Source organism: Microbacterium sp. NPDC091662, from assembly GCF_044756705.1.
GTDB lineage: Bacteria > Actinomycetota > Actinomycetes > Actinomycetales > Microbacteriaceae > Microbacterium.
In genome coordinates this window covers 564,451-678,415 of record NZ_JBIVTM010000001.1, presented here as the reverse complement: position 1 = coordinate 678,415, position 113,965 = coordinate 564,451, and the positions used below count along the sequence as shown (strand labels likewise).

Genomic DNA, 113,965 nt, shown 5'->3' with positions numbered 1-113,965 from the left:
ATGTGAATACGTGACAGGAACACGAGCAGAAGCGGCATTCTCCCGCGCTGTCACCGCATTCAGCACTCCGACTCTCGACCTGCTCCACGGGCGCTTCGCACCCTTCGTCGTCGCGTCGCTCTCGCTCCTGTTCACCGCTGACCGGGCATCCATCCCGATCGCCGACGCACAGGCCGAGCTCGCCGAGATCCTCGATGAGCTGAGAGGGGCGGGAGACGACGATGACGACCGTCGGGTCCCCGCGGGGACCGGCCGTGACGTCGCCCGGAACTGGGTACGGCTGGGCTGGCTGGTACAGCAGATCGACGAGGACATCGAGGTATATCGCCTCTCCGCGCACGCCGTCGAGGCACTGGAGATCGCCGGGCGCACGGGCGGCGGGCGCACGCGCGTCTCCAACTCCCGTGTGCGTACGCTCCTCGAGGCCGTGGAGCACCTCTCGGACAGCGCTGAGGCCGATCCCGTGCGTCGCCTGGCCCGACTTCGGGAGGAGCGGGCGGCACTCGACGCCGAGATCGACCGGATCGAGGAATCGGGCAGGGCGGATCCGCTCGACGATGAAGAGTTGTTCGAAGAAGCGGAGAACGTGCTGCACCTGGCACGAGAGCTCCCCGCAGACTTCACGCGCGTCGCAGAGTCGCTCAAGCTCATGCAGCGCGACGTCGTCGCCCATCTGCGGCGTGACGAGCGACCGACCGGCGAGGTGCTCCGGGAGTATCTGCAGCGCGCGCAGGACGTCATGAACTCGACTCCGGAGGGGCGTGCGTTCTCCGGAGCCCTGCGGTTGATCGGCGATCCTGATCGCATCGACGCGCTCACCGAACAGCTGCACGGGCTGCTCCGGCAGCCGTTCGCCCGCATGCTCGACAGCACTCAGCGTGCCGAACTCGATGCCATCGGGCGCCGGGTCGAGCTCGGCGTCGAAGAGGTCCTCGCCGCACAGCGACGGGCGTCGCACGTCATCACCGGCCAGGTGAAGACCCACGATCCGCTGCGGGACCGTCAGATCGACGATCTGCTGCGTGACGTCATCGCCGCACTTCACGTCTGGGACGGCGCAGGGGCGAGCGGATCGCCCGTGCGCAGCCTCCCGCTCGTCGATCTGGGACACCTCAGACAGACGGTGAGCAGCATCCGCCCGCCGGCAGCTCCCGCACCTCTCGCGGATGCCGACGACGTCGAGTTCGACGACGTCGACTCCCGCGCGTGGGGCGGTCCGCGGTATGCGGAGCTCGAGGAGTACGTGTCGGGTCTCGGCCCGGAGTTCGATCTCGCCGCCGCGTTCGCGGAGGCCGCAGACGACACCCGTCGTCCTGTCGACCTCGTCGGACTTCTCGAGATCGCCCACCGCACAGGCATGACCGAGGGCGACGAGGTCTCGGTGGTCGAAGCGCGGCGTCCGGACGGATCGACGCGACGTTTCGCTTTCGGCGCCGTCACGGCGCGCAACCCGAAGGAAGAATCACATGCCTGAAGAGAGCCTCGTGACGACGACGCCGATCGAGGACCCGTTCATCGCCCCGGTGCCGATGGAAGACGACATCGAGGAGCACTTCGCGGGTGATCGCGGGACTTTGGACCCCGAGATCCGGCGCTTGCTCGCGCACATCCTCCAGCGCCGTTTCATCGCTGCGGAGCGCAATCGTCGGGAGTGGACCCTGCTGCTCGACCACCAGCACGTGATCGAGTCGCGCCTGAACGATCTCTACCTCCGGCTGGTCGTCGATCACGGCCGCGGGTTCGCCTACAAGCAGCAGCTGCGCTCCGACGAGATCGACATGCCGGTGTTGCTCAAGGACGCGCCCTACACACGCGCCGAGACCCTGGTGCTCGTGCATCTGCGCACGGTCTTTCAGCGCGAGTCCGCCGCGGGCGAGGCATCGGTGCGCATCGACATCGAAGATCTCGAGCAGACCGTGCTGAGCTATTTCAGCGATGTCGACGGCGGTACGGCCCGGCAGCAGAAGGCGATCCGCAACGCGATGGATCGCCTGGATCGAGAGGGCATCGTGCAGGAGGAGACCAGTGGGCGTTATCGCATCAGCGCGCTCGTCGAGGTCGTCCTGAGTGCCGAGACCCTGAAAGAACTCCGCGACTGGCTGCGGTCGCAGGAAGCGGTGGAACGATGACGATGGTCGACACGCTCTTCGGGCTGATCCCGGCGGGTTCGCGGGGGCAGCAGTGGGTGGCGGAGGAGCTGCAGCTGATCAACTGGGGCGGATACGACGGCGGCCCCCACCGCGTGCGCTTCTCGCCGGATGCGACTCTGCTGTGCGGAGGGTCGGGTTCAGGCAAGTCGACCCTCATGGATGCCTACATCGCCTTGATGATGCCGCACACGACGCCGTTCAACGGGGCCTCCAACGGTGGCGTGACGGGTCGCCCGCGCGGCGAGGAGCAGCGGAACATCCTCTCCTACGGGCGAGGGAAGATCGACGAATCCCGCACCGAGGAGGGCACGAAGCTGCGTGTGCTGCGCGGAGACGGGGAAGACACCTGGAGTGCGATCGCGACCACGTGGCTCGACCACGACGGGTCGCGGTTCACGGCTGTGCGGGCGTGGTACATCCCGGCGGATGCGCGCACCCTGGAGGACACGACCCGGGTCCGGGCCACCGTGAACGGGGCGTTCGATCTGGGAATGCTGGAGCGTGCGGCGACGCTGCGTCTCTCCGATGCGTCGGTGCGGGCCACGGGGCTGGAGACCCTGGCGACGGATCGAGAGTTCTCGGCGCGTCTGCAGGCGGTGCTGGGGATCGGTGCGGCCGGCTCCGGTGCCAAGGCCATCAGCCTTCTGGCACGGATCCAGGCCGGGCAGCAGATCACGACGGTCGATGATCTGTACAAGAAGCTCGTCCTCGAAGAGCCCGAGACCATGGCCACCGCCGATGCCGTCGTAGCGCATTTCGACGAGCTCGAGAGCACGCGCACGAGGATGCTCACGGCGAAGCAGCAGGTGAACGCGCTCGAGCCGATCCGAGGGATCAAGGACCGCATCGTGTCGGCCGCCGAGCGCGTGCGCGTGATCGACGAGGTCGGTGTGTTCACCGATTCCTCCTCTCTGGCCGCCCTCTGGAACGCGCAGCGCCGCCTCGATCTCCTGCGCGACGTCGAGGTCGAGCTGGGCGATCGCTCCCGCACGCTGAGTCTCGCCGTGCGCGAGAAGCGTGCTCTCGTCGATGCCGCCGATGTCGAGCGCGAAGGGCTTCTCGACGTACTGAGGCAGTCCGGCGGCGACCGTCTCGAGACGGCCCAGCGAGAGCTCCGGGTCGCCGAGCGTCGTGTCGAAGACGTCCGCCGGGAGCGGGCGAAGTTCGACGTCATCGTTCGGGACCTGGGAGAGGAGGTCGAGACCGCCGCGCAGTTCGACGCCTTCGTCGCCGGTGCTCGAGGGTCTTCTCCGAAGTCCGGGATCCGTGATGCCCGTGCCGCCTTCGCCGATGCCGAGACCGCACGCAGGACGACGGAGTCCGAGGTCCGCCGACTGCGCGAGGAGCGTGAGAAGACGAGTCGCGTACGCGGGAGCATCCCCGCGCATCTCGATGAGTCGCGAAGCCTGCTCGCTGAGGCGGTCGGGCTCGATCCTGCCGATCTTCCGTTCGTCGGCGAGCTCATCGAGCTGCGGACCGAGTTCGAGCCGTGGCGCGAGGCATTCAACCTCGCGCTCGGAGGCTTCGCCAGGACGCTTCTGATCGACGTCGAGAACCTCGCTTCGTTCCGCACGGCCATCAACTCCGTTCGCACTCCGGAACGATTGAACTACGAGGGTGTCCACACCGGCCTCCCCGAGGTGCGAAACGCCGACCCGAAGACCCTTCCCGGCCGGCTCGACTACTTGCCGACGCCCTTCACCGGCTGGCTTCAGCAGCGACTCGTGGATCGCTTCGGTTACGTCTGCGTCGACTCGTCGTCGCAGCTGGGCGCACACCAGAAGGCTCTCACGATCAGCGGCCAGGTGTCGCAGGGGAGCCGGGGTGCCCACGGCGGGCAGAGCCGCAGCAACATCCTGGGCTTCACCAACGATCGACGGCTGCGCGAGATCGACGAGCAGCTGCGGCAACTGGCTGCGCAGTATGAGGAGTGCGTGTCCTCCGCGAAGGATGCAGAGGCGGCGCTCGATCGTATCGAGGCGCGGTCGACCTCGTTCGCGAAGATCGAGGATCTCACGTGGGAGCAGATCGATGTGGCCACGGTGGAGGCCGAGCGGGAACGCTGGCTCGCGGTCGAAGCAGAGGTCACCACGGCCAGCCCCGAGATCGCGCAACTCAAGCGCCAGGCCGAAGAACTGAGGGCGCGCGCGGGACGGCTCCGCGATGAAGAGGCGCGCCTCGGCAACGAGCTTGCACAGACCCAGGAGCAGTGGGGTCAGGTCACCGACGACGTCGACAGCTGCCAGTCGGTCATCGATTCGGCGGCGGCATCCGAACTCGTGCTGGGGGACCGGCACGCCTCGTTCCTGGACAGCCGATTCCTGCACGCCGAGACCGGAGGCTCCCCGACGGCGGCGCAGCGGTTGACGCACCTCGACACCGCGCTCAGGACGGCAGCGCAACGGCTTCTCGACGACCGTCGCGAAGCCGCCGAGGCGCACGAGCAACAGCGCGAGAGCATGCGCCGACTCATGACGGGGTTCCTCGAGCGCTGGGACAACCTCACGATCCTTCCGGATCCGGACGCGTCGGTCGGAGAATTCGAGAGCATCCTGGAAGCTCTCCAGACCAACGGGCTCCACGAGCTGGAGACCGAGTGGCGCGACAGCCTGCTCAAACTTTCGGGCAATGATCTGACGAGTCTCGACTCGACACTCAGCCGTTCGCTGCGCGAGATCAAGGACCGCATCGATCCCATCAACCGGATCATGGAGGAACTGCCCTTCTACGACGACGATCACCGTCTGCAGATCACCCCTCGTGAGAACCAGACGGAGGCGCGCAAGCGCTTCCGCCGTGAGCTCCGTGAGGTACGTGGACTCATCGATGCGGCGGCGACCGATGCTGAGCGGGAGACCGTCTACCGCAAGATGAGTCGCCTCATCGCCCGCATGCGCCGCACGGCCCCCGACTTCGCGGAGCTGATCGACGTGCGAAACCACGTGCGGGTGAGCGCGGAGCGCGTCACCGCTGCGACGCGAGAGCATGTCGCGCTCTACGATCACATCGGCGAGAAGTCCGGTGGCGAGTCGCAGGAGCTCGTCGCGTTCATCGTCGGTGCCGCCCTGCGCTACCAGCTCGGAGACGCGGGCGCAGCTCGACCGCGCTACGCGCCGGTATTCATGGACGAGGCACTGATCAAAGCCGACGCCCATTTCACCAAGCGTGCGATCGGCGCGTGGCGGGGTCTCGGCTTCCAGCTCGTCATCGGTGCACCGAACGACAAGTACAGTGCGATCGAGCCGCATGTGGATGTCGAGTACGACATCCTCAAGGACACGCGCGGTCGATCTTGGGCGAAGGCGAAGGTGGGTCTGCCGGAAGCGGCGGTCTGAGCGTCGGTCGTCGACACGCGAGCACCGGTGACGTCAGTCGCACTCCCCGAGGAACCCGAGGTAGCAGACGGCCTCGTGGGTGACGGCTGCTTCGTAGTCGTTGTTCGACACCTGCCGCGTCGCGATCTCCGGCGTGCGAGTGAGGTGGCCGAAGTCTCCGAGCGAGGCGACGACCGATCCTTCGGAGTCCTCCGCGCGCATGCGATCGATCTCCGCACGATGCTCTCCGCAGAGCGTCACCGCCGCAGGCACGAGTTCGACGCCGGCACAGGCTCCCGCGTACTGGGCCTCCATCGCGTTGATGCAGTCGGTCCAGTCCTGATCGACGGCGCACGGGCTCACGCCGTCGTCCGTCACGAGGTACAGCCCGGTCTCGTACTCCTCACTGTGGAAGGTCTCGGGCTTCTCGGGCGAGTCGACCTTCGTCCAGTGCCGGGCGGTGGTGAAGGCGAGCACCACGACGATGACCGCGATCAGCAGCAGGGCTCCGACGGCGGACAGCGTGACCCAGAGGCCGACGCGGCTCTTCTTGCGCGGTTCGGCGCCGGCCGGGGCGCCGACGTAGGGGGCGCTGATCGAGGGGTCGACCGGCGTCGGGGCGCCGGCGTATGCCGGGGGAGCGGATGCGAACGCCGCCGTCTGGGCGAAGTCATGTCCGCCGAGCGGCGGTGTGGCGGCGGACGGCGAGGCGTCTGGCGCGGGGAACGTGGGAGCGACAGGCGCCGTCTGCGGGTTCATGGACTGCCAGTATGCGTACCAGCTCTGGGCAGCATGCGGGTCGGCCGCGACCTGCTGCGCTTCTGCGTCCGAGAGCTGGATGCCCAGCCCCTGCCGGGAACCGGCATCCAGCAGTGCGGAACGGAACTCTTCGAGTGACAGCGCCATGCTCGTGATGATGGCAGAAACCCGGCTCGTCCGACAATCCGCTCTCGGAACGGCGATGTCGGCGGCATCCGGAAGAATATCGAGGTGATCGGTATGAGGAGCTTCTGGAACGCCCTTCCCACAGAGGGGCGGTGGCTGCTGTCGACGGTCGCGATCCAGACGCTCGGTCGCGGCATGACCCTGCCGTTCACGATCATCTACTTCCATGAGGTACGCGGCTTCGACCTCGGCATCTCGGGAGCGCTGATGAGCCTCATCGCGATCACGGGTCTGATCGTCACCGGCCCCGGCGGGACGCTCATCGATCGCTTCGGTGCACGGCGGGTGCTGATCGTCGGACTGCTGTCGATGATCGCAGGATGCGCGCTGCTGGCCTACGCCACGCATCCTGCCGTCGCCGCGGTCGCGGTCATGCTGATCGGTGTGAACTTCGGCGTCTCGTGGCCGGGCTTCAACGCCCTCATCGCCACAGTGGTCGAGGGAGAGGTGCGTCAGCAGTACTTCGGCGTGAATTTCGCGCTGGTCAACCTGGGGATCGGTGTCGGAGGTGTGATCGGCGGCTTCTTCGTGGACGTCACCGACCCCGCCACCTTCACGACGATCTTCCTCATCGACGCCGCGAGCAGCCTGATCCCGCTTGCGCTGCTCCTCGGACCACTGCGCCGTGTGCGCACGCAGCACGACCCCCAGGTCGACGCCCCTCCAGTGGGCGGGTACCGGGAGATCCTGCGGCGTCCGGCTGTGCTGTGGCTGACGCTTCTGACGTTCCTGTCGGTCTTCATCGGATACGGTCAGATGGAAGCGGGCTTCCCTGCGTTCGCCCGCCAGGTGTCGCAGGTGTCGACGCAGGTCGTCGGCATCTCGTTCGCCGTGAACACCGCGGTGATCGTGCTGTTGCAGTTCGCCGTGCTCCGACTCATCTCCGGCAAGAGGCGCACGAGGGTGATGCAGGTGATGGCGCTCATCTGGGCCCTATCGTGGGTGGTGCTCGGGGCGACGGGGTTCCTCCCGGACACACTCGTCGCCGCGATCGGCGTCATCGCCTACATGGGAGTCTTCGCGTTCGGCGAGACGATGCTGCAGCCCACCGTTCCCGCGATCTACAACGATCTCGCGTCCGACCGCGCGCGAGGCCGGTACAACGCGATCAACTCCGCCGCGTTCCAGGGCGGCGCGATCACGGGGCCGCTCGTGGCGGGTGTGATGCTCGGTGAGGGACTGGACGTCGGGTTCATCTGCATCATGGTCGCGGGAAGCCTGGCGGTCGGTGTGCTGGCACTCGTGCTGGAGCGGGCGGTACCACCGGCCGCGAACGGCGTGGCCGACATCCATCGAACGGACGACGTCGACGAGGCGCGAACGCAATAGGCTCCGATCATGGCTCTGGAGTCCCTCTTCCTCCGATTGGACCGGATCGCCGGTGGACGCAAGGCCGGCGTCGCCATCAGCGAGGCCGACCGCACGCACCCGAAGACCGTGCGCGCCTTCACCTGGATCCTCTGGCTCCTGGTGGTGGAGCTCATCATCGGCGTCGGGGCGGTCATCGTCGCGCTGGCGCTGGCGGTCGACGGTGAGTCGGTGTCGTTCGCGGTCTGGATGCGCACCCTCGTCGTGCTCGCGATGACCGCGACATTGTTCTACTTCGCGTGGCGTGCGCAGCGCGGGTGGCGGTGGGCCTATCAGCGTCTGCGCCTGTTCGCCCAGATCTTCCCTGTCATCACCCTCGTCATGGCGGCGATCCCCGGCCTGTATCCGCTCTGGATGGTGTCGGAGCAGATCGTCTTCAGTTTGATCATGATCGGTATCGCCGACTTCCTGACGAGTGACCACATGCGCGGCACCTTCTCGGCACCGCCTGTCGAGCCGACCTCGGAATAGCACGGCGGAAGCCGCGACGCCACTCCCTTCCGCGGATCCGACGGGATCGCCATCCTCGATCGAAGGCATTCGAGGGAGGCAGCAGCATGGCGAGACTGATTCGTGTGGTCCCGGGGGAGGATCCGGGGTTCCGGCGAGTGCGATCGGGCTCCGGCTTCCGCTACGTCGACCCGGCCGGTGAGACGGCGCCAGAGGCCGATCGGGAGCGGATCCACGACCTCGTGATCCCACCCGCGTGGCACGACGTGTGGATCGCCGCCGACCCGCTCGCGCACATCCAGGCGGTCGGCGTCGATGGCGCAGGACGCAAGCAGTACCTGTACCACCCACTGTGGCGAGTCACCCGGGATCGCCGGAAGTTCGTGCGGGCGCTCGATCTCGCGGCCGCCCTTCCCCGCGCCAGGGCACAGGTCACCCGTGCGCTCGCGCAGGAGGGGCAGACGAAGGAGCGTGCTCTCGCCGTCGCCTTCCGGCTTCTCGACGACGCGGCATTACGCATCGGATCCGAGCGCTATCTGGTCCGGCACGGGAGCCGCGGTCTCACGACGCTGCGGAGGCGGGACCTACGGGTGGAGGGGAGCGAGTTGGCGCTGTCGTTCCCTGCCAAGAGCGGCCGGACGGCTTCGATCGAGATCACAGACGAGACGCTCGCCGAGGCGCTGACCGACTTCGCCGCCGGGAAGTCGGCGGCCTTCCTGCTGGCGTACCGTCGCGGGCGCCGCCGTGTGCGCATCACGCCCGCCGAGGTGAATGTCTACCTGCGCGATGTCACGGGCGCCGCTTTCACAGCGAAGGATTTCCGCACCCTTCACGGGACGATCATCGCGGCCGACGCCCTCGCACGAATCGGTGAGCTCGACAGCCGAAGCCACCGGAGCCAGGCGGAGCGCCTCGCCGTGCAGGCGGCGGCGACCGCGCTCGGCAACACGACCGCCGTCGCACGCGGAAGCTACATCGATCCGCGGGTGTTCAGCCAGTACGCGCGCGGGCGGACCTTGGATCTCTCGGTGACGCCAGAGACGGCCATACGGCGTCTCCTCGGTGGACCGCAGATCTCGCGCAAGGTCACTCGACGAAGTGCGACCAGACGACGGCGATGAGCATCGGGATCAGGGGCATCGCCGCTGCGACGAGAGCGGACGGCTCCCGCGCCCGCAGGACGCCCGGGCACACGCACGCACTTCAGCACGGCTCTACGCCGAGACCGGGGCGCCGTCTCACGAGTCTCGACCCGTTGTGAGAGGGGCGGTCGGCCTCGCGTCCGGATGCCAGGATGGAAGCATGGACACAGCCAACCTCACCCGCGAGGAGACGGCAGCGCGATCCGCCGCCGTCACCGTGCACCGCATCCGCGTCGAACTCGATCTGACGGGAGCGCCGGAGCGCGCTCGGACCGGATTCTCGACCGTGACGACGCTCGAGTTCGACGCGACCACCGACGCGACGTGGCTCGACTTCATCGGAGAAGGCGTTCAGAGGGTGTCCGTGAACGGTGTCGATCAGGAGATCGTCTACGACGGTGCGCGCATCACGCTCTCGGGGCTGCAGGCCTCCAACCTCGTGCGGGTGGAGGCCGTCGGCGCGTACAGCCGCTCCGGCGAGGGACTGCACCGCTTCCACGATCCGGTCGACGACGAGACCTATCTGTACACGCAGTACGAGCCGGCGGACTCGCGGCGGGTGATGGCCTGCTTCGAGCAGCCCGACATGAAGGCCGAATACACCTTCGTCGTGGACGCGCCGACCGGGTGGGAGGTGCTCTCGAACCAGTCTCCGACGCACACCGATCTCGGCGTCGGGGTGCAGCGCGTGGAGTTCGCCCCCACGCTGCCGATATCGAGCTACATAACCGCCGTCGCTGCGGGACCCTACTCGCGTGAGGACGGTGATTGGCGCCGCGACGAGCAGAGCGTCGCGCTCGGCGTGTTCGTCCGGAAGTCGCTCGCTTCGCACCTCGAGGCCGATGAGATCCTCGAGGTCACACGCCAGGGTCTCGACTTCTTCACCGACGCCTTCGCCTCCCCGTATCCGTGGGGCAAGTACGACCAGATCTTCGTTCCCGAGTACAACCTCGGTGCCATGGAGAACCCCGGTCTGGTGACGTTCACGGAGTCGTATCTCTCCCGCGGCGCGGCGACCGACGCGCAGCGCGCTGCTCGCGCCAACACGATCCTGCACGAGATGGCACACATGTGGTTCGGCGATCTGGTCACGATGACGTGGTGGGACGATCTGTGGCTCAAGGAGTCGTTCGCCGACTACATGGGGGCGCATGCCTCCGCGGTCGCGACGCGCTATCACGACGCGTGGGTCAAGTTCGCCGCGAGTCGCAAGGCCTGGGCGTACCAGCAGGATCAGCTGCCGACGACGCACCCCATCGTGGCCGACATCACCGATCTCGAGGCCGCCAAGCTGAACTTCGACGGGATCACCTACGCCAAGGGCGCGGCCGTGCTCAAGCAGCTGGTCGCGTTCGTCGGCGACGAGGCGTTCTTCGAGGGGGCGCGACGATACTTCGCCGCCAACGCGTTCGGCAACACCACGCTCGATGACTTCCTGGTGCAGCTGAGCGCGGTGTCGGGGCGCGATATGAGCGACTGGTCAGCGGCATGGCTGCAGACCTCCGGTGTGTCGACGCTCTGGACGGAGACGGACCCGGACGGACGACGCGTCCTCGTGCAGACGGCTCCCCGTCCTCATCGGCTCCGCATCGGGCTGTACGCGCGCGTGGACGGGCGCATCGTCCGACGCGAGCAGCGCGAGCTCGACGTGGTCGGCGAGCGGACGGAGATCGATCTGCCCGACGCCGATCTCGTCCTCCTCAACGACGACGACCTCACGTACGTGAAGGCACGTCTCGATGCGAACTCGCTCGACACCGTCGAGGAATCGCTCTCGGCGATCGACGATCCGCTGGCCCGCGCACTCGTCTGGGCGTCGTTGTGGAACGCCACACGCGACGGGGAACTCGCCGCGCAGCGCTATCTCGCGATCGTTCGCTCCCATGCGCCTCTCGAGAGCAACATCGGTCTGTTGACGGGAGTCCTCGCGAACGCGATCTACACGATCCGCCACTTCCTCCCCATGACGAGTCGCGAACATGAGCAGCGGACGTGGACCGACAGCGTGTGGAGCGCGCTGGTATCCGCCGCGCCCGGCAGCGACGCACAGCTCTCCTGGGCCCGGGCGTTCGCGACCGCATCCGCCTTCGACGACGTGCATCACGCGCAGGTGCGGGCGTTGCTCGAGGGCGATGCCCCGGAAGGGCTCGTCATCGATCCCGATCTGCGCTGGCAGCTGCTCGGCGCACTCGTCACGACCGGTCACGCCGACCTCGCCGACGTCGCCGCCGAACAGCAGCGAGACGACACGGGCGACGGCCGCACGGCCGCGCGCCGGGCTCGGGCATCGCGCCCGGATGCGACCGTGCGCCGTGAGGCGTGGGAGGCTGCCTGGGAAGATGTCTCGCTCAGCAATGATCATCTGGATGCCGAGATCAGCGGCTTCCGCGCCGGCGGCCGGCGCGACCTGATCGCCGGGTTCGACGCCGAGTACTTCACCAGGATCATCCGGGCCTGGGATGAACGCAGCATCGAGATCGCACGACGGCTGGTCATCGGACTCTTCCCGGCCGGGGACTCCCTGGATGCCGTCGATGCGTGGCTGGCCGCAAACGTCACGGCGCCCGCCGCGCTGCGACGTCTCGTCGTCGAACAGCGCGACCACCTCGCGCGCGACCTCCGGGTCAGCGCCGCGCAGGGCTGAGCCCGCGCGGCCCTCCGGGTCAGCGTCCGAGGGCTTCCTTGATGGCCCTGCCCTCGCTGCTCTCGGCCATGGTGTCCCACAGGTCGGCAGAGCTCAGCGACACGTACACGCCGGGGGATCCCTGCCCGCCGCATCCGTCGCCGTAGGAGACGACCCCGATCTGATAGGCGGTCTCTCGCGCCGGCGGCTGGCGGAAGAGGGGGCCACCGCTGTCGCCCTGACAGGAGTCCTTGCCGACGACTCCGGCGCACAGGTTGACGCCCGGCCGGAAATCGTTGTAGCTGAGTTCGCACTCCCCGGTCTCGAGAAGGGGCACCTGCACCTGGCGAAGACGATCGGGGAAGTTGCGGAGTGCGGTGTCCGTGTTGCCCCAGCCGATGACCGTCGCGCTCTGGCCGGGGCGCAGCAGGGCGTCGGTCCCCTTGGTCGGCAGCTTCACCGGGACGATGCCCTCGACGGGCGCATCCAATACGAGGAAGGCGACGTCATAGGCGCGGTCGCCGGCAAGGTATCGAGGATGGACGATGGGCTCGCCACCGGCGACTTCGTAGAGCCCGCGCTCCTGCCCGCGCGTCCCGTCCGACAGCACCGTTCGACCGACGACCACCGAGACGCCGGCAACGTCGACCGTCGGCAGACTGGTGAGGGAGTTCGGGCGAGTGACGCAGTGCGCCGCGGTCATCACCAGTGTCGGCCCCAGGAGCGAGCCCCCGCAGAAGGACTCCCCGCCCGCCTGGAGCGAGGCCATGAACGGATAGGCGTCGTTCGGGACGGCCTGGCCCCCGATGATGCGTGACAGTGCGCGTTCCTCCTGATCCGGCGACACCCCGCCATCATCCGTCGTCGCGCTCGCTGCGGGCCCGGCCAGCAGGCTGACACAGACGACGGCGGCGCCGACTGTCGCGGCGCCGAGCATCTTCCTCGTTCTGGATCGTACGGTCGTCATGGTGATCTCCATCCTGTTCGGTGATGGGTAACACGCTACTGCGCAATTGGTGCACTGCTGCAAAAACATCGGCATCGACCAGCTGAAGGCTCGGAGCCGAGCGCTCGCGCCGACGTTGTCAGTGGAAGGAAGACTCGCCCGAAAGCTCCAGAGCGGTGCTGTGGCCGAGTGCGCGCAGGTCGTCGCGGTCGTCGCTCGAGTGGCAGAGAATGGCGGCGATCGCCGCAGCCCAGGCGCGTGCGCGGATCCACGTGGCGTCGTCGTACCGCGATGCCGTCGCACGCCGGAACACATGCCGGCCCTCGGCGTCGAAGGCGAGCCACCCTGCGGCGAGATCGTAGGCGGGGTCGCCGGACGTCACATCACCGAAATCGATCAAGGCGGAAAGCCGGTCGCCGTCGACGAGGATGTTGCCGGGATGCAGATCGCCGTGGATCCAGGTGGCCTCGGTCGCGGGTGCGGAGTCGAGACCGGCCTGCCAGACCGCTCCGAGAGGCTCTGCGAACATCGGGGAGAGGTCGGCGAGGCGCGAACGGATGCTATCGTCGCGAGCACTCAACGGCACGCCGCGGACGGGATTCAGCGGCGCATCGGCCGGGGCGTCATGGTGCAGGGCGACGAGCACCGTGGCGAGCTCTGCCGCCCACGGGGTGTTGTCGCGACGGGCGCGGCCGAGCGCCTGGCTTCCCGAAAGCCACGGCACGATCGACCAGTGCCACGGGAACAGTGATGTGGGCACGCCTGCGAGAACGGGAAGCGGTGTGCGGACGTTCGTGGGGGCGAGCCGCATGGCGATCGCGGGAAGAGCGCGCTGTTCGTTACGGATCAGAGGGGCGGCCCGTTCGCGACGTGGGATCCGAACCGCGAGGTCGGATCCGAGGCGCCAGGTGACGTTGTCCCACCCCTCGGCGACACGCACCAACGGAAGCGCCGCCCATTGGGGTGCGACGCTGCCCACGAGTGCTCGCACCTCACGCTCGACGAGGGTGAGGTCAGCGGCAGGGGAGTCCGCCATGGTCAGAGATCGAGAGACTCGCCGGGTTCCAGAACGAAGAATTCGCCGCCGCCCTGCTCTGTGGCCCACTGCAGCCGCTGCCGGTGCATGCTCTTGCCGATCACGGACAGTGTCATGTCGTGCGTGCCGAATGCGCGGCGCGGGGCGACCGCGAGCACGTAGTCCATCGCCTCGCCGATCTTCAGCCAGGGGGCTCCGAGTGGAGCGGCGAGGGTGCCGACGGCGACGCCTTCGGGAACTGCGTACGAGTCGCCCGGGTAGTAGAGCTCGTCGTTCACGAGCACGCCGATGTTCTCGACGGTCGGGAGGGAGGAGTGGATGACCTCGTGCGTTCCGCCGAAGAATCGCAGAGTGAACCCGCCGATCTCGACGGTGTCGCCGGGGGAGACCACGGTGATGTCGTACCCCTCTGCCGCGCGGGCGACACCCGCGGGCGCGAAGATCGGCGTTCCGGGCGCTGCGCGGAGGAGGCGGTCGAAGTGGTCGGCCGTCCAGTGGTCGGGGTGTTCATGCGTGATCACGATTCCCACCAGGTCGGCGAGGTCGTTCAGCGGTGCCGTGAACGACCCGGGGTCGACCAGGAGGGTCTTCTCGTTCGCATCGAGACGGAGGGCGGCATGTTCGAACTTGGTGACGCGCATGGGACGAGTCAACTCCTTCGGGTCGCGCACAGCAAACGGATTCGGCGCGCCACGCCCGGGATTCGAGTCAGGGCGGTGCCGATTTGGCGCAGTGAGAATCGCCGTGGCATACTTGAACGGTTGTCGCGGGACGGAAACGTCACGCCAGACGGCCCCATCGTATAGCGGCCTAGTACGCTGCCCTCTCACGGCGGTAACGCGGGTTCGAATCCCGCTGGGGTCACACAACAGAGAAAGCCTCCGGTTCGCCGGAGGCTTTCTTGCTTTCCGGCGTCGCCCGCCTGCTCTTTCGCTCAGGCTCCGTCCTTCAGCGACATCGCCCGGAACGTCCGGTTGCTGAGGGGCAGGATCATGAGCGCCATCATCGCGCTGCCGAAAAGGGTGAACGGCACCCAGAGGGCTGTCGCGGAGGCGAGCGCGCCGAAGCCGGCCATCGCCAGCGGCATGAGGCAGTCGTCACCGAGACGGGTGAGGGATCCCATCCGGCCGAGATATGCGGTGTCGACGGTCGCCGAGAACGTCGCACTCAGCAGCACCGATGCGTATCCCGCGGTGGCGCCGATGACGAAGGCGGCGGCACCGACGGTCCACGCCGGCCCGAAGCCGAGGGCCACGATTCCGGCGCCCTGCACGACCAGCGCCCAGAAACCTGCGCGGGCCTCGTGCCGGGGCCGCCACTTCGCCACCGACACCGCCCCGAGCGCAGCGCCGAGGCCGAGCAGCGCCTCGAACACCCCGACGGCTTGAGCGCCCCAGCCCTCGGCATGCGCCCGCAAGGCGAGGCCGATCCCGACAGCCGGTCCGACGGCCAGGTTGAGCCCCGAAAGGGCGATCACGAGCGTGCGGGTCGTGGGGTTGGCGGAGAGATGGGCGAACCCGCGTGCGATGCCGCGCAACGCGGGTTCCTTCTCCGCACGGGCGAGCCGGAAGCGGGGGCGCAGCCAGATCGCGATGAAGGCGACCACCAGTGTGAAGGTCAGGGCGTTCACGGACGCGCTTCCGGCGAGCCCGGCGTGCGCCACGACGAATCCACCGACCGCCGCGCCTCCCATCGTGCCCAGCCGGGATGCGGTCTGCGCTGCGGCACCGTATGAGGGGAGGTCGGCGGCCTTGACCAGTTGGCGGGCGATCGTTCCGGCCGACGGCTCATAGAACGCGTCGCAGACTCCGAACGCGATCGCCGCGAAGAGCAGCACTGCCACGGAAGGCGGTGTGGTCAGCACCCAGACCGCGACAGCGACCAACACGCCGACCCGGAGCACGTTGAACACGAGCATGACGCGACGGGCGTCCGCGCGATCGGCGATCACGCCACCGAACAGCAGGATCACTGCCCGGGGCACCGTTCCCGCGGCGACGATCAATCCCGCGACGGCGGGGGAGGCGATCTGCACTGCCGTCCAGGCGAGGGCTATGGTCCAGAGCGCGTCTCCCGCATCCGAGAGGGCCTTCACGCCGATCCACGCGTGCACCAGGCGATCGCGGCGGAAAGCGGGGGGCGCGACGATCTCGACGGGGTCGCTGACGGTCGACATCAGGGCGCCGTCGGGAAGGCGTGCGCGAACACGAAGATGGGAGCACGGGTCTGGCCGTCGTCGAGATCGATGCCTTCCTGCCACTCGCGGATCGTCGCGAGGATCCGAGCGGAGAGGTCTCGCAGTTCATCGGGTGACGCCCAGGCGGTGGTCTCGGTGTTCGAACCGTCGTACCCGGTGAGGGCCGGATCGTGGCGACCGCGATGCCAGCGCTGGAGCCTCTCGATCTGCATCCGGATGCCCTGTCGCTGGGCCTCCCTGGCGAGCAGGGCATCGGCGGGCGAATCGACGTAGTCGTCGGTCGACCACGTGAGGCCCCGACGAGCCACCTTCCACCAGCTGGTGCGTCTGTCGCCCGAGGGATCCGGGGCGCGTTCCACGATGCCGGCGCGCTCGAGCATGCGCAGGTGATGGCTGATGCTGCCGACCTGACTGTCGAGCGCGCGGGCGATCGCTGTGACCTGTGCGGTGCCGTACAGGAGCAGGTAATCGTAGATGCGACGGCGCAGCGGGTGATGCACAGCGGTGATCACGGAGATGTCTTCCACGAGAGACGACGCTAATCGCGGGATCTCGGACACACAAGGCTTCTTGTATACCCCGGAAAATCAACGATGAGGCGGTCTCCCGTATCCGGGAGACCGCCTCATCGTGGCACCGGTCGCGTCAGGGTCCTTCGTTCGTCTCGGCTGATGTCGTTGCGCCGGCGAGGCGTCTCCTCCGTCGCGCGCGGCGGAGGAACCAGACGATGAGCGCGATGACGCCCGCGATCGCGAGCCAGGGAAGGATGAAGCCGAGAGCGATGACCAGGGCGTTCAGCGAGACGACGAGCCCGTTCCATCCGGCCATCAGACCGTCGCCGAAACCGGCAGGGTCGGCGGTGGTCGGTGTGCTCGCCTTCGTCAACTGCACCTGCAGCGACGACATGGCGACCTGATCGTCGAGGGCGGCGAGCTGCTGCTCGTACGATTCGAGCTGTGCCTGGCGGTCCGTCAGCGCCACCTCGGCTTCGATCAGCTCGGCGACGGTTCCCGATTGCGCCATCAGCTGCGTGAGTCTCTCGACCGACGCCCGGGTGGAGTCGACGCGCGCCTGGAGGTCGATCGCGACAGATGTCACATCCTGCTTCGAGGTCGACGACGAGAGCACTTCGCCGGTGTCGTCGAGAGCGGCGATCACGTCGGGCAGGTCGGCCGACGGCACCCGGATGCTGATCCAGCCGTACGCCGAATCGGTGGGCACGCGGGCGGGCTCGGATGAGCCGTCGGCGGCGACCGACTTCGCGATCTCGGTGCTCTCGACGTAGCCGCCGTGCTCCTCGGCCAAGTCGGCGATCGCCGTCGCCGCATCGGGAATGCTCTTCACCTGGACCGTCGCCTGCGCCGTGGCGACGATCTCGCGCCCGCTGCCGGTCTCCGCCGTGCCAGGGAGCACCGCTCCGTCCACATCTGATGTCAGAGCGCCGTCCGGCAGCGACTCGGGGGTGACGCCGGTGATCCGCTCGGGGGATGAGGGGACGGAGTCGGCGACGGAGCCGCCGGACGTGCTCACGCCGTCGGCCGTGATCGAGGTCGCCCCGCCGACGGCACCGAGGATCGGCGGAGTCACGAGCACGCCGACCACGAACGCCGCCGCGATACCGCCGCCGGTGAGCCAACGCCGTCGGCGCACACGAGACTTCGCCTCCGCGGCGCGCGCGGGTGCGCGCTCGGTCTCGATCTCGGCGAAGACCGCGTCTTCGATACGGGCGATCGTCTCGTCCGAGAGCTCGGGCAGGGCACCGCCGGTGGTCTGATCGTTCATGCGTCTCTCGCTTCCGTCACGGCGCCCCGCAACTGCGTGCGCACTCGGGAGAGACGATTCCGAACGACGGCGTGGGTCACCCCGAGTTCCTCGGCAGCCGCCTGATAGGCATAGCCCTCCGACGTGCACAGCCGGAATATCTCGCGGTCCAGTTCGCTCAACGTGCCCACTTCCTGCGCGATCCGCGCTGCCAGTTCCGCCGTGATGACCTGCTCCTCGACACTCACCGTGTCCGGCAGCAGGGTCTCGTCGACGGCCTCGGCGGTGTGTTCGTGATCCCGCCGACGTTGACGAAGTCGATTCGCTGCCTGAAAGCGACAGATCGTGGCCAGCCAGGGCAGGATCGACTCGCCCTGGAGCTCCAGACGGGGAAGCTTGCGCCAGGCGACGACGAACGTCTCCTGCGTCACATCCTCCGCATCGGCCGGCGAGGCGAGGATGCCCTGCGCAATCCAATACACGGGTCGCACATGTGCGCGGTACAGCTCGCGGAAGGCGCTCTCATCGCCCGCCGCGGCCTGCGCCGCCCATCTCTGGTCATCTGTCTGCAGGGGCATCCTGATTCCGTTCGGTGTCTCTCACAGGGAGAGTGTCGATCGACGCCCCATCGTCTCAGATTCGATGTTCGCGACGGGGCCCGCACCCGGCGGGAAGATTCGGACGACATCCGCTCCCGCTGACGCCACGCCTCCGGTAGCATTGCCCGGGCGAGAGGGAGTATCCCGAATCCGCGCGTAACGTCATCACGAGCACCGTCATCGCTGCTCCGGGCGCGCGACGCACTCTGTGCGGGGGAGAGACTTTCGACTCATTCCCGACCCCTCCGCGAAAGGTGCAGTGCGCCCTTGGAAATCCCCGTCTGGTTCGAGATCACCTCGATGGTCGTCCTCACGATCATCCTGATCGGCGACCTGCTCCTCATCCGGCTGCGGCCGCACATCCCGTCGACGAAGGAATCCACGCTCTGGGTGGTCTTCTATGTCGGCCTCGCGCTGCTGTTCGCCGTGCTCCTCGGCAATGTCGGGGGCTGGCAGAACGCCGGCGATTTCATCACCGGATGGGCGTTGGAGTACAGCCTCTCCATCGACAACCTGTTCGTGTTCGTCCTGATCATGGCCCAGTTCGCAGTGCCGCGGCGACTGCAGCAGCAGGTGCTCATGGTCGGCATCATCATCGCGCTCATCCTGCGAGGGCTGTTCATCCTCGCCGGCGTCGCGATCGTGGAGAACTTCTCGCCGATCTTCTACATCTTCGGCGCCTTCCTCATCTGGACCGCGATCCGCCAGGCCATGCCTGACGGCGACCATGAGGGCGAGGTGCAGCGGGAGAACTTCATCGTGCGGCTGCTGCGTCGCCGGGTGGACATCAGCGAGACCTACGACGGCTCGAAGATCCGCACCACGGTGGACGGCAAGCGCATGTGGACGCCCATGGTGATCGTCTTCATCACGATCGGTGTGACCGACCTGATCTTCGCGATCGACTCGATTCCCGCGATCTTCGAGATCACGACGAACGGCTTCCTCGTGTTCGCGGCCAACATCTTCGCGCTGATGGGTCTTCGCCAGCTCTACTTCCTGCTCGGCGACCTGCTCGACCGCTTGCGCTACCTGCACTACGGCATCGCCGTCATCCTCGGCTTCATCGGCATCAAGCTGATCCTGCATGCTCTGCACGTCAACGAACTGCCGTTCATCAACGGCGGCGAGCACGTCGAGTGGGTGCCCGACATCAGCAACATGGTCTCGCTCGGCGTGATCCTGGCCTCGATGACCGTCGCGACTGTCGCGAGCCTGATCGCCTCCTCGCGTGAGAAGCGCGCGGAGAAGAAGGCGGCCCTGACCGAGTGATCCTGTGGCGGACCTGCGCTCGGCTCAGAACTGGCGCAGGTTCGCCTGCAGGCCGCCCTCGGCGTACTCGCGACGGAGGACACCGCGGCGACGAAGCACGGGGACCAGCTCGTCGAGCGTCCGGTGCAGGGTCACGGGGTGGAAGTCGCCCCACAGCAGGACCCCGTCGTTGCCCCAGTCGCCGAGCTCTTCGATCAGATCGGCGAACTCCTCGGCGGTGCCGACGAAGCCGGTGCGATCCGTGATGCGACCGGCGCGGGCGAGAGCGCTCAGATGCGCGCGCAGCGGGGCATCCTCACCACGGTCGCCGATCAGACGCTGGATGCTGCCCCGCGAGACATGGGCGCCGAAGATCGTGAGGTCGAGCGGCCGGTCGAGATCGAGCGACGTCAGATCGGTCTCGAGATCGCTCGACTGCTTCCGGGCGATCTGCACGAGCGTGGCGTCGTCAGGGTGCGATGAGGCCGCCACGATGCGGTCGGCCTCGTCGCTCGACGAGGTGATCACGGGCTGGATGGCGAAAAGGATCTTGACGTCTTCCGGGCGCCGGCCTTTCGCGATCGCCGCCTCGTGCACCTTGGCACGGTAGTCGCGCACCGACTTCTCGTGCAACGGGGCGAGCGCGAGCTGCACATCGGAGTTCGCGCCGGCGAAGCCGAGTCCGCGGCCCGAGCCGCCGGGCGAGACGATCGCAGGGTCGCCCTCGGTGAACGGGATCGCGTTCAGGGGCCCGTCGAAGGCGAAGTAGTCGCCGCGGTGCTCGACTGACCGCAATCGGGTGCCATCCGCGAAGACGTCGGTCGTGCGGTCCGGGACGAGGGCACCGTCATCCCAGCTGCGCCACAGCGCTCGGATGCCGGCCAGCCATTCCTCGGCGCGGTCGTACGCTTCGTCGTGCCCCAGCTGCGGCGCGTCGGAGAAGTGACGGGCGCTGCCGGTGTCGGTGACGACGTTGAGCCCCAGCCGGTGCCCGCTGAGGTGCTGCAGGGTCGCGAACTGCCGTGCTGCTGTATACGGGAGATACGCCGCGGGATTCACCGTCGGCACCACACCGAGGTGCCTGGTCGCCTGGAAGAGGTAGGGTGCGAGCAGGAGCGGGTCGTGCTTCGGACCGCCGAACGCGTGACGCACCCGCAGGTCGATCGTCGACGGCGATCCCAGCGAGGGGGCGTCTTCGATGATGACGAGATCGAATCCGGCCTGCTCGAGGGTGCGCGCGGCCTCCTGGTAGATCTCCGGGCGTGTCCAGTCGTAGTCCCAATCGAGCGACGGATAGCCCCACCCCTGCGGGCCGAAGCCGCGGGCGAGGAACCAGCCGAAGTGCTGAGGCCGGCTCATGCCACCGTCTCCCGCACACCCTGGAGCACGCGGGACAGATCCGAGAGGAGATCGTCGACGTCCTCGATGCCGATCGACAGGCGCAGGGTTCCCGGTCGGACGCCGAGGATCTCGCGTTCCTCCTCGGTGCGCTGCGCGTGGCTGGTGGTTCCCGGATGCAGCACCAGAGAGCGGACGTCACCGATGTGGGTCATGTGGGTGAAGACCTCGACGTGCTCGACGAACTGACGGGCAGCGGTGAGCCCGCCTCGAAGGGTGAAGGTGAAGATCGAGCCGGATCCGCCGTCGAGGTAACGCTTGCCGACTTCGTGATCCGGGTGCGAGGCGAGCCCGACGTAGTCGACGCTCTCGACCGCTTCATGCTGTTCGAGCCACTGCGCGATCTGCAGGGCGTTGCGGGACTGGCGCTCGACCCGGAGTCCGAGCGTCTCCACGCCCTGTCCGATCAGGAAGGCGTTGAGCGGTGAGGGCGAGGCGCCGAACCGCGGAGCCACGGACTCGCGGGCGTAGGCGATGCGAGCGCGTCCGCCGTGCCGGGCGAACACACTGGGGGCGTCGCCGCGGCCGGGGAGCACGAGATGCGGCGCATTGTGGCCGGCGACTTCGGCGTCGAAGCGCCCGTCGTCGACGATCACGCCGCCGAGCACGGAGCCGTGTCCGGCGAGGAACTTCGATGCGGAATGCACGACGATCGCCGCGCCGTGTTCGAGCGGGCGCAGAAGCGCAGGGGTCGCGAGCGTGTTGTCGACGATGAGCGGAACAGCGAACTCCCCGCCGATGTCACTGATGGCGCGGACGTCGAGCACATCGTTTCGGGCGTTGGCGAGCGATTCGGCGAACAGCGCGCGGGTGTTGGGGCGGATCGCGGCCCGCCAGGCCTCCGGATCGGAGATGTCATCGATGAACGTCGTCTCGATATCGAGCCGCGCCAGGTTGTCGAGGAACAGGCCTCTGGTGCCTTCATAGATGTGCGTGGACGACACGATGTGATCCCCGGCGCCCGCGACCGTCAACAGGGCTGTGGCGACCGCAGCCTGCCCGCTGGCGACGAGCACTGCGTCCGCACCGGACTCGAGCGCGGCGAGCTGCCGTTCGACGGCACGCACGGTGGGGTTCCCGGTGCGCGTGTACCCGAAGCCGGTCCCGGTGCTGAAGTGCTCAGCCGCGTGGTCGAAGTCGTCGAACTCGAACCCCGCCGTGAGGTAGATGGGCGTGGCACGGGAGGCCGCGGTCTCACGGCTTCTCGCCGCGTGGACCGCACGGGTGGCGAAGCGGGCGGTGTCGACGGTCATGCGGTGCCTCTCGGTCGTTCGGGTGCTCAACAGAGTGTCATGACGGGTCGGAGCATGTCCGAGCGGTGGTAATCTGACGTCATGCGGACCGTCCTCCTTCTTCTTAGGCGCCGCGACGAGACCTCGATCTGAGCCCCTCCTCGTCGCGGAGTCCATCGTGGGCCGAACCGCCAGCCACAGGAGACACGCAATGACCACCCCCGCAATCGGTGCCGATTCCGCACGCCCCAGGACGCTCGCTGAGAAGGTCTGGGACGACCATCTCGTCGTCAAGGGCGAGAACGGTGAGCCGGACCTCATCTACATCGACCTGCACCTGGTGCACGAGGTCACCAGCCCGCAGGCCTTCGATGGTCTGCGCAGCGAGGGACGCCCCCTCCGCCGCCTCGACCTCACGATCGCCACCGAGGATCACAACACCCCGACGTGGGAGATCGACAAGCCGATCGCCGATCTCACCAGCCGTACGCAGATCGAGACGCTGCGCCGCAATGCCGCCGAGTTCGGGGTGCGCCTGCACTCGCTGGGCGACGCCGAACAGGGCATCGTGCATGTGGTGGGTCCCCAGCTCGGTCTGACGATGCCCGGCATCACCGTGGTCTGCGGCGACTCGCACACCTCCACCCACGGCGCGTTCGGTGCGATGGCGTTCGGTATCGGCACGAGCGAGGTCGAGCATGTGATGGCGACCCAGACCCTGCCGCTCAAGCCGTTCAAGACGATGGCGATCAACGTCGATGGCACGCTGCGCCCCGGCGTCACCGCGAAGGACATCATCCTCGCCGTGATCGCCAAGATCGGCACCGGCGGGGGGCAGGGCTACGTGCTCGAGTACCGCGGCAGCGCGATCCGCGCCCTCTCGATGGAGGGCCGCATGACGATCTGCAACATGTCGATCGAGGCGGGAGCCCGCGCCGGAATGGTCGCGCCCGACGAGACGACCTTCGCTTACCTCGAGGGCCGTCCGCACGCCCCGAAGGGGCACGATTGGGACGACGCCGTCGCCTATTGGCGCACGCTGCCGACCGACGAGGGCGCGACCTTCGACGCCGAGGTGTTCATCGACGCCGACGACCTCGAGCCTTTCGTGACGTGGGGCACCAACCCCGGCCAGGGCAGCTCGCTCTCGGCCTCGGTGCCGAATCCCGCCGAGATAGCGGATCCCAACGAGCGGGCCGCAGCCGAGCGTGCGCTGGAGTACATGGACCTCACCCCGGGAACGCCTCTCAAGGAGGTTCCGGTGGATGCCGTCTTCATGGGATCGTGCACCAACAGCCGCATCGAGGACCTGCGCGCGTTCGCCTCGATCATCCAGGGCAAGAAGAAGGCCGACGGGGTGCGTGTCATGGTCGTCCCCGGATCCGCCAGGGTGCGCCTGGAAGCGGAAGCCGAGGGCCTGGACAAGGTCATCAAGGACTTCGGTGCCGAATGGCGCTTCGCCGGATGCTCGATGTGCCTGGGCATGAATCCCGATCAACTGGCGCCGGGGGAGCGGTGCGCCTCCACCTCCAACCGCAACTTCGAGGGCCGCCAGGGCAAAGGCGGGCGCACACATCTCGTCTCGCCGCTCGTCGCCGCCGCGACTGCGATCCGCGGCACCCTGTCCAGCCCGAGCGACCTGACGGAAGGGGTCTGAATCATGGAGAAGTTCACCACGCACACGGGAATCGCCGCGCCGATGAAGCGCTCGAACGTCGACACCGACCAGATCATCCCGGCCGTGTTCCTCAAGCGCGTCACCAAGACCGGCTTCGAGGACGCCCTGTTCCACGGGTGGCGCCAGGACCCCGATTTCGTCCTCAATCAGGCACCGTTCCAGGGGGCTTCGGTGCTTCTCGCCGGACCCGACTTCGGCACCGGATCGAGCCGTGAACACGCCGTCTGGGCGCTGCGCGACTTCGGCTTCAAGGTAGTGCTCAGCCCGCGCTTCGCCGACATCTTCCGGGGCAACTCCGGCAAGCAGGGGCTGCTCGCTGCGACGATCTCGGAAGAGGACCTCGAGCGGTTCTGGGCCGAGGTCGACCGGAATCCCGGGGTGCAGATGACTGTCGACCTCGAGGCGCGGACCGCGTCGATCGGCGACGTCCAGGCCGACATCGGGATCGACGATTACACTAGATGGCGGCTCCTCGAAGGGCTCGATGACATCGGGCTCACGCTGCGCAACGAAGACAAGATCGCGCAGTTCGAGGCCCGTCGCGAGTCGTGGCGGCCCCGAACCCTTCCCGTTCAGTAAGACGGTGGGGGCGGGGGAGCCAGGGGCAACCCGCCCCCGAAATCCGTAAATGAAGTGAGGCTCCGAATGACGACACCTGTGCGCGACGCTCTTCCGGACGGAGTCCCCGCACTCACCGGAGACGTGCTCGCCATTCGAGGCGGACGCCCGCTCCGCGGCCGTGTCGACGTCAAGGGCGCGAAGAACCTGGCGACGAAGGCCATGGTCGCCTCGCTTCTCGGCGAGACCGTGAGCACCCTGCGCGATGTGCCGGCGATCAGTGATGTCGCCGTCGTACGGTCGCTGCTCGAGGTGCACGGCGTGCGCGTGTCGGAGGGCGATGAGCCCGGTTCTCTCGTGTTCGACCCGAGTGATGTGGAGTCCGCGCACTTCGAGGAGATCGACGCTCACGCAGGCGCCTCCCGCATCCCGATCCTGTTCTGCGGGCCGCTGCTCCACCGCCTCGGACAGGCCTTCATCCCCGACCTCGGCGGGTGCCGCATCGGCGATCGCCCCATCGATTTCCACCTCGACGCGCTGCGCAAGTTCGGCGCGATCGTCGAGAAGCTTCCGAGCGGGATCCGCCTCTCCACCGGCGGCACCCGTCTGCACGGAGCGAACATCCACCTGCCGTACCCCAGTGTGGGTGCGACCGAGCAGGTGCTGCTCACGGCCGTGCGCGCCGAGGGCGTCACCGAGCTGCGCAACGCGGCCATCGAGCCCGAGATCATGGACCTGATCGCCGTCCTGCAGAAGATGGGCGCGATCATCTCCTATGAGCCCAACCGCGTCATCGTGATCGAGGGGGTCGAGAAGCTCCGCGGCTACGACCACCGTTCGATCTTCGACCGCAACGAGGCCGCGTCCTGGGCCTCGGCTGCTCTCGCGACCGACGGTGAGATCTTCGTCGGCGGGGCCAAGCAGCAGGAGATGCTCACGTTCCTCAACGTCTTCCGCAAGGCGGGCGGCTGGTTCGACATCCAGGAAGACGGCATCCTCTTCCGTCGTGACGGCGAGATCAAGCCCGTCGTGATCGAGACCGACGTGCACCCCGGCTTCATGACCGACTGGCAGCAGCCGCTCGTGGTCGCGCTGACCCAGGCTCACGGTCGCTCCGTCGTGCACGAGACCGTGTACGAGAACCGGATGGGCTTCACCGATGCGCTGGTCAAGATGGGGGCCGACATCGTCGTGCATCCTCGTGGCCTCCAGGATGGTCCCCGACGGGTTCCGCGCCGTGACCTGGAGCAGGCCGCGGTCATCACCGGTCCGACGCCGCTGCACGGTGCCGACATCGTGGTGCCCGACCTCCGCGGCGGCTACAGTCACGTGATCGCGGCGCTGACGGCGACCGGCGAGTCGAAGGTGTCGGGTGTCGACATCCTCAGCCGTGGCTACGAGAAGTTCCTCGCCAAGCTCGACGCGCTCGGCGCCGACTTCGACGTCATCCGGTGACCGCGGTGACGCCCCGATCATCGGAGACGAAGCGTCCGAGCATCTTCTGGCCGCTCGCCGCATTGGTGATCCCGCCGGTCTCGTTGATCGCGAAGATCCGGGTCCGCGGGGCGGAGAAGCTCCCGCGCGAGGGATCGTTCATCCTGGCGCCGAACCACTACTCGGAGTTCGATCCCCTCGTCGTCGCTGTGGCCGTGTGGCGCGCCGGGCGTGCGCCCCGGTTCATGGCCAAGGAGAGCCTCTTCCGGGTGCCGGTGCTGGGCTGGTTCCTGCACCGCACCGGCATGATCCCGGTCGCGCGCACCTCGTCTGCTGCCTCCGCTCGACAGACGATGAAGCAGTCGGAAGAGCTCGTCGAACACGGCCGGGGCGTGATCGTCTACCCGGAGGGCACACTCACGCGCGATCCCGACCTGTGGCCGATGCGCGGCAAATCGGGTGCGGTGCGTCTGGCACTCGCCGACGGCATCCCGCTGATCCCGATGGCACAGTGGGGCACGCAGGCGATCATGGGGCGCTATCAGAAGGGTCTGAGCCTCTGGCCGCTGCGCAAGCCGGTCGAGGTGCTCATCGGCGATCCGGTCGACGTCTCGGATCTGCGTGAGCGCGCGGGCGAGCCGGCGGCCCTCACCGAGGCGACCAATCGACTCATGAACGCGATCACCGCACTCCTCGAAGAGCTGCGCGACGAGAAGGCACCGGCGGAACGTTGGAATCCCACGAGCCACGGCCAGAAGGAGACCGGACGCCTTGACTCCTAAGAGAACCGTCGCAGCAGGTCCGCGGGTCGCGGTCATCGGCTCGGGCAGCTGGGGAACGACCTTCGGCAAGATCCTCGCCGACGGCGGTGCCCAGGTGACGATGTGGGCTCGTCGTGCCGAGCTCGCCCAGGAGATCAACGAGGCCAAGCGCAACTCGCGCTACCTGCCCGGCATCAATCTGCCCCGCTCGATGGCGGCGACGCACGAACTCGCGACCGCTCTCGACGGGGTCGACCAGGTCTACCTCTCCGTGCCGAGCCAGTCGCTGCGTGAGAATCTGAAGGCGCTTCGTCCTCTGCTCTCCGACAGCGATGCGAAGATCATCAGCCTCATGAAAGGTGTCGAACGCGGCACCGGACTGCGCATGAGTCAGGTGATCCAGCAGGAGCTGCGCTGCGACCCCGACCGCATCGCGGTGGCCTCGGGGCCGAACCTCGCGCTCGAGATCGCCCGCGAGCAGCCGACCGCCGCCGTCATCTCCTCGCGCAGTCAGGAGACGGCGGAGATCGTCGCGCGAGCGGCACGCAACGGGTACTTCCGCACGTTCGTGAACACCGACGTGATCGGCACCGAGTTCGGCGGAGTGCTCAAGAATCTCATCGCGGTGGCCATCGGCATCGTCGACGGCGTGGGCTACGGCGAGAACACCAAGGCGTCGATCATCACCCGTGGCCTCGTCGAGATGACCGATTTCGCGGTGGCGAACGGTGCGCACCCGGAGACCCTTCAGGGGCTCGCCGGGCTCGGTGACCTGATCGCCACGTGCCAGTCGCCGCTGAGCCGAAACAACACAGCCGGGCGTCTGCTCGGCCAGGGCTACAGCTTCCAGGACGTCGTGAAGCAGATGCAACAGACGGCGGAGGGCCTGGCATCGGTCGCGCCCATCCTGCAGCTGGCGCGCGAGGCCGAGGTCGACATGCCCATCGTCGAGCAGGTGAAGATGGTGCTCGACGGCAAGATGGATCCGCGGGACATCGCACCGCACCTGACGACGGACGACGACACCCCGCAGGGTGAGAGGACCAACCATGGACAAGCAGACGGTGGTGGTGCTCTTCGGAGGGCGCTCCAGCGAGCATTCGATCAGTTCCGCAACGGCGGGGGGCGTGCTGGGAGCGATCGATCGTGACCGCTACGAGGTGATCCCGGTCGGCATCACCCGTGAGGGCGCTTTCGTCCTCGAAGAGGACGATCCCGCGAAGTTCCCGCTCGACGCGGCGCATCTGCCCGAGGTGATCGACAACGGGACGCGTGTGCTGTGGCCGGAGCCCGGTGGCGATCGCACCCTTCGGGTCGAGCACACAGACGGCACCGTCGGGAGCTTCGGCGAGATCGATGTGGTGCTCCCGATCCTGCACGGACCGCATGGCGAAGACGGCACGATCCAGGGTTACTTCGACACGATCGAGGTGCCTTACGCGGGCGGCGGCGTCCTGGACTCGGCGCTCTGCATGGACAAGCACTTCATGAAGATCGCGCTCGAGGCGGCCGGCATCGCCGTCGCGCCGTGGGTGACGGTGCGTCGCACACACTGGGAGCGCGATGCTGCGGACGTGCGTGGTCGTGCCGCAGAGCTCGGCCTCCCGGTGTTCGTGAAGCCCGCACGCGCCGGTTCGAGCGTCGGGGTGTCCAAGGTCGAAGCAGCCGACGAGCTCGACGCTGCTCTGGCCGTGGCTTTCGCCGAGGACGACAAGGTCCTGATCGAGACCGGGGTGAGCGGACGCGAGATCGAGGTCGCGGTGCTCGAGAGCGCTGACGGCGTCCGCGCGTCGCTCCCCGGAGAGATCGTGCTGACGTCGCGGGGATTCTACGACTTCGAGGGCAAGTACCTCGGTGGTGACGGTGTGGATGTCGTGTGTCCTGCCGAGGTGACGGATGCGGAGCGCGTGGCGATCCAAGAGGCCGGCGTTCGCGCGTTCGAGGCCGTCGACGGGCGCGGCCTGGCCCGCGTCGACATGTTCCTGACGCCGTCAGGGGATCTCGTGGTGAACGAGCTCAACACGATGCCGGGGTTCACCCCGATCTCGATGTTCCCCAAGTGCTGGGTCGCCTCGGGGCTGAGCTACGGCGATCTGATCACCGAACTCGTCGAGGCAGGTCTTCGGCGCTGAGCGCGGAGTTCCCCGTGGCGATCAGCCCGCGGGGAACTCGACGCGGTCCGTGCACTGTCCGGTCGCAGGCTGGAGCCCAGACTGGATGCTCGCCGAGATCTTGTCGACGATCGCCTGGAAGTCGATCTGCTCACCACGGCGGATCGTGACCTCGATCGCGGGGTCGCGACCGAACGTGACGAGTCGCTGACGATCCTCTTCCTGGTCCAGGACCAGCCAGTCGACCCCGCCGAGTGTCGTGCACACCAGGGCCGACGGCGCAGGCGGTTCGACACCGCAGCGCAGCACGACAGTGGGGTCACCCCAAGCACCCGTCGCCTGCGCATCGGTGAAGACGCGATCGAGTCCGCCGACGGACTCCGGCAGCAGGACCGAGACGTTCGCGCACGCAGGGTTGTTCGCATCCGCGGCGGGTTCGAGGTGCACGGTGGTCGAGCAGCCGGCGAGCATCGCGGCGAGGGCCACTGCACCTGCGAGGACAGCGAGGCGACGGGAACGGGGCATGCTTCCAGGCTACCTTTGACAGCATGCCCTCCCGACCCGAAGCCGATGATCCACGTCTGGGAGATGTGTCCGAGGGGCGCATCCTCCAGGCGATCCTGACGCGCACGCCCGCGGCCTCCCACACGCTCATCGGGCCGGGCGACGATGCGGCAGTGATCGCCGCCCCGTCCGGTTCCGTCGTCGCGACCACGGACACGCTCGTGCACGGCCCGGACTTCCGCCTCGCGTGGTCGAGCGGGTACGACCTCGGCTGGAAGGCCGCGGCCGTGAACCTCGCGGATGTCGCGGCGATGGGTGCGCGCCCGACGGCGCTGCTGGTCGCCTTGGCCGTGCCGCGCGACCTGCGGCTCTCGTTCGTGGAGCGTCTCGCTGACGGCTTCCGCGATGCGTGTGCGTCGCTCGCGCCCGGGTGCGCCGTGGTCGGCGGCGATCTGACGGTATCCGATGTGCTGACCGTCGCGGTGACGGCGCTGGGTGACCTGGAAGGACGTGCGGCGGTCACCAGGAACGGTGCGCGTCCCGGCGATGTCGTCGCGGTCGCGGGTGAACTCGGTCATGCCGCGCATGGACTCGCCGTGCTGTTCGGCCGATTCCGAGACGGCGACGTGCCGGTGGCGGTGGATCCCGCGAAGCTCGCCGCCGGAGAGAGCGCGGCGGTGACCGCGCAACTGCGGCCCGCGCCCCCGATCGGTCTCGGCGCGGTGGCGGCGACGGCGGGTGCGACGGCGATGATGGACGTTTCGGACGGACTCGCTCTCGACGCGAGGCGGATGGCGGCGGCCTCCGGCGTCACGATCGCGCTGGAACGGGACCTTCTCGGGCATGATCCGGAGCGCGCGATCGCCGGTGGCGAGGACCATGCCCTGCTCGCCACCTTCCCCGAGGGAGTGCTGCCGCCCGGGTTCCGTATCATCGGCGCGGTTCGCGCTCCCGGAGCGGAAGACCTGCTCTGCGATGACCTTCCGGTCGACCTCAGCGGGTGGGACCCTTACCGGGACTGGGATTCGATCGCGGGCTGATCGACCGGCTCCGAGCTCTCATCTGCTGCGGGCTCGGCCCACCAGAGAGTGGTGTCGCCGTAGGACTTCTCGCGGAACTGCTCCAGATTCGCGGCGCCGAAGTCCGGGGGCGTGGAGCGGCGCGCCCGCTCGACGACCACCACGGCGTCCGAGGACAGCAGCGGAGCGAGCGCGACGAGATCTGCGGTCATCGCGGCGTCATCGAGGTCATACGGCGGATCGGTGAACACGAGGTCGAAGGGACCGGTCGTACGCTGCAGGAATGCATGAACCGTGCTTTCGTGGACACGGCCGAGCGGGAGAGCGCCGGCCTTGGCGACGACTCCGACGTTGCGTCGGACGATGGCGGCGGCCTGGCGCCCGCGCTCGACGAACTCGACGCTCGATGCTCCTCGGCTGAGCGACTCGAGACCCAGAGCGCCCGACCCCGCGTAGAGGTCGAGAACCCTGGCTCCGGCGATCGCGCTCAGCGATTCCAATGCGCCGAACAACGACTCGCGCACCCGATCACTCGTCGGGCGTGTACCGGAGCTCGGCACCTCGAGTCGGGCTCCTCTGGCACTGCCTGCGATGATCCTCGTCACCTGTTCACGATACGACAGCACGCGTGCCGGCCGTGTCCGTCATGTTCCCTAGACTCGGAGCATGTCGCTCACGCTCGATTCCTCGCTGGAGGATGCGCTCGGTGCGGCGTCTGCCAAGACGCTCGGTCGCGCTTTCGGCATGCAGAGCGTCGGCGATCTCCTGGCGCACTATCCGCGTCGCTACGCCGACCCGGGTGAGCTCACTCCGATCCGCGACCTCCCTCTCGGTGAGACGGTGACGATCGTCGCGGAGGTGCTGTCGTCCAGCTTCCGCCGCATGCGCAACCGTCCGGGCGCGATGGTCGATGTCGTGATCGGCGACGGCATCGGCCGCATGTCCTTGACGTTCTTCGCGAAGAACGTCGGTGCTGCCGAGTGGCGATCGAAAGATCTGGCGGTAGGACGACGGGGCGTGTTCTCGGGAAAGGTCGGCGAGTTCAACGGCGTGACCCAGTTCGCGCATCCCGAGTACGAGCTGTTCGACGACGAGGATGCCGCGCGGCGGAGCGCGGACGCCCGCGCAGCGGTGCCCATTCCGATCTACCCAGCCACCTCGGCCATCCAGACCTGGCAGATCGCCCGACTCATCGGCCGGGTGCTCGACGACCTCGTCGAGACGCCGGACCCGCTGACTGCGGGTATCCGGGAACGCGAAGAGCTCCTCACCGCCGGCGACGCGCTGGAGCTCGTCCATCGTCCCCGTACCCGCAACGACATCGATCCGGCCGTGCGAACCCTGCGCATGCACGAGGCGCTCACCTTGCAGACCGCGCTGCTCCAGCAGCGTGATGCGATCCGTGCCCTCTCCGCCACGTCGCGGCCGGCGAGCGCCGACGGACTGCTCGAGCGCTTCGATGCGAGCCTTCCATACACACTCACCCCCGATCAGGAGACGGTGGGTCGGCAGATCGCCGAGGACCTCGTGGGTGCCTGGCCGATGAACCGGCTCGTGCAGGGCGAGGTCGGCTCGGGCAAGACCCTTGTCGCTCTGCGTGCGATGCTGCAGGTCGCCGAGAGCGGCGGACAGGCAGCTCTGATCGCTCCGACAGAGGTTCTGGCGGGCCAGCACCTCCGTTCGATCGCGAAGATGCTGGGTCCCGACCTCGCACCCCAGCTGATGCCGACGCTGCTGACCGGTCAGATGCCGGCGGCCGAGCGTCGCAAGGCCGCCCTGCGCGTCGCCTCCGGGCAGGCTCTGATCGTGGTCGGTACTCATGCCCTGCTGGGGGAGAAGACCACGTTCGCCGATCTCGGACTGGTCGTGGTCGACGAGCAGCACCGATTCGGCGTCGAGCAGCGCGAGGCGCTACGGGCGAAGGGGTCGAGCCCCCACGCCCTCGTGCTGACGGCGACACCGATTCCGCGAACGGTTGCGATGACGGTGTTCGGCGACCTCGACACCTCGGTCATCCGCACCATGCCGGCAGGCCGCGCGGGCATCGAGTCGTTCGTGGCGCCGCTCGCGGAGCACCCCGGGTGGTTCAACCGTGTCTGGGAGCGCGCTGCGGAAGAGATCGCTCAGGGGCGACAGGTCTTCGCCGTCTGCGCCGCGATCGACACGACCAAGAAGACGACAGAGGCGGGGGAACAGCCGTCACTCACGCCGGAGGGGGCTTCCGGGCCGCGGTGGGGTGTCGTGCAGCTCGACGAGGCCCTCGCGACCCACCCCACTCTGGGTGGTCTGCGGCGCGCGGTGCTGCACGGCCGTATGCCATCGGACGAGAAAGACGCGGTGATGCAGTCGTTCGCCCGTGGCGACATCGACCTTCTCCTCGCCACCACCGTGATCGAAGTCGGCGTCGACGTGCCTAACGCCTCCACGATGATCGTCCTCGATGCCGATCGGTTCGGTGTCTCGCAGCTGCACCAGCTCCGAGGGCGGGTCGGCCGAGGGGGCGTCCCCGGGCTCTGTCTGCTCGTCACCGAGGCCGAGGCGGGTTCGCTCGCCCGCGACCGGGTCGAGGCCGTCGCTGCGACTCTCGACGGCTTCGCCCTGGCGGAGGTCGATCTGGAGCTGCGCGGCGAGGGCGATGTGCTCGGTGCCGCGCAGGCCGGTGTGCGCTCTTCGCTGAAGCTCCTCCGTGTCGTCAAGGACGCGGGGCTCATCACCCGGGCGCGCGAGGTGGCAGAGGGCATTCTCTCTGCCGACCCGGACCTCGCCGACCACCCGGGGCTGCGCGAGGCGATCGGACGACGCGTGAGCGACGAGGATCGAGCGGCGCTCGCGAAGAACTGACGCGGAACCGGTGTGCCCTAGGCTGGAAGCATGAGCAGCCGGATCGCCGTCGTCCCGGGTTCCTTCGATCCGCCGACTCTGGGTCACCTCGATGTGATCCGGCGCGCGGCCGCCCTCTACGACGAGCTGCATGTGCTCGTCGTGCACAATCCGGGTAAAGAGGCGATGCTGCCGATCGCGCAGCGGCTCTCCCTGCTCGAGAAGTCGATCGCGGATGACGGCATGCAGGGCGACATCGTGATCGGTTCGTGGAGCATGGGGCTCCTGGTCGACTACGCCCGAGACGTGAACGCCGGCGTGCTGGTGAAAGGCATTCGTTCGCAGGTCGACGTCGCGTACGAATCTCCCATGGCGATCGTCAACAGGCATCTCGCGGGTATCGAGACCGTGTTCCTTCTCCCCGACCCTTCGCACGCGATGGTGTCGAGTTCGCTCGTGCGCCAGGTGGCTTCGCTGGGCGGCGACGTGACACCGTTCGTCCCCGCGGCGGTAGCGGCTTTCCTCGACACCGGTTCCCGCGGCATCTGAGACGGTTCCCTGAACGCGCGGTCAGAGCGACCGTGGGCGGCGGCCGGTAGCATGGAACGGTGCGCTCTCGAATGAACGGCCCTTTTGTACTCCCCGTCCGCGACATCGTCCGGCGTCCGGGAGAGATGCGCGAACATGAGTTCACCGTCGCTCTCTCCGAGGCGTGGGGCGAGGGGATCGTGTCGTACGAGGCAGGCTCCGAACTCGATCTCGATGTGCGGCTGGAGTCGGTCCACGAAGGCATCCTCGTATCCGGAACCGCTGATGCGGAGTACGCCGGTGTGTGCGGAAGATGCCTTATCGACATCACTCGGCCCGTCGAAGTCGAGTTCCAAGAGCTTTTCGCGTATCCTGGTGAGGAAGAAACTGACTTCGAGGTTCAAGACGACCACGTGGATCTTGAAACTCTCGTCAGGGATGCGGCCGTACTGGCACTTCCTTTTCAGCCGGTGTGTCAGCCGGATTGCCCGGGTCTTGACCCGAAAACGGGTGAACGACTGACCGTGAGCACCGGAACGGAGCAGGCCGCTCCCATCGATCCTCGATGGAGTGCGCTCCAGAACATCACAGACCAAGACGGCACGGAAGAATCTCGTGCCGCCGAGAAAGAAGAGAGCTAGTCATGGCTGGTAACCCCCCGAAGCGCAAGGTATCCCGTTCGAACACCCGCTCGCGCCGCGCGCAGTGGAAGGCGGCGCCCGTCGCGCTCGTCAAGACGATCGAGAACGGTCAGGTCGTCTACAGCCGTCCCCACCAGGCGAAGGTCGTCACCGACTCGCAGGGCACGGAGCTCTTCCTGGAGTACAAGGGCCGCAAGGTCGCTGACGTCTGAGTCGCGTACCGTGACGGAGGTCCCCGGGGGGACGAGGCCTCTCCCAGATAAGCTCCGCGTCGATATCGACGCGGAGCTTCTGGAGTTGGCGTTGACCCACCGCTCCTACGCGTACGAGCATGGCGGTATCCCTCACAACGAGCGGCTGGAGTTCCTCGGTGACTCCGTCCTCGGGCAGGCGGTGACCGTGATGCTCTTCACCACGCACCCCGACCTCGATGAGGGCGAGCTGGCGAAGCGTCGCGCGAGCGTCGTGTCGACCGTCGCTCTCGCGGAGGTCGCTCGAGGGATAGACCTCGGCAGCCATCTGCTGCTCGGTCGCGGGGAAGAGCAGACGGGCGGCCGAGACAAGGACTCGATCCTCGCCGACACGATGGAAGCCGTCATCGGCGCGACCTACCTCTCCGCCGGACCCGAAGCTGCCACCGAACTCGTGCTGCGTCTGACGAAGCCGTTGCTCGCCGACCCGGAGCGCTACGGTGCGGCGATGGACCCGAAGACCAGCCTGCAGGAACTCGCGGCCCGTGTCGGTGCGACGCCTCCGCGGTACTCGGTGGAGGCGAGCGGTCCCGATCACGACCGGCGCTTCCTGGCGACCGTCATCGTCGGCGACGTGAGCATGACCGGTGCGGGCAGCAGCAAGAAGACCGCCGAGATGGCGGCGGCGCTCAGCGCCTGGCGCACCCTCAGCGAGCGTGCCTGAACTTCCCGAGGTCGAGGTCGTCCGAGCGGGCCTTGCCCCTGCTGCGGTCGGATCTGTGATCACCGCCGTGAGCGTGTACGACGAGCGAGCGCTCACCCGGCACGTCGCCGGCGCCGCCGACTTCGTCGGTCGGCTCGAGGGGCGGACCTTCACCGCGGCATCCCGCCGTGGAAAGTTTCTCTGGCTTCCACTCGACGATGAGGAATCCGCGCTCATCGCGCACCTCGGTATGAGTGGACAGATGCTTCTACGTGCACCAGATGCCGGCGCTGAGCGGCATGAGCGGGTGCGCATCGGCATCGAGCACCCCGTCCACGGCGAACTCGCGATCGTGTTCGCGGACCAGCGCACCTTCGGGTCGCTCGCGGTCGACGCCCTCGTGGACGATGACGGATCGTCGATTCCGACGCAGGTCGCCCATATCGCCCGCGACCCACTGGATCCGGCGTTCGACGATCGGGTGTTCCGCGCCTCTCTGGCACGGCGGGGGAGTGCGATCAAGCGTGTGCTCCTCGACCAGGGCGTCGTGAGTGGGATCGGCAACATCTACGCGGACGAGTCTCTATGGGCTGCGCGCATCCACCCCGAGACGCCGTCCGACAGGTTGTCCGGGCAAGCGGTGCGTCGGCTGCTGAGCGAAGTGCGTCTCGTGCTCGCGAAAGCGCTGGCGGAGGGCGGCACCAGCTTCGATGCGCAGTACGTCAACGTGAACGGCCAGGCGGGGTACTTCGCCCACTCCCTCAACGCATACGGTCAACAGGGAAAGCCCTGCCCGCGATGCGGCACGCCGATCATCCGTGAGAGCTTCATGAATCGCGGGTCGCACTTCTGCCCGCGGTGCCAGCGGCTGCCGAAGTAGCGCGTCTCGGCCGGCCGGCCGGCCCCGGCACCCGTTCCTCTCGATGGCGGATGCACGGGGCGATCCTCACGCCGTCTGGAAGGAACGGTGGAGCAGCGGGCGGGTCGCCCACGTGGTGCCCCACACGACACCGATCCCGACAGCGACCACGAGTGCGATGGTCATCAGGGAGACCGGAGCCGTGATCAGCGCGATTCCCACCAACGGGAACACCAAGATTGCCGCCACCAGTGCCGACCCGACCGCCGTCACCAGCAGCGGCGACATGATCGCGCGTCGTCGTGCCCGGTCCACGGTGTCGAGCGGCACTCCGAGGTGGTGCAGGCTCCTGTGCAACTCACGCTGGTCGAGAACGTCCGAGGCCTGATTGACGCCGACCGACGCCGCGACCATCATGAACGAACCGATGAGCGTGATGATGAGCCCGGTGCGGATGTCGTCTGCGAGCGCGATGTCGGCAGCAGCAGCGTCGGACGTGCTGATCATGCTCATCATCGCGACCCCGGTGCCTGCGAAGACGGCCATGAAGCTCGCCATGGCGATACCGCCCACCTGCCGCCACGCCGCCTTGGGCGAATCCAGCACGATGCGGGCGGCCAACAGCCGCTCGGGCTGCTCGGCACGACGCAGCTGACGCGATGCTGCGACCTTGAGCACCCACGGCCCGACGAGATTCAGGACCGCGAGTGCGGCACCGAACAGCCCCGCGAGGACGATGATCGTCAGCACCACTCCGCCGACAGAGGGGAACACCTTGATGAGCGCGAATGCAATGGCGATCGCACCTGCGGCGAGCACCGCCCGAATCCAGTGCACCTTCGGCACATCGGCGCGCGTGCGTACGCCCAGCGGCGAGATGACTACGCGGCGAAGACCGATGATGGCGCTGGTCGCTGCGAGTGCGAGGACGGTCGCCACGACGATGGCGGTCTGCAGGGGAGGGAGCACGACGGCGGCAAACCCGAGTGGTTCTCCGCGGAACGGGATGAGTCCGATGAGCGGACTGATCGCGACATGCCCGATGACGCCGGCCAGGGCACCAACCGCCGCGACGAGGACAGACTCCGCGACGGTGGCGGCCGTCACCCCGGCAGGCGACACACCGAGCAGACGGAGCGTGGAGAGCCGTTCATCGCGTCGACGCGCGGAGAGCCGGGCCGCCGCGCCGCCGAGGGACATCAGCGGTACGACCAGGAGAACGAGAGCGATGGCCGCGAGCGCCTGGTACAGAGGTGCGAACTCATCGGTCCATCCCCAGAAGGACTGCGCACCCCCGATGACCGTGAGCACCAGCGTGGTCACGACGCCGAAGGCGACGACGGGCAGTGCGAGGACGCTGCCCTGTCCGGGCGCCGGGCGCAGGAGGAGTGTCAGGACGTTGCGGTTCATGCGGCCACCGCCGAGGAGACGATGCGTCCGTCGCGCACCGCGATCGTACGGGAGCAACGGGCGGCGACCTCCGGGTCGTGTGTCACGACGACGAGTGTCCGTCCTTGTCCGGTCGTCGACCACAGCAGGGCATCCATCACCTCGGAGGAGGTGGACGAATCGAGGGCGCCGGTGGGCTCGTCGGCGAACACGAGCTCGGCTCCGGTGGCCTGCGCGCGGGCGATCGCGACGCGCTGCGCCTGCCCGCCGGAGAGCTCGCCGATGCGGCGCTCCTCCATTCCGGCGAGTCCGAGGGCGGCGAGCCAGGACGCCGCGTGCTGCACGGCGTCCTGACGCCGGACGCCGTTGATCATCGACGCGAGGGCCACGTTCTCCACCGCGGTCAGCTCGGGAATCAGCAGGCCCTGCTGGAAGACGAACCCGAACCTCTCGCGGCGTAGGCGCGAGCGCGCGGACTCACCGAGGGCGGTGACTTCGATCGGCGCACCCTCCGCGGGGCGGAAGACCACGCTGCCGGAGTCGGGCGCGGTGATCCCGGCCAGGACGTGCAGGAGCGTCGTCTTCCCCGATCCGGAGGCGCCCATGATCGCGACCGCTTCGCCGCGATGAATCGCGAGGTCGACGCCGGCGAGAGCGCGCGTCGTCCCGAAGTTCTTGATGAGTGCGTGGGCTTCGATCACGGGGATGTTCATGGTTCCAGCCTCGCCGAGCGATCCCGCGCCGTCGTCGCCCCGGCGGATGATGGCGCGGACCCGACGTCATCCCGAAGAATGAGATCGGGTCCGCGCACGGCTCAGATCTTCTTCTGCCACGCTCCCGCGTACGATACGGGCACGAACCCGATCGCCTCGTTGATGCTGAGCATCGGCCGATTCTCCTCGGCGTTGAATGTCGAGACGACGGTCGCGCGGGGCATGAGCTCGCGCCAACGAAGCAGGTTCGCGCACTTCACGATCGTGCCGAGGCGGTGCCCTCGGTGGTCCTTGCTCACCAACGTGCCGTACTGATCGGTGACGCCGGTACGGTCCGCCGCGATGACCAGTTCGTTGTAGGCGACGAGCTCTCCTGTCGGCACATGCTGCACGGCCGCGACGGATACGGCCTGTCCCGCGCTCAGGATCCTCGCCTCGCGTCGGACGACGCGATCTGCATCCCAACTCTCCTCGGCGAAGTCCATGTCGCCACTGGGGGCGTCGGTAGAAAGGCGGGCGAGAACAGCGGCGAAACCGGCACGCAGCTCGGGAGGAGTCGGCATGTCCCACTCCACGAGCCGGTAGTCTGCTCCGGCGAAAGCGGTCGCTGCGGTCAGAGCTTCGCGCAGCGGTTCAGGGTCTCCGTGCAGATCGTACTCGCTGTTTCGTTCGACCTGCTCGAGCACGTAGCCGTCGCTCTCGACGAGGTCGGAGAGCGGAGTCGCCGGAACCCGCCCCCATCCGGTGCGCGGAACGAGCATGCGCTCGGCTTCCATCGGACGATGCATGCTCCAGGTCTGCAGAACGTTTCGACCATGGGTTCTGGCCTCGGCCTCTGCGCGTGCGAGAAGAGCGTTCTCGATGCCCCGCCCCCAGTGCGCGCGCGGGACGAGCAGGTCGAACTCGATGGCGTGGGCTTCCGCCTCCAGGGCGAGGTAGAGCGTGATCATGCCGACGATCTCGTCGCCGATACGGGCGACGAACCCCCGGTGGAGCGCGTCCGTCTCGTCCTGCCACCCTGGCAACATCTCCTCGGCGTCGGGTGCAAGGTCGGGGAGCCCGACCAGTTCGTCGCAGATCTGACGGTTGAGGGCGGCGCACGCGCGGAAGTCCGCGGCATTCTCGGCGTCCAGAGAGACCGGCACGATCAGCGGGGTGATCGTCGGTTCAACGATCGTCATGTGAGTTTCCTTCGTAGGCGTTCGACAAGGGGTGGGTCTGTGGTGGGCGGAGGGCCGGCTGCGGAGCGAGCAGTGACTCCGCACTGACGGCCTTCCTCCGCACCCGCCCGCAGGAGGCGGACGGATGCGGAGGAACCGCTCGAGCGCAGACGCGGGTCACGATCGATCGATCGTCAGCGCATTCCGCGTTGCATGTCATACGTCAGCAACGCGTACGATTCCGCTGCCGAACGATGACGCTGTTCACCGAGCAGGAACATGTCTGCGGGTTCGATGTGCAGGACACGACGCGGACGTCGGGGGCGCTGCGCCCTCTGGAAGAGCCAGAGGCCGATCCGGAGGGAGAGACGGTCTGCGAGCGACAGGCGACGCAGTTCGTCGGGGCGGGGGATCTGGAGGACCTCGCGGTCCTCGATATCGGGCGGGTGGATGTCGCTGCGATGCAACGTGGTATTCACGATGGTTCCTTCGAGAGGGGTGGTGATGGATGCGGAAGCACCGCACGGCGACTGCGGAGCAGTCGGGAACGGTGCGGAGGAAGCGCGGGTCGGCGGATGCCACGGAGAGTGGCCGCCGTACGCGGAGGAGTCATGATCTGCGGTGCAGACCAGCAGACGGGGCGCAGGAGAGCCGACCGGAGAGGGCCCACTACGGGCCCGGTTTCTCGGGGTACGGTTCTACGAGAGAGCGCTGATGCGGACGCCGGCGGTTACCGAGAACGCAAAGCGCGGCGCGAAGTGCGCGGGCGCGGCGAGGCCAGTGGCCTGTGCGTTGAGCTGAGTCGTAATCATCGGTAACCTCCTTTCGTGTGGCGATCCGGAGGCCACGGTAGCGAATCCGTGCGGCGGACGTCAAGCATCTGCGGTTCCGATCGGCGTGTCGCGCCGTTCCCGAGTTCTCCCGTCGCCCGCGCGGGATGAGGTTTCAGGCCCGGAATTCCGGTAGCGTAGCCGCGTGATTCTCCCCGGACGAGCGGCGCCCCCATGCATCTGAAGAGCCTGACGCTCAAGGGGTTCAAGTCGTTCGCGCAGCCGACCAGCTTCGTGTTCGAACCCGGCGTCACCTGCATCGTCGGTCCGAACGGATCGGGCAAGTCGAATGTCGTGGACGCTCTCGCCTGGGTGATGGGTGAGCAGGGTGCGAAGACCCTGCGAGGCGGCAAGATGGAAGACGTCATCTTCGCCGGTACCTCGACGCGCGGTCCGCTCGGTCGCGCCGAGGTGCAGCTCACGATCGACAATGCCGACGGTGCGCTGCCGATCGAGTACGCGGAAGTGACGATCAGCCGCACGCTGTTCCGCAACGGCTCCAGCGAGTACGCGATCAATGGTGAGGGATGCCGTCTTCTCGACGTGCAGGAACTGCTGAGCGATTCCGGACTGGGCCGTGAGATGCACGTCATCGTCGGCCAGGGACGTCTGGACACGGTTCTGCAGGCGTCCCCCGAGGACCGTCGAGGGTTCATCGAGGAAGCAGCGGGGATCCTCAAGCATCGACGCCGCAAGGAGAAGACCCTCCGCAAGCTCGACGCGATGGAGACGAACCTCACGCGCCTGAGCGATCTCGCCGGAGAGATCCGCCGACAGCTCAAGCCGCTGGGACGCCAGGCCGAGATCGCCCGCGAGGCGCAGACGATCGCCGCCGTCGTGCGCGATGCGAAGGCGCGCATCTTCGCCGACGACGTCGTGGCATTGCGCTCCGCGCTCGCAGACCACACGCGCACCGAGCAGGAACGTCACACCGAGCGCCTGGTTCTCTCGGATCAAGCCGAGACCGTGCGGGCGAGCATCGCGCGACTCGAACAGGATCAGAACTCGGTCGCCGTCGATCAGGCGCGCAGCGTGGCGTTCGGACTCGAGCAGGTCCAGGAGCGGATGCGCGGGCTCTTCACACTGGCGAATCAGCGTCTCGCCCTCCTCGGCACCGACGACGACGATGCCGCGGTCACCGCCGTCACGGTGACCCAGGCCACGATCGACGAGGCTAAGGACGAGATCGATGTGATCTCCGCCGGGCTCGGAGACGCCCAGGACGCCGCGGCATCGGCCAGCCGTGAGGTGGTGCATGCCCGTGCGGAACTCGACACGCTCGATGTCGACATCGCCGAGCAGAGCGCCCTGGTCTCGGAGTACGACATGCGTCTTTCCGCTCTGCGCGGGACCGCCGATGCCGCGGCCTCTGCCCTCGCCGCTGTGCGAGGCGCCGTGCTCCGTCAGGAGAACGCGCTCGAGGCGGCTCACGCGCGTAGGCGGGAAGCCGCCGAAGCGCTCGAGGCGATTGATGACGCGGAAGTCCCCGAGGGCACGGCCGTGGAACATGCCGCGGCATACGACAGCGCGCAGCGGGCGGCGACCGCCGCGGAATCCGAGCGGGAGACTCTGCGAGAGCGCCTGCACGCGGCAGAGCGCGAGGTCGATGCGCTCACGGCCAAGGCATCGGCGCTGAGCAGTGCCCTGGCGTTGTCCGGCGGCGCGGCAGAGATCGTCAAAGCGGGCGGAAAGGGTGTGCGCGGACTCGTCGGCGACGCGATGCAGGTGCGATCGGGCTACGAAGCGGCCATCGCCGCGGTGCTCGGTCCGCTCGCGGAGGGCGTGTTGATCGACACAGCGACCGACGCGTTCGACGCAGCGACGGCTGCCGCGGAACAGCGCAGGGGAGTGGTGGACTTCGTCATCGCCGACGCTGCCAGGCCTGATGCCCTCCCGCCGGTGATCGCCGGGGTGACGCCGGCTGTCGACACCGTGACGGCCCCTGACGGGATCCTCGGTGTTCTGTCGCACGTCCTGATCGCCGACGACCTGGAGTCGGCGCGAGCCGCGCGGACAGCGCTCGATGTGACCGGTGATACGCACACAACGATCGTTACCGTGGGCGGCGACGTGATCACGGCCCAGACCCTGCGCACGGGTTCGGGCGGAGAGAGATCGCGCCTGGAGCTCGCTGCCGAAAGGGACGCCGCCGCCGAACGGCTCGCAGAGATCGAGATCGTGGTCGACTCGCTTCGTGAAGCCCGCCACGACGCCGAGGAGACGGTCGAGACCACACGGCGTCAGGCGAAGGAGGCGTTGCGCGCGCTCCGCGAGCACGATGCTGCTCTCGCCACGCACGCAGAGCAGGTCAACCGCGTCACCGTACGTCATGAGGCCGCCGTCGCCGAGTGCGAGCGTCTCGAGACGGGATTGGCCCAGGCGCAGTCTGCGGTAGCCGAGGCCGAGGCCAAGGCTGAGGCAGCGAAGACGGCGCTGGACGAAGCCGTCGCCGCGCCGAGACCCGTGCTCGATGCGTCTGCACGTGACGGGCTGCTCGAGTCCCTCGAACTCGCTCGCGAGGGCGAGGTGCGGGCGAGGCTCGAGATCGAGACGCTGCGCGAGCGTGTGCGTGCGGCGCAGTCCCGGGTCGTGAGCCTGGAGCGTCAACGCGAGCACGAGCGGGACGCCGCCGCGGAGGCGGCACGGCGAGCAGTCATCCGTCGCGCCCAGCGCGAAGCGGCGTCAGGGGTCGCCGAGGAGCTCCCGCGCATCCTCGACTCGCTGGACCGTTCGGTCACGGAGGCGCGTCTCGCCCTCGGTGAGGCCGAGACTGCACGATCGGCGCAGAATCAGGAACTCGTCGGCCTTCGCGCCCAGGAGAGCTCCCTGCGCGAGCGCCTCGCCGGTCTCACCGAGAGCGTCCACGGGCTCGAACTGCAGATACACGAGAAGAAGCTGCACCTGAACAGCCTGCTCGAACGGGTCTCCTCCGAACTCGCTCTCGACGAAGATATTCTCGTTGCGGAATATGGGCCGGATCAGCTTGTTCCACGCGATCCGGGCGTGCTGTCTGCCGAAGACGCCCATGACGACGACACGGCGATACCCTTCGACCGCCGAATCCAGCAACGGCGTCTGGCAGAGGCGGAGCGCAAGCTCGCGCAGCTCGGTCGGGTCAACCCGTTGGCGCTCGAGGAGTTCGCGGCCCTGGAGCAGCGGCACGCCTTCCTCACCGAGCAGTTGACCGACCTCACCCAGACGCGACAGGACCTCCTGACGATCATCACCGACCTCGATGAACGGATGCAGACGATCTTCGCGAGCGCTTTCGAGGACACGAGAGAGGCGTTCGGCCAGGTCTTCCCGCTGCTGTTCCCCGGTGGAACCGGCAGCATCTCTCTCACGGACCCCGACAACATGCTGACGACCGGCATCGAGGTGTCGGTCCGACCGGTGGGGAAGAAGATCGAGCGCCTGTCGCTGCTTTCCGGCGGGGAACGATCGTTGGCGGCGGTGGCGCTGCTCGTCGCGATCTTCAAGGCGCGCCCGAGCCCGTTCTACATCCTGGATGAGGTCGAGGCTGCCCTGGACGATGCCAACCTCGGTCGATTGCTGACCGTTTTCGAACAGTTGAGAGAGAGTTCGCAGCTGTTGGTGATCACGCACCAGAAGCGCACGATGGAGATCGCCGATGCGCTCTACGGCGTCTCGATGCGTCAGGACGGTGTCTCCGCTGTCGTGGGGCAGCGTGTCGGCGACCGGGCGGCAGCTGCCGTCTAGCGGGACGGACCGCCTCGTTCGCGGAGCATGCACCCGCGTAACCCGTAGGCTGGAGTGATGGCGGAGAAGTCCTGGTCTCTTGGTCGCGCACTGCGCGGCATGTTCGTCAAGCCCACCATCGATGAGACGACCTGGGAGGACCTCGAGACCGCTCTCATCACGGCCGACTTCGGCCCGGACATCAGTGAGCGCGTCGTGGAAGAGCTGCGCGCGAAGGTCGACCGGTACCGCACCACCGACCCCAAAGACCTCCAGCGCATGCTGCGGGAGACACTGGAGGAGCACTTCGCGACGTTCGACACGACGCTGAAGCTCACCGAGCGCCCCGCCGTCGTCCTCGTCGTCGGGGTCAACGGCGTCGGCAAGACGACGACCATCGGCAAGTTCACGAAGTTCCTGCGTGGCTACCAGCGCAGCGTCGTGGTCGGTGCAGCCGACACGTTCCGTGCGGCGGCGGTCGACCAGCTCGCGACGTGGGCGCAGCGCGGTGGGGCCGCGATCGTGCGTCCGCAGCAGGAGGGCCAGGACCCGGCATCCGTCGCCTTCCAGACGGTCGAGTACGCGAAGCGCGAGGGCATCGAGATCGCGATCATCGACACGGCAGGGCGTCTGCACACCAAGGGCGGCCTCATGGACGAGCTCTCGAAGGTGCGGCGCGTGATCGAGAAGCAGGCGCCGATCAGCGAGGTGCTGCTCGTGTTGGATGCCACCACGGGGCAGAACGGCGTCATGCAGGCCGAGGCCTTCCTACAGCACGCCGGCGTCACCGGACTCGTCCTCACCAAGCTCGACGGCTCGGCCAAGGGCGGTTTCGTGCTGGCGGTGCAGGAGCGCACCGGCATCCCGGTGAAGCTGCTCGGACAGGGCGAGGGGATCGACGATCTGACCGGTTTCACCCCCCATGTGTTCGTCCAGTCGCTGGTCGGTTGATGACGGGACTACCGCAGTGAGCACGAGGCTGGTTTCATAGCGTTATGGCGATCGAACACGACTACTTCGGACTCCTGTCCTCAGGCCCGGACGGCTCGATCTTCTGGTCGGAGACCGTGGAGCTCGGCGACCAGAGCGTCACCGTCGATCTGACCGCGCCGGATCAGGACGACGTGTCAGCCGATGCGCTCGATATCGCCGCCTCGCTCATCGCGGGACTCGAGAGTGTCGATGACACCGCTCGACGGGGCATGCTCGCCGAAGTCGACGACCGCACGAGCGAGGTGACCGAGTACATTCTCCAGCAGCAGGAGACCTACGGCGACGATCTGCCGGATGTCCTCGTCGACGTATCGGGCGACGCCGCCGTCGACATCATCCGATCGCTGCGGTTGATGAGCATGACGATCCTCGCCGATGAGCACGGAGGCGCCGAACCGTTCGCGGTGCTCGAGTACGCGCTCGACGACAGCTCGACAGACGACGTGCTGCTCGTCAATCTCGGTTCAGACGGCAGCGTGCAGTCCGTGATGAGCGCGGACTGATCCGTCGCCCGGACAGCGTCCGGGCGACAGCCGGGTCAGACGGCCTGCGCGAAGCCGAGGTCGGCGCTCTCGGCGATGTGCGAGAGGTGTGCGGGGATCTCGCGTCCCTTCGACGTCATGGACTGCGCCCACAGCCGACCGGCGCGGTAAGACGACCGCACGAGGGGGCCCGCCAGGACACCGAGGAATCCGATGCGCTCGGCCTCTTCCTTGAACTCGACGAACTCGGCCGGCTTCACCCACCGTGAGACCGGGTGATGGCGGGGGGTCGGGCGCAGGTACTGCGTGATCGTGATGATGTCGCAGCCGGCGTCGTGCAGATCGTTGAGCGCCTGCACCACCTCTTCGGGTTCCTCGCCCATGCCGAGGATGAGATTCGACTTCGTGATCAGTCCGGCATCCCGAGCCTGCGTCAGCACGTTCAGCGAGCGCTCGTATCGGAAGGCCGGCCGGATGCGCTTGAAGATGCGCGGCACCGTCTCGACATTGTGCGCGAACACCTCGGGACGCGCGTCGAAGATCTGCCCGAGGAATGCCGGGTCCGCGTTGTGCTCATTCGCGAGCAGCTCCACGCCGGTGTTCGGGTTCAGCTCATGGATCTTGCGCACCGTCTCGGCGTTGAGCCACGCTCCCGTGTCCGGGAGGTCGTCGCGCGCCACACTCGTCACGGTGGCGTACCGAAGGTTCATCCGGACGACGCTCTCCGCCACCCGACGTGGCTCGTCGATGTCGTAGTCGGCCGGCTTGCCCGTGTCGATCTGGCAGAAGTCGCAACGGCGGGTGCACTGTGAGCCGCCGATGAGGAAGGTCGCCTCCCGGTCCTCCCAGCATTCGTAGATGTTCGGGCAGCCCGCCTCCTGGCACACCGTGTGCAGGTCTTCGCTCTTCACGAGTGAATGCAGAGCCGTGTATTCCGGACCCATCTTCGCCTTGGTCTTGATCCACTCGGGCTTGCGCTCGATCGGTGTCTCGGCGTTGCGGATCTCGAGGCGGAGGAGCTTGCGGCCCTCGGGTGCGGCGGTCATGCGGGGGCTCCTGACAGTTCGGTGGTCGCGTAGTCGGCGAGGAAGGCGCGGGTGACCGCGTCGACGAGGTCGAGAGGCGAGACGGCGGCCCCCGTGACCTCGCTCACGGTCGTGACGCCGGCGTCGGTGATGCCGCAGGGGATGATGCCGCGGAAGCCGGCGAGCGAGTTGTCGCAGTTGATCGCGAAGCCGTGCATCGTTACCCCCTGCTGCACGCGAACTCCGATCGCCGCGACCTTGTCTTCAGAGAGCGGTCGGGGCACCCAGACCCCGCTGCGGCCCTCGACCTGATAGCCGTCGACGCCGAAAGGCCGCAGCACATCGATCAGCAGCCGCTCCAGACGGCGCACATGGGCGACGACGTCGATCGGTTCGATGAGGCGCACGATCGGGTATCCCACCAGTTGCCCCGGCCCGTGCCAGGTGATCTTCCCGCCACGATCGACGTCGATCACGGGGGTGCCATCCTGTGGGCGCTCCTGGGGTTCCGTGCGTTTGCCCGCTGTGTAGACCGCCTCGTGTTCGAGAAGGATCAGAGTGTCGGGACGGGTGCCGTCGACGACATCGGCGTGGATGCGACGTTGAAGATCCCACCCGTCGATGTACGGCACGAGCGTCGGAGCGAACCCCGGGGTCAGGATCTCGAGCATCACAAAGCCGCCTTCGTTGCGTAAATGGACTGAGAACAACAATACCCTTCGGAGGGGCGGACGGCGTCGTCGACACATCCCTCGCGATAACGTGAGGGCATGAGTTCCACTGGCAGGGCAGGGCGCCCCAAGGCGTCGTCGAGGGAGACCCTCGCAGAGGCTGCGTGCGAGCTCTTCCTGGAGCGCGGATACGACGCGACATCTGTGGCGGACATCACACAGCGCGCCGGCGTGAGCCGGTCCAGCTTCTTCAACTACTTCGCCTCCAAGAGCGACGTCCTGTGGTCGGGCGTCGACGAACGGATCGGACACGCGATCACCTCGCTGGAAGAGCTCGGCAGAGCGGCCACCGGAGAGTCGGTGCGCGACATCCTGTTGTCGGTCGTGCATGATTTCGCTCCGGACCCCCTTGCGCTCGCACTGCGCAATGCGGCAGCGATGGGATTGGAAGGCGAGCTCGTCCGCGACACCGGCCTCCGGCTCGCCCGCTTGTCTGCAGCAATGTCTCGCGCGGCTTCCTCCGCGGGAGTCGACGTCATCCGCGCCGACATCCTGGGAGCGGCCCATGCGGCAGCCGTGCTGTCGTCGCTGCGGGTATGGGCGGAACAGGGCGCCGGGCGAGGAGCCCCGGAGACGGTCTTGCGGGAAGCCCTGGGAACGATCCACGACCTTCCCTGGTCCTGACTCCCGCCCGGGCTGAGCAACCAGCCTCCGCTCGCGTAGAATCAGAGCACCATGGCTACATTTGGCACGCTCTCCGATCGGCTCACCGAGACCTTCCGCAATCTGCGCACGAAGGGAAAGCTGACCGCGGCCGACGTCGACGGCACCGTCCGCGAGATCCGTCGCGCCCTGCTCGACGCCGACGTCGCGCTCGTCGTCGTCAAGGAGTTCACGGCGAAAGTGCGCGAACGCGCACTCGGTGACGAGGTCAACAAGGCCCTGAACCCCGCGCAGCAGGTCGTGCAGATCGTCAACGAGGAGCTCGTGCAGATCCTCGGCGGAGAGCAGCGTCGTCTGCAGTTCGCGAAGACGGCGCCGACGGTGATCATGCTCGCCGGTCTGCAAGGCTCCGGTAAGACCACCTTCGCAGGCAAGCTCGCCAAGCAGCTCGAAGGCGAGGGACACACGCCCCTGCTCGTGGCGGCCGATCTCCAGCGTCCGAACGCGGTGAACCAGCTGCAGGTCGTCGCGGAGCAGGCCGGCGCCTCGGTCTACGCCCCCGAGCCCGGCAACGGCGTCGGCGACCCCGTGAGGGTCTCGCGAGACGGTGTCGATTACGCACGCCGCCAGCAGCACGATGTCGTGATCATCGACACCGCCGGCCGCCTCGGCGTGGATGCCGAGCTCATGAAGCAGGCGGCAGACATCCGCAAGGCGGTGAACCCCGACGAGGTCCTGTTCGTCATCGACGCGATGATCGGTCAGGATGCCGTGAACACCGCCAAGGCGTTCCAGGAAGGCGTGGACTTCACCGGCGTCGTGCTCTCCAAGCTCGACGGTGATGCCCGCGGTGGTGCCGCGCTCTCCGTCGCCTCCGTGACCGGTCGTCCCATCATCTTCGCCTCGACGGGCGAAAGGCTCGAAGACCTCGAGCCGTTCCACCCGGACCGCATGGCGAGCCGTATCCTCGACCTCGGCGACATCCTGACCCTCATCGAGCAGGCCCAGCAGGCCTTCGATGAGGAAGAGGCCATGAAGATGGCCGAGAAGCTCGCGACCGAAGCCTTCACCCTCGAGGACTTCCTCGACCAGCTTCAGCAGATGAAGAAGATGGGCTCGATGAAGAAGATGCTCGGGATGCTCCCGGGTATGGGCCAGATGAAGCAGCAGCTCGACGACTTCGATGAGCGCGAGATCGACCGCACCGAGGCCATCATCCGTTCGATGACTCCGGGGGAGCGCCGCAACCCCAAGGTGCTGAACGGATCGCGTCGTCTGCGCATCGCCCGGGGCTCCGGTATGACCGTCACCGACGTGAACCAGCTCGTGCAGCGCTTCGAGCAGGCGGCGAAGATGATGAAGACGGTGGCTCGCGGCGGCACACCGAACATCCCCGGCATGGGACCGGTGCCCGGTATGGGGCGTCCCGGCGCGTCTTCCAAGCGCGGCAAGAAGGGCAAGTCGTCCGGTGGATCGCGTTCGGGCAACCCCGCCAAGCGCGCGGCGGAGAACGCGGGGATCGCATCGTCCACCACGCCGACCGGCTCGGGATTCGGCTTGGGCGGCGGGGCTGCGCAAGCTCCGAGCGAAGCCGATCTCGCTGAGATCCAGAAGCTCTTCGGCAAGGGCTGAGTCCGCTCAGCGCGGCGCCGTGAGTGCCTCTGCTGACATCGCAGTGGTGGCGTGCGCCGCAGTGCGCCGGTCCGGCCGCGAGACCAGCTGTCCCAGCACGAGTGCGCCGAGCGTCAGGACGAAGCCGACGGCCTGGAGCGCGGTGAACCGTTCGCCGGCGACCAAGACGCCGAGCACCGTCGCGACGATGGGGGAGAGCAGCGCGAGGAGTCCCGGCGCGATGACCGGGAGCTGCTGGACGCCACGGAACCAGAGCGTGTAGGCGACGATCCCGCCGGCCGTCCCGAGCCATAGGTAGCCGAGCGCGGCGTTGCCGTCGATCGTGTGAGGCACGCCCTCGACGAACAGCGTCAACGGCAGCAGCAGGAGCCCGCCGGCGCTGAGCTGCCAGCCTGCGTAGGCGATGGGGCCGACGCCGGTCGGCCGGCCCCAACGCTTCGTGAGGATCATGCCCACTCCCGTCGCGGTGACGCCACCGAGGGCGGCGAGGATTCCCCAGAGATCGAGCTCGGCGGCAGGGCTCAAGACCACCAGGGCCACTCCGCCCGCGCCGACGGCGGCCGCTGCGGCGGTGATCGGACGGATCCGTTCCTGCAGGACGAGTGCGCCCAGGACCAGGACGATGAGGGGCTGCGCACCCGCGACGGCGGCCGCGACGCCGCCGGGGAGACGTTCCGCCGCCAGAAACAGCAGGGGGAAGAAGGCGCCGATGTTGAGCGCTCCCAGGATGAACGACTTGGCCCACCATCCGCCGAGGGGAAGGCGCCTGCTGATGAGGACCGCCAGGAGCCCCGCCGGGAGAGAACGGAGGAGCCCGGCGAACAGCGGGTGCCCCGGCGGGAGCAGTTCTGTGGTGACGAGGTAGGTCGTGCCCCATGCGATGGGGGCGAGGGCGGTCAGCAGCACCAGGGCCAGGCGGTTCATGCCTCCAGCCTGCGAGGGAAGACGTGATGAGTCCAACACATGGTTGTCACCACAAACATGAGCAGCAATCATGGATGCATGGAACTTCAACAGCTCCGCTATGTCGTCGAAGTCGCCGAGACGCTGAGCTTCACCCGGGCGGCCGAACGATGTTTCGTCACCCAATCGGCGTTGAGCCACCAGATCGCATCACTCGAGCGTGAACTCGGCCGCCGACTGTTCGCGCGTTCGAGTCGCCATGTGCGGCTGACGGAGGCAGGTCAGGCGTTCGTCGTATCTGCGCGTCGCGCGCTTCGGGCCGCAGCTCAGGCGAAGGAGGACGCTGCCGCCGTCGACGGCGTCGTGGAAGGCACGCTGCGAATCGGCGTCATCCCGACGGTGACCGCCATCGACCTCCCCGCGGTGCTCGTCGCCTATCGTGCGGCTTGCCCGCTCGTCAGGGTGGAGCTGCAGGTCGGGAACAGTGATGTCCTCGCCCGCAGGCTCCGAAACGATGAGCTCGACATCGCTCTGCTCGGTCTGCGGGAGGGCGTCGATCCCGAGGGGGTGGAGTCGCGCGTTCTCTCTCGTGACCCGCTCGTCGCCGTCCTTCCGCGCGGACACGAACTCGCGGATGAGGAGAGCATAGAGCTCGACGATGTCGCGGGGATGACGTTCGCGGACTTCCCCGCGGCGACCTCCGGTCGTGCCCAGAGCGACGGGGCGTTCGCTGCTGCGGGCCTGACGCGCGACGTCGCCTTCGAGGCCGACTCCGCGACACTCATCCTGGGACTCGTGGAGGCAGGGCTGGCCGTGACCCTGCTGGCGCCGGGCACCGTCGAGCGCTCCGGGTTCGATGTCGTCGCGGTGGAGGTGCGCGGTGGCCCTGTACGTCTCGAACACCTCGCCTGGGACGCCGCCGCGCCACGGAACGTCGCGCGCGCGTTCATCGCCGTGACCGAAGTCGCGCTCTCGGCGTGACCATCACCGGGCGTGATCGATCGTCGGCCGGCCTGCGCTAGTCTGGGTCCGTTTTGAGTCCGCGCCGAAGAAGTCCTTCGGGCGGTGATCGTCGGGGGAGAAGACCGCGTGGGGTTCCTGAATTTCGGTAAGAAGTCGAACGCAGCACAGCCTGACGCGCATCTCGAAGACCTCACGGTCCCGCAGGCCACCCTGCTGCGCACACTGTTCGCGGAGAAGTGGCCTGCGGCAGCAGGGGCGGTCACCGTGCGCGGCGACTACGCCGAGGGGGAGTCCGGAGCGCAGTACGGGCTGTACAACCTCTCGCGTGCCGTGAAGCTCGAACCGGAGTCGAACTGGCCGGAGGTCGTCGAGCGTCATATCTCCGGTCTGCTGAGCCGTCAGGCCGCACCCCGCGACGAAGATCTCTCCGATGACCAGATCCTGTCGCTCGTGAAAGCACGTCTCATCCCGTCGTCGTATCTCCCGGAGAGCCACCGCGCGGCGTACACGTACCGGCGCGCGATCGCGAACGACCTCGAAGCGATCCTCATGCTCGATCACCCCGAGACCACGACCGCCGTCCCGGATGCGATCGTCGGCCGGTTCGATGTCGAACAGCTGTGGGCGACGGCTCTCGCGGCAGTGTCGGCGGAGCCGATCGAGGAGGTCCACACCCTCGACGTCGGCAACGGCGTCTTCCAGGCGATCGTGTCGGACTCCATGTTCACCGCGAGCCGGGTGCTCGACTTCCCGGCCCTCCTGGCGGCAGCCGGCATCTCATCGGCACCGCACGGCGTGCTGTTCGCCGTACCATCACGTCATCATGTGGCGTTCCACGTGGTCACCGGACCGGAGGCGATCCACGTCGTGCAGGACATGCATGGATTCGCTCAACAGATGTTCGGACAGGGCGTCGGGGAGATCGCGACGGATGTCTTCTACTGGAGCGACTCCGGCTACGAGCAGGTGACCTCGAGCGACGAGAGCGGACGCGTCTCGGTCGACGGCACCGGCGCCTTCTTCGCGTCGATCAACGGAGTCTGACGGTTCAGCGGGCCGATGCGGCGCAGATGACGAAGCGGGTCCGGGGGTGAACCCCGGACCCGCTTCGCTGTCGCGTCAGATCACTTCACGTCGTCGTCGACCCAGTCCATCGACTTGGTGATCGCCTTGCGCCACAGGCGCAGCTGGCGGTCGCGTTCGGCTTCCTCCATGGAGGGCTCCCAGCGCTTGTCTTCCTGCCAGTTGGCGGACAGGTCATCGAGTCCGTTCCAGAATCCGACCGCGAGTCCGGCCGCGTAGGCCGCGCCGAGCGCCGTCGTCTCCGCGACCACCGGCCGAACGACCGGCACGCCGAGGACGTCCGCCTGGAACTGCATGAGCGCGTCGTTGGCGACCATGCCGCCGTCGACCTTGAGCTCGGTGAGATCCACGCCGGCGTCCGCGTTCACGGCATCCAGCACGTCACGCGTCTGGAAGGCGACGGCTTCGAGCGCTGCGCGAGCGATGTGGTTCTTGTTCGCGTAGCGCGTGAGCCCGACGATCGCGCCACGGGCGTCGGGACGCCAGTACGGAGCGAACAGACCGGAGAACGCGGGCACGATGTAGACCCCGCCGTTGTCCTCGACCTTGTCGGCCAGCTCCTCGACCTCGGGGGCCGACGAGATGATGCCGAGCTGGTCTCGCAGCCACTGGATCAGCGAACCGGTGACGGCGATGGAGCCTTCGAGGGCGTAGTGCGTGGGCTGGTCGCCGAGCTTGTAGCCGACGGTGGTGAGCAGGCCGTTCTTCGAGTGGACGATCTCCTCGCCCGTGTTGAAGATCAGGAAGCAACCGGTGCCGTAGGTGTTCTTGCTCTCACCCTTCTGGAATGCCGCCTGTCCGAACGTCGCCGCCTGCTGATCGCCCAGGATGCCGGCGATCGGCGTCTCGCGGAGCAGCGAGGAGTCTTCCGCCGCGCCGTAGACCTCCGAGGACGAACGGATCTCCGGCATCATCGACCGTGGCACGCCGAAGGCCTCGAGGATGTCGTCGCGCCATTCGAGCGTCTCGAGGTCCATGAACATCGTGCGCGATGCGTTGGTCACATCTGTCACGTGCACGCCGCCGTCGACGCCACCAGTGAGGTTCCAGAGCACCCAGCTGTCGGTGGTGCCGAAGATCAGGTCACCGGCCTCCGCCTTCTCGCGTGCTCCGTCGACGTTCTCCAGGATCCAGGCGATCTTGGTGCCGGAGAAGTACGTCGCCAGGGGCAGCCCGACGACCGGCTTGAACCGCTCGACGCCGCCGTCTGCGGCCAACCGGTCCACGATGTCCTGCGTGCGCGTGTCCTGCCACACGATCGCGTTGTAGGCCGGCTTTCCCGTGGTCTTGTCCCAGACGACCGCGGTCTCGCGCTGGTTGGTGATGCCCACTGCGGCGATGTCGTGACGCGTGAGGTCGGCACGGCTCAAGGCCAGACCGATGACCTCCTGGACGTTGCGCCAGATCTCGGAGGCGTCGTGCTCGACCCAGCCGGCCTTCGGCAGGATCTGCTCGTGCTCCTTCTGGCCCGTCGCGATGATGCTGCCCTTCTTGTCGAAGATGATCGCGCGGCTCGAAGTCGTTCCCTGGTCGATGGCGAGGATGTAGTCAGCCATGGTGTTCTCCTTTGAATTCAGGTCGTTCAGGCGAGGTGCAGCAGGACGGGCGCTGCAGCGGCGGCGATCGCACCACCGATGAGCGGACCGACCACAGGGACCCACGAGTAGGACCAGTCGCTGGAGCCCTTACCCTTGATCGGGAGGATGGCGTGAGCGATGCGCGGGCCGAGGTCACGGGCCGGGTTGATCGCGTAGCCGGTCGGACCACCGAGGGAGGCGCCGATCGCGACCACGAGGAGCGCGACGGGGAGCGCGGTGAGCGGTCCGAGGCCTCCGGGGGTGCCGACCTCGATGTCGCCGTAATCGGCGAACGCGAAGATCACGAACACCAGCACGAAGGTACCGATGATCTCGGTGACGAGGTTCCAGCCGTAGGAGCGGATCGCGGGGCCGGTGGAGAACACGCCGAGCTTGTTGGCGGGGTCGGGCTCCTCGTCGAAGTGCTGCTTGTACGCGAGCCACGTGACGATGGCACCGAGGATCGCTCCGACGAGTTCTGCGGCCGTGGCCGTCAGGAACATCACGAAGTTGATCTTGCCGGCGAGCAGCAGGCCGATGCCGACGGCCGGGTTGAGGATCGCACCGGAGTACGCGGAGACGAGCACACCGGCGAAGACCGCGAGGCCCCATCCCCAGTTGACCATCAGGAAGCCGCCGCCGAAGCCCTTGTTCTTCGCGAGGGCGACGTTGGCGACGACACCACATCCGAGCAGCACCAGCATCGCTGTGCCGACAAGCTCGGAGAGGAAGTAGAGACCGAGATTCACATCAGCCATGTCTTCTTTGACCTTTCTTGTGTGTCGGGGCCCCTCTGCCCCGACACGTTATGGGAGTTGCGCCGCGAGGAGGGCGGCAGTCCGAGACCCCGTCAGCCGCGGGTGCGGGACGGGATATCGAGTCCGTGTCGTTCGTTCAGCAGCTGGCGGGTCTGCTCGAGCTCGGCGTCGTGACGCGAGCGATCCCAGCCGAGCATCGGCGCGAGGGCGTCGGCGATCTCGTCGAGGACGTCGGCGTCTGCGCCACCGGTGAACGCGATGCTGGTGCGACGGAGGACGACATCCTCGAGGCGCGCCACCATCTCGTTCTGCACCATCCACTCGAGTTCGCGCGTGGAGAGGTCGCCCCCGGCGAGCGGAGAGTCCGTTCCCTGTTCGACGTACTCCCAGACCTGGGCGGCCCGGGTGCCGTAGCGGGCGAGCAGCTGGTCGGCGCGTACGCCGGCGCCCGGGAGGTTCTCCTGGATCCAGATGCGCCTGGCCTTCTCGGTGCGCGGGAACTCCCGGCCGCCGCCGATCGCGCGTCCTGCGGTGGAGACGGTCCGGGTGCGGTCGATGAGTCCGAGCACGACGTCGGAGAGCGATTCGCCGAGTGCGCGGAACGTGGTCCACTTTCCACCGACGAGGCTCACGAGGGGGACCGCACCCTTCTCGTCGACCTCGATGCGGTAGTCGCGGGAGACGAATCCGGGAGCAGTGTCCTCGTGGCGCGGCAGCGGGCGGATACCCGAGAACTTGTACACGATCTGGTCGCGTGCGACGGGGATCGTCGGGAAGACGTGGTGGATCAGATCGAAGAAGTAATCGACCTCCTCCTCGGTGCACACGGGGACCTCACGCGGGTCGGCGTCGATATCGGTCGTGCCGACCAGGACGCGTCCCTTGAGCGGGTAGATGAGCACGATACGCCCGTCGGAGTGCTCGAAGAAGATCTCGCGCCCCCGTGTCGCCTCGAGCAGCTCGGGGTGATCGAGCACGATGTGCGAGCCCTTGGTGCCGCCCATGAAGCGGGTGTCGGTGCCCAGTGCATCGTTGGTCAGGTCGGTCCAGGGACCGGAGGCGTTGACGACCACGTCGGCCTTCACCATGAACTCGGTGCCGCTCTCACGGTCGCGCAGCACGACCTTGTCGCCGTCGCGGGCGATCGCTTCGACGTAGTTGAGGGCGTGCGCGCCGGGGTGTGCCGTGCGCCCGTCCTGCAGCACGTCGAGCGCGAGCCGCTCGGGGTCGTGCATTGAAGCGTCGTAATACGTGGCCGTGTACTTGATCTTCGGGTCGAGCGATGGCAGCTCGGCGAGAGACTTCTTGCGGCCGAGGAAACGATGCCGGGGGACCATCCCCCCGTCACGGGAGAAGGTGTCGTAGATCGTGAGGCCGACCTTGATCAGGAACGCACCGCGCTCCTGGGGCTTGCCGCTCTTGTGCGTGAGGAACCGCAGGGGAGCGGAGAGGATGCCCGAGAAGGTCGAGTAGATAGGGATCGTCGTCTGCAGCGGCTTGACGTAGTGCGGGGCGATCTTGAGCAGGCCGTTGCGCTCCTCGACGGACTCGCGCACGAGCCGGAACTCACCGTTCTCGAGGTAGCGGATCCCGCCGTGGATCATGTGGCTCGAGGCGGAGGATGCACCCGAGGCGAAGTCCCCTCGCTCGACGAGCACGACATCGACGCCCTGCAGTGCCAGGTCGCGGAACGTGGAGATGCCGTTGATCCCCCCGCCGATGACGAGGACGCTGGTGCGTCCGGATTCGCGGACGGCGCGAATCTCGGCGCGCTCCGCTGACGAGTGTGTCGAATCGATCATCGTCGACCCTCTCTTCCTTACTTGCCAACCAGCATCGACCTGTGTGACATCCCGCGCAAGCCCACTGCACATATGTGCAAGGATCGAGGGCGAGGAGGTCATCATGGCCGGTGCAAGCGCGGAATCCCGCGACAGCAAGCTGATCGCGGCGCTCACCGCCGCGCAGCTCTACTACATGCAGGACAAGACGATGGAGGTCATCGCGAAGGAGCTCGGCACCTCCCGGTCCTCGGTCTCGCGGCTGCTCAGCTTCGCGCGGGAGAGCGGCCTCGTCGACATCCGGATCAACTCTCCGCTCGAGCGCCTCGGCATGCTCGAGCATCGGATTCGCGACAGGCATCGGGTGGCCGCCCACGTCGTGCCGATGCCGGAGATCCTCAGTGAGGTGGAACGCCTCGAGCGCGTGGCGCTCACTGCCGGACGCCTCTTGTCGCAGTTCGTGGACTCGAACATGGTGATCGGCGTCGCGTGGGGGTCGACCATCAGCGCGGTCAGTCGCGGGCTCACGCAGAAGGAGACGCACAACACGACCTTCGTTCAGCTGAACGGGGCCGGGAACACACAGACGACCGGTGTGGAGTACTCCAGCGACATCCTGCAGCGGTTCGGCAGCGCTTTCGGCGCGCAGGTGCAGCAGTTCCCGGTTCCGGCCTTCTTCGACGACCCCGCCACGCGCGAAGCCATGTGGCGGGAGCGGAGCACTCGGCGTGTGCTCGATCTGCAGGCGAAGATGGACGTCGCCGTGTTCAGCCTCGGCTCGCCGGCCGCCGAGGTTCCGAGCCGGGTCTACGTCGGGGGCTATCTCGGACGCGATGACTATCGCAGCCTTCGGGAGGACCATGCCATCGGCGACGTCGCGACGGTGTTCTTCCGTTCCGACGGGTCCTGGCGCGATATCCGTGTGAATGCCAGAGCCACGGGTCCCGGCCTCGATCGTCTGCGTCGCGTCCCGCGTCGCGTGTGCGTCGTCTCGGGAATCCCGAAGCTGGTGAGTCTCCGCGCGGCCCTGGCCGCTGGCCTGATCACGGATGTCGTCCTGGACGAAGGGCTCGCGAGGCGCCTCGTCGAGGACTGAGCTGCTCGCGCTGGTCGGCTACGGCTCGTCGGTCGAGGATTCCGGCCCGGAGCGGAACTCGCGGATCAAGTGGTGCACGACGGCTGTGAGGTCGCCACCGGCGGCATCCGCCACCGCGAGCTGTCGCGCGTAGCTCGCGCCGCCGTCCAGGATCGTGGCGATGCCGCCGAACTCGCGACCGCAGCCGAGCTCGACGGCGGTCGGGGTGAGGGCCTCGAGTGTCTCTGCCAGATGCTCGCGCACCGGGCGCTGGGTGCCGTCGGCGTCGACGATCACGCGAGCGTCGAGCCCGTAGCGTGCGGCGCGCCACTTGTTCTCACGGTGGAACCAGGCGGGAAGCTCCGGAAGGGTCCTGCCCTCGTCGAGCTGTCGTGAGAAGTCCTCGACGAGCACCTGGACGAGTGCCGCGACCGAAGCCAACTCCGGCAGGGTCGAGAGCCCGTCGCAGGCGCGGACCTCGATGGTGCCCCAGCGGGGGGCGGGGCGGATGTCCCAGCGCACCTCCGTCGCGTCGGCCATCACGCCGGTACGCACCATGTCATCGAGGTACGACTCGTACTGCGACCAGTCGTGCAGAGGCCACGGCAGGCCGGCGGTGGGGAGCTGCTGGAACACGAGGGCCCGGTTGGAGGCGTATCCGGTGCGTTCTCCTGCCCAGTACGGGCTCGAAGCCGCCAGCGACTGCAGGTGAGGGAGGAATCCGGCGAGAGCGTTGATGATCGGGAACACCTTGCGCTGGTCTTCGACGCCGATGTGCACGTGGATTCCCCAGATCATCATGTTGCGTCCCCACCACTGGGTGCGCTCGATCAGGGTGTGGTACCGCGACTTGTCTGTCACCTGCTGGTCGTACCACTGGGCGAAGGGGTGGCTTCCCGCTGACAGCAGCTCGATCCCCGCAGGCTCCGTCGCCGCTCGCACCGCGGTGATGGCGTTCGCGATGTCGTCGACCGCATGCGCCACCGAGTCACCGATGCCGCTCGTGACCTCGATCGTGTTCGTGAGCAGTTCGCCCGTGACCGTATGCCGTTCATCGGCGCTCTCGGCTTCGAGCGCCGCGAGCAGTTCGGGGGCGCGCCCGACGAGGTCACCGCTCGCGGGATCCGCGAGCATGATCTCCCATTCGAGGCCGACGGTGGACCGGGCGGATGAGGCGAACTCGAGCTGCACCCGCACAGTCTGGCACGCGCGACGCGCGACACGGCAACAGCCGTTTCGCCACGTTTCGCGCCTGGCGCGCGCATCTGGCAGAATAGAGGGCTGGACCACCTGCTCGACCCTCTATCCAGCAGGTGTCCACACTCATTTGAGCTTCCGCCGGGTGTGCACCCCACTCTCCAGGCGACCAGTTCGTTTCCTTCCACACAATTCAGGAGAATCGTGGCTGTCAAGATTCGTCTCAAGCGCCTGGGCAAGATCCGTGCGCCGTACTACCGCATCGTCGTCGCCGACTCGAAGACCAAGCGCGATGGTCGCGTGATCGAAGAGATCGGCAAGTACCACCCCACCGAGGAGCCCTCGTTCATCGAGGTCGACTCCGAGCGTGCGCAGTACTGGCTCTCCGTCGGCGCGCAGCCGACTGAGCAGGTCGCCGCCATCCTCAAGATCACGGGCGACTGGGGCAAGTTCAAGGGCGACAAGGACGCGAAGTCCACGCTCAAGGTCGCCGAGCCGAAGGTCCCCTTCGAGATCGACGCATCCAAGAAGTCCGTCGTCAAGCCCAAGGTCGAGAAGAAGGCTGAGGCTCCCGCTGAGGAGGCTCCCGCCGCGGCCGACGCGGAGGCCGCTGAGGCTCCCGCAGCAGACGCAGAGTAATCCGTCGTGCTCGCCGCCGCGCTCGAACACATCGTCAAGGGGATCGTCGATCACCCGGAAGATGTCCGTATCAACGAATCCACTTCGCCGCGAGGCGACCTCCTCGAGGTGCGAGTGCACCCCGATGACCGTGGACGCGTGATCGGGCGCGGCGGCCGCACTGCGAAGGCCCTTCGCACCCTCGTCAGCGCGCTCGCTGACGGGCGTCGGGTCCGCGTCGATGTCGCGGACGACTGACGTGGTGCCGAAGGACCGCAACCAGGGCAAGAACCAGCTGCGTGTCGGACGCCTCGTCAAGGCGCACGGACTCAAGGGCGGGCTCAAGCTCGAGCTGTACACCGACAACCCCGAGGGTCGTTTCACCCCCGGTGCCGGATTCACGTTGCAGGTGCCCGAGGCATCTCCGTGGCACGGCAAGGAGATCACGGTCCGCGAGTACCGCGTGATGAACGGCAACCCGGTCGTCTTCTTCGAAGACGTCGACGACCGCGATGCCGCCGACAGCCTCGTCAGGGCGATCCTGTGGATCGATCAGGATGTCGATGAGGTCGAGGACGACGCCTGGTTCGACCATCAGCTCGTGGGTCTCGATGTCGTCCGAGACGAAACGGTCATCGGGCGAGTCGTGCGGGTCGAGCATTTCCCGGCCCAGGATCTCCTCATCGTGAAAGCCGGCGAAGACGAGGTCATGGTGCCGTTCGTCGCCGCGATCGTCCCGACGGTCGACGTGCAGGCGGGGCGTGTCATCGTGACGCCGCCGCCCGGACTCTTCGAAGAGATCGCCGAAGCGGCGGATACCGCAGAGGCTGCGCCGCAGGTCGACGCGGACGCCGAAGCGTCCGAGTGACCGCTGATACGGTTCCTCCGTGCGCATCGACGTCCTCTCCATCTTCCCGTCCTACTTCGACGGTCTGACTCTCTCCCTGCTCGGCAAGGCGCAGAGCACGGGCCTTCTCGACCTCCGCGTACGCGATCTACGTGACTGGACCTCGGATCGACACCGGACGGTGGATGACACGCCCTACGGCGGTGGTGCCGGCATGGTCATGAAGCCGGAGCCCTGGGGCCTCGCACTCGACGAGGTCGCCGGTTCGTCCGACGACGCCGAGGGCGGACGACGCCCGACCATCATCTTCCCATCACCGGCGGGTGAGGTCTTCACGCAGAAGACCGCGCGAGATCTGGCGACCCGTGAGCATCTCGTCTTCGGCTGCGGCCGCTATGAGGGCATCGACGAGCGCGTGTTCGAGTTCGCCGCCGACCTCGGCGAAGTCCGGTTGATCAGCCTGGGGGACTATGTCCTCAACGGGGGAGAGGTCGCGACGATGGCGATGATCGAGGCCATCGGTCGACTCATCCCCGGCGTCGTCGGCAACCCCGAGAGCCTCGTCGAGGAGTCGCACGAGGATGGGCTCCTGGAGTACCCGTCGTACACGAAGCCCGCGTCGTGGCGTGAGCGTGCCGTGCCGGACGTGCTACTCAGTGGAAACCATGCCGCCATCGCTGCCTGGCGGCGCGAGCAGCAGTTCGTGCGCACCAGGACTCGTCGACCCGACCTGCTTCCCGACGGTGAGGACGAACACTCCTGACCGACGGGCAGGACGGGGCACGGTCCGTCGGTCAGAGCATCCGCTCCGACCGGCCGTCGATCTCGAAGACCACGCCGTGCGGATGTCGCAGACCGAGCGCATTCGATGCGTCCAGTCCTCTCAGTTCCGCGCGCAGCATGCGTCCGATCATCTCGTGGCTCACGAGCAGAGGGACGCCTTCGGACGCCCACCCGCAGCTGCTGAGGGCTTTTCGCGCCCGGGACCTGGCCTGCGCGTAGCTCTCCCCGCCCGGGAACGCCCAGCCATAGCGATTGGCAGCGCGTTCCTCCCGGGCGGTCGGGTAGACCTCGTCGATCTCGTTCCAGGTCATCCCCGCAAGCTCGCCGTGGTCGATCTCCGCGAGTTCCGGCACCTCGACCAGTTCCGCTCCGATCCGATCGGCGATGATGGTCGCGGTCCGGATCGCTCTGCCGAGCGGGCTGCTGCACACCGTGAGCACGTGAGCGTCCACCAGTCGGTCCGCGATCGCATTGGCTTGGGCGAGGCCGGCCTCCGTGAGCGGCGAGTCGAGCTGACCCTGGAGCCGGTGTTCGATGTTCCACGTGGTCTGCCCGTGCCGAGCGAGGAGCACACGCTCCGGCACGTGACGGTCCTGCGGAATCATGGATTCAGAATGGCATACGCCACAGCTCCCGCGTATGCGAGATCTGAGACGAGCACTCGGGGCGACAGCGGCTTCACAGAGCCGGTCGCCGATCGTGCGCGGCGCAGCAGAAACACGCGGACGGGAGATGCTGGACGTTCAGGAGTCACGGACGTCTACGTCTACCGCGGGAGTTGAGAACGGCGCGTGCCTTCGATCAGTCGACGTCGAGGAACGACCGGTCCGTGAGCACGAGGGGCCCGTCCTCGGTGATGGCGATCGTGTGCTCCGAGTGTGCGCCGCGGGAGCCGTCGACGCTGCGCAGGGTCCATCCATCGGGATCCGTGACCAGTTCGTCGGTCGTCGCGAGGAACCACGGCTCCAGCGCGAGCACCAGGCCGGCGCGCAGGGGGAAGCCCCGACCGGCCCGGCCGTCGTTCGGGACATGAGGGTCTCCGTGCATCGTGCGTCCGACGCCGTGTCCGCCGAAGTCGGTGTTGATCGAGTAGCCGTCACCGTGTGCCACCGCGGCGACGGCCGCGGAGATGTCGCCGATCCGGTTTCCGACCGTGGCGGAGTCGATAGCCGCTGCCAGGGCACGCTCAGTGGTGTCGATCAGTCGGAGGTCCTCTTCGCGAGCCGTCCCGACGACGAACGAGACGGCGGAGTCCGCGACCCAGCCGTCGACCGAGACGGCGAAGTCGAGGGTGACGAGGTCTCCGTCGCGCAGCGTGTAGTCGTGGGGGAGTCCGTGCAGGACGGCATCGTTGACCGAAGTGCAGATGACCTTGCCGAACGGGCTCGCACCGAACGAGGGGTGGTAATCGATGTAGCAGGACTCGGCTCCGGCCCTGCGGATCATGTCGTGTGCGCGGCGATCGATCGAGAGGAGATTGGTCCCGACCTTCGTCTCATCGCGCAGCGTCGCCAGCGTCTCCGCCACGAAACGCCCTGCGGCGCGCATCTCATCGATCTCGGCGGGGGTGCGCAGTTCGATCATCGGGTGTCCTCTCGTCATCTCCATTCTCCCTGATGCCGCGACGGCGGATCCCCGACCGCTCTCAGCGAACACCGGGCCATGCGGACAGGTGGCGTCGTACGATCTGAGCATGTGGTTGCGACAGGCCTTCTTCCGCTGGCTCCTGCCGGCGGCGTTCCTGCTCCCTCTCTGGCTGCTGATCGGGTGGGGAGTCTTCCAGGGCGGCTGGTCGATCCTCTGGGTGCTGCTCATCGCGATGCCCTCGGTCTTCCTCGGCCAGCTCCTGCTCACGCTGCTCACGCGCTCACGCCCGTCCGTCCGCATCGAGCGCGCGGTCTCCTGGTGGGACGTCGCGGGATTCACGGTCTGGAACGGGCTCACGATCGCCGTCGGATTCTTCATCGACGGGGCATTTCCGTGGTTGCTCACCGGTGCGATCATCGCCGGAATCGCGCTGTTCTGGTTGCAGCTGTGGCAGCTGTGGAATGAGGCGAAGGGGAGCGGGACCCGTCTGCGCGAGACCATCACGTGGTCCACGATCCCGAAAGTCGATGAGCCTGTTCCGCCGACGAGAGCGCACGAGGTCATCGTGGTGCGGGAGACCGATTCCCGCGACTGACGTCGGCGTTTTGGCCGGGCGCCGCATCCGTGGCAGAATGGTTGTTTGTGCTGTGACCGGCTCTGCCACAGGGGAGCCCGCGGACGCGTCAGCGCCGTACAGCCCACTCCTTTTCTTGTTCCTTTGAATACATGCATGCGACCTGTGGCGGGTGCAGAGAGAGACGATCATGCAGATCCTCGACGCCGTCGACGCGGCTTCCCTCCGTTCGGACATCCCGGACTTCTTCCCCGGTGACACCGTCAAGGTGCACGTGAACATCACCGAGGGCAGCCGCTCTCGTATCCAGGTCTTCCAGGGTGTCGTCATCGGCCGCCAGGGCGACAGCGTGCGCGAGACCTTCACGGTCCGCAAGATCAGCTTCCAGGTCGGCGTCGAGCGTACCTTCCCGGTGCACTCGCCGGTGATCGACCACATCGAGGTCGTCACCCGCGGTGACGTGCGTCGCGCGAAGCTCTACTACCTCCGCCAGCTGCGCGGCAAGAAGGCGAAGATCAAGGAGAAGCGCGACCGCTGAGTCGCAGCATCTCCACAGCACCCCGGGACACGATGTCCCGGGGTGCTTTGTTCTCCCCCCGGTGTGCGAACCTAGATACCGTCGCCGCACGACGGTGCATGATCGTGAAGGAACCTGATGACCGAATCCCCGTCCGCGCCCACGTCCAGACGTCGCCGCGGGTTCCTCGTCTTCCTCCGCGACGTGCTGGTGATCGTCGTGATCGCCGCGCTCGTCTCGTTCGTCGTGAAGAGTTTCGTGGTGCGTTCGTTCTACATCCCATCCGCGTCGATGGAGCAGACCCTGTTGATCAACGATCGCATCCTGGTCGATGAGCTCACGCCGCGGTGGACCGACTACGAGCGTGGCGACGTGGTCGTCTTCAAGGATCCGGGTGGGTGGCTCGACGGTCAACCGCAGACACCCGCACAGCCGCCTCTTGTCGAGGCCGTCGACTGGGTGCTGAACTTCGTGGGCATCTCCGCGACCGATTCGCAGGACCACCTGGTCAAGCGCGTGATCGGTCTGCCGGGTGATCATGTGGTGTGCTGCAACGCGCTCGGTCAGATCACGATCAACGGCGCGCCCATCGACGAGCTCAGCTACCTCAACCTGCCCCCTGGCGACACGGCCGCGTCGAACGAGCCCTTCGACGTCGTCGTCCCCGAGGACTCGGTCTGGCTGCTCGGCGACAACCGCGACCGCTCGCGTGACGCCCGGGCGCACCAGGATCTGCCCAGTGGAGGCTTCGTCCCGATGGAGAACATCGTGGGCAAGGCGTTCCTCACGACCTGGCCGTTGAACAGGCTGGGACCGATCGACGGTCACCACGAGATCTTCAACGGCGTCCCGGCTCCGGAATGAGCGTCGTCGCACCGAAACTGACTCTCGAGCGCCGGCTCCTCGGCGAGTGCGAGGTCGTCGTCTCCCTCGACGAGGTCGGCCGGGGAGCGCTCGCAGGGCCGGTGGCGGTGGGCGCCGCGGCAATGGACGCCACCGGTGCGCGTCGGCGCGTGCCGGAAGGACTCCGCGACTCCAAACTCGTGACGGAGAAGCGCAGGCCGGAGGTCGCCGCACGCGCCGCCGCATGGGTGCAGGCCTCGGCGGTCGGGTGGGCGAGTGCGGAAGAGATCGACGAGGTCGGCATCATGCGCGCGCTCGGTCTTGCCGCATCGCGTGCGGTGCAGGCCGTCGCGGATCAGGGGGTCGCGCTCGACGACGCTCTCGTCCTGCTCGACGGCAACCACGACTACGTGTCGAGAGTGCATCCGGTACCGCTCCAGGTGCGTCCGGTGATCAAAGCGGACCGGGACTGCGCCTCCGTGTCCGCGGCTTCCGTGATCGCGAAGGTCGCACGGGATCACTACATGGCGGAGCTTCACGAGACGTATCCCGCATATCAGTGGAACCGCAACAAGGGCTATGCCAGCGCCGAGCATCGTGATGCGATCCGGACCATCGGGCTCTCCCCGTACCACCGGGCATCGTGGGCCATTGCCGACGTTCCCACCCTGTTCTGAGGGACCGCGGCACGGGTGTCCGGGCCGGCCGGATGACGCGCCCCGGTGCCCGCGACTCTAGGATGGACACATCATGGATGAGGAAGCCTTCGACGACTACGACCGCGAGCTCGAGCTGGCACTGTTCCGGGAGTACCGGGATGTGGTGTCGCAGTTCCAGTACGTCGTGGAGACCGAGCGCCGGTTCTACCTGGCGAACGAGGTCAACGTCGTCCGTCGTGACACCGAGCACGACTTCTACTTCGAGATCTCGATGACCGATGTCTGGGTGTGGGACATCTACCGGGCGGACCGATTCGTGAAGGCCGTGCGCGTGCTCACGTTCAAGGACGTCAACGTCGAGGAGCTGCAGCGCCGGGAGTTCGAACTCCCGCAGGAGCTCTCGCTCGACGGCGAGTGACAGCGCCTCTCGGCTACGTCCCGGGGATTCCCTCGGAGAACCGCAGATATCAGTTCTCCTCCACACCGCATCGAGGGTGTGAGTTCTCCTCGGTCACCGCACTTGCAGCGCAGCACCCGCCACGTCCGATCGGCATAGGCGTGAAGCTGGGCGCATGGCAGCGAAGGACGAGCTCGGAAGAGCAGGGGAAGAGCGTGCCGTTCAGTATCTGAGGGGGCGCGGCTACACCGTGCTCGCGAGGAACTGGCGGTGCGCGCAAGGCGAGATCGACATCGTGGCCGTGCGCGGCGCCCATCTCGCCGTCGTCGAAGTCAAGACGAGACGGACCGCCGCCTACGGGCATCCACTCGAGGCGATCGATGCCCGAAAGCGACGTCGGCTCTGGCAGCTGGCTCAGGCCTGGGCGTCGGAGAATCCGGCAGAGGCTCGTGGGCGCGTCATCCGGCTCGAAGCGATCGGCATCATCGGGACTGATCCGGTCTCCGGCTCGCTCGAGCACCTTGTGGACATCGCATGACGACCTCTCGCACCTGGGCGGTCGCGCTCACCGGAGTGGATGGCCATCTCGTCGAGGTCGAGGCCGACATGTCGAACCAGACCCCGGAGTTCCGGATCATCGGGCTCCCGGACAAGTCCCTCGGCGAAGCCGTCCAACGCGTGCACAACGCCTGCAAGAATGCGGGGTTGGACCTGCCGCGACGACGACTCACCGTGAATCTGTCGCCGGCGAGCCTGCCCAAGCACGGCGCCGGGTTCGACCTGGGGATCGCCATGGCGTGTCTCGCGGCAGGTGGCGCCATCGCGCCGCGGTCGATCTCGGCGACGGTCCATATCGGCGAGCTGGGTCTCGACGGCAGGATCCGGCCCGTCCCTGGGGTGCTCCCCGCAGTCTTCGCCGCGGCCCGCGCCGGATTCGAATCGGTGATCGTGCCACGGGGAAACGAAGCGGAGGCGAGATTGGTGCCAGGGGTCGAGGTGCGCGCGGCCGCTTCGCTCGCAGAGGTCGCGGTCTGGCACGGTGCCGACGTCGAAGCGCCCGACGTGGAGGCTGTCGTGTGGGCATCGGCTGCGGACGGACGACGTGACACACTCGACCTCTCAGATGTCGTGGGTCAGGAAGACGCGGTGGAAGCGCTGATCGTCGCCGCAGCCGGTGGTCATCACATGCTCTTGAGCGGACCCCCGGGTGCGGGCAAGACGATGCTCGCCCGGAGGTTGCCGGGAATCATGCCACGACTCACGGAGCAGGAGGCGCTCGAAGTCGCATCCGTGCGCTCACTCAGCGGCGAGCCGGTCGCGGCACTCGATGCGCTCCCGCCGCTCGAGGCACCCCATCACAGCGCTTCGGTCGCATCACTCGTCGGAGGGGGCTCTCGCACGGCGAGGCCCGGGGCGATCGCACGTGCCCACAGAGGCGTGCTCTTCCTGGACGAAGCCGCCGAGTTCTCCCGGGTCGCCCTCGATGCGCTCCGCCAGCCGCTCGAGTCCGGGGCGATCGAGGTGCATCGTGCGGGATTCACCGCGACGTTCCCCGCGCGGTTCCAGCTGCTGCTCGCGATGAACCCCTGCCCGTGCGGCAATCACGGTGTCCGCGGTGCGGAGTGCGTCTGTCCTCCGATGTCGATCCGGCGATACTCCACTCGGCTGTCAGGACCGCTTCGTGATCGCATCGACATCGATCTGCAGGTGAGTCGTGTCGCGGCAGCGAGAGCTATGGGCGATCAGACTCCATCGATGACGACGGATCACGCTCGGAGGCGCGTTGCTGCGGCCCGAGAGAAGGCTGCGCTTCGCTGGAAGAGCACACGGTGGCGACGCAACGCCGACGTGCCGGGAACATGGTTGCGTCAGGGGTCGCTCCGACTGGCTGCGGTGACGCGCGCTCCACTCGATCGCGCGCTCGAGCGTGGTGCCCTCACGCTCCGTGGTTACGATCGTGTTCTGCGAGTGGCCTGGACGATGGCAGACCTGGCAGAGCTCGAGCGCCCCGGCATCGAGGAAGTCGGACGGGCACTGCTTCTCCGACGGGGGTTGCCGCGATGATCGACCTCCTCCGCGCTGATTCCGACGTCCTCAAGCTCGTTCGTCGCCTCCACAGCGATGAGGGAGAGGAGCCTCTGGCACGCGCCGCCTGGACAGTGATCGCCGAGCCCGGTGATGCCGTGGCAGGATCCTTGATCGACACACTCGGCGCCGCGGATGCGCTCTCCATCGGGGTGGGGGATTCATCATCGCTTCTCCCGCCGGGTGGGGCGAGTGCAGCGGCGACTCGCGCGATCGTCGATGGCCGAGCACGCTGGCGCCCGCGCGCAGATCCGCAGGCCGTGGTGGCGGCTCTGCGCGCAGCGGTCGCCGTCGGCGCGCAGCTCGTGATCCCCGGAGACGCCGCCTGGCCTCGCGCGTTCGCAGATCTCGGTCCGCATGCCCCGACCGCGCTCTGGGTGCGAGGTCGCACCGAGTTGCTCGACCGCGAGCCACGGGTCTCGATCGTCGGCGCGCGAGCGTCCAGCGCATATGGCGAGCATGTGGCCGCCGAACTCGCGGGGGATCTCGCGACCACCGGCGCCGTGATCGTGTCCGGCGGCGTCTACTTTCTCTTAGCTACTCTGTGTTGTTGATCGCGCGGACTTCTCTGAGACCTGGAACTAGCGCGGCAAGGGACCGCTCGGGTGGGCCGGCGAGGTACCTGTCAGAGGACGAGGAGCTGTCGTACTTTCGAGAGTTGCGAAGCCTCCGCTGGCTGAAGGGCATCAGGGCTATCAGGTTCGTTGGTTACCGGGCCAGATCCTTCCGGGCGGCTGGCGACTACGATGATCGCGGCGATCCTCGGAGCGCTCGGTCTTGATGCAAGCAACGAGGTTGCGCCGTTCCCCGCGTCCTGAGGCAAACTGATAGACAGTTCGATCCCTGTCCGTTGAGACCGCGCACAAGCAGGCGCTGGCTGGAGGTGCTAGATGACTCTCTATCTCGTCCGCAACGATTCTGGTGCACCTATCTGGGTCGCGCACAACGACAACGAGCAGCGCATCTGGTCATACATGCAGAACTCCCACGATTTCTACCTCAATCGAGGGCTCTATCGTGATTTCTATTTTGAGCAGCTGAACACCTACGAGATGATCGACTGTCAGGAGGCTGAGTTGAGGATCTCCGAAGGCATCGGATTGTTGGAGCCCACCATTTTTGCTCGGCTCTATGCCAACGCTGCGAAGGAAGTTGAAGCTCGAACCGTCGATGAGATCTTCGATGCCGAGCGGCGATCTTCGTGTGACGGCCCGGGAGCGCCAGGCCCGCTCGATTAGCGCCATACAACTCGGACTATCGCTACAGACTGCTGCACAAGAACGTCGGAGGTTCCGGCCATACTTGTGGCGTGGGAAAGAACACTCCAGGGGATCTGCTCGGCCAGATCGAACGAGATCTGCTTGCTGAGAAGCCGCTCGATTCGTTGCTCCGAAAACTCGTACTCCTCGGCGGTAGCGCCGGCTCTGCAGAGCTACGCGAGTGGGCGTCGTCTGAGCTACGAGGCTACGACAACGACGAGGAGCTGCCTCGGTATCGAACCATCACAGCACCCCTGCAGATCGACGGCGCAGTGCCAGGCGGCATCATCCGGAATCAATCAATCTCGCCCATGGATCTGCCCGACTTCGCTCGCGACGACGTCACGGAACTTGTGCGCCTCCAAATGGGGATTCGCGAAATACGCAGCATGATCGATCGTCACCAGTCTGATCAAGTTGTCAAACTGTTGCCGCCTGGTTCTTCCTCTCTCGTTGGCTATATGAACCGCTCGGCCCGTAGAAACGGCCAGATCTCGGACTTGTATTGGAGCGTCAGTATCGTGGCGCTTGACGGTGTGCTCGACCAAGTTCGTACTCGGCTCGCCGAGTTGATCGCCGAGATGCGAGCTGCCACGCCGCATGGTCAGACGCTACCGACGGGCGCGCAAGCAACCAACGCGGTGAACCTCGTGATCAGGGGGCGAGGTAACCGCGTGACGATTGCGCAGACGGTGGAGACTCAACCCAAATCCGAGGGTGACCCCGTGCATGCGCCGCGATTTTGGACGCGCGCACGAACTATCGGTGCCTCGGTCGTTGGTCTCGCGACGATCGTGGGGACCATCGCAGCAGTGTTGCCGCTCGTGTAGCGGGCCACCGTTCCCGGAAACCTCGACTGCCAAGGACGTTTTATGCTGCATCCTCAAGCCGAACTCGAGGGCTGGATTCGTGATTGCGTCGATCACCTGCGCGCTGCGGACAACTATCGCGTAGCCCGGGCCCACCAAGACGAGTTCTATCTGCTGTTTGGCGTCATCGTTAGGACGATCCGGTACGCAGATGCTTACCTTGATCTCGTCCACCTGAATAAAGAAGCCGAAGCGGTGCCGCTCGCGAGGGCCGCGCTTGAACACGCGATCACTCTGCAATGGGTCTTTATCGTCGACGGAGGCGTAGCGCGGTTCAGCCGCTCAGTCGCTTCCGAACGCGCCTCCCACTACGCGAAGCTGGCGGACTGGCTCGAGAATGAGGAGCTCTTGCTCGAGGTCGGGAAACTGGAGGAGCCACCGGCCGGAAAAGGACTCGCACCCTTCACCAACCTCATGCGCGAACTCGATCACGACGAGTTCCTCGAAACCACGATTCGGCAATCGCGAAGATGGCGACACCGAAACGTCGGGGCAAGGCATGATCACGCGGGCGAGTGCTGGCGCATCCAGCGGGGATGAGTCTGCCATCGATTTCGCATAGCCTGCTCTCATGGCCGAAATCGACCGACCTTTTTCTTCGTTCGTGAAGCAGTATCGACCTCTCCAAGCTGTGATTGATGGCTACGTAGAGCCTCTCGGTACCCGCCTGCGGGCCGCGCGCTCGTTGGCTGACCTGGAAAGCGTGGAGAGGGAAGCGGAGACGGTGCTGGCGTCCACGAATCCGCCGAAGCTTGCCTTGGGGCCTCGGCGCGCGGGCTCGGTGCGAGAAGCAGAATGGGCTCCGCGAGCCGACGGCGTCAAGGTGCGAGTGACGCGCCACCACGTAGCGGTCAAGATCATCGGCGATTTTCTTCTTTGCACTGCATGGCCGCATGCGTCGGATGATCTACAGCCAGCGGACCACGAGAGCTGGCCCGAATCTGAGCTGGAAGTAGTCGACGACCGCCTCAACGTCTGGTCGCTGGGCGTTGTCAATGAGTCTGCGGACCGGGTTGAGTGGGCCCTCTACACCTTTCTGGATCTGAGCGTCGATGATGAAGCGCGCGTTGCCAACGGCGAGATTGATCTCACCGCAATCATCGATGAGCGCGTCGGCCGGCTGACGCCCATTATTGAGCGCATCAATCGCGATCTTGCCGAGTACTTCACGACCACGCTCCCAACTGCTCTGCGGGCAGCGCTCGCGAGCAAACGTCAAGAGCTGACTAATCGGGCTTCCGTGACGGAATCGCTACGTTTCCCCGACGAATGGGTTGTCGATCCTATCCGCCTCGAGGATCCATCAGTGTCGGCGGCGGCGGACGCGGCGGCGGCGGACGGTTCGGGCGACACTCCAATACAGGGTCCGACGGCAGCCGAGGCGGCAGGGGAGCAGAACCCCTTAGCGATCACGCAGATCCCTCGGCTGGAGCCGACAAGCTTCGAGCGTCTGCAAACAACCATTCGTCTGTGGGCAGACTCCATCGAGCGTCATCCTGGCGGCTTCCGCGCGCTGAGCGAGGATCAGATCAGCGATCTGTTATGCGCAACACTCAACGCGACGCTCGCCGGAACGAACCGCGAGGTGTTTTCCCGATCTGGCAAGACGGACATCTTCGTACAGGCGGACGTCTGGGGCGAGGGGCACGGGCCGGCGAAGATCTTTGTCGCGGAGAGTAAGAAGGCCGTTTCCCACCCCGTCGTGCGATCCGCAGTCGAAGATCAACTCTTTCGTTACGTCACCACGTCTGATCTGTCTGCCGTGCTTCTGCTCCTCTTCCCGCAGAAGAACTTCCTCAGCGTTCGTGACGACTATCTCGAGACCCTTAGGGCAATCAGTGGCTTCGTGGGTGAGCGCGAATCAACCGTCGACCTCTGGCCGATCTTTGACTACAACCTCGACGGCCGCATCCTCTCGGTGTGCGTTGCCATGGTGCACCTGTAGAACCCCGCCCTGTTCCATGCTCGGGCGCTTCCGCCTGCGACCCGCGGCACGGTTGATGCCTCGTTACCTCGCTGAGCGTCAACCTGAAACCTAGTCGTTCACGGAGGTTGCGCACGCGACAGGAAGTACCTGTCGCGTCGCATCCACGTCTGCTCGTCGCCTGACGAGCCGACGCTTGTAGATGCCGTGGTTAGACCAGTCACTGGCAACGGCCGTTGTTACACACCTTGAGCGGTGTCTCGGCTAATCGACGGGTCGCGAATGACATGCCGCCCCGACGCAACTCTTCGGGGACTCTTGACGCGATGGTCCAGCGTGCGAGCGCGAGCTGGCCCTGTGTGTTCTCGTCTGACTTTGAGGCAGACCAGACGCGGCTCGAAACTCAAACGGTGCAGCCGGCTGCTGGAGCGGGTCTCATCGCGGATTGTGGGGCACTCTAGTTCTATGCCGGACAACCAAAGTCAGCGACTGCACTGGTCTGATGCTCCTCTCGATGTCGACGCAGATGACTCACTGGGGCGCTCGTCGTTCGTGGCGACCGTCGTGCGACGCATCCAGCTCGCCACAGCCGACGACCCCAGCACCGTGTTCGGTCTCGTTGGCGCCTGGGGATCAGGAAAGACCTCAATTCTGAAGCGCATCCGAATCGGCCTCGCGGACGACTGGATAGTTGCCGACTTCACGCCGTGGTCTAGCGGCGACGCCGCGTCGATGTCCCTGGAGTTCGTAACAACGCTCATTGATGCTCTCGGGTTGGAGCTGAAAGGGGCCAAGGGGCGCAAGCTCCTAGGCTATGCGGCGTATGCGGCGCCGCTGCTAGGCGCCATCCCGCTCGTCGGAGCCGGCGTTAAAGGCAGCGCAGATCAGGTGCTCAAACAACTTGCTTCCCGCCCTCCGTGGCACAAGCAGTTCGACGAGCTTTCCGCGCAGATTCAAGAACTGGGCAAGCGTGTTCTCATCGTGGTTGACGATGTTGATCGACTCGGAGGGGATGAGCTACTCACCCTGCTGAAGGTCCTGCGCCTACTCGGACGGTTCCGCGGTGTGCACTACTTAATCGCTTACGATCAGGACACCGTGGAAGACTTGCTTCGGTCTACCGGTTCAGTTGGCCGGTCAGCCAGCTTCATGGAGAAGATCGTTCAATATCCATTCGAAACTCCGCCGATTCCGCGCGCGGTGGCTACACGACTCGTCCGCGAGTCAATCGAAGCGCTACTCGCGGAAACCGACCTGCAACTGGACGAAGGTAGCTTGCATCGAGCTTCATCGCTAATCAACATTGTCGGTCCGATGATCGAAACCCCACGCACTCTGGGACGCTTTCGCCAGCACCTGCTCGCTTTCGGCCCTCACGTAGTGGAGGGCCAGTTGGACTTGCTCGACTACGTCGCTGTCACCTGGCTTCGGTTGTCTGCACACGGCGTATGGGCGAAGTTGGGTCAATGGCATGAATTGCTGCGGACAGGGTCGAGGCCGACGGGCATATTGGAGAGCGAAGAGGTTACTGAAGCTGAGTGGGAGCTAAGCGTCAGTCAGGCAGATCCCTCGGCGAACGTACGCGGCACGACTTCGCTCCTCGCGGTGATGTTCCCTGGCGTCAAAACTCGCGGATACGAGTCTTATGTCGAGCATCCACGGTCGATCGCCGATCGGACGTACTTCGGCCGCTACATGCTGCTGGCGATCCCCGAAGATGACGTCAGCGACGAGCTGATCGCTGACGTCATCTATGAGCGTGGCGGGCCGTCGCGCGCGGCAGAACTTAGCGTCATCATCGACGGGCCCAACGACGACCTCGCTGACCTCGCGATCAGCCGTTACGAGGCACTCCGCAGCGCTGACCGCAGTCCCAGCCTTCGACTTGCGACATACCTCGCAGAGAGACTTGCGACTCGCGGGGGCGAAAGCGAAACTCTCGCCGCACCGCATGGAAGGTTGCGCGTGGTGCTTGCGCGCGAGATCGCTTTGGCTCTGATCGGTCGCACCATGGATGTACCTTCCGTAGTCTCACTACTGGGTGAGAAACGCGCTCTGGACCTGGTGTGGCTTGTTGTCCGGCCGCTATTTGCGCGGGAGCACCGAGATGAGCTCATACGGATGTTCGCTGACTACTGGTTCGGGCAGCTGCCCGAACGAATCGCGGAGCTTCGTGCCGCGGGTCTACTTGCTGACGTTATGGAGGTCGTCTTGGCAGGCAGGCCGCATGATGACATCGCGGGACTTCTTGATGCCGACGTGGCCAACTTCGACGACTATGTCCGGCTGGCTGAGACATTCGTACGATTTGCAGAGTGGGTCGGGTCTGCGGTGACCTACGAGATGTCGTTCGCCGACAAGCAGTTCGCGATAGTGCTGAGCGAGAGCGTCCACGCGGGGTTCGCCCCGCGAATCAAGGAGGAATCGGGTCAACTCACCTACGAGCGTGACGACCATCCATCCAGAGACATCGATCCGCGGATCGTTCGAGCGTTCACGATCGATTCATTGGCGGCGATGAGCTTCAAAGACTGAGTGCTAGCGCGTCCTCAGGTCCGGTGGTGCGTCAGGAAGCAGCTGCTCGAGCGAGACTTCTAGGACCTGCGACAAAGCGAGCAGGGTGCGCATGGTCGGATTCACCGGAGTGCTCGGGCGAGACTCGCCCTTCTCGTACTTCTGGTACGTGTACCGGGTGAGACCGGCGCGGTAAGCGACGTCCTCTTGGCTCATCCCGGCGTCGTTGCGTGCTGTGCGGAGCGAGGTCGCGAAGCGTTGGGAGTACACCCTCCACTCCGCTTCGACCTGCTCGTTCCGCTTCGGCATCCTCCCAGCGTCGCGAGGTAGGGCAGTAGGTATGGCCTAATCGGTATGGCATAATTTCGGAGGCCATACGAAACAATTATTCTCATTCGGATCACTCCGCGACTATCTGCACGTGTGCTGCCCGCCTCGATCGTCGTTGGTCGCACGTTGAGGTGGGCCCAGCGTGCGACCACGAATGTGAGTTGGATCCGTGGAGTCTGGCGTGCCTATCTATCCAGTCTGGTGGCGTGGTGTTGAGTCTCCGCCCCCAGCTTCATGGGCGTACATGTTCGAAGAGCTCACCGGTGAGGAGACAGCCGAGTCTTGGGGGCTGGCCGCTGGGATCTTTATCGCGCAGACTCGGCGCCGGACGGCTCGCGGCCCCACATTCTCAGAACTGTTCAGGCATCTGCTACCGGATAGTGCTGGGCTCCCGGCTGCATTCCCAGACGGGATGGAGTTCACTGAACGGTGCCGCGCGATCTCTGGATTTCGAGGTCACGTGGCGATCGAGTGGCGCAGGCGCCAGATGATCAGCTTCGATCGAGATGTCTATAGGAGTCTCCGAGTGGGCAGAGAGTTCAGGGAGAGGTCTCGACGACGCCAAATCGAGAGGCAAGACCAAGCTCGTTAAGCCGATCTCGGATGCGGAACCGGACGAAGAAGCCGGACAGCGTTGAGCGTCTGGTGCAGATGTGACCTATGACAGCATTGTGGTTGCGTGGTCCAATAAGCCAGGCTGGACCGCAGAGTCGCGCCGCCATGGCGCTCGTGGCCGGAGTGTGAGTGCCGAGCGATTCGGGAAGGATCGACCGACGCATCAGTGCGGTGAAGCGCACCCAACGCCGATGTGAGGAGCCATCCTCCGCGTCGGAGCGCGCATGACGGTCGCGACCTGTCTACAGCTGGGGGCCGATGCTGGGTAGAGCCTGGATCCACGCGTCGATGACCGTGAGCGAGATTGGTGCAAAGTCGTGCGCGTCGACCCCAACGTGAAACTCGTGTCCGTGCGGTCCGTGGCTCCGGTCGTGGGTGTGACCATGCAACAGCGGGATTCCGTAGTCCCAACGCGGCCTGTGGTTAACGTGCCGGTCGGTCTCGTGCGAATCACCGCTGTAGGGGTAGTGGGACGCGCAGATCTGAAACCCGCGCCGCGTGCCTTCGACTACCTCGGGCAAGATCTTCCAGCCAGCCGCCTCATATAGCGGAGCGAATCGCTCGATCGCTCGGGAGGACTGCGTGGCGGGTGACACTCGGTCGTGGTTGCCGGGCACGAGGAATTTATGCCCGTGCAGCTGGGATGTGAGCGAGATGGAGGTCTCGATCGGTCCCAGCGCGACGTCGCCGAGATGAAGAACAGTGTCGTCTCTGCCGACCACCTCGTTCCACCGTCGCAGCAGCTCCGCATTCATCTCATCAACCGTCGCAAACGGCCGACCGGCAAGCTCGCTGATCCGGGCGTGACCGAAGTGCGTGTCAGACGTTACGTAGTCCACCCCGTCGAAGTCGAATCTCGGATACTCGCCCACGACACGTCCCTCCGACGTCATCACTCAGTGACATCTTGCTAAGTCAAGCACTTCGTTTGGGCCTGTGCATGCCGGAGACTCGGTTAGATCGCCTCCGAACCAATCGTTGACGCCCGTGACAGCGTCAGCATCTACCGTAGGCTTCGAGGCACGGCGAATGCACGGTGCATTGCGCCCTGAGTCTCTCGGAAAGCTGGATCAATGTCGACACCGCTTGAGGCGCAAATCGCCTCAGACTTTGAAGAACTCCTCGAGAGTAACGCCGCGATTCCGGCTCAGCTGGCAGCAGACATTCATGCCCTGATCACCGGAGACGGATCCGCTACTGCACTGGCCGTGCTTGAGACGATCACTAGTGCGGTGGGGGATCAGAACGTATGATTCACATCGAGCAGGTCCATATCGAGGAGTTCCGCGGCATCCGCTCGCTTGAGCTTGACCTCAACACTCGTTCGTTCGTCGTGTATGGGCCGAACGGCTCCGGGAAGAGCGGCGTCGTCGACGCGATCGACTTCGCCCTCACCGGGAGCATTGCGCGCCTCACCGGAGCAGGGACGGCTGGCGTTTCGATCCAGCGCCACGGGCCACACGTCCACCGCCGGGACGACCCGGGAGCTGCCATAGTGAGCCTGACCGTCCGCGATGTCGGAACCGGCGACAAGACGCGCCTCACTCGCACGGTGAAGAACCCCGGGACCTTGACATTTGACCCTGACACCCCGGCGCTTCGCGCGGCCGTAGAGGAGTCGCTGAACCACCCAGAGCTCACGCTGTCTCGACGCGAGCTTATTAAGTTCATTGTGGCGAAGCCGGGAGACCGAGCCGCAGAGGTCCAGGCGCTGCTCAAGCTCGACCGTGTTGAAAGTACTCGGAGGATGTTGAAAAGCGCCGTTTCGAAGGCCGCAACCGAGGACAAGGTCGTAATCGGGGAGCGCGACACCGCGGAGCGAGCGTTCGAGCAGCACCTTGGCTTGACGACTCTTCTCTCCGAAGAAGTCCTTCGCGAAATCAATCTTCGACGAACGGTGCTGGGGCTGGCACTTCTGGATGACCTAACGCTGGACACAGATGTCCTCTCGGGCGCTGACCATCGCGCCAAGACCTCCACTCTTGATACAGAGGGCGCTAAACGAGACCTTGAGGCTCTCACTGATGCCTTAGCTGATCTGGGGGGTCTGATGGCTGCAAGAGACTCTCTTGGCAGCGCCCTTGAGGCTGTCACGAACGCGCCCGATGCACTCGACCAGATTCGTCACCGCGCTCTCCTTACAGCGGGTCTAGCAGCTGTCGAGACCCCGAGCTGTCCGCTCTGTGAGAAGGAGTGGGGATCCGAGGACGACCTACGCGCGCACATTCAGAATCGACTTCAGGCTACCCAGCAAGCCGAGGCGCTTCGCGCGGCCGTGGAGAACGCAGCGGAGGGATACGCTCGCGGGCTTCGGGTTCACCGGGCACTCATCGAATCGATACGCCATGCGGCAACTGAGCTCGGCGATCCCGAGCTTTCTCACAGGCTGGACGAGTGGACAGGCGCCATTCGTGCCGCTGAGCAGCTGTGCAACAGCTTTGAGCTCGCCTCAGTAGACCCCGAGAAAACGACACGCGCGGTCTTCGAGACTCCGCAGGCCGTCGCAGGTCAGCTGTCAGAGCTTCGGGTCGCGCTGGATGCCATCCCGGACCAATCGCGAGAGGACGCGGCACGAACCTTCCTTGACGTCGCGAAGGACCGCTGGACTCGCGTGCGGCTTGCCCGAGCCAAGGCCTCCAAGACGGGCCGAGTACGTGATGCCACAAACATCGTCTACACGGCCTATTGCGATGCCGCCGACAACGCACTCTCAGCACTCTACGGAGCCGTCGAGAGTGACTTCAGCAGGTACTACCAGTTCGTCAACTCCGATGACGAAGGGAACTTTCGCGCTGAGTTGACTCCGGCGGCCGGCAGTCTGGACCTCAAAGTCGACTTCTACAAGCTGGGACTGTTCCCGCCTGTTGCCTACCACAGCGAGGGTCACCAGGACGGCATGGGTATCTGCTTGTACCTTGCGCTCGTCAAGCAACTGCTCGGCGACAAGTTTACTTTCGCCGTCCTCGATGATGTCGTGATGTCGGTGGACGCCAACCATCGCCGACGTTTCGCTGAGCTGCTGCAATCCGAGTTCCCGAACGTGCAGTTCATCATCACCACACATGATGAGGTGTGGGCTCGGCAGATGCGCTCCGCCGGACTGGTCAAGACAGCAGGGATGGTGCGTTTCCATGGGTGGAGCGTGGATGCTGGCCCGACGGTGGGTACCGGTGACCTTTGGGTCGCGATCGATGCCGACCTCGCGGCCGGTGAAGTCTCGGCCGCTGCAGCCAAGCTTCGTCGAGCGTTGGAGGCCAATGCGGCGGACATCGCCGAAGGGCTCGGCGGCGCCGTCGTGTACCGAAGCGACGGCGCATACGACCTTTCGGCGTTCCTGGATGCCGCCAAAGGGCGCCACGCCAAACTCCTGAGTATTGCTGCCGCCTCAGCGCAGGACTGGAAGAACATCGCGCAACAGCAGCAGGTCGAAGCCCTCAAGGCGCGTCGAGCTGAAGTGATGCCCGAACACGACGGGGAGGTTTGGCTGCTCAACAAGCTTGTCCACAACAACGATTGGGCGGCAGCGACCGAAGCAGACCTGCGGCCGGTGCTCGACGCCGCGAGGGACTTTCTTGGACTCTTCCAATGTGCGAACCCCGAATGTGATTCATGGCTTTACGTTGGCCGCAGCAAGGGGAAGGACGAAACGCTGCGATGTGCCTGTGGGAACATTGCTCTCAACCTTCTCCGCAAGTGAACTTGGGCGGAGTCCGTTCGTGGGCGCCGCTCGGAAGCGGTCGACTATCGCGGGCGAGGGAGGGCGGTGACGTTGTCACGGGCTGACAGCGATCGCAGGAGGCGATCCCGTTCTTCGGTCGCAACTAGCAGGGCTGTGGCGTAGGCATCGAGCCGTTCCCGCAGGCGGTCGCGTTCCTCGGTCACTCTGCGGCGTGCAGCACGTTCCTTATCCAGGTTGGTGCGCAGCCGCTCCACCTCCGGTTTGGTCCGATTGATCTGTTTCGCTCGGTGCTGGAACTCGGCGCTGATATCCGGGTTGTCATGCGTCAAACGGTGTCGTTTCACGCCTGCAAGCTCTGCAAGACGCACGCCCGTCAGCGGTCCGGGAACGTGGCCTTCCAGCAGCTGCTCGGCGGCGTGTCTTAGCGCATCACGCGTGGCGTTTCGCTCGTCAGAATTCATGGCGTCTGACTTCCTGCGTGATGTTCGACGATGGTCTTCTCGAGGCTCGCGATCACACTCAACGCACGAGCGTGGCGAATAGGCGGTGCGAGGGAATCCGCCCGCAGGCGGTCGGCGACGCGAATCAGACCCTCGACGTCGCTATCTGTCCGCGCGATGTTCGAGCATGACGATTGGCACGCGCTCATGACGGGCCCATGCGAATCACGTGAGCACATCGCGGTCGTCGCGTCGAACACGCAATGCATCCCGTCCCCGGGATAAACCTGCAGTAGAGGGTCTTGTAGGAGGGCGGTTGCCTGCCGGTGGGTAGGCAGGGTGCGCCCCCCGAACTTAGCTCGAGTCCCCGCGGCGCGCGACCGAAGCTCGTCGGCCGCGGGGCCGCTGACTCGACCACCTTCCACCGCGTAGCGGTCAAGTTCGCTCAGCTCTTCGTATCGCGCGAGCCACCGTTCGAAAGCGAGGTCATCAGGGAAACCCGACGAGTAGCTTCCCGCGTATCCCTGGGTGATGTAGGTGGCGACGTGCCCGTACTGGATCGCGGCTGCGACCAGCCCTCGTGGTCGGCGAACGATGTGCCAGGCAAGGGTTCGTCGAAGCCGCCGTGGATTGATTCGTCCGTGGGGATCCTCGGGGATGACATCCCGTCGCCCATTGCCCGCTACGTAGTAGTTCACCCACGAAATGAACTCAGCGAGGTCCGTTCCGATCTGAGAACTGGTGCGCGCGGCTCCCGAACGCAGATTGCCCGCTGGTTGGATTCCGCGCACAGGCTGCGGACGTACTTTCACCGGAAATAGTAGGTCTCCGCTATGCATGGAGTGCAGGATCTCGATGGCCTGCGCCGCGATCGGGTGTATCACCCACGGCACTGCTCGCGTCTCGCCGTTCGGGTTCTTTTCTCCCGATTCCATGCGAACCGACTTCCAACGTGTCCCGGTGACTGTCCACAGACCGCTCGCCTCGTCGAAATCGAGGCATCCGCGTCGGAGGCTCAAGACTTCCCCCGGACGCATGCCGGACAGGTAGCTGATTACGAGGAAGCAAGCGGTTTGAAGCCTCGTGGCGAAAAGCGGCGTCTCGGACCAAGAGAGCGGCTTCGGACGCCATGCGGACCCTTCAAGCTGTCCCGTGCACGGGACTGTCAGGTATGCGTCGTCATCGATGGGCAGATCGAATTCCTCGAGGATGTCGAAGTGATTCAGGGCGAGCCACTGGGGATTCGCACCTGCGAGTCGGCCGAGATGGGAAAGGTGGAGTGTAAACCTGCCGTCAGCGAGCTTTCTGCCAGGGAGTCCAAGGTTGAGTTCCCGCAGGGCTTCGAGGGCCTTGCGGAGCCCGGACCGCGATCCTCGACGATTGTCCAACCTCAGGTAGCCGGCATCGTCGGGTCGGTGCCGATACTCGTGAACTATCAAGCGTCTGTACTCGTTGAACGATGCGAGTATGTCTCCGCTGAAGTCTTCGACGAACCGCATTGCCCATGACATTAAAGGTAAGAGGGTTGCGTCAGAGATGCGAGCCGTCTTGTTCTCCGTTACCCTCGGCGGCTCGGGGAGAAGGTCCGTTGCACGGTCTCCGTTCCAGGGCAGTCTCGGCGGCATCTGGAGGGGGGCCGGGACCAGCGAACGGTAACTCCACAGTCGACGCACCTCGGTGAGGATCTTCCGGGCTTGAGCGAATGGCACTGTTTTCCCCAAGTCGATTGCAAGGTCGTTGAGGCGATCGTCATCGAGCTGCTGGAGATCGGTGATGTTCGACGCCTCGAGTTTGCGGATCAGCGTCGACAACGAAGACTTGATGAGTGCGATGCTTCGGACCGACGGGCGAGCCTCCGGAGTAGCGCCAGGCACAGGGCGGACGTCTTCGTTAATGAGAACCCAAAGATAGGACCTGAGGGCGCCTCGCCAACGCTCTGGGAACGCGTCGAAGGTGAAGCTCACTGTCGTGCTGTGCTCTTCGAAGATCGCGGGCGTGAGGTCCCACCGGGAATCGTTGAATCGTGAGAGGCGGGCGGGATCGACATCTGCCCGAATGGGACGATTCTCAAGGACAAGCGGATTGAAGGCGAAAAGCGCTGATAAGTGGGTACTCATCGCAGGTCCAATCTCCCGTCGAGCAAATCAGCGAGGACTTGCTCGATTCCCTCGGGCGCCTCATCTTCTGCGTGTGAACCGAAGTCCCGGAGTACGTCGTCTACCTGTTGTCGAAGCGTGCCGAAGCGGGAGTCCCAGTCCGCTGGTGGCATCTCAAGTCGCCGTCTATCGATCTCGAGCAAAAGTGCTCTCTGCACCGGAGCGTGCCGGGGCTCAGCTCGGGCATTCGCGCAACCGAAGCACATCAAGAACGACGCTGAGCAAGCCGCACCAGCGGGACCGAACGGACTCGCGAGGTTGTCTACGCACGCAGCCCCGATGGTGTCCAGTTCCCCGGCCAATAGCTCGTTCAACACGGGGATCGCGATGCCGAGTTCGCGCGCGAGCGGTTTGGGATCGGATGCTGCGTTTTCGACGTCGGTTCGGCTAAGGGTCTTCAGGCGCGAGAACGCAGCAGCGCGGGAGACCTCAGCTTCAAGGGCGTCAGCCACGACTCGTTGATTCGTGCGCAACGCGCTGTTCTCCCGCCTCAGATAGGTGTCAGCAAAGGTCTGAACTGTGTGATCGACAGGACGTTGGCGTTGCTGCAGGAACGCTCGACGAACTCGCATGCTGTTGATGCCTGTCTGCTGCTCGTCGCGATGGGTCCACCGCAATCGGCGCGCGTGCTGACTGAAGTCGTCAAGAGGTCGGCATCCCTGCAATGTGCCGTCGGAGCGCGCTAGCCGTCGGTATTGGCTGTAACCAACGAACAAGGATGTGGTGTTAGAGAGAGCACGTGTGCGCCGTCCAAGCTCATTCAAAATTCGGTAGACGCCCGCGGCGGAGTTGAAATCGTCACGACCGACATCCCCGTCATGCCATACATCAGTCGAGTCAAACGCGAGATCCAACTCGGCACGGTAGCGGCCCCGCCTCGGCTTGCGGCCTCGCACCAGAATGGTCGGACTCTCCGTCTCTTGATTGTCGGCCCGGTGGTGGTCAGTGCTCAGGTTGAGGATCGTCCCGATATTGTGCCCCGTGATGCATTGCAACAGCACGGCGCCCGCGCTCAGTTCGACCATGGAGGGGAACAGCTCAATCGCCGCGCGGGTCGCACCGGGTAGTGCGACGCCTTCTCGCGACTGCGTGCGACAGATATCTCCTGTGCTCGCGGCATGGTGCAGGAAGCTCTCCCGTTCGGAGAACTCAGCTGAATTGGTCGGAGAGGCCTCGATCTCGCGTTCGACGGCACGCACACGCTCCAGCGCTGACCGAAGGATGGAGCGTGTGGCTCGGCGGATGGCCCGGAACTCCGAAGGGCTATAGGCCAGTACCGGGACACCCGGTGCCCCGTTCTTCATGGGTGCAACGAGTAGGTCGCTAAAGCCCTGCGGAAGATCAGAGTTGTGCTTGAGGGCGAGTCGAACTGAATGCACTATTTGCACTGAGTGCTTGTCGCCGGCACTGCGGAAGCTGGCCAGATGGAACGGGCGGAGCGCGCCGATAGCTGCAGGTGGGAAGGGATGCTCCGCGAGATGGCGGCAATAGATACGGAGGAGGCCATGCAGCGAGGCCGCAGAGGGGATCGTCCGCCTCGATCCGCCAGGCGCTGTGGCCCGGAGAAATCCTTCCGCGAATGCTCGAGTAATTTCACGAGTACCCGGGAACGAGCCGAACTCGAAGTCTCGTCGCTTCCCAGTGTGTTCCTCGATCATGGTGATCGTCAGTCGATCCTGAGACTCGAGCATCAAGTTGGGCGAACTGTATTGGCTGCCAGGTAGCGTCGCCTTGGTCAACGGATCACCCTCGCTTCTTCGGCGGAAACAAAACGCACTCGAGCATCGTCTCGAAGGACCTGCACAAGGGTCTCCGAATCCAGATCCGCTCGGCCATACTCAAGGAGAGCGCGAACATCAAGCGCTCGAAACGGTTCCAGGTAGATGGACCTGGTTGTTGTCACATCCGCGTGACCGAGCATCGTCTGCACGAAGGTCCAAGCGTCGCCGAACTGCTCGCGGAAGTCGCTCACGTACGAGTCGCGCTGGCCGTTCCAGCGACGTTCCCAGATCAAACGTGCCACGGAGTACCAACGCAAGGCGAAACTGTGGCGAAGCATATGAGGCGTGCACTTGAGGTTGACGACGCCCTGCTTAAGCACCCGCGCATTCGCTCGTTCAAATGCTCCGTACCAGGCCTGCTTTGGTCTGGGAAGTCCATCTTCGTTAAGCCAGAGTTGAAGCGGCTCTAGCCCGAAATCTGTGTCGCGGTACAAGCGTCGCCGCGCCTCAGGCGTGAGATCCTCGATGCGGCGAAGCTGCGATCGACCTGTGCTGCGCTCGGTCACAGAGAGTTGACCTTCTCGACTAGTCGGATCTGCGATTAGAACATCCGCCAGTCGATCGTATGTTCCTGTGGTTTGGGCTCGCTGCACTGCCTTGGTCCGTTCGCTTTCCCGATAGTGGGCGACGGTGCTTAGCGCGTCAGCGCCGATCCAGAACTGCCGCCCGCGGCGACGCCTTGCACACGCAGACGCAAGTCGCTGGGTCACGTAACGCTGCTGCGCATTCGGCATTCGCAGTTCCAGGAGAAGCACGCTGGACCACTCCTGAAGTCGGAGACCGGACGAATAGAGTCCGTCAACGAACGCAGCATCGCGTGACTGTGATCGTGGCCGCCAACGTGCAAGCTCGCGCCCCTCGCGAGTCATACCGTGGACGCCGACGTCGCGCCATAGACGGTAGGCACCGGGGGAGAGCCACTTGACGTCGGCCGACCGAACGGTGGAGGGTCGAAAAGACTCGAAACGACCCTCGTGCTGTCTAGCTATTCGTCGGGGTGACTGGATCTCGCTGGCTGAGACAGCAAGCGTTGGTCCGTCCAAATGGCGACTGGCCCATTCGTAGAAGACAACGAGCGCCGCGAGGTCTCCCGACCATGTGGAGCCGGCTACGGGCTTTGAGTTTCGCTGATCGGTGAGCCGCCAGAACTTGAACTCCAACACTTCGTCGTCCGATGCTTGATCCCACGACGTTCCCTGCAGGTGGAGAAAGTTCATCCATGTCTTAAGCGAGTGTGCGTACTTCCTGTTCGTTCCCATTGACCTCGATCGCATACGCGCGCTGGCAAAGAACGCGTTCAGCGCTACATGGAGCCCTCCGTCCTCGTTCACCAGGAACGGCCGCCCTGTTTCCGGCCATCTATCGGTCACATGCGAGATCGCCGACGTGATCGCGTCATCTCGAGCGAGCGAAACGTGGGCCTGGGGGCGAGCGAAGTGCAGGTGCCAATACGTCGGAGTCACAGAATCCACAGGGGAAGCATCCACCCGCACAATCAAACACCCCGAGCAACACGCGTAAGACACTAAGAGAACGTATGGCATCGACGGCGCTGCGCATCGTGCAGCGCTCGGCGTTCAGGGGTCCACGATCGCGTTCCTCGCCGGGGGTGTGGATCGTGCCTATCCGGCCGGTCATCAGAGCCTCCTGCGTCAGATAGCGGAAGAGGGAGCTCTGGTGAGTGAGCCTCCGTGTGGGACGGCGCCCACCAAGTGGCGCTTCCTCGCACGAAACCGCTTGATCGCGGCACTCGGCGACGCGACGGTCGTCGTCGAGGCGGGGTGGCGGAGCGGATCGCTGAACACGGCAGGCCATGCCGCGGCGCTTGGTCGTCCCCTCGGGGCAGTCCCCGGTGCGGTGACCTCGGCGTCGTCGGCGGGGTGCCACCGGCTGTTGCGCGAGTACGACGCGCAATGCGTCACTTCGGCGCAGGACGTGAGAGAACTCTACGGTGCGCTCGGGGAAGGGGCCGAAGAGGGAGGCTCTGGGCGGCAACCGAGTCATCGCCGCGTCCTCGATACCCTCGGGACTCGGTCGCGTCTGTCCATCGACGAGGTGGCACGCCGTTCCGGATTGTCGCCCGACCGAGTCCGGGCGGTTCTCGGACTTCTTCATCTCGAGGGAGAAGTCGCGCAGGACGAAGGAGGATGGCATCGTCGGAGCCGGGCACGGGGAACGCGCTGAACGCACCAGGGATGAACGGCGAGGCTGCCGACGAGATGCGGCGGGCGGGGCAAGCTGGATTCATGGATCTCCCTGCCGCGACGGAAGCGTTCGCCGATCACCTGGAGAAGGTGCGTCGGCTGTCGCCCGCGACAGTCAAGGCCTATCGCTCGGACCTGCGAGATCTCGACGCGGCGGCAGGTGGCGTTCCGATTGAGGCGGTCGACCTCGAAGTGCTCCGAGATTGGCTCTGGCGAGCGACGCAGCGGGGCGACGCCAGATCGACTCTCGCCCGCCGCGCGGCGACCGCCCGCTCTTTCTTCAACTGGGCCCACGAACAGTCGCTCATCACGCATGATCCGAGCCTGCGCCTGGTCGCCCCGAAGAAGGGGAGGACGTTGCCGACGGTCGCCTCACGGGACGCGATGTCCACGCTCCTGAACTCTCATCGCGACGCAGCTGTAGAGGGCGACCCGATCGCGCTGAGAGACCACGCCATCCTCGAACTGCTGTACGGCTCCGGTATCCGCGTCTCCGAACTCTGTGGATTGGACATCGACGATCTCGATCTCGAGCGCGGCACGGCGCGAGTTCTCGGAAAGGGCGCGAAGGAGCGTGTCGTCCCCTACGGCCTGCCGGCACGTGACGCGCTATCGGCCTATCTGAGGCGAGGCCGGCCGGTTCTCGTCGCGCGCGCTCGGACCTTCTCTCCAGCCGTGATCCTGGGCAGCCGTGGCGCCCGGGTCGGTCCGCGCACCGTGTACGAACTCGTCGCGCGGGTTCTCGCTCCGATCGTGGGCGCAGAAACGATCGGCCCACACGCACTGCGTCACACCGCTGCCACGCATCTGCTCGACGGCGGAGCCGACCTGCGGGCCGTCCAGGAGATTCTCGGACACGCCAGTCTCGGCACGACCCAGATCTACACCCACGTCTCCGCTGAACGTCTCACCGCCACATATCGGCTGGCCCACCCCCGGGCGTAGCCGTCGGCCGCACACGTGGTCTATCAGGATCCGTCGCAGCAGGGCTGGAGGACGGCTCGCGGAACCTCCCCGAACAGCAGCAACGGATTGATGTAGTCGCCATCCCGCCGTACTCCGAGGTGGAGGGATCCTGCGGGAGTGTGCCCGCCCGTGTCCACGACCCCGAGCGTCTGCCCGGCCGTCACGAGGTCCCCCGCGACCAACGTGGATCGAACGGGTTCGAACGTCGTCACGAGACCGCCGGGATGTTCGATGGTGAGAAGCGGGCGATCCACCACGGTTCCGCGGAAGGCGACGACCCCGTCCGCGGGTGCCGTCACCTCTGCGCCGACGGATGCGGCCAGATCGACACCACGATGCCCGGCGCCGTACTCGTGGGCGGGGGCACGGTACGGAGCCGAGACGGCGCGTGGGCCGGTCAACGGCCAGCTCCAGCGTGCGTGTGCACTCGCGTCGGAGGTGTCGGCCATCGCCACGGGGCCTGCGCCGGTGAGAGGGAACAGGAGAGCGACGACGACGGCGGAGAGGATGCGCGGGTACGTGTGCATGGTGCGAGTCTGGTCCGTCGTGTTCGGTCACGTGCTCCGGGAGGCGAATGCCCACGGGAGGGCTGAGCAAGATGGACGCGCGTCGTGAGGTGCAGGGTGAGTGCGTGCACGATCCTGTATGCTGGGGGAGCACCTCGAAATCGAGGTGACTACGCGTGCCCAAAGCGATTCAGATCGCGGCATCATCTCCCACAGGTCCTGGTCTTCGACCAGGCGGGTGTGAGCCGGGCACCAGGAAGTCCGATCATCCGATCGGCTTGCAACCTCAACGGCGCAGTATCGCGCCAGAACCAGGAGACGACCATGGCTGTGGTCACCATCCGCCAGCTGCTCGACAGCGGCGTGCACTTCGGACACCAGACCCGTCGGTGGAACCCGAAGGTCAAGCGCTTCATCCTCACGGAGCGCAGCGGCATCCACATCATCGACCTGCAGCAGTCGCTGGGGTACATCGACAAGGCCTATGACTTCGTCAAGGAGACCGTCGCCCACGGTGGCACGATCCTCTTCGTCGGCACCAAGAAGCAGGCTCAGGAGATCCTTGCCGAGCAGGCGACGCGCGTCGGCCAGCCGTTCGTCAACCAGCGCTGGCTCGGTGGACTCCTCACCAACTTCCAGACGATCTCCAAGCGTCTCGCTCGTATGAAGGAGCTCGAGGAGCTCGACTACGAGGTCCCCGCGAACAGCGGCTTCACGAAGAAGGAGCTCCTGCTCAAGAAGCGCGAGCTCGACAAGCTGCACAAGTCTCTGGGTGGTATCCGCAACCTCACCAAGACGCCGTCGGCCATCTGGGTCGTCGACGCCAAGCGCGAGCACCTCGCGATCGATGAGGCCAAGAAGCTCGGCATCCCCGTGATCGGCATCCTCGACACGAACGCCGATCCGGACGACTTCCAGTACCCGATCCCCGGCAACGACGACGCGATCCGCTCCGTCTCGCTGCTGACGCGCATCATCGCCGACGCCGCGGCCGAGGGCCTGCAGCAGAAGCACAACCCGGAGACGGGCGACGCCGAGCCGCTCGCCGACTGGGAGAAGGAGCTCCTCGAGACTCCGGCTCAGGAGGTCCAGGAGTCCGCTGACGCCGCCGAGGTCGTCACCGCAGATGACGCTGCCGCCGTCGTCGAGACGCCCGCCGCTGACGAGACCGCTGCCGACGAGGCCGGTGCTGAGGCGCACGACGAGGCGATCGCCGCCGCTTCCGGTGAGGAGACCGCTGAGGTCGCCGCCGCCGAGGCTGCTGACGCCAAGTAATCCCTCGTACACACACCTAACGAAGCAAGGAGCCACCACACATGGCCAACTTCACCATCGCTGACCTCAAGGCGCTGCGTGAGCAGCTCGGTACCGGAATGGTCGACACCAAGAAGGCGCTCGAGGAGGCCGACGGAGACGTCGCGAAGGCCACCGAGATCCTGCGTCTCAAGGGTGCGAAGGGCAACGCGAAGCGCGCTGACCGTTCCACGAGCGAGGGACTGATCGTCGCTCGCGAGCAGGACGGCGCTGTGACGCTCATCGAGCTCGCCTGCGAGACCGATTTCGTCGCGAAGAACGAGCGCTTCATCGCGCTGGCCGACAAGGTCGCCGACGCTGCAGCAGCAGTCAAGGCCGACTCGGTCGATGCCGCTCTCGCAGCATCTGCCGGCGACAAGAGCGTCGAGCAGGTCATCTCGGAAGAGGCCGCGATCATCGGCGAGAAGGTCGAACTGCGTCGCGTGCGCACGATCTCCGGCGATAAGGTCGAGGTCTACCTGCACCGCACGAGCAAGGACCTGCCGCCGCAGATCGGCGTCGTCGTCGCCTACTCGGGTGACGACGCGGAGACGGCGCGCAGCATCGCTCAGCACATCTCGTTCGCCAACCCGTCGTACCTGTCGCGTGCCGACGTTCCGGCTGACGCGGTCGAGAAGGAGCGCGAGATCGTCACCGAGATCTCCCGCAACGAGGGCAAGCCGGAAGCGGCTCTCCCGAAGATCGTCGAAGGTCGCGTGTCTGCGTTCATCAAGCAGGTAGCCCTGCTCGAGCAGGATTACGCCAAGGACAACAAGCTCTCGGTCGCCCAGGTGGCGAAGGACGCCGGTATCACCGTGACGGACTTCGCGCGCTTCAAGGTCGGCGCGTAGCACCGTCGAAGGGGTTCGGATCGTCAAGATCCGAACCCCTTCTTCATGCCCACGAGGCACTATCTTGAATCGGGACGAGAGGACACCCACCCATGACTGAACGCACCGGACGCCGTCGCGTCCTTCTCAAGCTCTCCGGAGAGGCATTCGGAGCGGGACAGCTGGGCGTCAGCCCCGACGTGGTCTCCCAGATCGCCCGTGACATCGCCGCTGCGGTGGACCGTGTGGAGGTCGCGATCGTCGTCGGAGGGGGCAACTTCTTCCGTGGCGCCGAGCTCAGCCAGCGCGGTATGGACCGTGGCCGCGCAGACTACATGGGCATGCTGGGCACCGTGATGAACGCCCTCGCCCTGCAGGACTTCCTCGAGCAGGCCGGAGCCGCCACCCGCGTGCAGTCCGCGATCTCGATGACACAGGTCGCCGAGCCTTACATCCCACGCCGGGCCGAGCGTCACCTCGAGAAGGGGCGCGTCGTGATCTTCGGCGCCGGGGCTGGACTCCCGTACTTCTCCACCGACACCGTCGCGGCGCAGCGCGCGCTCGAGATCGGCGCGGACGAGGTCCTCGTCGCCAAGAACGGCGTCGACGCCATCTACACCGCCGATCCCAACAAGCATGCCGATGCGGAGCGCATCGAGCGCGTCACATATCGTGATGCGCTGCAGCGCGGTCTCAAGGTCGTCGATTCGACGGCATTCAGCCTGTGCATGGACAACAGCATGGACATGCGCGTGTTCGGCATGGAGCCGGCCGGCAACGTGACCCGTGCGCTCCTCGGCGAACCGATCGGAACCCTCGTCACCGCCTGAGCGTGTGACACGGCGGAGACGACTTCGCCCGATAGAATTTGCAGAACACCCCGACGATAGGAGCCACCGTGATCGCGGACGTCCTCGCTGAAACCACCACTCGTATGAACCGGGCGGTCGAAGCTGCCAAGGAGGACTTCTCCACGGTGCGCACCGGTCGTGCGAACCCGCAGATGTTCCAGAAAGTCCTCGTGGACTACTACGGCACCCCCACTCCGATCGCGCAGCTCGCTTCGCTGGCCAACCAGGAAGCACGCACGCTCATCATCACGCCGTACGACAAGTCGGCGCTGAAGGCGATCGAGCAGGCTATTCGCGACATGCCGAACCTCGGCGCCAACCCCACGAACGATGGCAACCTCGTTCGCGTGACGATGCCGGAGCTCACGGCTGAGCGTCGCAAGGAGTACGTCAAGCTCGTCAAGACCAAGGCCGAAGACGCGAAGGTCCACGTCCGTGGCATCCGTCGGAAGGCGAAGGATGAGCTCGACGCGCTCAAGAGCGAGCTCGGCGAGGACGAGATCGCGCGTGGCGAGAAGGAGCTCGACGGTCTGACGCGTCAGCACGTCGATCTCATCGATGACGCGCTGAAGCGCAAAGAGGCCGAACTCCTCGAGGTGTAGTCGGGATGTCTGACGAAACGCGAGATGCCGATGACGGCAGGCCGTTCATGCGTCATGGCGCGCACGACGGCACGCCGTCCGATGGCGTCCCGCTCGCGGACGCGGCGTTCCCAGCGTTCGATGCGGCAGCCGTCCCTCCACGTCCTCCGCTTCCCACGGACTCGGACGGCAGCGCATCGAGTGGCCTCGGGCCTCTGGACACTGCAGACCACAACGCGATCCGCGAGCAGTGGCGTGCCGCACGCGACGAACTCGGCAGCCACGTCTCCCACGCGCGCGACCAGCTCGACCAGGCGAACGAACGCATCAAGGAGCGCACCGGGCGAGACCTCATCCTCGCCATCCTGATCGGTCTCGCATTCGGCGCAGCACTGCTCGGATCGCTGTTGTTCCTCAAGGTCCTGTTCGTTCCTTTCGCCCTCGCGGCCGCCCTGCTCGGCGTCTACGAACTCTCGCGAGCACTGCGCAGCTCCGGTCGCAGGGTCGACGTCGTCCCTCAACTGATCGCGGCGGCGTTCCTCGTGCTGTCGGCCTACTTCGCCGAGCCGTGGTTGTGCTGGGTCATGCTCTTCCTGTCAGTCGCCTTCGTCATCGTGTGGCGCCTGATCGCGCAGATGGTCGCGCAGGACGGCCGCACCTACGGCGACGTTCTCGCCGACGCGGTGATCAGCGGGTTCGTTCAGGTCTACGTCCCGTTCCTCGCCGGTATCGCACTCATCCTCCTCAAGCAGGAGGGTGGCCAGTGGTGGGTCCTCAGCTTCATCGCGATCGCCGTCGCGGCCGATACCGGCGCCTACGCTGCGGGTCTCGCCTTCGGCCGTCATCCGATGGCTCCGAAGATCAGCCCGAAGAAGACCTGGGAAGGGTTCGGCGGTGCTGTCATCGCCTCGCTCGCTGCGGGCGTGCTGCTCGCGATCTTCCTCCTGGAGCTGCCGTGGTGGTGCGGGGTGATCTTCGGTGCGTCGATCCTGCTCTCCGCGACGCTCGGAGACCTCGGCGAGTCCATGCTCAAGCGTGACCTCGGCATCAAGGACATGAGCTCCTGGCTACCGGGGCACGGAGGGCTGCTCGATCGGCTCGACAGCATCCTGCCCTCGACGATCCCTGCGCTCTGCCTGTACTTCCTCTTCTCTCCTTGGGTGGTTCTGTGATGAACGAAGATCAGCTCGACGTGCAGACGACACAGGCACCGCCTGCGTTCGCACTGACATCCGGACGAGTGCGCGGTTATCACCGCGCCGCCGTCGACACGTTCCTCGCGTCGGCGCGCCGTGCGTTCGAAACGGGGGCCGACGAGCTCAGCGCGGACGACGTGCGCATGGCCTCATTCCCTCTGGTGAAGAACGGGTATGTGGTCGCGGACGTCGATGCGGCCCTCGGCCGTGTCGAGGATGCCTTCGCCGCACGCGAACGCGAACGCGTGGTGCGCTCCCAGGGAGCGGGCGCTTGGGTCGAGCAGGCCAGAGCAGACGCGCAGGTCATCCTGGATCACCTGGCGCGACCGCGACGGCACCGCTTCGACCGCACCGGAGTGCTCACCTTCGGATACCGTCTCGACGAGGTCGATCATGTGTCCACGCGTATCGTGCGCTATCTCCGCGATGGCGACGCGTTGACCGCCGAGCAGCTGCGCTCCGCCGCCTTCCGAATGCAGCGCGGGGGATACCGGGAAGAGCAGGTCGATGCCCTTCTGGACGCCACGATCGACGTGATTCTCGCCGTTCGCTGAGGTTCCTGATGGTCGATCCAGGCACTCTTGCGTAGACTGTCCCTCATCGTGAACTCCCGAAACGACATGAATCTCGAAAGAAACGACCTCTCGCCGGTGCCCGCGGCGAAGGCTGCTTCGGCGCGCACGGGCACTCGACGCTGGTCTCGCAGCCGCGGTGTCGTCGGTGTTTTCAGTGCTCTCGCCGTCGTGGGTTTCGCGGGCGCACTGGTGGCACCGACCGGAGTGGCACTGGCCGCGCCCGCGCCGGAGGAGTCGCCCGACTCGGCCTATTCGCTCGCGCTCGCCGACACCCAGAACCTCACCGTCACTGTCGAAGGCGCCGCGATCGCACCCGTCGTGCGCGGAGGTTTCGAGGTGTACGTCAAGCCGAAGCCGGCTCCCGTACCCACCGTCGCAGAGGCACCTCGGGGTGGTTCGTCCGGAAAGTCCTCCGGCGGCACCCTACCCCCGTACACGGGCGGTGGCGCCCCCGCGGAGTGGATGGCGGCAGCGGGAATCGCACAGAGCGACTGGCAGTACGTCGACTACGTCGTGTCCCGCGAGAGCGGCTGGAATCCGAACGCCACGAACAAGTCGTCGGGTGCTTGTGGGCTGGTGCAGGCGCTGCCGTGCAGCAAGGTTCCCGGCAACGGTTACAACCCGGTCGACAACCTCCGCTGGGCGACCGGATACGCCACCGGCCGCTACGGCAGCTGGGCGGGCGCGTACAACTTCTGGGTCAACAACCACTGGTGGTGAGCAGGCACGATGCCCCGCTCTCGCAGACGCCCTTCGGCGCGCCCTGATCCCGAGGAATCGTTCGATCGCCTGCTCGCGGGCTGGAAGCGGACCGAGACCCGACGCGGCGGTGAGTGGACAGTGCAGCCGGTCTCCGGTGCGCAGGCGCAGAAGGACTATCTCTGTCCGGGTTGCGGTCGATCGATCGAGGCCGGCACCGCCCACCTCGTCGCCTGGCGTGCAGACGGCGTACTCGGCGATGCGGCCGACCTCGCAGCCCGCCGACACTGGCACTCACACTGTTGGAGACTTGCATGAGCATCGAGATCCGAGGACCGCTCGAACTTCCGGCGCGACGCGAGGACATCAAGCTCGAGACGGCGGACGGTCTGACGCTGGTGGGAGAGCTGTCCGAGCCGGAGACCACGCCTCCGGTGGCGACGCTCGTGACGCTGCATCCGCTGCCGACGGCAGGTGGGTTCATGGACTCGCACATCATCCGCAAGGCGGCGGCTCGTCTCCCGGCTCTCGCCGACCTGGCAGTCCTGCGCTTCAACACGCGGGGGACCACCTCTCCCCGTGGCACGAGTGACGGCACCTTCGACGGCGGATCGGCCGAGCAGTTCGACGTCGCCGCGGCGATCGACTTCGTCCGGGAGCGTGCATTGCCTCGTCCCTGGCTTCTGGGCTGGTCGTTCGGCACGGAACTCGCGTTGAAGTACGGCCGCGAGCACGACATCGAGGGCATCATCCTCCTGTCTCCGCCCCTGCACCGAGCGACGCCCGAGGAGGTCGCCGCGTGGGCGACGACCGACAGACCCGTCGTCGTCCTGGTGCCGGAGCTCGACGACTACCTGAGACCCGCCGAGGCCCGTGAACGATTCGCCGCGATCCCGCATGCGCAGCTGATCGCGGTGGAAGGCGGCAAACACCTCTGGGTGGGCGAGACGCAGACACGGCGCGTGCTCACGGAGATCGTGGCAGCGGTCAATCCCGGGGCACTGCCCCTCGCCACCCATTGGCCACCCGCCGACTGATCGGCCGCCGGGCGATCAGAGCTCGTTCATCCGCGGGATGAGTACCTGACGGTAGATGATCAGGATGCTCGCGGCCACGGGGATGGCGATCAGAGCGCCGAGCAGGTTGAGCAGGCTTCCGCCGGCCAGGGCTGCAACCACGACCACAGCGCCCGGCACCGCCACCGCGCGGCTCATGATGCGCGGCGAGATCACGTAGGCCTCGATCTGCATGTAGATCAGGTAATAGATGGCTGCCGCGATCGCGATCCCCGGGGATCCCAAGCCCGGGATCAGGCACACCAGGACGATGATCGTCGAGCCCGTCAAGGTGCCCACGAGCGGGATCAACGAGAAGAAGAACGCGATCACGGCGAGGACAGCAGGGAACGGCGCCTGGATGATCGACAGGTAGATCGCGCTGAGCACGCCGTTGATCACACCCTGGGTCACCTGCCCCATCACGTAGTATCCGACCGAATCCGTGATCTGCTCGGAAAGGTCGATGAACCGGTCGCGCTTCGATGCCGGAGCCAGCTGATAGACCGCGCGCTTGAGAGACGGCGTCGATGCCGTGAGGTAGATCGTCAGGATGAGCACGATGAACGCGCCGAACAGACCGCTGAGCACGGCGCCACTCGCGACCAGGAAGCCCTGGCCGATCGAGCCGCCGATCTCGCTCAGGTTCGTGGTGAGCCAGTCCTCGACGTAACTGAAGACGTCATCGACCCTGAGGTTGGGGAATGCGTCCGTCATCCACTGCTTGAGGTCGTCGATCGCCGTGCCGCGCTGCACGATCGCCGTGATCTGCGCGATCAGCTGCGAGATCTGGTCGACCAGCACCGGCAGGATGATGAGGACGATCCCGACGAAGACGCCGAGCACCGCGAGGATCGTCACGAGAACCGCGAGCCAGCGGGGGAGACGTCGACGCTCGAGGAAGGACACGAGGGGATCGAGACCGAGGCTCAGGAACAGCGCAGTGCCCAGATAGAGCAGCACGGTGGAGAGATTCTGCACGCTGTTGATGAGCAAGATGCCCAACCCCACGCCGAGCGTCGCCACCAGGGCAGTGCGGAAGGGGTTGTGGATCTTCATGCGGGGACTCCTCGAGACGGCTGCAGCAAGGGTATACAGACGCCCGGCCTCGACACCGCCGACGTGCCGGTACGGCGTGCACTGCGCCTGCTCGTGGGCAACACACAGCTGATTTCGCTAGTCTGAAATGTCGAGTGTTGCGTCGCGGGCAGATGCCGGCGATGCGTGAGGAGACTATTCGTGCGTTTCGTATGGGCCGTGGTGGCCTTCGTGCTGGCTGCCGTGCTGATCGGTGCGGGCATAGCCCAGCGCACCATCTTCATGGGGCCGGCGACTCAGCAGACCCAGGTCGAGATCGATGAACCGGCGCCGTTCGTGCTCATCGACGGCGATGTCCTTCGGGCGCACCCGGGCGCACAGACGCTGATCGTCCGTGGACAGGGAGAGATCTTCGGGAGCTACGGCCGCACAGCCGACATGGAGGCCTGGCTCGCAGACTCCGAGTACAACCAGGTCACTGTGAAGAAGAGCGGCGACCTGGCCGTCGAACACGTCGGGGCGTCCTCCGATGAGACGGCCACCGATGCCCCGACTGATGGCGGCGACGCGTCCGATCCGGAGTCTGCGGGTCGCGACCCGCGCGGCTCCGACCTCTGGCTCGATTCCTTCTCCAAGAACGATCGACTCACCGTCGAGAACATGCAGTTGCCTGAGGGCACAAGCATGCTGATCGCCTACGACGGCTCGGCCGATGCGCCCGACAACATCGTGGTCTCGTGGCCGCTCGACAATTCGACCCCATTGGCTGGCCCCCTCATGGTCGCCGGCGGCATCGTGCTGCTACTCGGGCTCGTCCTCTACGTACTCGCCATCCGCCACCAGCGTCGCGGCCGCGGCCCACGCCGCAAGGGTCCTGGCCCGCTTCCGGCGACCGAGCCGATCGACGTCGCCGCGCTTCCCCCGGCGGAGCGTGCAGCGATCGAGGAGTCCGGCGCTCCCGTCAGCGAGCCCCCCGCAGGCACGGCAGCACAAGCTGACGGAGCGGTCGAGGAAGCGGAGATCGCGGACGAGAGCAAAGACCCCGACTCGAAGACCTCCATGCGTGCGGCCGCCCCACCGCGCCGTCGGCGCATGCTCGCCCTGCCGGTCCTCGGCCTCACGGCTGTTCTCGCCGCCGGATGCACCTCGGACTCCTGGCCGCAGCTGGGTGACGCATCGCCCACCCCATCTCCGAGCCCGACGGTGATCGCTCCGGAGAACCAGAAGCCCCCGGCGGTGACCGAGGCCCAGGCCAAGCGCATCCTGAAGACGCTCGCCGAGACGGTGAGCGAAGCCGACGCCGCGCTCGACCTCGACCTGCTCTCGACCCGTTTCGAGGGTCCGGCTCTCGCAGCGCGGACCACGGAGTACGCGCTGCGGACCAAGCTTCCGGACACTGTGCCTCCCGCCGCGATCCCGACGGACGAGGTCGAGGTCGTGCTTCCGGAGGCGACCGATCAGTGGCCGCGCACCGTGCTCATGCTCTCGAAGACCGGTGATGACACCGTGCCGCCCGTTGTGCTCACCATGACGCAGGCCGACCCGTGGTCGAACTACAAGGTCTCGAACATGGCGGAGATGTCCGCCGACGCAGCCTTTCCCGAAGTCGCCGCTTCCTGGCTCGGGACGTCACTCGTCCCATCCGACTCCGCATTCCTCACGATCCCCCCGGCGGATCTCGCCGCGACCTTCGCCGACGTCGTGGACCTGGGCGAGCAGAGCGATTCCTATGACAAGTTCGACGATCTGGCGCTGACCTACGCGAAGTCGATCACCGACAGCCGCCAGGCCGTCGTCCAGGCACTCGCCGACAAGGGAGCGGCCGACACGTCGAAGGCGGCATTCGACATGGCCCCGACGACGGACGCTCCCATCTCGATGACGACTCTCGACAGCGGGGCGATCGTCGCCGTCACGCTGACCGACACGGAGACGGTGACGCCGACGGGAGACGACGTGTCCATCCGTTTCGGTGACAACGCCCAGGCCAAGGCCCTCACCGACGCAACCGAGTCCGCGAAGGGCGTCGAGACGACCTATGAGTTCCAATTGTTCTTCTCGGTCCCGGCCAAGGGATCGACCGAACAGATCCGACTCCTGGCAGCCCACCAGGACCTCCTGTCCGTGAAGGTGATCAAATGAGCGAGATCTCTCCGGCCGCGCTGCGCGGTGCCGTCGACCTGTCGAGCCTCCGCAACCGGCCGGCTACGCCTGCGGAGGGCGCCCCCGCCCCGGGAGTGCCCGATGTCGTCGTGGATGCGACAGACGAGACGTTCGGCCAGATCCTCGAGCTCTCTCGAACCGTCCCGGTGGTCGTCGACCTCTGGGCGGAGTGGTGCGGGCCCTGCAAGCAGCTGAGCCCGATCATCGAGAAGGTGACGCGCGAGCTTGGCGGCCGGGTGCTGCTCGCCAAGGTCGATGTGGATGCGAATCCGCAGCTCGCGCAGAGCTTCCGTGCGCAGTCGATCCCGATGGTGGTAGCCCTGATCGCCGGTCAGCCGGTGCCGATGTTCACCGGGGCCGTCCCGGAACAGCAGGTTCGCGACGTCTTCGCCCAACTGCTTCAGGTGGCGGCGCAGAACGGTGTCACGGGATCACTCTCGCTCGCCGAAGAGGGCGCGGACCCGACACCTCCCGCAGAGCCGGAGCTTCCGCCGCTGCATGCCGAAGCGTTCGCCGCGATCGAGGTCGGCGACTACGCGGCAGCCATCAAGGCGTACGAGAAGGCGCTCGCGGAGAACCCTCGCGACGAGGACGCGCTCGCGGGTCTCGGCCAGGTACGACTGCTCGATCGCGTGCAGGGGCTCGATCTGCAGGCGGCACGGGCCGCGGCGGCCGACGGTCCTCTCGACGTTCAGGCGCAGTTCGACGTGGCGGACCTCGACCTCGCCGGCGGGCACGTCGACGACGCATTCGGTCGCCTGCTCGACCTGTTCGCGCAGCTTCCGTCCGACCAGCGCACGCCTGTTCGGGAGCGTCTGGTCGAGCTCTTCGGGCTCATCGGCGCGGAGGATCCCCGTGTCGTGTCCGCGCGCAACCGGCTCTCGTCGCTCCTGTTCTAGTCCGCTGTCGTAGCGCTAGGGCGCGTCGAGCACCGTTGCGCGCTCAGCCGTGGTTGACCGTCGGCACGTGCGGGTCGGACTGATGACGCAGCCAGAGCGTCGAGAGCGCGGGCAACGTCAGGGTCGCGAGCGGCGCCCCGCCTTCGGAGGGCCTGGCGTAGACCAACCCGAGATTGCCCGATCCCCGTCCGCCGTACTCCGCGGCGTCCGTGTTGAGCACTTCCTGCCAGACTCCTTCTCGCGGAAGGGCGAGCTGATACCCGCTGCGTTCCACTCCGGCGAAGTTGCTGACGACGACCAGGCGCCCACGGTGCGCGTCACGTCTCTCGAACGCGATGACGGTCGAGTCCCAGCTCGGTGCGCCGAGGCGACTGAACGACGAACCGTCGTTGTCGCGTTCCCACAGAGGGGCCTGCGCCCGGTAGGTGCGGTTCATCTCACCGACGAAGTCCTGCAGCTGGGCATGCGAGGGTTGTTCGAGCAGCCACCAATCGAGTTCGCGCCCCTCCGACCACTCCGCCAACTGACCGAACTCCTGCCCCATGAACAGCAGTTTCTTTCCGGGGTGCCCCCACATGTATCCGAGGTACGCGCGCACGTTCGCCAGCTTGTGCCAGTGGTCACCCGGCATCTTGGCGAGCAGACTGCCCTTGCCGTGCACGACCTCGTCGTGACTGATGGGCAGCAGATAGTTCTCGCCGAAGGCGTAGACGAACGAGAAGGTCATCTCGCCCTCGTGGTGCCCGCGGTACATCGGGTCGCGCGAGATGTACTGCAGGGAGTCGTTCATCCAGCCCATGTTCCACTTGAACCCGAACCCCAGGCCCGCATGGTCGGTCGGAGCGGTCACTCCGGGGAAGCTGGTCGACTCCTCTGCGATCATCAGGATCCCCGGGTGCAGCCGGTACGCGGTGGCGTTGACCTCCTGCAGGAAGCGGATCGCCTCGAGGTTCTCGCGCCCGCCATGGATGTTCGGCTCCCACTCGCCGGGCTCCCGCGAGTAGTCGAGGTAGAGCATCGAAGCGACGGCATCGACGCGGAGCCCGTCGACATGGAACTCCTTGAGCCAGTACAGCGCGTTGGCGACCAGGAATCCGCGGACCTCCGGGCGACCGTAGTCGAAGATGAGCGTTCCCCAGTCCTGGTGCTCTCCGCGGCGGGGATCCGGGTGCTCGTAGAGCGGCTGGCCGTCGAAACGCGCGAGCGCGAAGGCATCCTTGGGGAAGTGCCCGGGGACCCAGTCCATGATCACGCCGATGCCGGCCTGGTGCAGACGGTCGATGAGATATCGCAGGTCGTCCGGGGTGCCGAATCTGCTCGTGGGTGCGTAGTATCCGCTGACCTGATAGCCCCACGATCCACCGAAGGGATGCTCGGCCAGCGGCATGAACTCGACATGGGAGAACCCCGCCTCCGTCACGTGCTGGATCAGCGGGTCGGCGATCTCGCGATAACCGAGTCCGGCCCGCCAGGAGCCGACGTGGATCTCGTAGATCGACAGCGGTTGCGCGGCGGCGTGGGTGGCCGCCCGGCGTGTCATCCACGCCCCGTCGGACCAGGCATGCGCCGAGGTCGTCACGATCGACGCCGTGTCCGGCGGCACTTCTGCGGCGAGCGCCATCGGATCCGCTTTGAGGATCCACGCGCCGTCGCGGGTGCGGATCTGATACTTGTACCTCGTGCCGATCGGGAGACCCGGGATGAAGAGCTCCCAGACGCCGCTGACGCCCATCGAGCGCATGGCGTGAGCCTCGCCGTTCCAGTCGTTGTGGTCCCCGACGACGCGCACTGCTGTGGCATTCGGCGCCCAGACCGCGAACGAGACCCCGATCTCGCCGTCGAACGTGCGCAGGTGTGCCCCCAACGCCTCCCAGAGGCGCTCGTGGCGCCCTTCGGCGATCAGATGCAGGTCGAGATCGCCGAGAGTCGGCGGATGGCGGTACGGGTCGCCGGACACGGTCTCCTCATGGCCCGCATACCGAGTGGCGATGCGATAGGGGAGCGGCGGACCGTTGTGCTGACCCTCCCAGATGCCGTGGGCGACGTGGGTGAGGTCCAACCTGCTGCCATCGCCGAAGACGGCGGCGACCGCTTCCGCGAGTGGGCGTCTGGCACGGATCACGGTGACGGTGCGATCGGCGGCATCCTTGTGAGCGTGCGCTCCGAGCACGGAGTGCGGGTCGTGATGCGTGGCCGATGAGATCGCCTCCCATTCGGTGGATGCGGCGACGTCTTCCGTATAGCTCATGATCGCTCCCTCACCTTCAGGATGTGCACCGGCTCGGCGAAGGCGTCGAGCCGCACGTAGTTGTGGTCGGTCCAGGTCCAGACGGCACCCGTGAGGAGGTCCTCGACCTCGAACGACTCGCCCAGGGGGACGCCCCATCGCGTCGTGTCGAGGTGCACCGTCGTTTCTCGCACCGAGTGCGGGTCGACGTTGGCGACGACGATGACGGTGTCACCGTGACCGCTGCCGGTGAACGGAGCCGCCAGATGCTTGCTGTAGACGAGCACCGCGTCGTCGTCGCTCCAGTGCGTGCGGAGGTTGCGGAGCTGCTGCAGCGCGGGGTGTGCAGCCCTGATCTCGTTGAGTCGGCGCAGCAGGGGAGCGAGCGACTCGCCGCGGGCCTCGGCGCCGACCCAGTCGCGGAACTTGTACTCGTACTTCTCGTTGTCGATGTTCTCTTCGGAGCCGGGTCGGGCGACGTTCTCGAAGAGCTCGTATCCGGCGTACACGCCGTACACCGGGCCGGCCGTCGCGGCGATGCAGGCGCGGATGCGATACGCGGCTCTGCCCCCGAACTGCAGGTACTCGGTGAGGATGTCGTGGGTGTTCACGAAGAGGTTGGGCCTCATGTAGTCGGACGTCTCGTGAGACACCGAGGTGAGGAACTCCTCGAGTTCGGACTTGGTGTTGCGCCAGGTGAAGTAGCTGTAGCTCTGCTGGAAGCCCACCGCGGCGAGTGCGCGCATGACCGCCGGTCGGGTGAACGCCTCCGCGAGGAAGATCACATCGGGATCGGCGGCGTTCACCTCGGCGATGAGCCATTCCCAGAACTGGAGCGGCTTGGTGTGCGGGTTGTCGACGCGGAAGATCTTCACGCCCTGGGCGACCCAGTGCTGCACGACCCGCAGCATCTCGGCGTAGATGCCTGCGGGGTCGTTGTCGAAGTTCAGGGGATAGATGTCCTGGTATTTCTTCGGCGGGTTCTCGGCATAGGCGATCGTGCCGTCGGGCAGGCTCGTGAACCACTCGGGATGCTCCCGCACCCACGGATGGTCGGGTGAAGCCTGGAGCGCGAGGTCGAGCGCGACCTCGAGCCCTTCCTTCCGCGCCGCGCGCACGAACGCCCGGAAGTCCTGCGCGGTGCCGAGTTCGGGATGGATCGCGTCGTGCCCCCCGTCGGCGGCGCCGATCGCGTACGGCGATCCAGGGTCTCCGGCTTCGGCGGTGAGAGTGTTGTTGCGCCCCTTGCGATTGGTGGACCCGATCGGATGGATCGGCACCAGGTACACGACGTCGAAACCCATGGCCGCGACCTCGGGCAGACGCCGCATCGCGGTGCGGAACGTGCCGCTCTTGACCGTGCCGTCCTTCCGGCGCCTGGCGCCTTCGGAACGGGGGAAGAACTCGTACCACGCGCCGACGCCTGCTGCGCGCCGATCGGTATTCACCGTCTGCGTCTGAGTCGCGGAGCGCAGAGTCGTCACCGGGCGGTCGCGGAAGATCTGGGCCAGCCCCGCATCCGTCGACAGTGCCATGGTCATCGCGGCGTCTCCACCGCCAAGACCCGCCGCATCGGCGAGCAGCCTCTTCCGCTGCGCTGCCGGGCGGTCCGTTTCCGCAGCGGCTCGTGCGAGCAGATCAGCGCCCAGCGCCGCCATGACCGCTACATCGACGCCGGCGGCGACCTTCAGCTCCGCGGCGTGCGCCCAGGTCGCGAAGTCGTCGGAGAAGGCCTCGAAGCGGAAGAGCCATGCGCCCTGTTCGTCGAGCGCGATCTCGGTCGACCAGGTATCGGTGCCGTCGGCGCGGGGCGAGAGCCGGTGCAGGCTCTCTTCTCCGGACGGGGACGTGAGCCGGACGTGCACGCCGATGACGTCGTGTCCCTCGCGGAATGCGACAACACTGAACGGCACGACCTCGCCGACGAAGGCCTTCGGCGGGAACCCGCCGGGTACGGCGGGAGACGGATCGAGAAGCGGGATGCGCGTCGTCCTCAGCGCGCCGGGAGCATCCGCTTCGCCCAGGGCGCGCGCCGGGATCTGAGCAGGGCTCCGAAGAGCCGAGGACCGAGTACCAGCACGTGGAGCCACCTCCCGAATGTACCGCGCGGACGTGACCGCGGGTAGCGCGCGGGACGGTGCGTCGCCGGCGGGCGTCATTCGATGCGGAACAGCCTCATCGACGTGCCCGAGACCGGCAGCACATCGCCCGGCGCGAAGACCTCTTCCTCGTCGGAAGGGCGTTCCTGGGCGCTCGACCACAGCGAGACGAAGCGGGTCGCGGCTTCGATCTCGACGGGCAGACGCACATCGATGGGCGACTCGGTCCCGTGCACGATGAGCAGGATGCGGTTGTAGGCCTCGGTGTCCGGTGTGGAGGCGGCGACGTACTGCAGCGTCCTGTTCCCGGGATCGGCCCATTGCCCCTGTTCCATGGTCTCGCCGTTCTGGTCGTACCAGTCCATCACCGAGGCATTGGGGATGTGCTCGCCGAGACGGGCGTATCGGCTGGGGCGCAGCGCCGGGTTCTCCTGGCGCAGATGGATGAGGCGCGAGACATGCGAGCGCAGATCTTCCTGCCACGGTTCGAACTCCCAGCCGAGCCACGTCAGCGCGGAGTCCTGCGCGTAGGCGTTGTTGTTGCCGCGCTGCGTGCGCCCGACCTCGTCTCCGGCCGTGAGCATCGGGATACCGGCCGAGAGCAGGAGGGTGCCGAGCAGGTTGCGCATGGCCTTGCGACGCGCGGCGAGAATCGTGGGATCGTCGGTGGGGCCCTCGATGCCGTGGTTGAAGGCTCGGTTCATGTCGGCCCCGTCGCGGTTCTGCTCGCCGTTGGCCTCGTTGTGCTTGACGTCGTAGGAGACGAGGTCGTGGAGCGTGAAGCCGTCGTGCGCGGTGACGAAGTTGACGCTCGCGAGCGGACCGCGGTCTTCGCTGAAGGTGTTCGACGATCCGGCGAGCCGCGTCGCGAACCCGCCGATGCCGACCGGAGCGGAAGCCCGGCGCGCGTAGTCGATGTCGCTCAGCCAGAAGTTGCGCACGCGGTCGCGATAGCGATCGTTCCACTCGTGCCAGCCCGCGGGGAAGTTCCCGGTCTGCCAGCCGCCGAGGCCGACGTCCCACGGCTCGGCGATGAGCTTGGTGTCGGCGAGGATCGGATCGCTCGCGATCGCCGAGAGAAGCGGATGCTCCGGAGTGTAGGTGTGGGCGGCGTCGCGGGCGATGGCCGTGGCGAGGTCGAAACGGAAGCCGTCGATCTGCATCTCCTGCGCCCAATAGCGCAAGGAATCCAGCACGAGCCTGGCACCGGCTTCGGTCGCCGTGTTCAGGGTGTTCCCGCAGCCGGTGGTGTCGATGTAGACCCCGGACTCGTCCTGGCGGTAGTAGTTCGCGTTGTCGATGCCGCGCAGGCTCGAGCGCGGACCGCCGATGCCCTCTTCCGAGGTGTGGTTGTAGACGACGTCGAGGATGACTTCGAGGCCTGCCTCGTGCAGCAGCCGAACCATACCCTTGAACTCGGCGAGCACCGCCTCCGGCCCCTCCTTGCGGGCATCCTCTGTGGCATAGGCGGTGTGCGGGGTGAAGAAGTTCAGCGTGTTGTACCCCCAGTAGTTGGTGAGGCCGCGCTCGAGGAGGCGTGGCTCCGGCACGAAAGCATGGACCGGGAGCAGCTCGATCGACGTGATTCCCAGGGAGTGGAAGTACTCGGTCATCGCGGGGTGGGCGAGCCCGGCGTAGGTGCCGTGCAGCGCGGGGGGAACATCGGGATGGCGCTTGGTGAGGCCCTTGAGATGCCCCTCGTAGATGACGGTGCGGTCCAACGGCACCCGAGGCTTCTGCGAGTTTCCCCAGTCGAAGCCGTCGACGATCACGACCGAGCGCCATTCCTCGTAGCCGTCGCCTTGCGCGAGACCGCGGGCGTAGGGGTCCAGCAGCAGCGTCTCCGGGTTGAACGTGTTGCCCGGCCCGTGGGGACCTCCGACGCGGATGGCGTATCGGACACCGGGCTGCAGCAGCTCGGTGGTGACTTCCCAGACGCCCCCGGCGAGTCGCTCCAGCGGCACTTCGTCGGTCGCCCAGTCGAGGTCGGTGGCGTCGAAGACGACCAGTTCGATCGATGAGGCGTTCTGTGACCAGACGCGCAGGGTGCCGACGCCGTCGTGCAGACGGACGCCGAGATTGTCGAGGGAGGGGCCCCCGGGCACGGGGAGGTCACGGGACGCGGGCATGAGTACACACTAGGCGCGATGTGTTGCCGTCTCATGTCAAGGCGTACCGGTTCCCGATGCGGCGCCCCGACTCGATCGTTTCGCGAGAGAATCGAAGGATGCGGCACTATCTCGACCACGCGGCGACCACGCCGCTGCGCCCCGAAGCGCGCGACGCCTGGCTTGCCGCTTCGGAGACGGTCGGCAATGCGTCCTCGACGCACGGGGCAGGACAGGACGCGCGCCGGCTGCTCGAGGAGTCCCGCGAGCGCGTCGCCGCGGTGCTCGAGGCCGACCCGATCGAGATCGTGTTCACCTCGGGGGGTACGGAGTCCATCAATCTCGCGCTACAGGGGCTGTGGCACGCGCGGGCAGAGGGAACGTCGGCGATCGTGATGCCCGACGCCGAGCATCACGCGACGATGGACACGGTGGCCGCGCTCGTGCAGGAGGGGGCCGAGCTACGACGAGTGCTCGTCGCCTCCGACGCACGGATCGACCCCGTGCAGTTCGCCGCGCAGCTTCCCGGAGCCGCCCTCGCGACCGCGCTCGCTGCGAACAACGAGGCCGGCACCATCAACGACACCCGGGCTCTCGGGGCGGTTGCCGCGGAAGCCGGAGTCCCGCTGCACATCGACGCCGTCGCGGCACTCGGACACGTCCCCCTGTCGTTCCGCGCTCTGCGTGGCGACGCCGCTGGAGCGGTCGGCCTCGTCGCGATGAGCCTCGCGGGTCACAAGATCGGTGCGCCCGTCGGCGTCGGAGTGCTCATCGCAGCCCGCACGGCTCGCCTCACCGCGCTGTTGCGTGGGGGAGCGCAGCAGCGCGGTCTGCGCGCCGGCACGCAGGACATCGCCGGAGCCGCGGCGTTCGCCACGGCGCTCGAGCTCGCAGAGAGCGAGCGAGTGGGGGAGGCCTCGCGACTGAGTGCGTTGCGCGACCGTCTCGTGACGGGCATCCGGGCCGCCGTGCCGTCGGCCGAGCTTCTGGGCGACCCGTACGTGCGCCTTCCCGGCAACGCGCACGTACTGTTCCCCGGTGCGGTGGGAGAGAGCCTGCTGTTCCTCCTCGACGTCGCCGGAGTCGCCGCCTCGACCGGCTCCGCCTGCCAGGCCGGTGTGGCCGAGCCGTCGCATGTGGTGATGGCGATGGGGCGCAGCGAACAGGATGCGCGCAGCGTGCTGCGGTTCTCGCTCGGTCGCACTTCGACCGATGCCGACGTCGATGCGGTGCTCGCCGCCATCGCGGATGCGTACTTACGCGCATCCGGCGCCGGCACAGCCTCGCGCTCGTAGACTGGTCTCATGCGGATCCTTGCGGCGATGAGCGGTGGAGTCGACTCCGCCGTCGCGGCCGCCAGGGCTGTGGAGGCGGGGCACGACGTGGTCGGAGTGCATCTGGCGCTCTCCCGGGCCGGGGGAACCCTGCGCACCGGCAGCCGCGGCTGCTGCACGATCGAGGATGCTCTCGACGCCCGTCGTGCCGCCGACGTGCTCGGTATTCCGTTCTACGTCTGGGACTTCTCGGAGCGGTTCCGCGATGACGTGATCGCGGACTTCATCTCCGAGTACCAGGCCGGTCGCACCCCGAATCCCTGCATGCGCTGCAACGAGAAGATCAAGTTCGCCGCTCTGCTGGAGCGGGCCATCGAGCTCGGATTCGACGCCGTGTGCACCGGGCACTACGCCACCTTGATCGACGGTGACGGAGGCCTCGAGCTGCACCGCGCCTCCGACAACGCCAAGGACCAGTCCTACGTGCTGGGTGTCCTCACCGCCGAGCAGCTCGCGCATACGTACTTCCCGCTGGGCACGACACCCTCGAAGGCGATCGTGCGCGCCGAAGCCGAAGAACGCGGTCTGAGCGTGGCGCAGAAGCCCGACAGCCACGACATCTGCTTCATCCCCGACGGTGACACTCGCGGCTGGCTCGCCGAGAAGGTCGGCACGGCGACGGGCGAGATCGTCGACCGCAGCGGAGATGTCGTCGGCTCGCACGAGGGAGCCCATGCCTTCACCGTCGGGCAACGTCGCGGTCTCAAGCTCGGGGTCCCCGCTGCCGACGGCAAGCCGAGGTTCGTCCTCGAAGTGCGTCCGATCTCGAACACTGTCGTGGTCGGGCCGAAGGAAGCACTCGCCATCGCCGAGATCGCGGGGGAGCGGTTCAGCTGGGCCGGCGCCGCGCCGACCGAATCATCCTTCGACTGCCACGTGCAGATCCGGGCACACGCCGAGCCGGTCGCCGCACACGCCGAGGTCTCGGACGGCGGTGTGCGCGTCACGCCCGAGGTCCCACTCGACGGCGTCGCACCGGGGCAGACCGCGGTGCTCTACATCGGAACCCGCGTGCTCGGGCAGTTCACGATCGACACCACGGTCTCGGCCGTCCCCGTCGGCGCGTAGACGCTTCCGGTGTCGGTGCCCGCTCGTAGACTGGCGGGGTGCCGGAGAACATCTCGCTGGAAGACGCCCGTACCGAAGCCGAAGAGCTGACCACTCGCATCCTCGATGCCAAAGAGGCCTACTACGGCCGCGACACCTCGGTCGTCGACGACTTCACCTATGACGGATGGATGCAGCGGCTCGAAGAACTCGAGCGGCTGCATCCCGAGCTTCAGGGGCAGGACTCGCCCACGCAGATGGTCGGTGCCGCCGAGGCGACCGGTCTTGCGACCATCGAACACGCCGAGCGCATGCTCAGCCTCGACAATGTCTTCTCGATCGACGAGCTGAGGGAGTGGGCGGCTAAGACCAAAGCCTCGGCAGGCCGCGAGGTCGCCTGGCTCACAGAGCTCAAGATCGACGGCCTCGCCATCAACCTCCGCTATGAGAACGGCGTCCTCACGTCTGCTGCGACCCGAGGGGACGGCCGCGTGGGTGAGATCGTCACCGAGAATGCGCTGCGTCTTCCCGAGATCCCGTATCGGCTGGAGGGCGAGGGGCACCCCGACATCGTCGAGGTGCGCGGTGAGGTGTTCATCCCTGTGGCCGCGTTCGAACGTCTCAATGCGGCGCAGGCGACTTTCCGCGACCGCGCCTACGCCGATGCGCTCGAGCGCTGGGAGGCTCGGGGCGGCGTGAAGAAGCCCTTCGACGACGAGAAGGCGCGCACCGCGGCGGCACGGCGGTTCCCGGCGTTCGCGAACCCCCGCAATGCGGCGAGCGGTGGGCTCCGTCAGCAGATCGACAAGAAGAACGGCCTCGAACTCGAAGCAGGGCTGTTGCGAATCGAGTCGCTCGCACTGTACGTGCACGGTGTCGGTGCATGGGAGAACCCTCCGGTCGCCGCGCAGAGCGAGGTGTACGACCTGCTCGCGGAGTGGGGGCTGCCCACCAGCCCGCACACGAAGGTCTGCCACACGGTCGACGAGGTCGTCACGTTCGTCGAGTACTTCGGGGAGCATCGCCACGACATCGAGCATGAGCTCGACGGCATCGTGGTCAAGGTCGACGAGCTCGAGCTGCACGACGAGCTCGGCGCGACGAGCCGGGCCCCCAGGTGGGCGATCGCCTACAAGTACCCGCCGGAAGAGGTGCAGACGACGCTGCTCGACATCGTCGTGTCGGTCGGTCGCACGGGGCGAGCGACTCCGTTCGCGGTCATGGCGCCCGCGCACGTCGCCGGCTCCGTGGTCCGCCAGGCGACGCTGCACAACAAAGACGTCGTCAAGGCGAAGGGTGTGCTGATCGGCGACACGGTCGTGCTGCGCAAAGCCGGCGACGTGATCCCCGAGGTCCTCGGGCCGGTCGTCGAGAAGCGCGACGGCACCGAGCGCGAGTTCGTGATGCCCGTCGAGTGCCCGGAGTGCGGCACGCCCCTGCGAGCCATGAAAGAGGGCGACATCGATCTGCGGTGCCCGAACGCGCGTTCGTGCCCGGCGCAGGTGCGCGGACGCGTCGAGCACATCGGCTCGCGCGGTGCCCTCGACGTCGAAGCACTCGGCGAGGTCACCGCTGCCGCTCTGACGCAGCCGACCTCTCCCGCGGTGCCGCCGCTCGAGACCGAGGCTGGTCTGTTCGCGCTCACCCTCGAAGAGCTCGTCCCCATCGAACTGTTCGTCCGCGATGCCGAGACGGGTCTTCCCAAGGAAGATGACGATGGGATCGTGAAGACCCGCGCGCCTTTCCGACGCAACCCCACAGCGGCCGAGAAGAAGTCCGGTCTCGACGGTCCGCAGCCCTCTTCCCAGGCACTCACGCTCCTCGCAGAACTGGAGAAGGCGAAGACCAAGGATCTGTGGCGGCTTCTCGTCTCCCTGAACATCCGCCATGTCGGCCCCGTCGCCGCGAGGGCGCTCGCGCAGTGGTTCGGGTCGCTCGACGCGATCCGCGCGGCGTCGCGTGACGAGCTCGCCGCGGTGGAGGGTGTGGGCGGCATCATCGCGGACTCCCTGCGGGACTGGTTCGAGGTCGACTGGCACCAGGAGATCGTGCAGCGGTGGGAGGATGCGGGCGTGCAGTGGGCGACGCCAGGACACCCTGGTCCCGGCGCGGCCGTCGCCGCGGGGGGTGTGCTGGAGGGCCTCACCGTCGTCGCCACCGGTTCCCTCGACGGCTACACTCGCGACGGCGCGCAGGAGGCCATCATCAACGCGGGTGGTAAAGCGGCATCGAGCGTGTCGAAGAAGACCGATTTCGTCGCGGCCGGCCCCGGAGCGGGCTCCAAGCTCGCGAAGGCCGAGGAACTGGGGCTCCGGATTCTCGATGCCACGCAGTTCCACATCCTGGTGACCGAGGGGCCGGATGCGCTCCCTCCCGCGGGCGAAGGGTCGTGAAGCGCTACGGTCCTCTCATGGTCGTTCCGGAAGCGCTCGCTGTCGGAGACCCCGGTCGGAATCATCTGCGTCTGACCCCTGACGCGGTGATCATCCGAGACGGGGTCGAGAACCGTGGGATCGTGAGTTGGGGCGACGTCGACACGATCGTGATGGACGTTCCCACGACGAGATTCCGCCTGCCGGGTCTCGTGGGAACCATCCTGCTCGGTGCTCTGACGGCTGCGATGCTGACCGACCCCGGAGTCGACCCTGACGACGGCTCCGTGACTCTGACCGTCGAAGGAGAACCGCGAATCCTGCCCCTGAGCAGGCACCACGCTGGGGGATATTGGGCGCCGACGGTCACCGGCGCGCATCGACTGATCGCCCATCTCATCGCGAACCCCGAGCAGCGTGCGCTGCTCACCCGCCCAGAGCCTCTAATCGACGTCGCCGCACGACTCGCGCGCGGAACGAGATAGTCCGTTCCGCGCGCGAGTGATGGTCAGCTCTTGTGGCGTGGCTTGCGGTACGGCTTCTCGTCACGCGTGTCGCGCGCCGGCCGCTCGTCGCGATCCCGTCGCTCGAAACGGTCGCCCCGGCCACCGGCCTCACGGGGACCGCCGGCACGGCGCGCGCCCCCGGGACCGCGGTCGGGCTTGATCTCGATCAGGCGCCCCGAGATGCGCGTATCCCGCAGCTTCTCGAGAACGGACTGATCGAGATTCGACGGCAGCTCGACGGTGGAGAAGTCGGGGCGGATGTTGATCGCGCCGAAGTCGTCACGTCCCAGACCGCCCTCGTTCGCCAGAGCACCGACGATCTGGCGAGGCTCGACGCGGTGACGTCGGCCGACCTCGATGCGGTAGGCGGTGTAGTCACCTCGTCCGCGCCGTTCGGTGCGAGGCTCGCGAGCGTCGCGTCCCGTGCGCTCGCGGGGCGGACGGTTGTCTGCTTCGACCGCCTTGGTGAGGGGATCGTTCGCGGGGTCGAGGAGCAGCGGTTTGTCGCCCTGCGCCACGACGGCGAGGGCTGCGGCCACGTCGCCTTCGGGAACATCGTGGTGACGCACGTAGTGCGCGACGATGTCGCGGAAGGCCTCGATGCGCCCGGTCTCCGACAGCGCGGTGGTGATCGCGTCGTCGAAGCGGTTCAGACGCGTGGTGTTCACATCTTCGGTGCTCGGCAGCTGCATCTGGGTGGGCTGCTGACGCGTCGCCTTCTCGATGTGCTTGAGCAGGTAGCGCTCGCGCGGGGTGATGAAGCTGATCGCGTCTCCCGAACGCCCGGCGCGTCCGGTGCGCCCGATGCGGTGCACGTACGACTCGGTGTCGGTCGGGATGTCGAAGTTGACGACGTGACTGATGCGCTCGACGTCGAGGCCGCGCGCAGCCACATCGGTCGCGACGAGGATGTCGAGCTTGCCGTCCTTGAGCTGGTTGACGCTGCGCTCGCGCTGCACCTGCGGCACGTCGCCGTTGATGGCGGCGGCGGAGTACCCCCGGGCACGCAGCTTCTCGGCGAGCGTCTCGGTCTCGTTCTTGGTGCGGACGAACACGATCATGCCGTCGAAGTTCTCGACCTCGAGGATACGGGTGAGCGCATCGACCTTCTGCGCGTACGACACGACGAGATAGCGCTGGGTGATGTTGGTACCCGTGGCCGTCTTCGACTTGATGCTGATCTCCTCCGGGTCACGCAGGTACTTCTGCGCGAGGCGGCGGATCTGCGGTGGCATCGTCGCGGAGAACAAGGCGACCTGCTTCTCCTCTGGCGTCTGGGCGAGGATCTGCTCCACATCTTCGGCGAAGCCCATCTTCAGCATCTCGTCGGCTTCGTCGAGTACGAGGTACTGGAGCTGCGACAGGTCGAGGGTGCCCTTGGCGAGGTGGTCCATGATGCGGCCTGGGGTGCCGACGATCACATGTACTCCACGGCGCAGCGCCGACAGCTGCACGCCGTAGCCCTGTCCGCCGTAGACGGGGAGGACGTGCACGCCCTTCATCTTGGAGGCGTACGACTCGAATGCCTCGCACACCTGGAGGGCGAGCTCACGGGTGGGCGCGAGCACGAGGGCCTGGGGGGTCTTCTGGGAGACGTCGAGGCGCTCGAGCACGGGAAGCGCGAATGCCGCGGTCTTCCCGGTACCGGTCTGCGCCATTCCGACGACATCGCGGCCGGCGAGGAGCGTCGGGATGGTGGCCGCCTGGATGGGCGAGGGCGTCTCGTAGCCGAGGTCTTTGATGGCTTTGAGGACGGGCCCGGTGATGCCGAGCTCCTCGAATCCGGGGGTCGCGGGAGATTCGTCGGGGGCGTCGGTCAGCACTGCATCTTCAGGGGTCACTTCCCAAGGGTAGCGCGCTACGGCGTCCGCCGCCTGTGAGGGCGTCCTCATGCACCGGTGTTGAGCGCGACCAGCTTCTCCTTCACCTGGCGCCGGAGCACCTTTCCGATCAGCGACTTCGGGAGTTCGTCGACCACGAAGACGCGACGCGGGACCTTGTACGGGGTGAGGATGCTGCGCGCGAACTCACGAACAGCCTCGACGTCGACGTCGGTCTCGGGATCGATGACGATCGCGGCGACGACCTCTTCGCCGGAGTGCTCGCTCGGCAGACCGACGACCGCGGCATCCACGACCTGCGGGTGCTGGCGCAGAGCGTTCTCGACTTCGGTGGGGGCGACGTTGAAGCCACCTGTGATGATGAGCTCCTTGATGCGATCGACGATGCGCACGAAGCCGGCGCCGTCGATCGTGACGATGTCGCCGGTGCGGTACCAGCCGTCGATGAAGACCGCCTCGGTCTCTTCCGGCTTGCCGTAGTACCCCGAGAACACCTGCGGGCCTCGAACGACGAGTTCGCCGGCGGAACCTGCCGGCACGTCTTGGCTCGGGTTCTCCGGATCCACCACGCGGCATTCCGTGCCCGGCAGGGGGAGTCCGACGGTGCCCGGTACGCGGTTGTCGGCGACCGGATTCGCCATCAGGACGGGCGAGCACTCGCTGAGCCCGTAACCCTCGACGAGATAGCCGTTCGTCGCTTCCTCGAAGGGGACGACCAACTCGTGCGGCAGGGCCATCGCTCCGGAGATCGCGACCTCGATACCGTCGAGCGACACGCCCCTCGCCTTCGCCGCGGCGAGGAGGCGGTCCGCGATGGGCGGCACCAGCGGCAGGAACGTCGCGGGGTGCTTCTTGACGACGTCGAGCACGAGGTCAGGATCGAACTTGGGGAAGAGCACGAGTCGAGCCCCCATCGACATCGCGAACGTCAGACAGAGGGTCAGACCATAGGCGTGGAACATCGGAAGGACCGCGTACACGACACATCCGTTGCCGCGTCGGATCGAGGGAACCCAGGCCTGCGACTGTGCGGCGTTGGCCAGCAGATTGCGATGGGTGAGCGCTGCCCCCTTCGGTGTTCCCGTCGTTCCGGAGGTGTACTGGATGATCGCCAGATCGTCGATGCGCGGCATCGGATGCGTCGCCGGCAGCGGGGCCGAAGCGAGCAGCGAGTCCCAGATCACCGTGCCGCGCACCTTGTCCGTGAGCGCCGCCCGGGATTCGCGGGCCTTCGAGACAGGAAGTCGCAGGGCGAAGCGTGTGAGAGCCGGCATGGCACGTGTCACATCGACGGAGATGAGGTTCGTCACGGCGAGATCCGCCGGGAAATCCTGCACCGTGGAGACCACCTTGTTCCACACGATCGCATGCTTCGCGCCATGGTCCTCGAACTGTTTGCGCAGCTCCCGAGGCGTGTAGAGGGGGTTGTGCTCGACGACGACGGCGCCGAGTCGCAGCACCGCATAGAAGGCCACGATGTGCTGTGGGCAGTTCGGCAGCACGATCGCCACAGGGTCGCCGGCGCGGACGCCGAGATCCCGCAACCCTGTCGCCGCGCGGTCGATCGCTGCCTGCAGCTGTGCGTACGTCGTCTCCCGCCCGAAGAACTGCAGCGCTGGGGCGTCGGGGTAGTCCCGCGCTGAGGCTGCGACGATGTCGACGAGCGATCCGTCGACCGGGGAGAGGTCTTCCGGGACGCCTGCGGCGTAGCTGGCGACCCACGGGCGAGGGGGTTGGAACGTGCTCACCCGCCCAGCATATGTCGAGGTGCTCGTGGGTCATGGGAGTTCGGAGCGCGCCAACTAGACTGGGGGAGTGTCTGAAATCACCCCTGAACTCGTGCGCCATCTCGGTGTGCTCGCACGCATCCAGCTGAACGACGACGAGGTGTCGCGGCTCACGGGCCAGCTCGACGCGATCGTCGACAACATCGCGAAGGTGTCGGAGGTCGCGACCGCCGACGTCGTGGCGACGAGCCACCCGATCCCGCTGAGCAATGTGTTCCGTCCCGATGTGGTCGGCCAGACGCTCACGCACGAGCAGGTGCTCCAGAACGCCCCGGACGCCGCCGACGGCCGCTTCCGTGTCACCGCGATCCTGGGAGAAGAGCAGTGAGCGACATCATCCGACTCGATGCGGCGGATCTGGCAGCGAAGCTGGCCTCTCGCGAGGTCTCCAGCGTCGAGGCGACCCAGGCGCACCTCGACCGCATCGCCGCCGTCGACGGTGACGTCCACGCCTTCCTGCACGTCAACGAGGGAGCCCTCGAGGCCGCAGCGGCGATC

General features: G+C 66.6%; 104 protein-coding genes, 1 tRNA gene and 2 pseudogenes (1 of these 107 cut by a window edge). 68 read left to right on the top strand and 39 right to left on the bottom strand.

The genetic code is table 11. The features are described 5' to 3' along the window. The first annotated feature begins 10 nt into the window (after window positions 1-10). The 3 genes from ACIQLD_RS03330 to ACIQLD_RS03320 are packed head-to-tail and all read left to right on the top strand — an operon-like array spanning window position 11 to window position 5,485. On the top strand, window positions 11-1,474 hold the full coding sequence (locus ACIQLD_RS03330) for a DUF3375 domain-containing protein (RefSeq protein ID WP_402604952.1): 1,464 nt from the start codon (window positions 11-13) through the stop codon (window positions 1,472-1,474). Further along, window positions 1,467-2,129 (top strand): DUF4194 domain-containing protein, encoded by a 663-nt coding sequence (locus ACIQLD_RS03325; protein ID WP_402604950.1) that lies wholly within the window; start codon window positions 1,467-1,469, stop codon window positions 2,127-2,129. Before ACIQLD_RS03330 ends, ACIQLD_RS03325 begins: the two co-directional genes overlap by 8 nt. Next, complete coding sequence (locus tag ACIQLD_RS03320) at window positions 2,126-5,485, top strand: ATP-binding protein (RefSeq protein WP_402604948.1); 3,360 nt, start codon at window positions 2,126-2,128, stop codon at window positions 5,483-5,485. Before ACIQLD_RS03325 ends, ACIQLD_RS03320 begins: the two co-directional genes overlap by 4 nt. A 33-nt stretch (window positions 5,486-5,518) precedes the next feature. On the opposite strand, the gene ACIQLD_RS03315 is transcribed toward ACIQLD_RS03320, so the two are convergent. Beyond that, window positions 5,519-6,370, bottom strand: a complete 852-nt coding sequence (locus ACIQLD_RS03315; RefSeq protein ID WP_402604945.1) for a hypothetical protein — start codon at window positions 6,368-6,370, stop codon at window positions 5,519-5,521. A gap of 93 nt (window positions 6,371-6,463) precedes the next feature. Between ACIQLD_RS03315 and ACIQLD_RS03310 the strand changes: the two genes are divergently transcribed. From ACIQLD_RS03310 to pepN, 4 genes are all read left to right on the top strand, one after another. Beyond that, window positions 6,464-7,738, top strand: a complete 1,275-nt coding sequence (locus tag ACIQLD_RS03310) for an MFS transporter (protein ID WP_402604943.1) — start codon at window positions 6,464-6,466, stop codon at window positions 7,736-7,738. Window positions 7,739-7,747: 9 nt separating this feature from the next. Continuing rightward, complete coding sequence (locus ACIQLD_RS03305) at window positions 7,748-8,248, top strand: hypothetical protein (RefSeq protein ID WP_402604941.1); 501 nt, start codon at window positions 7,748-7,750, stop codon at window positions 8,246-8,248. 86 nt (window positions 8,249-8,334) lie between these two features. Continuing rightward, on the top strand, window positions 8,335-9,348 hold the full coding sequence (locus ACIQLD_RS03300; RefSeq protein ID WP_402604939.1) for a DNA topoisomerase IB: 1,014 nt from the start codon (window positions 8,335-8,337) through the stop codon (window positions 9,346-9,348). Between the two features lie 181 nt (window positions 9,349-9,529). Further along, on the top strand, window positions 9,530-12,013 hold the full coding sequence (gene pepN / locus ACIQLD_RS03295) for an aminopeptidase N (RefSeq protein WP_402604937.1): 2,484 nt from the start codon (window positions 9,530-9,532) through the stop codon (window positions 12,011-12,013). Between the two features lie 19 nt (window positions 12,014-12,032). Here pepN and ACIQLD_RS03290 read toward each other — a convergent pair whose 3' ends face one another. The 3 genes from ACIQLD_RS03290 to ACIQLD_RS03280 all read right to left on the bottom strand — a co-directional run bounded on the left by ACIQLD_RS03290 (window position 12,033) and on the right by ACIQLD_RS03280 (window position 14,615). After that, window positions 12,033-12,959: a S1 family peptidase gene (locus ACIQLD_RS03290; protein ID WP_402604934.1), complete on the bottom strand. Its 927-nt coding sequence runs from the start codon at window positions 12,957-12,959 to the stop codon at window positions 12,033-12,035. Window positions 12,960-13,077: 118 nt separating this feature from the next. Beyond that, window positions 13,078-13,974 carry an aminoglycoside phosphotransferase family protein gene (locus tag ACIQLD_RS03285; RefSeq protein ID WP_402604932.1) on the bottom strand — a complete coding sequence of 299 codons (897 nt, stop codon included), beginning with the start codon at window positions 13,972-13,974 and terminating at the stop codon, window positions 13,078-13,080. A gap of 2 nt (window positions 13,975-13,976) precedes the next feature. Next, window positions 13,977-14,615: an MBL fold metallo-hydrolase gene (locus tag ACIQLD_RS03280; protein WP_402604929.1), complete on the bottom strand. Its 639-nt coding sequence runs from the start codon at window positions 14,613-14,615 to the stop codon at window positions 13,977-13,979. A 150-nt stretch (window positions 14,616-14,765) separates the two neighbouring features. On the opposite strand from ACIQLD_RS03280, the gene ACIQLD_RS03275 reads away from it, so the two are divergent. Continuing rightward, a tRNA-Glu gene (locus ACIQLD_RS03275) sits at window positions 14,766-14,838 on the top strand. A 70-nt stretch (window positions 14,839-14,908) separates the two neighbouring features. Here the strand turns inward: ACIQLD_RS03275 and ACIQLD_RS03270 are convergent. From ACIQLD_RS03270 to ACIQLD_RS03255, 4 genes are all read right to left on the bottom strand, one after another. Beyond that, entirely contained in the window at window positions 14,909-16,150 is a 1,242-nt protein-coding gene (locus ACIQLD_RS03270) for an MFS transporter (protein ID WP_402604926.1), read from the bottom strand. Next, window positions 16,150-16,698, bottom strand: coding sequence for a helix-turn-helix domain-containing protein (locus ACIQLD_RS03265; protein WP_402604924.1), 549 nt, complete (start codon window positions 16,696-16,698; stop codon window positions 16,150-16,152). Before ACIQLD_RS03265 ends, ACIQLD_RS03270 begins: the two co-directional genes overlap by 1 nt. 118 nt (window positions 16,699-16,816) lie before the next feature. Beyond that, window positions 16,817-17,953, bottom strand: coding sequence for a DUF4349 domain-containing protein (locus ACIQLD_RS03260; RefSeq protein WP_402604922.1), 1,137 nt, complete (start codon window positions 17,951-17,953; stop codon window positions 16,817-16,819). Continuing rightward, a complete protein-coding gene (locus tag ACIQLD_RS03255; protein WP_402604920.1) occupies window positions 17,950-18,510 on the bottom strand; it encodes an RNA polymerase sigma factor in 561 nt (186 codons plus the stop codon). Before ACIQLD_RS03255 ends, ACIQLD_RS03260 begins: the two co-directional genes overlap by 4 nt. 288 nt (window positions 18,511-18,798) lie before the next feature. On the opposite strand from ACIQLD_RS03255, the gene ACIQLD_RS03250 reads away from it, so the two are divergent. Further along, entirely contained in the window at window positions 18,799-19,803 is a 1,005-nt protein-coding gene (locus ACIQLD_RS03250; RefSeq protein WP_402604918.1) for a TerC/Alx family metal homeostasis membrane protein, read from the top strand. 24 nt (window positions 19,804-19,827) lie between these two features. On the opposite strand, the gene ACIQLD_RS03245 is transcribed toward ACIQLD_RS03250, so the two are convergent. Both ACIQLD_RS03245 and ACIQLD_RS03240 read right to left on the bottom strand, forming a co-directional pair. Beyond that, entirely contained in the window at window positions 19,828-21,141 is a 1,314-nt protein-coding gene (locus ACIQLD_RS03245) for an LLM class flavin-dependent oxidoreductase (RefSeq protein ID WP_402604915.1), read from the bottom strand. Then, window positions 21,138-22,433: an O-acetylhomoserine aminocarboxypropyltransferase/cysteine synthase family protein gene (locus ACIQLD_RS03240; RefSeq protein ID WP_402604913.1), complete on the bottom strand. Its 1,296-nt coding sequence runs from the start codon at window positions 22,431-22,433 to the stop codon at window positions 21,138-21,140. The genes ACIQLD_RS03245 and ACIQLD_RS03240 overlap by 4 nt, the downstream gene beginning before the upstream one ends. 190 nt (window positions 22,434-22,623) lie before the next feature. On the opposite strand from ACIQLD_RS03240, the gene leuC reads away from it, so the two are divergent. The 6 genes from leuC to ACIQLD_RS03210 all read left to right on the top strand — a co-directional run bounded on the left by leuC (window position 22,624) and on the right by ACIQLD_RS03210 (window position 28,975). Further along, complete coding sequence (gene leuC / locus ACIQLD_RS03235; RefSeq protein ID WP_402604911.1) at window positions 22,624-24,069, top strand: 3-isopropylmalate dehydratase large subunit; 1,446 nt, start codon at window positions 22,624-22,626, stop codon at window positions 24,067-24,069. Between the two features lie 3 nt (window positions 24,070-24,072). Further along, entirely contained in the window at window positions 24,073-24,669 is a 597-nt protein-coding gene (gene leuD, locus ACIQLD_RS03230; protein ID WP_402604909.1) for a 3-isopropylmalate dehydratase small subunit, read from the top strand. Between the two features lie 66 nt (window positions 24,670-24,735). Further along, window positions 24,736-26,103 (top strand): UDP-N-acetylglucosamine 1-carboxyvinyltransferase, encoded by a 1,368-nt coding sequence (gene murA / locus ACIQLD_RS03225; protein ID WP_387184326.1) that lies wholly within the window; start codon window positions 24,736-24,738, stop codon window positions 26,101-26,103. Beyond that, on the top strand, window positions 26,100-26,864 hold the full coding sequence (locus ACIQLD_RS03220) for a lysophospholipid acyltransferase family protein (RefSeq protein WP_402604907.1): 765 nt from the start codon (window positions 26,100-26,102) through the stop codon (window positions 26,862-26,864). Before murA ends, ACIQLD_RS03220 begins: the two co-directional genes overlap by 4 nt. After that, window positions 26,854-27,993, top strand: coding sequence for an NAD(P)H-dependent glycerol-3-phosphate dehydrogenase (locus ACIQLD_RS03215; protein ID WP_402604905.1), 1,140 nt, complete (start codon window positions 26,854-26,856; stop codon window positions 27,991-27,993). The genes ACIQLD_RS03220 and ACIQLD_RS03215 overlap by 11 nt, the downstream gene beginning before the upstream one ends. After that, window positions 27,893-28,975: a D-alanine--D-alanine ligase family protein gene (locus ACIQLD_RS03210; RefSeq protein ID WP_402604903.1), complete on the top strand. Its 1,083-nt coding sequence runs from the start codon at window positions 27,893-27,895 to the stop codon at window positions 28,973-28,975. Before ACIQLD_RS03215 ends, ACIQLD_RS03210 begins: the two co-directional genes overlap by 101 nt. 21 nt (window positions 28,976-28,996) lie before the next feature. Here ACIQLD_RS03210 and ACIQLD_RS03205 read toward each other — a convergent pair whose 3' ends face one another. After that, window positions 28,997-29,479 carry a DUF3515 domain-containing protein gene (locus ACIQLD_RS03205; protein WP_402604901.1) on the bottom strand — a complete coding sequence of 161 codons (483 nt, stop codon included), beginning with the start codon at window positions 29,477-29,479 and terminating at the stop codon, window positions 28,997-28,999. A gap of 23 nt (window positions 29,480-29,502) precedes the next feature. Here ACIQLD_RS03205 and thiL point away from each other — a divergent pair, with 23 nt between their 5' ends. Then, window positions 29,503-30,498, top strand: coding sequence for a thiamine-phosphate kinase (gene thiL, locus ACIQLD_RS03200; protein ID WP_402604899.1), 996 nt, complete (start codon window positions 29,503-29,505; stop codon window positions 30,496-30,498). On the opposite strand, the gene rsmD is transcribed toward thiL, so the two are convergent. Further along, window positions 30,468-31,082, bottom strand: coding sequence for a 16S rRNA (guanine(966)-N(2))-methyltransferase RsmD (rsmD, locus tag ACIQLD_RS03195; RefSeq protein ID WP_402604896.1), 615 nt, complete (start codon window positions 31,080-31,082; stop codon window positions 30,468-30,470). The two genes, thiL and rsmD, sit on opposite strands and share 31 nt — an antisense overlap. A gap of 61 nt (window positions 31,083-31,143) precedes the next feature. Between rsmD and ACIQLD_RS03190 the strand changes: the two genes are divergently transcribed. The 6 genes from ACIQLD_RS03190 (at window position 31,144) to mutM (ending at window position 36,240) form a co-directional block, all read left to right on the top strand. After that, window positions 31,144-33,318: an ATP-dependent DNA helicase RecG gene (locus ACIQLD_RS03190; RefSeq protein ID WP_402604893.1), complete on the top strand. Its 2,175-nt coding sequence runs from the start codon at window positions 31,144-31,146 to the stop codon at window positions 33,316-33,318. 30 nt (window positions 33,319-33,348) lie between these two features. Continuing rightward, window positions 33,349-33,846: a pantetheine-phosphate adenylyltransferase gene (gene coaD, locus ACIQLD_RS03185; protein ID WP_402604891.1), complete on the top strand. Its 498-nt coding sequence runs from the start codon at window positions 33,349-33,351 to the stop codon at window positions 33,844-33,846. A 71-nt stretch (window positions 33,847-33,917) separates the two neighbouring features. Further along, window positions 33,918-34,466 carry a YceD family protein gene (locus ACIQLD_RS03180; RefSeq protein WP_402608480.1) on the top strand — a complete coding sequence of 183 codons (549 nt, stop codon included), beginning with the start codon at window positions 33,918-33,920 and terminating at the stop codon, window positions 34,464-34,466. A 2-nt stretch (window positions 34,467-34,468) separates the two neighbouring features. After that, the gene (gene rpmF, locus ACIQLD_RS03175; protein WP_017830754.1) at window positions 34,469-34,678 is read left to right on the top strand and encodes a 50S ribosomal protein L32; all 210 of its coding nucleotides are present in this window, start codon (window positions 34,469-34,471) and stop codon (window positions 34,676-34,678) included. Window positions 34,679-34,688: 10 nt separating this feature from the next. Beyond that, entirely contained in the window at window positions 34,689-35,381 is a 693-nt protein-coding gene (rnc, locus tag ACIQLD_RS03170; protein WP_402604889.1) for a ribonuclease III, read from the top strand. Further along, window positions 35,374-36,240 (top strand): bifunctional DNA-formamidopyrimidine glycosylase/DNA-(apurinic or apyrimidinic site) lyase, encoded by an 867-nt coding sequence (mutM, locus tag ACIQLD_RS03165; RefSeq protein WP_402604886.1) that lies wholly within the window; start codon window positions 35,374-35,376, stop codon window positions 36,238-36,240. The genes rnc and mutM overlap by 8 nt, the downstream gene beginning before the upstream one ends. A 66-nt stretch (window positions 36,241-36,306) precedes the next feature. Here mutM and ACIQLD_RS03160 read toward each other — a convergent pair whose 3' ends face one another. From ACIQLD_RS03160 to ACIQLD_RS03145, 4 genes are all read right to left on the bottom strand, one after another. Beyond that, window positions 36,307-37,629 carry a permease gene (locus tag ACIQLD_RS03160; protein ID WP_402604882.1) on the bottom strand — a complete coding sequence of 441 codons (1,323 nt, stop codon included), beginning with the start codon at window positions 37,627-37,629 and terminating at the stop codon, window positions 36,307-36,309. Then, window positions 37,626-38,321 carry an ABC transporter ATP-binding protein gene (locus ACIQLD_RS03155; protein ID WP_402604880.1) on the bottom strand — a complete coding sequence of 232 codons (696 nt, stop codon included), beginning with the start codon at window positions 38,319-38,321 and terminating at the stop codon, window positions 37,626-37,628. The genes ACIQLD_RS03160 and ACIQLD_RS03155 overlap by 4 nt, the downstream gene beginning before the upstream one ends. A gap of 101 nt (window positions 38,322-38,422) precedes the next feature. Beyond that, complete coding sequence (locus tag ACIQLD_RS03150) at window positions 38,423-39,502, bottom strand: GNAT family N-acetyltransferase (protein WP_402604877.1); 1,080 nt, start codon at window positions 39,500-39,502, stop codon at window positions 38,423-38,425. A gap of 173 nt (window positions 39,503-39,675) precedes the next feature. Further along, complete coding sequence (locus tag ACIQLD_RS03145; protein WP_402604875.1) at window positions 39,676-39,960, bottom strand: hypothetical protein; 285 nt, start codon at window positions 39,958-39,960, stop codon at window positions 39,676-39,678. 525 nt (window positions 39,961-40,485) lie between these two features. Between ACIQLD_RS03145 and smc the strand changes: the two genes are divergently transcribed. From smc to ACIQLD_RS03130, 3 genes are read left to right on the top strand one after another with little or no spacing between them, the layout of a single operon-like run. Then, complete coding sequence (gene smc / locus ACIQLD_RS03140) at window positions 40,486-44,031, top strand: chromosome segregation protein SMC (RefSeq protein WP_402604872.1); 3,546 nt, start codon at window positions 40,486-40,488, stop codon at window positions 44,029-44,031. A 57-nt stretch (window positions 44,032-44,088) separates the two neighbouring features. After that, window positions 44,089-44,961, top strand: coding sequence for a signal recognition particle-docking protein FtsY (ftsY, locus tag ACIQLD_RS03135; protein WP_402604870.1), 873 nt, complete (start codon window positions 44,089-44,091; stop codon window positions 44,959-44,961). Between the two features lie 44 nt (window positions 44,962-45,005). After that, window positions 45,006-45,506, top strand: coding sequence for a DUF2004 domain-containing protein (locus tag ACIQLD_RS03130; RefSeq protein WP_402604867.1), 501 nt, complete (start codon window positions 45,006-45,008; stop codon window positions 45,504-45,506). Between the two features lie 35 nt (window positions 45,507-45,541). On the opposite strand, the gene lipA is transcribed toward ACIQLD_RS03130, so the two are convergent. Together lipA and lipB are read right to left on the bottom strand one after the other, a co-directional pair. Beyond that, complete coding sequence (gene lipA / locus ACIQLD_RS03125; RefSeq protein ID WP_402604864.1) at window positions 45,542-46,531, bottom strand: lipoyl synthase; 990 nt, start codon at window positions 46,529-46,531, stop codon at window positions 45,542-45,544. Further along, the gene (gene lipB, locus ACIQLD_RS03120) at window positions 46,528-47,181 is read right to left on the bottom strand and encodes a lipoyl(octanoyl) transferase LipB (protein WP_402604862.1); all 654 of its coding nucleotides are present in this window, start codon (window positions 47,179-47,181) and stop codon (window positions 46,528-46,530) included. The genes lipA and lipB overlap by 4 nt, the downstream gene beginning before the upstream one ends. 99 nt (window positions 47,182-47,280) lie before the next feature. Here lipB and ACIQLD_RS03115 point away from each other — a divergent pair, with 99 nt between their 5' ends. Both ACIQLD_RS03115 and ffh read left to right on the top strand, forming a co-directional pair. Continuing rightward, entirely contained in the window at window positions 47,281-47,865 is a 585-nt protein-coding gene (locus ACIQLD_RS03115; protein ID WP_402604860.1) for a TetR/AcrR family transcriptional regulator, read from the top strand. 51 nt (window positions 47,866-47,916) lie between these two features. Continuing rightward, window positions 47,917-49,476, top strand: coding sequence for a signal recognition particle protein (gene ffh, locus ACIQLD_RS03110; protein WP_402604858.1), 1,560 nt, complete (start codon window positions 47,917-47,919; stop codon window positions 49,474-49,476). A gap of 6 nt (window positions 49,477-49,482) precedes the next feature. Here ffh and ACIQLD_RS03105 read toward each other — a convergent pair whose 3' ends face one another. Continuing rightward, window positions 49,483-50,400: an EamA family transporter gene (locus ACIQLD_RS03105; protein ID WP_402604856.1), complete on the bottom strand. Its 918-nt coding sequence runs from the start codon at window positions 50,398-50,400 to the stop codon at window positions 49,483-49,485. A gap of 78 nt (window positions 50,401-50,478) precedes the next feature. On the opposite strand from ACIQLD_RS03105, the gene ACIQLD_RS03100 reads away from it, so the two are divergent. Together ACIQLD_RS03100 and ACIQLD_RS03095 are read left to right on the top strand one after the other, a co-directional pair. Continuing rightward, window positions 50,479-51,360, top strand: a complete 882-nt coding sequence (locus ACIQLD_RS03100; protein ID WP_402604853.1) for a LysR family transcriptional regulator — start codon at window positions 50,479-50,481, stop codon at window positions 51,358-51,360. A 108-nt stretch (window positions 51,361-51,468) separates the two neighbouring features. Then, window positions 51,469-52,386: a hypothetical protein gene (locus ACIQLD_RS03095; protein ID WP_402604850.1), complete on the top strand. Its 918-nt coding sequence runs from the start codon at window positions 51,469-51,471 to the stop codon at window positions 52,384-52,386. 80 nt (window positions 52,387-52,466) lie between these two features. Here ACIQLD_RS03095 and glpK read toward each other — a convergent pair whose 3' ends face one another. From glpK to ACIQLD_RS03080, 3 genes are all read right to left on the bottom strand, one after another. Then, window positions 52,467-53,981: a glycerol kinase GlpK gene (gene glpK, locus ACIQLD_RS03090; RefSeq protein ID WP_402604847.1), complete on the bottom strand. Its 1,515-nt coding sequence runs from the start codon at window positions 53,979-53,981 to the stop codon at window positions 52,467-52,469. Between the two features lie 26 nt (window positions 53,982-54,007). Then, window positions 54,008-54,760 carry an MIP/aquaporin family protein gene (locus ACIQLD_RS03085; protein ID WP_402604844.1) on the bottom strand — a complete coding sequence of 251 codons (753 nt, stop codon included), beginning with the start codon at window positions 54,758-54,760 and terminating at the stop codon, window positions 54,008-54,010. A 92-nt stretch (window positions 54,761-54,852) separates the two neighbouring features. After that, window positions 54,853-56,562: an FAD-dependent oxidoreductase gene (locus ACIQLD_RS03080; RefSeq protein WP_402604841.1), complete on the bottom strand. Its 1,710-nt coding sequence runs from the start codon at window positions 56,560-56,562 to the stop codon at window positions 54,853-54,855. A 103-nt stretch (window positions 56,563-56,665) separates the two neighbouring features. Between ACIQLD_RS03080 and ACIQLD_RS03075 the strand changes: the two genes are divergently transcribed. Next, window positions 56,666-57,637 (top strand): sugar-binding transcriptional regulator, encoded by a 972-nt coding sequence (locus ACIQLD_RS03075; RefSeq protein ID WP_021200458.1) that lies wholly within the window; start codon window positions 56,666-56,668, stop codon window positions 57,635-57,637. 18 nt (window positions 57,638-57,655) lie between these two features. On the opposite strand, the gene ACIQLD_RS03070 is transcribed toward ACIQLD_RS03075, so the two are convergent. After that, a complete protein-coding gene (locus ACIQLD_RS03070; protein ID WP_402604838.1) occupies window positions 57,656-58,807 on the bottom strand; it encodes a glutamate--cysteine ligase in 1,152 nt (383 codons plus the stop codon). A gap of 210 nt (window positions 58,808-59,017) precedes the next feature. Here ACIQLD_RS03070 and rpsP point away from each other — a divergent pair, with 210 nt between their 5' ends. From rpsP to trmD, 4 genes are read left to right on the top strand one after another with little or no spacing between them, the layout of a single operon-like run. Beyond that, window positions 59,018-59,452, top strand: a complete 435-nt coding sequence (gene rpsP / locus ACIQLD_RS03065; RefSeq protein ID WP_021200460.1) for a 30S ribosomal protein S16 — start codon at window positions 59,018-59,020, stop codon at window positions 59,450-59,452. Between the two features lie 6 nt (window positions 59,453-59,458). Then, window positions 59,459-59,689: an RNA-binding protein gene (locus ACIQLD_RS03060; protein ID WP_017830729.1), complete on the top strand. Its 231-nt coding sequence runs from the start codon at window positions 59,459-59,461 to the stop codon at window positions 59,687-59,689. Further along, on the top strand, window positions 59,673-60,299 hold the full coding sequence (rimM, locus tag ACIQLD_RS03055; RefSeq protein ID WP_402604835.1) for a ribosome maturation factor RimM: 627 nt from the start codon (window positions 59,673-59,675) through the stop codon (window positions 60,297-60,299). Before ACIQLD_RS03060 ends, rimM begins: the two co-directional genes overlap by 17 nt. 19 nt (window positions 60,300-60,318) lie before the next feature. Then, window positions 60,319-61,041 carry a tRNA (guanosine(37)-N1)-methyltransferase TrmD gene (gene trmD, locus ACIQLD_RS03050; RefSeq protein ID WP_402604832.1) on the top strand — a complete coding sequence of 241 codons (723 nt, stop codon included), beginning with the start codon at window positions 60,319-60,321 and terminating at the stop codon, window positions 61,039-61,041. A gap of 31 nt (window positions 61,042-61,072) precedes the next feature. Here trmD and ACIQLD_RS03045 read toward each other — a convergent pair whose 3' ends face one another. Together ACIQLD_RS03045 and map are read right to left on the bottom strand one after the other, a co-directional pair. Continuing rightward, window positions 61,073-61,666 (bottom strand): histidine phosphatase family protein, encoded by a 594-nt coding sequence (locus tag ACIQLD_RS03045; protein WP_402604828.1) that lies wholly within the window; start codon window positions 61,664-61,666, stop codon window positions 61,073-61,075. A 196-nt stretch (window positions 61,667-61,862) separates the two neighbouring features. Continuing rightward, complete coding sequence (gene map / locus ACIQLD_RS03040) at window positions 61,863-62,645, bottom strand: type I methionyl aminopeptidase (protein WP_402608479.1); 783 nt, start codon at window positions 62,643-62,645, stop codon at window positions 61,863-61,865. 109 nt (window positions 62,646-62,754) lie between these two features. On the opposite strand from map, the gene ACIQLD_RS03035 reads away from it, so the two are divergent. The 13 genes from ACIQLD_RS03035 (at window position 62,755) to ACIQLD_RS02975 (ending at window position 74,310) form a co-directional block, all read left to right on the top strand. Continuing rightward, on the top strand, window positions 62,755-63,243 hold the full coding sequence (locus ACIQLD_RS03035; protein ID WP_402604825.1) for an MFS transporter permease: 489 nt from the start codon (window positions 62,755-62,757) through the stop codon (window positions 63,241-63,243). Between the two features lie 169 nt (window positions 63,244-63,412). Then, complete coding sequence (gene rplS / locus ACIQLD_RS03030) at window positions 63,413-63,760, top strand: 50S ribosomal protein L19 (RefSeq protein ID WP_017830722.1); 348 nt, start codon at window positions 63,413-63,415, stop codon at window positions 63,758-63,760. Window positions 63,761-63,877: 117 nt separating this feature from the next. Continuing rightward, entirely contained in the window at window positions 63,878-64,603 is a 726-nt protein-coding gene (gene lepB / locus ACIQLD_RS03025) for a signal peptidase I (RefSeq protein ID WP_402604822.1), read from the top strand. After that, window positions 64,600-65,259 carry a ribonuclease HII gene (locus ACIQLD_RS03020; protein ID WP_402604819.1) on the top strand — a complete coding sequence of 220 codons (660 nt, stop codon included), beginning with the start codon at window positions 64,600-64,602 and terminating at the stop codon, window positions 65,257-65,259. The genes lepB and ACIQLD_RS03020 overlap by 4 nt, the downstream gene beginning before the upstream one ends. Before the next feature lie 73 nt (window positions 65,260-65,332). Further along, window positions 65,333-65,659: a DUF2469 family protein gene (locus tag ACIQLD_RS03015; protein WP_017830719.1), complete on the top strand. Its 327-nt coding sequence runs from the start codon at window positions 65,333-65,335 to the stop codon at window positions 65,657-65,659. 154 nt (window positions 65,660-65,813) lie between these two features. Further along, entirely contained in the window at window positions 65,814-66,176 is a 363-nt protein-coding gene (locus tag ACIQLD_RS03010; RefSeq protein WP_402604815.1) for a YraN family protein, read from the top strand. Then, complete coding sequence (locus ACIQLD_RS03005; protein WP_402604812.1) at window positions 66,173-67,702, top strand: YifB family Mg chelatase-like AAA ATPase; 1,530 nt, start codon at window positions 66,173-66,175, stop codon at window positions 67,700-67,702. Before ACIQLD_RS03010 ends, ACIQLD_RS03005 begins: the two co-directional genes overlap by 4 nt. Next, window positions 67,699-68,277, top strand: a complete 579-nt coding sequence (locus tag ACIQLD_RS03000; RefSeq protein ID WP_402604809.1) for a DNA-processing protein DprA — start codon at window positions 67,699-67,701, stop codon at window positions 68,275-68,277. Before ACIQLD_RS03005 ends, ACIQLD_RS03000 begins: the two co-directional genes overlap by 4 nt. Window positions 68,278-68,613: 336 nt before the next feature. Further along, the gene (locus ACIQLD_RS02995; protein WP_402604807.1) at window positions 68,614-68,961 is read left to right on the top strand and encodes a hypothetical protein; all 348 of its coding nucleotides are present in this window, start codon (window positions 68,614-68,616) and stop codon (window positions 68,959-68,961) included. Between the two features lie 71 nt (window positions 68,962-69,032). Next, on the top strand, window positions 69,033-69,812 hold the full coding sequence (locus ACIQLD_RS02990) for a hypothetical protein (protein WP_402604805.1): 780 nt from the start codon (window positions 69,033-69,035) through the stop codon (window positions 69,810-69,812). A 42-nt stretch (window positions 69,813-69,854) separates the two neighbouring features. Continuing rightward, entirely contained in the window at window positions 69,855-70,391 is a 537-nt protein-coding gene (locus tag ACIQLD_RS02985) for a hypothetical protein (RefSeq protein ID WP_402604803.1), read from the top strand. Between the two features lie 31 nt (window positions 70,392-70,422). Beyond that, window positions 70,423-71,796, top strand: a complete 1,374-nt coding sequence (locus tag ACIQLD_RS02980) for a hypothetical protein (protein WP_402604800.1) — start codon at window positions 70,423-70,425, stop codon at window positions 71,794-71,796. Between the two features lie 444 nt (window positions 71,797-72,240). After that, complete coding sequence (locus tag ACIQLD_RS02975) at window positions 72,241-74,310, top strand: P-loop NTPase fold protein (protein WP_402604797.1); 2,070 nt, start codon at window positions 72,241-72,243, stop codon at window positions 74,308-74,310. A 3-nt stretch (window positions 74,311-74,313) separates the two neighbouring features. On the opposite strand, the gene ACIQLD_RS02970 is transcribed toward ACIQLD_RS02975, so the two are convergent. Both ACIQLD_RS02970 and ACIQLD_RS02965 read right to left on the bottom strand, forming a co-directional pair. Continuing rightward, window positions 74,314-74,598, bottom strand: a complete 285-nt coding sequence (locus ACIQLD_RS02970; protein ID WP_402604794.1) for a helix-turn-helix domain-containing protein — start codon at window positions 74,596-74,598, stop codon at window positions 74,314-74,316. An 878-nt stretch (window positions 74,599-75,476) separates the two neighbouring features. Further along, entirely contained in the window at window positions 75,477-76,106 is a 630-nt protein-coding gene (locus tag ACIQLD_RS02965) for a hypothetical protein (protein WP_402604791.1), read from the bottom strand. A 201-nt stretch (window positions 76,107-76,307) separates the two neighbouring features. Between ACIQLD_RS02965 and ACIQLD_RS02960 the strand changes: the two genes are divergently transcribed. Both ACIQLD_RS02960 and ACIQLD_RS02955 read left to right on the top strand, forming a co-directional pair. Next, window positions 76,308-76,487 (top strand): hypothetical protein, encoded by a 180-nt coding sequence (locus tag ACIQLD_RS02960; RefSeq protein WP_402604789.1) that lies wholly within the window; start codon window positions 76,308-76,310, stop codon window positions 76,485-76,487. Beyond that, entirely contained in the window at window positions 76,484-78,931 is a 2,448-nt protein-coding gene (locus ACIQLD_RS02955; protein ID WP_402604787.1) for an AAA family ATPase, read from the top strand. The genes ACIQLD_RS02960 and ACIQLD_RS02955 overlap by 4 nt, the downstream gene beginning before the upstream one ends. 44 nt (window positions 78,932-78,975) lie before the next feature. On the opposite strand, the gene ACIQLD_RS02950 is transcribed toward ACIQLD_RS02955, so the two are convergent. From ACIQLD_RS02950 to ACIQLD_RS02930, 5 genes and pseudogenes are all read right to left on the bottom strand, one after another. Continuing rightward, on the bottom strand, window positions 78,976-79,374 hold the full coding sequence (locus ACIQLD_RS02950) for a hypothetical protein (RefSeq protein ID WP_402604785.1): 399 nt from the start codon (window positions 79,372-79,374) through the stop codon (window positions 78,976-78,978). After that, window positions 79,371-81,470 carry a hypothetical protein gene (locus ACIQLD_RS02945; RefSeq protein WP_402604783.1) on the bottom strand — a complete coding sequence of 700 codons (2,100 nt, stop codon included), beginning with the start codon at window positions 81,468-81,470 and terminating at the stop codon, window positions 79,371-79,373. The genes ACIQLD_RS02950 and ACIQLD_RS02945 overlap by 4 nt, the downstream gene beginning before the upstream one ends. Continuing rightward, entirely contained in the window at window positions 81,467-83,248 is a 1,782-nt protein-coding gene (locus tag ACIQLD_RS02940; RefSeq protein WP_402604780.1) for a hypothetical protein, read from the bottom strand. Before ACIQLD_RS02940 ends, ACIQLD_RS02945 begins: the two co-directional genes overlap by 4 nt. Next, a complete protein-coding gene (locus tag ACIQLD_RS02935; RefSeq protein WP_402608555.1) occupies window positions 83,245-83,796 on the bottom strand; it encodes a hypothetical protein in 552 nt (183 codons plus the stop codon). The genes ACIQLD_RS02940 and ACIQLD_RS02935 overlap by 4 nt, the downstream gene beginning before the upstream one ends. 552 nt (window positions 83,797-84,348) lie before the next feature. After that, a pseudogene (locus ACIQLD_RS02930) lies at window positions 84,349-84,564 on the bottom strand (site-specific integrase); the annotation flags it as partial. Window positions 84,565-84,826: 262 nt separating this feature from the next. Here ACIQLD_RS02930 and ACIQLD_RS02925 point away from each other — a divergent pair. Both ACIQLD_RS02925 and ACIQLD_RS02920 read left to right on the top strand, forming a co-directional pair. After that, a pseudogene (locus tag ACIQLD_RS02925) lies at window positions 84,827-85,474 on the top strand (DNA-processing protein DprA); the annotation flags it as partial. 62 nt (window positions 85,475-85,536) lie between these two features. Further along, entirely contained in the window at window positions 85,537-86,439 is a 903-nt protein-coding gene (locus ACIQLD_RS02920; protein WP_402604778.1) for a tyrosine recombinase XerC, read from the top strand. A 23-nt stretch (window positions 86,440-86,462) separates the two neighbouring features. On the opposite strand, the gene ACIQLD_RS02915 is transcribed toward ACIQLD_RS02920, so the two are convergent. Continuing rightward, window positions 86,463-86,987, bottom strand: coding sequence for a murein hydrolase activator EnvC family protein (locus tag ACIQLD_RS02915; RefSeq protein WP_402604775.1), 525 nt, complete (start codon window positions 86,985-86,987; stop codon window positions 86,463-86,465). A 303-nt stretch (window positions 86,988-87,290) separates the two neighbouring features. On the opposite strand from ACIQLD_RS02915, the gene rpsB reads away from it, so the two are divergent. The 9 genes from rpsB to ACIQLD_RS02870 all read left to right on the top strand — a co-directional run bounded on the left by rpsB (window position 87,291) and on the right by ACIQLD_RS02870 (window position 94,028). Beyond that, window positions 87,291-88,241, top strand: coding sequence for a 30S ribosomal protein S2 (rpsB, locus tag ACIQLD_RS02910; RefSeq protein ID WP_029265446.1), 951 nt, complete (start codon window positions 87,291-87,293; stop codon window positions 88,239-88,241). Window positions 88,242-88,282: 41 nt separating this feature from the next. Next, a complete protein-coding gene (tsf, locus tag ACIQLD_RS02905; protein WP_105668300.1) occupies window positions 88,283-89,110 on the top strand; it encodes a translation elongation factor Ts in 828 nt (275 codons plus the stop codon). 92 nt (window positions 89,111-89,202) lie between these two features. Then, complete coding sequence (gene pyrH / locus ACIQLD_RS02900; RefSeq protein ID WP_017830711.1) at window positions 89,203-89,919, top strand: UMP kinase; 717 nt, start codon at window positions 89,203-89,205, stop codon at window positions 89,917-89,919. 68 nt (window positions 89,920-89,987) lie between these two features. After that, on the top strand, window positions 89,988-90,542 hold the full coding sequence (gene frr, locus ACIQLD_RS02895) for a ribosome recycling factor (RefSeq protein ID WP_105668299.1): 555 nt from the start codon (window positions 89,988-89,990) through the stop codon (window positions 90,540-90,542). A gap of 5 nt (window positions 90,543-90,547) precedes the next feature. Beyond that, window positions 90,548-91,693, top strand: coding sequence for a phosphatidate cytidylyltransferase (locus tag ACIQLD_RS02890; RefSeq protein ID WP_402604772.1), 1,146 nt, complete (start codon window positions 90,548-90,550; stop codon window positions 91,691-91,693). Further along, window positions 91,693-92,271, top strand: coding sequence for a DivIVA domain-containing protein (locus ACIQLD_RS02885; protein ID WP_402604769.1), 579 nt, complete (start codon window positions 91,693-91,695; stop codon window positions 92,269-92,271). The genes ACIQLD_RS02890 and ACIQLD_RS02885 overlap by 1 nt, the downstream gene beginning before the upstream one ends. Window positions 92,272-92,337: 66 nt before the next feature. Further along, window positions 92,338-93,012 carry a transglycosylase SLT domain-containing protein gene (locus ACIQLD_RS02880; RefSeq protein WP_402604767.1) on the top strand — a complete coding sequence of 225 codons (675 nt, stop codon included), beginning with the start codon at window positions 92,338-92,340 and terminating at the stop codon, window positions 93,010-93,012. Window positions 93,013-93,021: 9 nt separating this feature from the next. Next, window positions 93,022-93,309: a hypothetical protein gene (locus ACIQLD_RS02875; protein WP_402604764.1), complete on the top strand. Its 288-nt coding sequence runs from the start codon at window positions 93,022-93,024 to the stop codon at window positions 93,307-93,309. After that, the gene (locus tag ACIQLD_RS02870; protein WP_402604761.1) at window positions 93,306-94,028 is read left to right on the top strand and encodes an alpha/beta hydrolase; all 723 of its coding nucleotides are present in this window, start codon (window positions 93,306-93,308) and stop codon (window positions 94,026-94,028) included. Before ACIQLD_RS02875 ends, ACIQLD_RS02870 begins: the two co-directional genes overlap by 4 nt. A gap of 15 nt (window positions 94,029-94,043) precedes the next feature. Here ACIQLD_RS02870 and ACIQLD_RS02865 read toward each other — a convergent pair whose 3' ends face one another. Beyond that, a complete protein-coding gene (locus ACIQLD_RS02865; protein WP_402604759.1) occupies window positions 94,044-95,105 on the bottom strand; it encodes an AI-2E family transporter in 1,062 nt (353 codons plus the stop codon). Window positions 95,106-95,285: 180 nt separating this feature from the next. On the opposite strand from ACIQLD_RS02865, the gene ACIQLD_RS02860 reads away from it, so the two are divergent. Further along, window positions 95,286-97,226 carry a glycosyl transferase gene (locus ACIQLD_RS02860; RefSeq protein ID WP_402604757.1) on the top strand — a complete coding sequence of 647 codons (1,941 nt, stop codon included), beginning with the start codon at window positions 95,286-95,288 and terminating at the stop codon, window positions 97,224-97,226. Beyond that, entirely contained in the window at window positions 97,223-98,146 is a 924-nt protein-coding gene (locus ACIQLD_RS02855) for a tetratricopeptide repeat protein (RefSeq protein WP_402604754.1), read from the top strand. Before ACIQLD_RS02860 ends, ACIQLD_RS02855 begins: the two co-directional genes overlap by 4 nt. A 43-nt stretch (window positions 98,147-98,189) precedes the next feature. Here the strand turns inward: ACIQLD_RS02855 and glgB are convergent, their stop codons facing one another. From glgB to glgX, 3 genes are all read right to left on the bottom strand, one after another. Beyond that, window positions 98,190-100,394 (bottom strand): 1,4-alpha-glucan branching protein GlgB, encoded by a 2,205-nt coding sequence (gene glgB, locus ACIQLD_RS02850; RefSeq protein WP_402604752.1) that lies wholly within the window; start codon window positions 100,392-100,394, stop codon window positions 98,190-98,192. Continuing rightward, a complete protein-coding gene (locus ACIQLD_RS02845; protein WP_402604749.1) occupies window positions 100,391-102,463 on the bottom strand; it encodes a maltotransferase domain-containing protein in 2,073 nt (690 codons plus the stop codon). Before ACIQLD_RS02845 ends, glgB begins: the two co-directional genes overlap by 4 nt. 65 nt (window positions 102,464-102,528) lie before the next feature. Then, a complete protein-coding gene (gene glgX / locus ACIQLD_RS02840; protein WP_402604746.1) occupies window positions 102,529-104,601 on the bottom strand; it encodes a glycogen debranching protein GlgX in 2,073 nt (690 codons plus the stop codon). A gap of 98 nt (window positions 104,602-104,699) precedes the next feature. Between glgX and ACIQLD_RS02835 the strand changes: the two genes are divergently transcribed. Genes ACIQLD_RS02835 through ACIQLD_RS02820 form a run of 4 tightly spaced genes read left to right on the top strand, consistent with a single transcriptional unit; the run spans window position 104,700 to window position 109,818 of the window. Then, complete coding sequence (locus ACIQLD_RS02835; RefSeq protein ID WP_402604743.1) at window positions 104,700-105,875, top strand: cysteine desulfurase family protein; 1,176 nt, start codon at window positions 104,700-104,702, stop codon at window positions 105,873-105,875. Window positions 105,876-105,884: 9 nt separating this feature from the next. Beyond that, on the top strand, window positions 105,885-106,982 hold the full coding sequence (gene mnmA, locus ACIQLD_RS02830; RefSeq protein ID WP_402604740.1) for a tRNA 2-thiouridine(34) synthase MnmA: 1,098 nt from the start codon (window positions 105,885-105,887) through the stop codon (window positions 106,980-106,982). Window positions 106,983-107,020: 38 nt separating this feature from the next. Continuing rightward, window positions 107,021-109,354: an NAD-dependent DNA ligase LigA gene (ligA, locus tag ACIQLD_RS02825; protein WP_402604738.1), complete on the top strand. Its 2,334-nt coding sequence runs from the start codon at window positions 107,021-107,023 to the stop codon at window positions 109,352-109,354. Window positions 109,355-109,371: 17 nt separating this feature from the next. After that, on the top strand, window positions 109,372-109,818 hold the full coding sequence (locus ACIQLD_RS02820; protein ID WP_402604736.1) for a hypothetical protein: 447 nt from the start codon (window positions 109,372-109,374) through the stop codon (window positions 109,816-109,818). 23 nt (window positions 109,819-109,841) lie between these two features. Here the strand turns inward: ACIQLD_RS02820 and ACIQLD_RS02815 are convergent, their stop codons facing one another. Both ACIQLD_RS02815 and ACIQLD_RS02810 read right to left on the bottom strand, forming a co-directional pair. Continuing rightward, on the bottom strand, window positions 109,842-111,680 hold the full coding sequence (locus ACIQLD_RS02815; protein ID WP_402604734.1) for a DEAD/DEAH box helicase: 1,839 nt from the start codon (window positions 111,678-111,680) through the stop codon (window positions 109,842-109,844). Between the two features lie 47 nt (window positions 111,681-111,727). Further along, complete coding sequence (locus ACIQLD_RS02810) at window positions 111,728-113,428, bottom strand: long-chain-fatty-acid--CoA ligase (protein ID WP_402604731.1); 1,701 nt, start codon at window positions 113,426-113,428, stop codon at window positions 111,728-111,730. Window positions 113,429-113,495: 67 nt separating this feature from the next. Here ACIQLD_RS02810 and gatC point away from each other — a divergent pair, with 67 nt between their 5' ends. Both gatC and gatA read left to right on the top strand, forming a co-directional pair. Continuing rightward, entirely contained in the window at window positions 113,496-113,795 is a 300-nt protein-coding gene (gene gatC / locus ACIQLD_RS02805; RefSeq protein WP_029259178.1) for an Asp-tRNA(Asn)/Glu-tRNA(Gln) amidotransferase subunit GatC, read from the top strand. Further along, a protein-coding gene (gene gatA / locus ACIQLD_RS02800; protein ID WP_402604728.1) for an Asp-tRNA(Asn)/Glu-tRNA(Gln) amidotransferase subunit GatA crosses the window boundary here: on the top strand, window positions 113,792-113,965 show its 5' portion. The gene runs 1,344 nt beyond the window's last position; the window shows 174 of its 1,518 coding nt (coding positions 1-174); it begins with the start codon at window positions 113,792-113,794; its stop codon lies off the right edge, out of view. Before gatC ends, gatA begins: the two co-directional genes overlap by 4 nt.

Coding starts and splice junctions, on each gene's coding strand:
- ACIQLD_RS03325 (WP_402604950.1), top strand. CDS start 1,467: ATGCCTGAAGAGAGCCTCGTGACGACGACGCCGATCGAGGACCCGTTC.
- ACIQLD_RS03320 (WP_402604948.1), top strand. CDS start 2,126: ATGACGATGGTCGACACGCTCTTCGGGCTGATCCCGGCGGGTTCGCGG.
- ACIQLD_RS03315 (WP_402604945.1), bottom strand. CDS start 6,370: ATGGCGCTGTCACTCGAAGAGTTCCGTTCCGCACTGCTGGATGCCGGT.
- ACIQLD_RS03310 (WP_402604943.1), top strand. CDS start 6,464: ATGAGGAGCTTCTGGAACGCCCTTCCCACAGAGGGGCGGTGGCTGCTG.
- ACIQLD_RS03305 (WP_402604941.1), top strand. CDS start 7,748: ATGGCTCTGGAGTCCCTCTTCCTCCGATTGGACCGGATCGCCGGTGGA.
- ACIQLD_RS03300 (WP_402604939.1), top strand. CDS start 8,335: ATGGCGAGACTGATTCGTGTGGTCCCGGGGGAGGATCCGGGGTTCCGG.
- pepN (WP_402604937.1), top strand. CDS start 9,530: ATGGACACAGCCAACCTCACCCGCGAGGAGACGGCAGCGCGATCCGCC.
- ACIQLD_RS03290 (WP_402604934.1), bottom strand. CDS start 12,959: ATGACGACCGTACGATCCAGAACGAGGAAGATGCTCGGCGCCGCGACA.
- ACIQLD_RS03285 (WP_402604932.1), bottom strand. CDS start 13,974: ATGGCGGACTCCCCTGCCGCTGACCTCACCCTCGTCGAGCGTGAGGTG.
- ACIQLD_RS03280 (WP_402604929.1), bottom strand. CDS start 14,615: ATGCGCGTCACCAAGTTCGAACATGCCGCCCTCCGTCTCGATGCGAAC.
- ACIQLD_RS03270 (WP_402604926.1), bottom strand. CDS start 16,150: ATGTCGACCGTCAGCGACCCCGTCGAGATCGTCGCGCCCCCCGCTTTC.
- ACIQLD_RS03260 (WP_402604922.1), bottom strand. CDS start 17,953: ATGAACGATCAGACCACCGGCGGTGCCCTGCCCGAGCTCTCGGACGAG.
- ACIQLD_RS03255 (WP_402604920.1), bottom strand. CDS start 18,510: ATGCCCCTGCAGACAGATGACCAGAGATGGGCGGCGCAGGCCGCGGCG.
- ACIQLD_RS03245 (WP_402604915.1), bottom strand. CDS start 21,141: ATGAGCCGGCCTCAGCACTTCGGCTGGTTCCTCGCCCGCGGCTTCGGC.
- ACIQLD_RS03240 (WP_402604913.1), bottom strand. CDS start 22,433: ATGACCGTCGACACCGCCCGCTTCGCCACCCGTGCGGTCCACGCGGCG.
- leuC (WP_402604911.1), top strand. CDS start 22,624: ATGACCACCCCCGCAATCGGTGCCGATTCCGCACGCCCCAGGACGCTC.
- leuD (WP_402604909.1), top strand. CDS start 24,073: ATGGAGAAGTTCACCACGCACACGGGAATCGCCGCGCCGATGAAGCGC.
- murA (WP_387184326.1), top strand. CDS start 24,736: ATGACGACACCTGTGCGCGACGCTCTTCCGGACGGAGTCCCCGCACTC.
- ACIQLD_RS03210 (WP_402604903.1), top strand. CDS start 27,893: ATGGACAAGCAGACGGTGGTGGTGCTCTTCGGAGGGCGCTCCAGCGAG.
- ACIQLD_RS03205 (WP_402604901.1), bottom strand. CDS start 29,479: ATGCCCCGTTCCCGTCGCCTCGCTGTCCTCGCAGGTGCAGTGGCCCTC.
- thiL (WP_402604899.1), top strand. CDS start 29,503: ATGCCCTCCCGACCCGAAGCCGATGATCCACGTCTGGGAGATGTGTCC.
- ACIQLD_RS03190 (WP_402604893.1), top strand. CDS start 31,144: ATGTCGCTCACGCTCGATTCCTCGCTGGAGGATGCGCTCGGTGCGGCG.
- coaD (WP_402604891.1), top strand. CDS start 33,349: ATGAGCAGCCGGATCGCCGTCGTCCCGGGTTCCTTCGATCCGCCGACT.
- ACIQLD_RS03180 (WP_402608480.1), top strand. CDS start 33,918: ATGAACGGCCCTTTTGTACTCCCCGTCCGCGACATCGTCCGGCGTCCG.
- rpmF (WP_017830754.1), top strand. CDS start 34,469: ATGGCTGGTAACCCCCCGAAGCGCAAGGTATCCCGTTCGAACACCCGC.
- ACIQLD_RS03160 (WP_402604882.1), bottom strand. CDS start 37,629: ATGAACCGCAACGTCCTGACACTCCTCCTGCGCCCGGCGCCCGGACAG.
- ACIQLD_RS03155 (WP_402604880.1), bottom strand. CDS start 38,321: ATGAACATCCCCGTGATCGAAGCCCACGCACTCATCAAGAACTTCGGG.
- ACIQLD_RS03150 (WP_402604877.1), bottom strand. CDS start 39,502: ATGACGATCGTTGAACCGACGATCACCCCGCTGATCGTGCCGGTCTCT.
- smc (WP_402604872.1), top strand. CDS start 40,486: ATGCATCTGAAGAGCCTGACGCTCAAGGGGTTCAAGTCGTTCGCGCAG.
- ftsY (WP_402604870.1), top strand. CDS start 44,089: ATGGCGGAGAAGTCCTGGTCTCTTGGTCGCGCACTGCGCGGCATGTTC.
- ACIQLD_RS03130 (WP_402604867.1), top strand. CDS start 45,006: ATGGCGATCGAACACGACTACTTCGGACTCCTGTCCTCAGGCCCGGAC.
- lipA (WP_402604864.1), bottom strand. CDS start 46,531: ATGACCGCCGCACCCGAGGGCCGCAAGCTCCTCCGCCTCGAGATCCGC.
- lipB (WP_402604862.1), bottom strand. CDS start 47,181: ATGCTCGAGATCCTGACCCCGGGGTTCGCTCCGACGCTCGTGCCGTAC.
- ACIQLD_RS03115 (WP_402604860.1), top strand. CDS start 47,281: ATGAGTTCCACTGGCAGGGCAGGGCGCCCCAAGGCGTCGTCGAGGGAG.
- ffh (WP_402604858.1), top strand. CDS start 47,917: ATGGCTACATTTGGCACGCTCTCCGATCGGCTCACCGAGACCTTCCGC.
- ACIQLD_RS03105 (WP_402604856.1), bottom strand. CDS start 50,400: ATGAACCGCCTGGCCCTGGTGCTGCTGACCGCCCTCGCCCCCATCGCA.
- ACIQLD_RS03100 (WP_402604853.1), top strand. CDS start 50,479: ATGGAACTTCAACAGCTCCGCTATGTCGTCGAAGTCGCCGAGACGCTG.
- glpK (WP_402604847.1), bottom strand. CDS start 53,981: ATGGCTGACTACATCCTCGCCATCGACCAGGGAACGACTTCGAGCCGC.
- ACIQLD_RS03085 (WP_402604844.1), bottom strand. CDS start 54,760: ATGGCTGATGTGAATCTCGGTCTCTACTTCCTCTCCGAGCTTGTCGGC.
- ACIQLD_RS03080 (WP_402604841.1), bottom strand. CDS start 56,562: ATGATCGATTCGACACACTCGTCAGCGGAGCGCGCCGAGATTCGCGCC.
- ACIQLD_RS03075 (WP_021200458.1), top strand. CDS start 56,666: ATGGCCGGTGCAAGCGCGGAATCCCGCGACAGCAAGCTGATCGCGGCG.
- rimM (WP_402604835.1), top strand. CDS start 59,673: ATGTCGCGGACGACTGACGTGGTGCCGAAGGACCGCAACCAGGGCAAG.
- ACIQLD_RS03045 (WP_402604828.1), bottom strand. CDS start 61,666: ATGATTCCGCAGGACCGTCACGTGCCGGAGCGTGTGCTCCTCGCTCGG.
- map (WP_402608479.1), bottom strand. CDS start 62,645: ATGATCGAACTGCGCACCCCCGCCGAGATCGATGAGATGCGCGCCGCA.
- ACIQLD_RS03035 (WP_402604825.1), top strand. CDS start 62,755: ATGTGGTTGCGACAGGCCTTCTTCCGCTGGCTCCTGCCGGCGGCGTTC.
- rplS (WP_017830722.1), top strand. CDS start 63,413: ATGCAGATCCTCGACGCCGTCGACGCGGCTTCCCTCCGTTCGGACATC.
- lepB (WP_402604822.1), top strand. CDS start 63,878: ATGACCGAATCCCCGTCCGCGCCCACGTCCAGACGTCGCCGCGGGTTC.
- ACIQLD_RS03020 (WP_402604819.1), top strand. CDS start 64,600: ATGAGCGTCGTCGCACCGAAACTGACTCTCGAGCGCCGGCTCCTCGGC.
- ACIQLD_RS03015 (WP_017830719.1), top strand. CDS start 65,333: ATGGATGAGGAAGCCTTCGACGACTACGACCGCGAGCTCGAGCTGGCA.
- ACIQLD_RS03010 (WP_402604815.1), top strand. CDS start 65,814: ATGGCAGCGAAGGACGAGCTCGGAAGAGCAGGGGAAGAGCGTGCCGTT.
- ACIQLD_RS03005 (WP_402604812.1), top strand. CDS start 66,173: ATGACGACCTCTCGCACCTGGGCGGTCGCGCTCACCGGAGTGGATGGC.
- ACIQLD_RS03000 (WP_402604809.1), top strand. CDS start 67,699: ATGATCGACCTCCTCCGCGCTGATTCCGACGTCCTCAAGCTCGTTCGT.
- ACIQLD_RS02995 (WP_402604807.1), top strand. CDS start 68,614: ATGACTCTCTATCTCGTCCGCAACGATTCTGGTGCACCTATCTGGGTC.
- ACIQLD_RS02985 (WP_402604803.1), top strand. CDS start 69,855: ATGCTGCATCCTCAAGCCGAACTCGAGGGCTGGATTCGTGATTGCGTC.
- ACIQLD_RS02980 (WP_402604800.1), top strand. CDS start 70,423: ATGGCCGAAATCGACCGACCTTTTTCTTCGTTCGTGAAGCAGTATCGA.
- ACIQLD_RS02975 (WP_402604797.1), top strand. CDS start 72,241: ATGCCGGACAACCAAAGTCAGCGACTGCACTGGTCTGATGCTCCTCTC.
- ACIQLD_RS02970 (WP_402604794.1), bottom strand. CDS start 74,598: ATGCCGAAGCGGAACGAGCAGGTCGAAGCGGAGTGGAGGGTGTACTCC.
- ACIQLD_RS02960 (WP_402604789.1), top strand. CDS start 76,308: ATGTCGACACCGCTTGAGGCGCAAATCGCCTCAGACTTTGAAGAACTC.
- ACIQLD_RS02955 (WP_402604787.1), top strand. CDS start 76,484: ATGATTCACATCGAGCAGGTCCATATCGAGGAGTTCCGCGGCATCCGC.
- ACIQLD_RS02950 (WP_402604785.1), bottom strand. CDS start 79,374: ATGAATTCTGACGAGCGAAACGCCACGCGTGATGCGCTAAGACACGCC.
- ACIQLD_RS02945 (WP_402604783.1), bottom strand. CDS start 81,470: ATGAGTACCCACTTATCAGCGCTTTTCGCCTTCAATCCGCTTGTCCTT.
- ACIQLD_RS02920 (WP_402604778.1), top strand. CDS start 85,537: ATGGATCTCCCTGCCGCGACGGAAGCGTTCGCCGATCACCTGGAGAAG.
- ACIQLD_RS02915 (WP_402604775.1), bottom strand. CDS start 86,987: ATGCACACGTACCCGCGCATCCTCTCCGCCGTCGTCGTCGCTCTCCTG.
- rpsB (WP_029265446.1), top strand. CDS start 87,291: ATGGCTGTGGTCACCATCCGCCAGCTGCTCGACAGCGGCGTGCACTTC.
- tsf (WP_105668300.1), top strand. CDS start 88,283: ATGGCCAACTTCACCATCGCTGACCTCAAGGCGCTGCGTGAGCAGCTC.
- pyrH (WP_017830711.1), top strand. CDS start 89,203: ATGACTGAACGCACCGGACGCCGTCGCGTCCTTCTCAAGCTCTCCGGA.
- ACIQLD_RS02890 (WP_402604772.1), top strand. CDS start 90,548: ATGTCTGACGAAACGCGAGATGCCGATGACGGCAGGCCGTTCATGCGT.
- ACIQLD_RS02885 (WP_402604769.1), top strand. CDS start 91,693: ATGAACGAAGATCAGCTCGACGTGCAGACGACACAGGCACCGCCTGCG.
- ACIQLD_RS02880 (WP_402604767.1), top strand. CDS start 92,338: ATGAATCTCGAAAGAAACGACCTCTCGCCGGTGCCCGCGGCGAAGGCT.
- ACIQLD_RS02875 (WP_402604764.1), top strand. CDS start 93,022: ATGCCCCGCTCTCGCAGACGCCCTTCGGCGCGCCCTGATCCCGAGGAA.
- ACIQLD_RS02870 (WP_402604761.1), top strand. CDS start 93,306: ATGAGCATCGAGATCCGAGGACCGCTCGAACTTCCGGCGCGACGCGAG.
- ACIQLD_RS02865 (WP_402604759.1), bottom strand. CDS start 95,105: ATGAAGATCCACAACCCCTTCCGCACTGCCCTGGTGGCGACGCTCGGC.
- ACIQLD_RS02855 (WP_402604754.1), top strand. CDS start 97,223: ATGAGCGAGATCTCTCCGGCCGCGCTGCGCGGTGCCGTCGACCTGTCG.
- glgB (WP_402604752.1), bottom strand. CDS start 100,394: ATGAGCTATACGGAAGACGTCGCCGCATCCACCGAATGGGAGGCGATC.
- glgX (WP_402604746.1), bottom strand. CDS start 104,601: ATGCCCGCGTCCCGTGACCTCCCCGTGCCCGGGGGCCCCTCCCTCGAC.
- ACIQLD_RS02835 (WP_402604743.1), top strand. CDS start 104,700: ATGCGGCACTATCTCGACCACGCGGCGACCACGCCGCTGCGCCCCGAA.
- mnmA (WP_402604740.1), top strand. CDS start 105,885: ATGCGGATCCTTGCGGCGATGAGCGGTGGAGTCGACTCCGCCGTCGCG.
- ACIQLD_RS02820 (WP_402604736.1), top strand. CDS start 109,372: ATGGTCGTTCCGGAAGCGCTCGCTGTCGGAGACCCCGGTCGGAATCAT.